A 106,818-nucleotide genomic window follows, 5' to 3' on the forward strand; every position below is an offset into this window, starting at 1 on the left:
GGCTGCGACCGCAGTATTGTTGCTGCAGTTTTCTCCCGTTGCAGCCGAGGCGGCCACGCTGGTCGCCAATATCAGCCTCAGCAAGCAGACGATGACCGTGACCGAGAACGGCTGGGTCAAGTATCGCTGGAAAGTTTCGACGGCGCGCAAGGGTTATACCACGCCGACCGGCTCGTGGAGCGCCAAGTGGCTGTCGCGCGATCACCGCTCGAAGAAATACGACAATGCGCCGATGCCTTTCGCGGTGTTCTTCAACGGCGGTTATGCGGTGCACGGCACCTTCGACCGCAAGCGGCTCGGCACGCCGGCCTCGCATGGCTGCGTGCGCCTCGACCCCAACAATGCGGCGGAGTTTTTCGCGATGACGCAGGAAAACGGCCTTGCCAATACGCGCGTGGTCATCACGCGCTAGAGCAATTCCAGCAAAAGTGGGAACCGGTTTTGCGTCCGGAATTGCGGGGAAAACAATAAGCTAGAGCATTGAAGGCGACTCCGTTTTCGCCGGAAATGCTCCAGGCAGCCCTCACGCGGTGACCCGGCGCTCCAGCTCGTCCATGTCGGGAACGACGATATGACGGTTGTTCTCGATGCGGATGACGCCCTGCTTGCGCAGCTTGGTCATCTGGCGGCTGACGGTCTCGATCGTCAGCCCCAGGAAATCGGCGATCTCGGCGCGTGAGAGCGGCAGGTCGAAGGTCGTGCTGCAGGTCGTTTCCGGCTCGGCATGGGTGGCGATGAGATAGAGAAGGCTGGCGACCTTTTCCTGGGCCGTGCGGCGGCCGAGCGTCAGCATCCATTCGCGGGCCGCATCCAGTTCCTTCAGCGCCTGGGCATGCAGGTTATGCTGCAGTTCCGGCGTATCCGCGATCATGCGGTCCAGCAGCCCGCGGGGGAAGACGCAGATTTCCGTCGGCGTGGCCGCTTCGGCCGAGAGCGTGCTTTCCGGCACGAAGGGGCGGCCGATGAAATCGGGGGCGAATTGCAGGCCGACGATCTGCTGGCGCCCGTCCGGCATGACCTTGCAGAGCTTCACCACGCCATTCATGATGTTGGAATAGGAGGAGACCTCTTCGCCCTGGGCGACGATCTCGCAGCCGGCATCAAGCTTGCGGCGCGTGGAGTGCTTGCAAAGCTCGCGCAGCTGTGCGGCCGCCAGCGCGCCGCAGACGACGCCGTGGCGCGCCTCGCAGACGCGGCAGGTGGCCGGAATACTTATGTCTGGATCTTCACTGCGCGCGATGTCCATGTTGCGATGCCCCGATCCGACCTTGTGCCTGCGTTCTGTTACGCTTCGGCTGCAAAGTCATCTATCCCGATTTCTTGCGTCTCTGTCTTGATCTTTATCAATTTCAACCGGATTCCAATTTGATCCAGATCAAACTATCCTTCTTCTGCAGTTTTATTTGAAGCGAAACTTGCCTGACGGATTTTCCGCTTTGAAAAACCGGCCCGGCGCGGAAAATTCCGGCGTCCTTCGAGCTGTAGGAACTCTCGGGCGGCAGCGCAATCGAACGCAGGTTTAGGGTGGCGGATGCGGGCTGTCCTGGCGTCGATCGGCCGGAAAAACCTTTAGCCGGGTGGCCGCATCGGGCTGCGGCGCCTGTCCGGCGGGGGGCGGAAGGCCCCGTTCCATTGCTGTTTAGGCAACACCTTTGCGCCAAATTGGCGTACAACCGGGACGAAAGCATTGGCTTTTGAAAAGGATTTGCCTATGAGGGGGAGAATCTTCATTTCCAAGAGGTAGAGCGAGTGACCGCTACATTCGATAAAGTTGCCGACATCATTGCTGAAACCAGCGAGATCGACCGCGCAACGATCACGCCGGAAAGCCACACGATCGACGACCTCGGTATCGACAGCCTCGACTTCCTCGATATCGTTTTCGCGATCGACAAGGAATTCGGCATCAAGATTCCGCTCGAGAAGTGGACGCAGGAAGTCAACGAAGGCAAGGTTTCCACCGAAGAATATTTCGTGCTGAAGAACCTCTGTGCCAAGATCGACGAGCTGCGCGCCGCCAAGGCTTGAAGCCAAGCCATCATGTTTTTTTCACGCCCTGCCGCCGTTGATATGGCGGCCGGGCGATTTTGTTCCTAAGTAGGCCTTCCGACGGGCTTGTCGCGCGTCGCGCCGGAGAAGACTGATGCTGCTGGAATATTTCCAGATGATTGACCGCGTCGAGGCGGTGGACCTTGAGAAGCGCACGCTCAATGCGCGCTCGGTCGTGCCGGCCAAAAGCCCCGTTTTCGAGGGGCATTTTCCGGGCATGCCGCTCGTTCCCGGCGTGCTTCTGATCGAAACCATGGCGCAGGCCTCCGGCATGCTGGTGCTGGCCGCCACCGATTTTACGTCGATGCCCTTCCTGATGTCGGTCGACGGCGCCAAGATGCGCACCTTCGTCGAGCCGGAAGCCGTGCTCGACATCGAGGCTTTTCTCGAACATGACGGCTCCGGTTTTGCCGTCACCAAGGCAAAGATCACCAGCGGCGGCAAGAAGGTCTGCGATGCGCAGCTGAAACTGCGCACCATGCCGTTCAGCGAAATTCCGCTCGGCGATATCGTTAGGAAACGTGCCGGCGAGGTGGGCCTGATGGACGCCATCGCCGCGCAGGGGGCGAAGGCCCAGGGGGTGAGTGAATGAGCAAGGCCGCCAATGACGTCGTCATCACCGGTGTCGGCATCGTAACCTGTCAGGGTGTCGGCAAGGATGCGCATATCGCGCTGCTGACCGCCGATGCGGCGCCCGCGACCATTATCGAAACCGAGAAGTTCAAGCCCTATCCGGTGCATCCGCTGCCCGAGATCGACTGGTCGCAGCAGATCGCCAAGCGCGGCGACCAGCGCCAGATGGAGAACTGGCAGCGCATCGGCGTTTTCGCCGCCGGTCTCGCGCTCGACGATGCCGGCTTCAAGGACGATCTCGAAGCCTGCGGCACGATGGACATGATCGTGGCGGCCGGCGGCGGCGAACGCGACATCAATGTCGATACGCTGATCGTGGACGAGGGCCTGAAGCGCAACGACCGCGAGCTGCTGCTGAACGAGAAGCTGACGACGGAACTCAGGCCCACGCTGTTTCTGGCGCAGCTTTCCAACCTGCTGGCCGGCAATATTTCCATCGTCCACAAGGTCACCGGCTCCTCGCGCACGTTCATGGGCGAGGAAGCCTCCGGCGTTTCCGCCGTCGAGACGGCCTTCTGGCGCATCAAGTCGGGCGAATCCACCCATGCGCTGGTCGGCGGCGCCTTTGCTGCCGAACGTCAGGACATGATCCTGCTCACCGAAGCGATCGGCGCCAATACGCGCGGTGAGTGGGCGCCGCTCTGGTCGCGCTCCGGGCTTGAGGGCGGCGGCATCATCCTGGGTTCTGCCGGCGCCTTCCTGGTGCTGGAATCGCGCAAGCATGCCGAAGAGCGCGGCGCGCATATCTATGCGACGATGGGCGCGGTCGAGGGCGACCGCGGCAACCGAAACGCCGGCAATTTCGAAAAGCGCATGGAGCGGCTGCTGAAACCCGCCGGCGACCTGCCGGCCGAAACCACGGCGGTCTTCTCCGGCTCGACCGGCATGCACGAGCTTGCCGCCCGCGAAAAGGCGGTGCTGGAACATCAGCTTCCGGGGGCTGCGATCCGCGGCTTCGGCGGCGTTTCGGGCCACACGATCGAGGCGCAGTTCACGCTCGGCCTTGCGCTCGCAGCCCTTGCCGTCGATGCCAAGGCCAAGGTTCCGCCGTTCGACGCGGCGCACGAAGCGCCGATGACGGCAGGCACCAAGGCCGCCGTCGTGACGACGGTCGGACATCAGCGCGGCGAAGGCGTCGCCGTTCTTTCCGCAGAAGCGTGAGGAGTGACTGAAATGACAGCGTCCGCTTACAGGGATCATCTCGGCCGGCCGATCGTCGCCGTGACCGGCATGGGCATCATCACCTCGCTCGGCCAGGGCCTGAAGGACAATTGGGCGGCCCTTTCGTCCGGCACGTCGGGCATCCACGAAATCACCCGCTTCCCGACCGAAGGGCTTTCGACGCGCATTGCCGGCACGGTCGATTTCATCGACATTCCCGTGCCGAACGCGGTCGAGCGCTCCTACGCCTTTGCGCGCGAGACGACGATCGAGGCGCTGGCCGATGCCGATCTGTCCGGCGATTTCAACGGGCCGCTGTTCCTCGCCGCCCCGCCGATCGAGCCGGAATGGAGCGCCCGTTTCGAGCTTGCCGACCGGTCGCCGGCCGCCGACCATCCGGGCGACGCCTACGAGCGGTTTTTGGCCGCCATGCGCCAGCGCCCGGACCCGGCTTTCCATGAGGCGGCGCTGTTCGGCGCGATTTCGGAGCGCCTGGCCGACCGGTTCGGCACGCGCGGCCTGCCGGTGACGCTGTCGACGGCCTGTGCATCGGGCGTCACGGCGATCCAGCTCGGCATCGAGGCGATCCGCCAGGGCCGCACCGAGCGGGCGCTGACGGTTGCGACCGACGGTTCGCTGAGCGCGGAAGCGCTGATCCGCTTTTCTCTGCTCTCGGCCCTTTCCACCCAGAACGATCCGCCGACCAAGGCTTCCAAGCCTTTCAGCAAGGATCGCGACGGTTTCGTCATTGCCGAAGGTGCGGCGAGCCTGGTGCTGGAATCGCTTGAGGCGGCCATTGCCCGCGGCGCCAAGGTGCTCGGCATCATGAAGGGGGCGGGCGACAAGGCCGACAGCTTCCACCGCACGCGTTCCTCGCCGGACGGCGGCCCGGCGATCGCGACGATGCGCGCAGCGCTTGCCGATGCCGGCATGAGCGAGGACGATATCGGCTATATCAACGCGCACGGCACCTCGACGCCCGAAAACGACAAGATGGAATACGGTTCCATGTCGGCCGTCTTCGGCGAGAAGCTGATCGGCATTCCGACCTCTTCCAACAAGTCGATGATCGGCCATACGCTGACGGCGGCCGGCGCGGTCGAGGCGGTGTTCTCGCTGCAGACGATGCTGACCGGCACCTTGCCGCCGACGATCAACTACAACAACCCCGATCCGTCGATCGTTCTCGATGTCGTGCCCAACAAGAAGCGGGAAGCCCAGGTCTCGGCCGTGCTTTCCAACTCTTTCGGCTTCGGCGGGCAGAACGCAAGCCTTGTCATGGCGCTCGAACCGGCTTAGAGACCCTGCTTGACTTTGGGACGAAGCGGTTTTTGACGTCGTCCTCGGGCTTGTCCCGAGGATCTACCCACGTCACTCGATGAATGCTGGCAGATGCTCGGGACAAGCCCGGGCATGACGACGATCCGCGTAGAAGAAAGAACTGCACATCATGCGCGCTTTGCAACTGATCGATGACCGCAAGCTTGAGATCACCGACCTGCCGGAACCGGATGCACCTTCGGCCGGCGAAGTGACGTTGCGCGTCAAGGCGGTTGCGCTGAACCATATCGATGTCTGGGGCTGGCGCGGCATGGCATTCGCCAAGCGCAAGATGCCGCTCGTCATCGGCGCGGAAGCCTCCGGCGTGGTCGAAGCGATCGGTCCGGGCGTCGCCAACGTTCTGCCCGGCCAGCTCGTATCGATCTACGGCGCGCGCACCTGCGGCCTCTGCCGCCCGTGCCGCGAAGGCCGCGACAATCTCTGCGAACATGTCTCCGGCGTGCACGGCTTCCATCTCGACGGTTTCGCGCAGGAGAAGGTGAACCTGCCGGCGCGCCTGCTGGTGCCGGCGCCTCCCGGCGTCGATGCCGTCGGTGCGGCGCTCGCGCCCGTCACCTTCGGCACGGTCGAGCATATGCTCTTCGACAATGCCAAGCTGGAGCCCGGCGAGACGATCCTCATTCATGCCGGCGGCTCCGGCATCGGCACGGCGGCGATCCAGCTTGCCAAGAAGATCGGCTGCACCGTGATTACGACAGTCGGTTCGGACGACAAGATCGAGAAGGCCAAGGCGCTCGGCGCCGATCACGTCATCAACTACCGCACCGACCGTTTCGAGGGCGTTGTGCGCAAGCTCACCAGGAAGAAGGGCGTCGATGTCGTCTTCGAACATGTGGGCAAGGACACCTGGGCAGGCTCCATGCTCTGCATGAAGCGCGGCGGGCGTCTCGTCACCTGCGGCTCGACCTCGGGTGTTTCGACCGAGATGAACCTGATGATGCTGTTCCAGCAGCAACTGAAGCTGCTCGGCTCCTTCGGCTGCCGCATGGAAAACATGGCCGACGCCATGCAGAAGATGGGCCGCGGCCTCGTGCATCCGGTCATCGATACCGAAGTCGGCTTCGACGATATCGACCGCGCGCTGGAGCGCATGGAAGGCCGGCAGATCTTCGGCAAGATCATCCTGAAGATGGACTGACCCTGCGTGAAGCTTTTCATCACCCGGATCGTTCTGGCGCTCAGGCACTTCCAGCAATGGCTGGTGGCGCAGGTGATGTTCGGTTTCCTGAATTTCCTGAAGCTGTTCCCGGCTGACGGCGCCATGCGCTTTGCCGACTGGCTGACGCGCCAGATCGGCCGGCGGCTGAAGCGCCACAGGCTGATGCTCTACAATCTGCGCCGGGCCTTTCCGGAAAAGAGCGATGCGGAGCTGGAGGAAATCGCGCTCGAAAGCTGGGGCAATATGGGCCGGCTTGCGGCCGAATATGTCTTCCTCGACCAGCTTTTCGATTTCGATCCTGAACGGGCCGAGCCCGGCCGGGTGGAAGTCTCGGGCATTCCGATCTTCCTGGAACTGCGCGACAATCCGCGTCCCTTCATCGTCTTTACCGGCCATACCGGCAATTTCGAGCTCCTGCCGGTTGCCGGCAACGCGTTCGGCCTCAGCGTGACCGTGCTCTTCCGGCCGCCGAACAATCCATACGTCGCCAAGAGGGTCTTCGATTTCCGCAGCGGCCGCATGGGCAAGCTGGTGCCTTCCCATGCCGGTTCTTCCTTCGCGCTGGCGCGCCAGCTCGAAGCGGGGCAGGGCGTGGGCGTTCTCGTCGACCAGAAATTCAGCCGCGGGTTGAAGACGACCTTCTTCGGGCTCGAGACCAAGACCAATCCGCTGCTGCCGAAGCTGGTGCGGCAGTTCAACTGCGACGTCTATCCGGCCCGCTGCATCCGTCTTCCCGGCGGCCGCTACCGGCTGGAAATCGAGCCGAAACTGGACATGCCGCGCGACGAAAAGGGCAATCTGGACCTTGCCGCCACGGCGCAGATGCTGAACGACAAGGTGGAAAGCTGGGTGCGCGAATACCCGGCCCAATGGCTGTGGTATCACGACCGCTGGGATATCAAGCGTTCCGTCAGCCTGTAAGGTTGCGCCTGTAAGATTTTGCTCCTGATTTATAATCGGTGAAAAGCGACAGGTCCGGCTCGGTTGAAAATGAGTACGGTTCATGTTATGCGTTTCTACCAGGGCGCGTAGTGCGCCTACCGTAAGGCGTAATCTTTCATTAAGCATAGGCCTCGACCGGTTTCGGAACGTTTCTCAGGAAATGGATATGGGGGTATCTTGCTTGAGTTGTTCAGGGCCTTCTCCTTGCGCTGTGCGCAGATCGAGGAAGCGATAAGGCTAGGGGACGATGAGCGCGTGGAGGCGCTCGACCGCGATATCCAGCCGCTCGTCGAAGCGATACTCGCTTGCAGGGCGTCCAGTCTCATTGAAGTTTATATGCAACTTCAGTTTGTAAGCTACCTCATCAGCCAGGACGCCGATGACGGGGCTTTCGTCACGCAATATGCCGCCGTGCTGTCCTATCTGCTCGACCGTTATTTCGGCGCCCACGCGCCGGACTGGCGCGTGCCGCTGCCGGCGGAGGTGAAGCTGCGCCCGCCGCCGGCCTATGTTCCCGATACCGACAACGGCCAGTTCCTCAACGCCGCGATCCTGCAGACGCTGCCGGACCGGGTGGCGGTGCTGACGAAGGACTACCGCTACCTCTATTCCAACCCGGCCAATTGCGCCCATCTCGGCCGCAACGCCATGCAGCTCATCGGCCGCCATATCGTCGAATTCGTCGGTGAGGAGCGTTTCGCGGGCGAGGTGAAGGAAAAGCTCGACGCCTGCTTCGAGGGCGTGTCGGTCGATTATGTCTACGAGCGGGACGCGCGGCGCAACCGCTGCCGCATGGTGCCGCTGCACGATGCGGCCAGGAAGGTGATCGGGGCGCTCATCACCATTCAGAATCTCGGTGCCGCGGCAAGGGTGGACGCCTGAGCGGACCGCGATATTCGCGCGCCAGGCCTGAGGTTTTTGCTTCTGCCGCAGCCCTCGCTGAACCGCGACGCCGTCCTGGGCGCCACGCCCTAATTCCTGCTCCAGACCGCAAGTTCGTAACCGTCCCTGTCGCGGAAATGGAAGCGCCGGCCGCCGGGGAAGGGGGTGATCGGTTTTGCTATCGTGCCGCCGGCCTTTTCGACGGCGGCGAGCGCATCTTCCAGCCTTTCCGCATAGAGGATGACGAGCGGGCCGCCGGCGGCTCGCACCGGGGCGAGATTGGTGAAGCCGCCTTTCAGCCTGCCGTCGTCGAATTCGCAATAGTTCTCGCCGTAATCGGTGAAGCGCCAGCCGAAGGCTGCGCCGTAGAAGGCTTTTGCCGCGCCGATATCGGCGACGTTGAATTCGACATAGTCGATGCGGCGGTCGTTTTCCGTGTCGTTTCCGGCCATCTCATTTCTCCATCATCGATTTCAGCGCCGCCAGGTCCTTCTGGACATGGGCGGCGTCGGCGGCAAACTGCTCGTCGGTCATGCCCGGCAGGCGCAGCAGCGTGAACATCGCCTCGCAACCGTCGCCGTTCGGTACGATGCGCAGCGCGTTATAGACGCGCAGGCCGGATTCGATGGTGACGGTATGGTCGATGACGCCGAATTCGTTCGGCGGCACGAAGCTCACGCGGACGCTGCCGAGCGGGCCATGGGCGATCCAGTCCTCGCCGTCGGGTTCCAGGCCGCTCGCAAGGCCGGAGGCCCAGAGCGGCATGTTCTCCGGCCGGCCGGCGAAGTCATAGACATCGCGCCAGTCTCTCCTGATCGTGATGTGGACGATGCGGGCGGGCATTGTGTTCATCGGTCTGTCCTTTTGCTTTGCGTCAGACTACAGCGCCGGCACGGGCCGTCTTGAACGAAACGGTCAGCCTGCCGCCAATTGAGCGCGCATGGCGGATGGCGTCAGCGTCGTCAGGTCGCCGATCTCGCGGGTCATGTGGGCCTGATCGGAAAAGCCGGCTTCGAGGGCAAGCGCGGCAAGGGACGAGGGCTCGCCGGCGCGGCACAGGGCCATGAAACGCTGCAGCCGGCGGATACGCTCCAGTGTCTTGATGCCGTAGCCGAAATGGTGGCGGGCGCGGCGGCGCAGCTGCCGCTCGCCGATGCCGAGGCCGCGCTGCAGGCCGCCGATCCGGCCCGGCCCGCCATCGGCGGCGGCAAAGATCAGGCGGGCCTCGGGGTCGGGCGCGTCCTCGCTGCCTGCGAGGTCTTTCAGCAGGGCGGCGAAGAGCGGCAGAGCGGCGGCCCCATCCGGGCCGTCAGTGAGGCGAGGTTCGAGCAGGGCGGCCTTTGCGGGCGCAAGATCGCGCAAGGGAACGGAGAGGCCGGTGATGTCCGACAGAGGCAGTTTCAGCCAGGCGGCACCCGCGCCCGGCGCAAAACGCGCGCCGAGAATGCGCATGCCCGGCGCCATCGGCGGGAAGGCGGCGGTGCGGTCCGGCCCGGCAACGCAGAGGCGGCCGTCTGCGAAAAGCAGGTCGCAATAACCGTCGGGCACGATGGCGACAGGGCTTGCGGTTTTTATCTCATGCGACCAGAGGCAGGTGAAATGCGGCGCAAGGGCAGGCGAGGGCGCGTATTCGCGGTAGCGCCCGGCTTTGCCTGCCAGAAGCGGCCCGCTGTCGCCCCGGCTTTCAGTGCTGGCTGTCATTGCGGCCTCCCCGACCCCTTCATATGGTGCGCGCCAGGCCATTCGAAAAGCCTGTTCCGGCTGCCTTTTTTCGCCGCGAATCGGCCGTTGCGACCTTGCCGTTTGACCGAGAGAGTGCAACAACATCGCACCATTTGACTCATCGGAGGTTTGTCGTGGAAAAGGCAGAAATCGGACTGATCGGCCTTGCCGTCATGGGTTCCAACCTGGCGCTCAACATTGCGGAAAAAGGCAACAAGATCGCGGTTTTCAACCGCACTCCTGAAAAAACGGATGAATTCTACGAAAGCGCCGGCGATCTCAAGAAGCAGATCATTCCCTGCAAGACGATCGAGGAATTCGTCGAGGCGATCCGCCCGCCGCGGCCGATCATCATCATGATCAAGGCAGGCGAAGCCGTGGACCAGCAGATGGAGGCGCTTCGCCCGCACCTGCAGAAGAACGACATCATGATCGATGCCGGCAACGCCAACTTCCGCGATACGGTCGCCCGCTTCGACCGCCTCAAGGATACGGGCCTGACCTTCATCGGCATGGGCGTTTCGGGCGGCGAGGAAGGTGCCCGCCACGGCCCGTCGATCATGGTCGGCGGCACGGAAGATTCGTGGAAGCGCGTCGAGAAGGTGCTGACCTCGATCGCCGCCAAATATGATGGCGACCCCTGCGTCGCATGGCTCGGCAACGACGGTGCGGGCCATTTCGTCAAGACGATCCATAACGGCATCGAATATGCCGACATGCAGATGATCGCCGAAATCTACGGCATCCTGCGCGACGGCCTCGGCAAGAGCGCTTCGGAAATCTCCGGCATCTTCGGCGAGTGGAACAAGGGCCGCCTGAATTCCTACCTGATCGAAATCTCCGAAAAGGTTCTGGCCGCCACCGACCCGATCTCCAAGACGCCGATGGTCGACATGATCCTCGACAAGGCCGGCCAGAAGGGCACCGGCAAGTGGTCGGCGATCGAAGCGCAGAACATGGGCATTCCGGCAACCGGCATCGAAGCCGCCGTTGCCGCTCGCAGCCTGTCGTCGATGAAGGAACAGCGCGAAGCCGCCCAGAAGATCTTCGGCGATCTCGGCGCGGCCTTCCCGGTCGCCTACGGCGCAGACTTCAACAAGGACCTGGAACTGGCGCTGTTTGCCGGCAAGATCGGCGCCTATGCGCAGGGCTTTGCCGTCATGGCGGAAGCTTCCAAGGAGTTCAACTGGTCGCTGCCGATGCCGACGATCGCCCGTATCTGGCGCGCCGGCTGCATCATCCGCTCGCAGTTCCTCGACGAGATCACCAAGGCGTTTACGGATGCGCCCGATGCGGCCAACCTCATCGTCACGCCGGCGTTTTCGGCCATGGTCAAGGAATCGATCCCGGCGCTCCGCCGCGTCGTGACCGCAGCAATGGCGGCCGGCCTGCCGGTGCCGGCACTGGCCTCGGCGCTCACCTATTTCGACGCCTACCGCCAGGGCCGCGGCACTGCCAACCTCATCCAGGCGCAGCGCGACTTCTTCGGTGCCCACGGCTTCGACCGCCTCGACGGCAAGGACTTCCACCACGGCCCCTGGGGCAGCGGTGCCTCGACCTTCTGAGGTTCGTGCGGATAGAGACGAAGAGCCCGGCCATCGTGCCGGGCTTTTTGCTTGAGGGCCAATGGCGAACGAGAGGTTTTCGGCATGCTTCACCATGCATCATTCGGGGTGGCTGATATCGAGCGGGCGGCACGGTTTTACGATGCCGCCTTTGGTGCGCTCGGTTATGTCAGGGTCTGGGAGGATCTGCGGCCGGGCGAGGCGGGTCAGGCGGTCGTTACGGCCTGCCCGGCGGCGGAGATAAGCTGGCGATCAAATCGGTCGAGGTGGGGCAGGCGGCACCCGGCGCAGGCTTTCACCTTGCCTTTGCGGCGCTCGACCGGCAATCGGTAATCGATTTTCATGCGGCGGCACTTGCAAATGGCGGTGTCGATAATGGCGCGCCGGGGCTGAGGCAGCACTATGGGCCGAACTATTTTGCGGCCTTCGTCATCGATCCGGATGGGTATCGGATCGAGGCGGTGTTCAATCAAGCGGTTTGAGGCTCTGACGTCGGCGGAATGTGATAGACGACGCAGCCATATTTGCGGTTCCGGCGGTGTTCCCTGACCTCGCCGCCATAGGCTTCGGCAATCCGTCGGCTGGCGATGTTTTCCTCTGCGACCGGATATTCGAAATAACGGACCGTCTGCGTGCTGCTGACCCATCTCGCCACGGCACCGATCAGCTCATGGCCGAAGCGCCTGCCGTGTACATCGCGGCGCAGCCAGATGCCGAGCTCAGGTGTATCGGACTTGAGGGCGTGTACGCCGAGAATGCCAAGGCAGCGGCCATCGTCGCGACTGCGGGGGACGAGGGTGAGTTCCAGTCCTTCTTCCATTGCGGGCAGCCAGTTTTGCCAGACCTCCGCAAAGGCTTGCTCGCTCGCAGGCGGCTCCCAGGCTGTGAAGCGGGTGATCTCGGGGGAGATGCAGGCAAAGACCTCGCTGGCATCCTCTGGCCGGAAGGAGCGGAGGATTGTGCGCTCCGTCGGTACTTCGATATTCCGCATGTGTCCTGCCTTGCTGTCGCCGCTGCCGGGCTGGACGCTAGCGCTACCTTGACGCTGTGGAAAGGGAGCTGTGAGGGCAGGCGCTTGATGCCCGGCCAATAGTTACGGTCATCGTTGTTGATTCCGCTGGAAATGCGAATGTTGTTATAAACCGGGTTGATATCGCGAACGTAGAGGGACGGCAGTGAAGATCAGTTATGATGACAGTGTAGACGCTGCTTATATCAAGCTTAAAAGCGAAGATGATCGCACGCCGTTTGGGTTCACATATTGCTGTGATGCAGCCGCGGTCGATGGTCAAATAAATCTCGACTTCGATCTGGACGGCCGACTGATAGGTATCGAAGTGTTGTTCGCTAGCAGAAAGCTGCCTTTGCATTTGCTCAAAGACGCTTGAGGACGCGCGTCGGCGAGGCGAATGACTCACATGCCGCAAACAGAAATATCGGTTCTGCCCAAGGACTTGGGCAGACTGGGTTCCTGTGACATCCCTCGTGCTGGCACGAGGAGGGAACGAGGGAGATTAGGATGGGCCTCAGTGCCTCAGGCAACGTGCACTTGGGGCGAGGTGGGGCGGTGCCGTAGGCGTTGTGCTGGCTGCCCTCAGTCCTACATCCCCGCAGGCCATTCCGGCTTGCTGATGGACTGCAGCAGCTCGGCATCCACGCCATCGATGCGGGCGATCACCTGTTTGGCCATTTCGCGGCCGGCGTGGCGGACGTCTTCGTAGGCGGCGATGATTTCCGGGCGGATCCAGTTGAGGATCGGGGCGGATTGTTTGGAGACGAGGTCGACGTCGTGGCCGAGGCGCTTGCCGGCGGCTTCGATGCCGGCATTGACGGCGATGGTGGCGCTGCCGGCCGAGGAGACGATGCCGTCGGGGGCGGCGGGCGAGCGCATCATCTGCTCCACCGCGTCGCGGATCTCGGCAAGCGGGGCGTCGATATTGACGCGCAGCGGCACCTCTTCGGCGCCGTAATCGTGCAGGCCGGTCTGAAAGCCGATGCGGGTATGGGTATAGTAGGTGAGCTTGCTCGGCGGCTGCAGCAGCGCGATGCGCTTGCGGCCGCGGCTGACGAGCTTCTGCACGGCCTGATGGGCGTAAGCCTCGTTGTCGAAATCGTGATAGGGATGCACGAGCCCGCCATCGGTGCGGCCGTGGGTGGTGAAGGGCATGCCGCTTTCGACGAGCAGGCGCACGCGCGGATCGTCGGGCTCGACGCGGGAAATGATGACGCCGTCGGCCGAACCCGTGTCGAGGATATAGCGCACCGGCAGCATGGGGTCCTTGCTGTGCGAATGCGGGGTGACGACGATATGGTAGGGCGTGCCGGTCAGCACTTCGGAAATGCCGAAGACCATCTGGCTGGAAAAGCCCATGATCTCCTCGTCGATGCTGAGGACGAGGGCGATGACGTTGGTCTTGCCGGTTCTCAGACGCACGCCGGCCCTGTTCGGCTGGTAGCCGAGCTGGCGGGCAACCATGCGCACCCGCTCCTTCGTTTCCGCGCCAATGTCCGGTGCGTCCTTCAGCGCCCGCGACACGGTCGTCACGCCGAGACCCGTCATGAAGGCGATCGTCTTCAATGTCGGGCGTTCGCGCTGAACGGAACCGGATGCAGCTCCGCCGAAATTTCCGTTGTTTTCCATCCCTCTAGGCCCGCCTCGCGCGATTTGTTTCGCCTTATAGAGGCTTTTTTCCACGCTGTAAGCATGCCGGCGTGGAAAAAGCTCTCCTCCCTGAGCGAAACAATCTGTAACGATACAGTAGAAATGTCGAGCCTTTTTTCTGATCAGCGTTGCAGAGCAGTCCTCTCTGGTTGAATCGCCTGCCTGTCCCGCGATTTTTTGCGTCCGCGAAATCCACAGTAGGGGAAATTGTCAGATTATTCAGAAATTAATCAATAAAATCATTAGCTTGTTCGGATACTGCACTTGCGAGATCGCTTGCTTACGCTTTTCTCATGGAGCCGGGATGGGGCGGATGATTGCAGCCACAGGCTGTATTGACGTCTTTCACAGAAAATTTTGCGAGCGGGCGGTTGCGCGGATAAATCGATTGCTCTAAGTTTTTCCGGCAACGTTTCAGTGAGGGAGGAGAACTCATGAAAATCCGTATGATGGCGGCCGTGCTTGCCGCTTCCGTGGCCATCCCGTTCGGCGCCGCCAACGCGACCGATCTCGAAGTCACCCACTGGTGGACTTCGGGCGGTGAGGCCGCCGCCGTGGCCGAGCTCGCAAAGGCATTCGACGCTACCGGCAATCACTGGGTTGACGGCGCAATCGCCGGCTCCGGCAGCACCGCGCGTCCGATCATGATCAGCCGCATCACCGGCGGCGACCCGATGGGTGCGACCCAGTTCAACCACGGCCGTCAGGCCGAGGAACTTGTCCAGGCCGGCCTCATGAAGGACCTGACCGACGTGGCGACCGCAGGCAAGTGGAAGGACATCATCCGTCCGTCGACCCTGCTCGATTCCTGCACGATCGACGGCAAGATCTATTGCGCGCCCGTCAACATCCACTCCTGGCAGTGGCTGTGGCTGTCGAACGCGGCCTTCGCGAAGGCCGGCGTCGCCGTTCCGAAGAACTGGGATGAATTCGTCGCCGCCGCTCCGGCTCTGGAAAAGGCCGGGATCGTTCCTCTTGCTGTCGGCGGTCAGGGCTGGCAGGCCAGCGGCGCCTTCAACGTTCTGATGATCGCCATCGGCGGCAAGGACAACTACCTGAAGGTCTTCAAGGACAAGGACGCCAAGGTTGCGGCCGGACCGGAAATCGCCAAGGTGTTCAAGGCTGCCGACGATGCGCGCCGCATGTCCAAGGGCAGCAACGTGCAGGACTGGAACCAGGCCACCAACCTCGTCATCACCGGCAAGGCTGGCGGCCAGATCATGGGTGACTGGGCGCAGGGCGAATTCCAGGTCGCCAAGCAGGTTGCCGGCAAGGACTATACCTGCCTTCCTGGCCTCGGCGTGAACGAGATCATCTCGACCAGCGGTGACGCCTTCTACTTCCCGCTCCAGAAGGATGCGGAAAAGGCCAAGGCTCAGGACGTGCTTGCCGCGACACTTCTCGACCCGAAGACCCAGGTTGCCTTCAACCTGAAGAAGGGCTCGCTGCCGGTCCGCGGCGACGTCGACCTCGCCGCCGCCAACGACTGCATGAAGAAAGGTCTCGATATCCTCGCCAAGGGCAATATCGTCACCAGCTCCGATCAGCTCGCTTCACCGGATACGACAAAGCAGATCGAAGACCTCTTCGCCGAGTTCTTCGCCAATGAGACGATGACGCCCGACGCAGCCCAGAAGCGCTTCGCCGACATCATCGCCGCTGCCGACTGATCCTCGGTCCTCAAGCCTAACAGGTCCGGCCCCGCTTGCCGCAGGGCCGGACCGCGCCGACGGATCTCCGATCCAGCCGGCGACGGCGCGTCACACCGGCTGCGGTCGCCCAAGACCGCATGGCCGACGTGGCAGGGACGGGAAGGGCGGGCCTCTTCGGACGGCGCCCCGATCACCGAAGCGACTGTGCTTCAGGAGGAAACTCAATGACAGGTCAAGCGAGAGCGGGCCGACCGTTTAAATTGTTTCGCAATCTGAATTCGAAGATTGCTTCCATTCCCATGATCCTCACCGCCATGGTCATCTTTCTCGGTGGCACGATCTGGACGGTGGTTTATTCCTTCACCAATTCCAAGCTGCTGCCGCGCCTGACCTTTGTCGGCTTCGAGCAATATCAGCGTCTCTGGTCCGCCCCGCGCTGGGTCGTGTCCATCGAGAACCTGGCGATCTACGGCGTCTTGTCGCTGATCTTCAGCCTGGTCATCGGTTTCCTGCTGGCGGCTCTCATGGATCAGAAGATCCGTTTCGAGAACACGTTCCGCACGATCTTCCTCTATCCGTTCGCGCTGTCCTTCATCGTCACCGGCCTCGTGTGGCAGTGGATCCTCAACCCGGAATTCGGCGTTCAGGCGGTGGTGCGGTCGCTCGGATGGACGAGCTTCACCTTCGATCCGCTCTATACGCCTGAAATCGTCATCTACGGGGTTCTGATCGCCGCCCTCTGGCAGGGCACCGGCCTCGTGATGTGCCTGATGCTGGCGGGGCTTCGCGGCATCGACGAGGATATCTGGAAGGCGGCCCGCGTCGACGGCATTCCGATGTGGCGCACCTATCTCTTCGTCGTCATCCCGATGATGCGGCCGGTCTTCATCACCACACTCGTCATCATCGCCAGCGGCATCGTCAAGGTCTACGACCTCGTCGTCGCCCAGACCAGCGGCGGTCCGGGCATCTCGTCGGAAGTGCCGGCGAAATACGTCTACGACTACATGTTCCAGGCACAGAATCTCGGCCAGGGTTTCGCAGCGTCGACCATGATGCTGATCACCGTGGCGATCATCATCATTCCCTGGGCATATCTTGAATTTGGCGGAGGGCGCAAACGTGGCTGACAAGATCGCTCTCAAGGCCGTCGACGGCGGCGGCATCCCCTTCGAGAAGAAGGCGGTTTCCGGTCCGGCAGGGCCAAAGCCGCGGCCGGTCGTATCGGCGCGCAACATCATCGTCTACGGCACGCTTTTCGTGGCCGCCGTCTATTACATGGTCCCGCTTTACGTGATGGTCGTCACCTCGCTGAAAGGGATGCCGGAAATCCGGCTCGGCAACATCTTCGCGCCGCCGATGGAAATCACCTTCGAGCCCTGGGTCAAGGCCTGGGCAACGGCCTGCACCGGGCTTAACTGCGACGGTCTTTCGCGCGGGTTCTGGAATTCCGTGCGCATCACCGTTCCTTCGGTCGTCGTCTCCATCGCGATCGCATCGGTCAACGGCTATGCGCTGGCGAACTGGCGTTTCAAGGGATCGGAATTCTTCTTTTCCATCCTCATCATCGGCGCCTTCATTCCCTATCAGGTGATGATCTATCCGATCGTCATCATCCTGCGCGAAATCGGCATCTACGGGTCGCTGACGGGCCTCGTCATCGTGCATTCGATCTTCGGCATGCCGATCCTGACGCTGCTCTTCCGCAACTACTTCGTGTCGCTGCCGGAGGAACTGTTCAAGGCGGCGCGTGTCGACGGAGCGGGCTTCTGGCACATCTTCCTGCAGATCATGCTGCCGATGTCGCTGCCGATCTTCGTCGTAGCGATGATCCTGCAGGTGACGGGCATCTGGAACGACTTCCTGTTCGGCGTGGTCTTCACCCGGCCGGATACCTATCCGATGACCGTGCAGCTCAACAACATCGTCAATTCCGTCCAGGGCGTGAAGGAATACAACGTCAACATGGCGGCAACGATCCTGACAGGACTTGTGCCGCTCGTCGTCTATTTCGTGTCGGGGCGGCTTTTCGTCCGTGGCATCGCCGCCGGCGCAGTGAAGGGTTGATCCCATGAACATGAATGCAAGTGTTTCCATCAAGGACCTGTCGCTGAACTTCGGCGCGGTCAGCGTGCTCAAGGATCTGAACCTCGATATCAACGACGGCGAATTCCTGGTGCTGCTCGGCTCTTCGGGCTGCGGCAAGTCGACCCTGCTGAACTGCATCGCCGGACTGCTCGACGCCTCGGAAGGGCAGATCTTCATCAAGGGCAAGAACGTCACCTGGGAAGAGCCGAAGGACCGCGGCATCGGCATGGTGTTCCAGTCCTATGCGCTTTATCCGCAGATGACGGTCGAAAAGAACCTCTCCTTCGGCCTTCGCGTCGCCAAGGTGCCGCAGGCCGAGATCGACAAGCGCGTGGCGCGCGCGGCCGAGATCCTGCAGATCCAGCCGCTGCTCAAGCGCAAGCCGGCCGAGCTTTCCGGCGGCCAGCGCCAGCGCGTGGCGATCGGCCGCGCGCTGGTGCGCGATGTCGACGTCTTCCTCTTCGACGAGCCGCTGTCCAACCTCGATGCCAAGCTGCGTTCGGAGCTGCGCGTGGAAATCAAGCGCCTGCACCAGTCGCTGAAGAATACGATGATCTACGTCACGCACGACCAGATCGAGGCGCTGACGCTTGCCGACCGTATCGCCATCATGAAGAGCGGCATTATCCAGCAGCTCGACGATCCGACGACGATCTACAACAAGCCGCGCAATCTCTTCGTTGCCGGCTTCATCGGCTCGCCGTCGATGAACTTCCTGCACGGCGAACTGGTCAAGGCGGGCGACGGGCTCGCCTTCAGCGCCAACGGCGTCAATTTCTCGCTTGCCGCCTATGACGGCTACGAGAAGCTGCAGCCCGGCCGCAAGGTGGTGCTCGGCGTTCGCCCCGAACATATCAAGGTCAACGAGAATACCGGCGGCGAAGAGCATGATGCGACCGTCGATATCGAAGAGCCGATGGGCGCCGACAATCTGCTCTGGCTGAAACATGCCGGTCACACGATGTCGGTACGCATCAACGGCGCGCGCCGCTTCAATGTCGGCAGCAAGGTGAAGCTCAGCTTCGACATGGCGCTTGCCTCGGTCTTCGATGCCGAAAGCGAAGTGCGTCTCTAGAATATTCGGCGGGCGGGTCCAGAGACGGTGCCGCCCGCTCAGTGCTATGCCATTGCTTAGGAATTCGACGGATGCTCCGTATTCCCTCATTCCTGTGCCTGTCACAGGAATCCAGTGTGCCCAAGTCCTTGGGCACGGGCGACTTGTTTCCTTTTGGGGCTGAGTCATTCACCGCGCGGACGCGCGGTGGCTGGATTCCTGTGACAGGCACAGGAATGAGGGAGGGGAGGCGACGTCCTTTCCAGAATTGTAGATCGGAAGCGATATCGTGACCCACCAATCGACTATTTCCAGCATCGACCTGTCCGGCTCCTGGCAACTTTCTTCAAGCGACGGTGAAATCAGGAGCGCGATCACGCTTCCGGGCGACGTGCACACGGCGCTCGCCAGGGCCAATCTCATTCCCGATCCCTATTTCGGGCGCAATGAGGAAGTGGTGCAGTGGGTGGCGCATCGTGACTGGGTGATCGAGCGCAGTTTCAATCTGCCGGAGGCGGAGGGGGACTGGTATCTCGATATCGACTATCTCGATACGATTGCCGAAATCCATGTGAACGACCGTCTGGCGCTCTCGGCCGACAATGCGTTCCGCCGCTACCGGCCGGATGTGTCGAACCTGCTGAAGGCGGGCGAAAACAAAATCCGCATCGTGCTGCATTCGAGCATTGCCGAAGGTGCCGCGCGGCAGAAGAAGCAGCCCTTCTACATTCCCTACCATCCCGGCAACTCGCCGATCCCCGACGGCAACATGCTGCGTAAGCCGCAGTGCCATTTCGGCTGGGACTGGAATATCGCCATTGCGCCGCTTGGCCTTTACGGCACGATCGCGCTGAAGAAACTGGAGACGGCGCGCATCGAGCATGTGCTGACGCGCCAGACGCATAATGCCGACGGCTCGGTGGAGCTGCAGGTCACGGCGACGCTCTTTGCCAAGGACCCCGGCATCGCCCAGCTGCATTTCGATCTCGACGGCGAGCGGGTGCGGCTCGATGTCGGCGTCAATGCCGGCGAAACCAACGTCAACCACGTCTTCGAGATCGGCAATCCGCGCCTGTGGTGGCCGTCCGGCAGCGGCGAGCAGGCGCTCTATGCGCTCACCGTCGGGCTTGGCGCCGAGAGCGTGACGAAGCAGATCGGCCTGCGCACGATCGAGCTGTTGACCACGCCCGACGAAGCCGGCAGCCGCTTCGCCTTCAAGGTCAACGGGCGGGAAATCTTCTGCCGCGGCGCCAACTGGATTCCGGCCGATGCGCTCTTCTCGCTCTCCTCGCCGGAGAAGACCGAGGACCTGCTGGCCTCGGCCAAGGCCGCCAATATGAACATGATCCGCGTCTGGGGCGGCGGTTTTTACGAGCACGACTGGTTCTACGATATCTGCGACCGGCTCGGCCTCATGGTCTGGCAGGACTTCATGTTTGCCTGCAACCTCTATCCCTCGACCGACGACTTCCTCGACAATGTCGCGGCCGAGGTGGATTACCAGGTTCGCCGGCTTTCCTCGCATGCCTCGATCGCGCTCTGGTGCGGCGATAACGAACTCGTCGGCGCACTCAACTGGTTCGAGGAATCCCGCAAGGATCGCGACCGCTATATCGTGTCCTACGACCGTCTCAACCGCACGATCGAGCAGGCGGTGAAGAGAGCGATGCCGGGTGCTACCTGGTGGCCGTCGAGCCCGGCTTCCGGCTATCTCGATTTCGGCGATGCCTGGCATGCCGACGGTTCCGGCGACATGCATTACTGGTCGGTCTGGCACGAGAACAAGTCGTTCGACAATTACCGCTCGGTCAGGCCGCGCTTCTGCTCGGAATTCGGCTTCCAGTCCTATACGTCGCTGCCGGTCATCAAGACCTATGCCGACGCCAAGGACATGAACGTCGCTTCGCCCGTCATGGAGCTGCACCAGAAGAATGCCGGCGGCAACGAGCGTATTGCCGGCACGATGTTCCGCTATTTCCGCTTCCCCAAGGATTTCCCGAACTTCGTCTATCTCTCGCAGATCCAGCAGGGCCTGGCGATCAAGACGGCGGTGGAATACTGGCGATCGCTCAAACCCCATTGCATGGGCACGATCTACTGGCAGCTCAACGACACCTGGCCGGTCGCCTCCTGGTCGAGCCTCGATTACGGCGGCCGCTGGAAGGCGATGCACTATCTGGTCAAGCGCTTCTTCCAGCCGGTGGCGGTCGCCGCCATTCCGTCCGAGGACGGCAAGTCGATCCGCTTCTCGCTGGTCAACGATACGCTTGCCGATGTCAGCGTCGATCTTTCGATCTCGATCCTGACCATGAAGGGCGAGCGCCGGCACCTGAAGAACGTGCAGGCCATGTGCGGGCCGGATGCGGCCTGCACCGCCGCAACGCTCGACATGTCCGAGATCCCCGCCGGCACGCTGCTTGCCTGGCATTTCACGGCGTCGAACGGCATGGGCGGCGAGGGGCATTATGTCCACGGCACCTACAAGGCGCTGGAACTGGAGCCTGCCGGCCTGACCGTGACGCACGAATATGTCGAGGCGAACGGCTCGGTCGACATCAACGTCACCGCCAGGGGACTGGCGCTCTTCGTGATGATCGAGACGGACACGGACGGCAAATATTCCGACAACGCCTTCGACCTTGCGGCCGGCGAAAGCCGACGCATCACCTTTACCCCGGCCAAACCGCTCGAAAAGGGCAAGCTGCCGGAATTCCGCTTCTACGACCTGCATTCCTGCCAGTCGGCAGATTGATCTTACGTGAGAACGGGCACGCGGCCCGAGGAGGATGACATGACCAAGCTCAGCTATCAGCTCTATAGCGCCCGCAATTTCCCGCCGCTTTCGGCGATTTTCGAAAAGCTCGGCAAGGCCGGCTACGGCGAAGTCGAAGGTTTCGGCGGCATCTATGCGGAACTCGACGAGGCGGGCCTGAAGAGCCTGCGCGCCGATCTCGACAAGAACGGGCTGGTGATGGCGACCGGCCATTTCAGCCCGGACTTCCTCGACGGCGAGGTGGAGAAGTCGCTCAGGATCGCCAAGATCCTCGGCATGGATTCGATCTATGCGCCGCACCTGATGCCCGACCAGCGCCCGAAGGATGCCGCCGGCTGGCTGGCTTTCGGCAAGCGCCTGCATGAGATGAGCAAGCCCTACAAGGATGCGGGCTATGAGTTCGGCTGGCACAACCACGACTTCGAATTCGTAAAGCTTTCGGACGGCTCGCTGCCGATCGAGCGCATTTTCGAAGGCGCGCCCGATATTTCCTGGGAAGCCGATATTGCCTGGGTCGTTCGCGGCGGCGCCGACCCCTATGCCTGGGTCGAGAAGCTTGGAAACCGCATCAGCGCCGTCCACGTCAAGGATATCGCGCCGGCCGGCGAAGCAACCGATGAAGGCGGCTGGGCCGATGTCGGCCACGGCACGATCGGCTGGGCGAAGCTGCTGCCGGTCGTCAAGGCCAAGACCAAGGCCAGGCATTTCGTCGTCGAGCACGACAACCCGAACGATATCGACCGCAACATCACGCGCTCGATTGCTTCCTTCAAGAGCTACTGAGGCAGACCATGACCAGGGAACTTGGCGTCGGCATCATCGGATGCGGCAATATCTCCACCACCTATTTCTCGCTGGCCCCGCTCTTCAAGGGGCTGAAGGTGCTCGCCTGCGCCGATATCAACATGCAGGCGGCAAAGCAGCGCGCCGAAGAATATGGCGTGAAGGCACAGACGATCGACGAGCTTCTCGCCAATGACGAGATCGACGTCGTCGTCAACCTGACGATCCCGGACGCACATTATCCGGTGTCCAAGGCGGCACTCGAAGCCGGCAAGCATGTCTATTCGGAAAAGCCGCTGGTGCTCTCGCTGGAGCAGGGCGAAGAGCTTCGCCGCATCGCCAAGGAAAAGGGCCTCGCCGTCGGCTGCGCGCCCGATACGTTCCTCGGCGGCGCGCACCAGCTCGCCCGCAAGTTCGTCGATGACGGCGGCATCGGCCGCATCACCTCGGGCGCCTGCTACGTCATGGGTCCGGGCATGGAAATGTGGCACCCGAACCCGGACTTCTTCTTCCTGCCGGGCGGCGGCCCGATCCTCGACATGGGGCCGTATTACATCGCCAACCTGATCAACCTGATCGGGCCGGTCAAGCGCGTCGCCGGCCTGACCTCGATGGCGTCGGAAACCCGCACCATCACCAGCCAGCCGCGCAACGGCGAGGTCATCCCGGTCAAGACGCCGACGACGATCCAGGCGCTGCTCGAATTCGTCTCGGGCGCGACCGTGACGCTGACGGCGAGCTGGGATGTGTGGTCGCACCGCCATGCCAATATGGAGCTCTACGGCACGGACGGCTCGCTCTACGTGCCGGACCCGAACTTCTTCGGCGGCGTCGTCGAGGCGAGCGGCCGCAACAAAGACATCAAGGCGCTGGAAGCCTGGGAGCATCCGTTCGGCAAGTTCAACCAGGACAGCCCGAACGGCCCGCGCGCCAATTACCGCACGGCCGGCCTTGCCGACATGGCGATGGCGCTGATCGAGGGCCGCGACGCACGCTGCTCGCTCGACCGCACGCTGCACGGCGTCGACATCATGACCTCGATCCTGAAGTCGGGTGCGGAAGGCCGGTTCATCGAGCTGACGACCACCTGCACGCAGCCGGCGGCGCTCGGCATCGAAGAGGCGCAGGCGCTGTTGAAGTAAGGCGAGGGGGCGCCGCGCGCTTGTCGTGCGGCGCGCTTGCTCCTGCGCTTCCGTCTTGCTCGGCCTTGTGCCGAGGATCTGCCGGGAGCGCAGCAGAGGCTCGGGACAAGCCCGAGCATGACGGCATCGGCGGGTGTGGCGTGCCTTCGGGCAATGTCAGCATGTGAAGTTGTCGAGAACACCCGCCACGCGCTTGCCGTATCGGCGTGCTTGATCCAATAGTGCCGTCGCGCCCGGCCTCCCGCATGAGGCGCGACGTTTTCAGCTTTCGCCCGCACCGCTGCGGGATACGAAAGGGAAGCACTTTTACAGGTTGAGGAGACCTCAGATGAGCTGGCAACCGGCCGAAGACCGTTATTCGAAGATGAAATATAACCGCACGGGCCGATCCGGCCTGAAGCTGCCGGCCGTTTCGCTGGGCCTGTGGCACAATTTCGGCGGCGACACCCCGCATGACCGCAAGGTCGACATGTGCCGCACGGCCTTCGATCTCGGCATCACCCATTTCGATCTCGCCAACAATTACGGCCCGCCTCCCGGCAGCGCCGAAACGGCCTTCGGCGAAATCCTGCGCACCGATTTTGCCGGCCTGCGCGACGAGCTGATTATCTCCTCCAAGGCCGGCTACGGCATGTGGCCGGGCCCCTATGGCGAATGGGGCAGCCGCAAATATCTCGTCGCCTCCTGCGACCAGAGCCTTCAGCGCATGGGCCTCGACTATGTCGATATTTTCTATTCGCACCGTTTCGACCCGGATACGCCGCTGGAAGAGACCTGCGGCGCGCTCGACTATATCGTGCGCTCCGGCCGCGCGCTCTATGTCGGCATTTCCTCCTATAATTCGCAGCGCACCCGCGAGGCGGCCGCGATCCTGAAGGATCTCGGCACGCCCTGCCTCATCCACCAGCCGAGCTATTCCATGCTCAACCGCTGGGTCGAGGACGACAAGCTGCTCGATACGCTCGACGAGGTCGGCATGGGCTCGATCGTCTTCTCGCCGCTCGCCCAGGGCATGCTGACGACGAAATATCTCGGCGGCATTCCTTCCGACAGCCGCGCGGCGCAGAACCATTTCCTCAAGAAGGACTTCATCCGCCCCGCCATCATCGAGAACATCAAGAAGCTCAACGAGATCGCCGAAAAGCGCGGCCAGACGCTGGCGCAGATGGCAATCGCCTGGGTGCTGCGCGGCGGCCGCGTGACCTCGGCGCTGATCGGCGCCAGCCGTTCCTCGCAGATCGTCGATTGCGTTGCCGCGCTCGACAATCTCGACTTTTCGGCCGAGGAGCTGAAGGAGATCGATGTCTATGCCAAGGAGGCGGATATCAATCTCTGGGCCAAGTCGGCCGAGCTGGAATAGGCTAGGCCAGAAGGCAGTTTCGATGAGGAGTTTGTGGCAGCGAGTTGCCCCAGACTCCCTCATTCCTGTCGCCTCGTGCCAGCACGAGGGATGTCACAGGAATCCAGCCGCCGCGCGTCGGCGCGGCGAGAAGAGTCCTTTCAGCCCAAGGACTTGGGCTGGCTGGATCTCTGTGACAAGCACAGAGATGAGGAGAGGAGGATAGGTCCTCGCCATCATCTGACGTACGTACCGCAGTTTATCCTTTGGAGGAGCCGCCAATGATCCGCAATCCCATTCTGCCCGGTTTCAATCCCGATCCGTCCATCTGCCGCGTCGGCGACGATTATTATATCGCGACCTCCACGTTCGAATGGTATCCGGGCGTGCAGATCCACCATTCGCGCGATCTGGTGAACTGGAAGCTGGTGCGCCGGCCGCTGGAGCGCGCCTCGCAGCTCGACATGCGCGGCAATCCCGACAGCTGCGGCATCTGGGCGCCGTGCCTTTCCTATGCGGACGGGCAGTTCTGGCTCGTCTATACGGACGTCAAGCGTTTCGACGGCAATTTCAAGGATGCGCATAATTACATCGTCACTTCGCCCACCATCGAGGGCGAATGGTCCGAGCCCGTCTATGTCAATTCCTCCGGCTTCGACCCGTCGCTCTTCCATGACGAGGACGGGCGCAAATGGTTCATCAACATGCAATGGAACCACCGCACGGAGAGCTATGGCGGTTCGCCGAAATCGCCCGCCTTCGACGGCATCCTGCTGCAGGAATGGGACCCGCAGGCCAAGGCGCTGAAGGGGCCGATCCGGAACATCTTTGCCGGCAGCCCGCTCGGCCTCGTGGAAGGTCCGCATCTCTTCAAGAAGAACGGCTGGTACTATCTGACGACGGCCGAGGGCGGCACGGGCTACGACCATGCGGTGACGATGGCGCGCTCGCGCACGATCGAGGGCCCTTACGAGCTGCATCCGAACCGGCACCTGATTACCTCCAAGGATCATCCGGAAGCGGTGCTGCAGCGGGCAGGGCACGGGCAATATGTGGAGACGCCCGACGGGCAGGTCTATCACACCCATCTCTGCGGCCGGCCGCTGCCGCCGAAGCGGCGCTGCACGCTGGGGCGCGAGACCGCGCTGCAGAAATGCGTCTGGCGCGAGGATGGCTGGCTCTATCTCGAAAACGGCACGACCGTACCCGAAGTCGAGGTACCGGGTCTTGGTGGCGCGACACGCGCCGAAAAGCCTGTTCGCAGCGAATATGCCTTCGACGGCGGCACGCTGCCCGCCGATTTCCAGTGGCTGCGCACGCCGCAGCCGGAGCGCATCTTCAACCTGACCGACCGCCCCGGCCATCTGCGCCTGATCGGCCGCGAAAGCATCGGCTCCTGGTTCGAGCAGGCGCTTGTCGCCCGCCGGCAGGAGCATCACAGTTTCCGCGCCGAGACGGTGGTGGAGTTCGATCCGGATACCTATCAGCAGGTGGCGGGCCTGACGCATTATTACAACCGCCACAAGTTCCATGCCGTGGTCGTCACGCTGCATGAGAAGCTTGGCCGCTGCGTCACGATCTTTTCCTGCGACGGCGACTATCCGAACGGGCGCATGACCTTCCCGGCCGGACCGGGCGTGGCGATCCCTGCAGGGGGCCGCGTGCAGCTTTCCATGGAAATCCGCGACAACGACCTGCAATTCTTCTGGCAGACGGAAGGCAAGGGCGCCTGGCAGCCGATCGGCCCGGTTCTCGATGCCGGCGTCGTCTCGGACGAGGGCGGGCGCGGCGAGCATGGCTCGTTTACCGGCGCCTTTGCCGGCATCTTCGCCTTCGATACGTCGGGACGGGCAAAGACGGCCGATTTCGACTGGTTCAGCTACGAGGAACTGTGAGGGCTGGCATGGCCGGAAATATTCGGATCGAGCGCATGACCGAAGAGCATGTCGAGGGCTTTCACCGGGCTCTCGATACGGTGGCGCGCGAGCGGAAATATCTGACGCTGCTCGAAGCGCCGCCGATCGAGGATACGCGCGGGTTCGCGCTGTCCTCGATGGCCAAGGGCAATGTGCATCTGGTGGCTCTCGACGGCGGCGAAGTGGTCGGCTGGTGCGATATCCGCCGGCACTTCTTTCCCTCGCAGGCCCATTGCGCCTCGCTCGGCATGGGCCTCGTTCCGGCCTATCGCGGGCAGGGGATCGGGCGGCGGCTGATCGAGGCGGCGATAACGCAGGCGCGCGCGGCGGGCATGATCCGCATCGAACTCGGCGTGCATGCCGACAATGTGCGGGCGACCCGGCTCTACGAGCGGGTGGGGTTCGTGCACGAAGGGGTGAGCCGCGACGCGTTCTGCGTGGATGGGACCTATATGGACGTGATAAACATGGCGATGGTTTCGCGGTGATTTCTCCTTCTCCCCGGCGGGGAGAAGGGGGCGTGCCCGCCCGATTACGCAGACGTGATCGCCTGGCGGCATGATCTTGCCATCGTCCGTTATGCTGAAATTAGAATATTAGGAATTGCGCATAAGTGTCCGATTCCATTACAAATCTTTAATTTTATTTTCAGAATTCGTTCATTTTCGAAGACGTAGTTTCGGGGCGTGTTCAACACGAGGAAGCCCCCATGAAAAAGATTTTTGCAGCTCTTCTTTCCGCCTCTTTCCTGCTCTCGCCGATCGTCGCATCCGAAGCGAGCGCGGCTGATCATCGCCGTCCGCCTGTCGTGGTCGAGAAGAAGGTCGTCGTCCAGAAGAAGGTCGTCGTGCGTCCGCACTGGTCCAGAGGCTACCGCATGTCGGCTGCCGAGCGTCATCGCTACGCCGAGGTGCGCGACTACCGCCGCTACCGCCTGGCACCGCCGCCGCGCGGCTATCACTGGGTGAAGGCCGATAACGACTATCTTCTCGTCGGCATCGCCACCGGCGTGATTTCCAGCATCATCGCCGCCAATCGCTGATTTTGCGCGATCGGCCAGGAAGGGGCGGCTTCGGTCGCCCTTTTGTTTTGCTTCTGCCGTCAGGCGAGGGGGCCGCCGGGGCGGCGGATCACGCCGTTCTCGGTGACGACGGCATCCATCGGGATATCGTGCGGCTGCGGCTTGATCGTGCGGATCTGCTGCTGCGCAAATCCGATGCCGATTGCAAGCGGCCTGGGGGAGAGGGCCGCCAGCGTGCGGTCGAAATAACCGCCGCCGACGCCGAGGCGGTAGCAGCCGCGGTCGTAGCCGATGACGGGGGCGATGACGATATCGGGCTGCCGCTGCCGGCCGCCGGCGGGGATGAGAATGCCGAGCACGCCGCGCGTCAGCGCAGCCCCCGGCGTCCAGGTCCGGAATTCGAGCGGGCCTGCCTTTTGCGCCACGACCGGCAGCAGGCAGGTGGCGCCCTCGGCGGCAATATCCGCCAGCCAGCCGCGCAGGTCCGGCTCGCCCTGAAAGGGCCAATAGGCGCTGACGCATTTTCCCGCGACGAGAGGACCAAGAAGCTGGCCCAGATGCGACGCGATCAGCGCCGTCCTGCGCTCGCGCTCGGCCGCGCCGATCGCCTTGCGCGCCTCGACCAGCCGTTTGCGCTCGCGCCCGCGCCATTCCCGCACGGCCTCCCACGGCTCGTCCAGCCCCATATAGGCGGGATCGACCTCGTGCATCAGGCATGCCGGTGAGGCATAGTCGTCTGGTTCGTCTTTCTGCATGGGGCGGTCCGATCGGAAGAAGTTTCTTGTTCAGGCGACGATTTTGGCAGCCGGGGCGATTGCGATCATTCTCCGAATTGGAATAATAGACAAGTTCGTTCATCAAGCGAGATCGATGTGGATCTGTCTTCCCTGGAAATTTTCCTTGCCGTTGCCGAAGAGGGCAGCGTCACGCGCGCGGCCAGCCGGCTCTTGCGGGCGCCGTCCAACGTGACCACCCGCGTCCAGGCGCTGGAAGCGCAGATGGATGCCGCGCTCTTCAGCCGCGACGGCAAACGCATGACGCTGACGGCGGAGGGGCAGGTCTTTCTCTCCTATGCCCGGCGGCTGACGGCGCTTGCCGACGAGGCGCAGCTGGCGCTGAAGAGCGCCCGCCCGCAGCCGAGCTTGCGTCTCGGCACGATGGAAAGCACGGCCGCCAGCCGTCTTCCGCCGGTGCTTGCCCGTTTCAACGACCAGAACCCGGATATTGCCCTGAAGCTGACGCTCGGCGCCACGCGGGAGCTGGCGAGGGCGGTGCTTTCCGGCGAGCTCGATTGCGCGTTGATCGCCACGCCGCAGGGCGAGCCCGGCTGGCTGTCGGCCGCCGGGGTCGATGCCGGCGATCTGCGTCAGGCCCGCGTCTATGAGGAAGACCTGCTGCTGGTGCTGCCGCCGCACCATGCCTCGGTCGCCGCCCCGCAGGATATCCGCCTTCCGGCCCTTGCCGCGCTGGAACCCGGCTGCACCTACCGGCAGCTTGCCGAGCGGTGGATGCGCGGCCGCACCGACCTGCCGACGGTGGAGATGAGTTCCTATCACGCGATCCTGGCGCAGGTCGTGGCCGGCAATGCCGTCGGCGTCATGCCGCGTTCGGTGCTCGACATGCTGCCCTGGAAGGCCGAGGTCACGGTGCACCGGCTCGGCCCTGTCGACACGCTGCTGATTTCACGGCGCGAGCGGCGGTCCGATCCGCTGCAGGCCTTCGAGCGCATCATGCTGCCGCCGGACGCGCCGCCCGCCATGCTGCAATAGCATCCCCTTCCAGCTCGCCCCCAAGCCCCAGCCTTCGCCAAAGAGTTTTTCATGCGCATATCAGATCCCGACGAGACGCCCCGCCGGTCTTCCCTCTCGCGGCTGTTCCATCCCATTCTCGCCGGCGCGACGCTGCGCGACCGGCTGCTGGCCTGTCTCGGCGCGCTCGTGTCCATCGCGCTGACGGGCCTGCTCTGCGGCGCGCTGTTCGGCGAGGGCTCGCACCTGCCACTGATCGTGGCGCCGATGGGGGCCTCTGCCGTGCTGCTCTTTGCGGTGCCGGCAAGCCCGCTCGCGCAGCCCTGGTCGATCATCGGCGGCAATACGATCTCGGCGATCATGGGCGTGGCGGCGGCCAGCGTGATCCGCGATCCGATCGTGGCGACCGGGGTCGGCGTGTCGCTGGCGATCGCCGCCATGTCCTTTACCCGCTGCCTGCACCCGCCGGGCGGGGCGGCGGCGCTGACGGCGGTGCTCGGCGGCCCCGTCGTCGCCAGCTGGGGCATGCTCTTTCCCTTCGTGCCGGTGGCGCTGAATTCCTGCCTGCTGGTGGCGCTCGGCCTCGTCTTTCACAAGCTGTCGCGGCACAATTACCCGCATGTGGCGGCGGCACCCGTCAACACGCACCTGACGGCCGACCGGCCGCCGGTCGAACGCGCCGGTTTCCAGGAAGAGGATATCGACGCGGCGCTCGCCCGGTTCAACGAGACCTTCGATATCGACCGCGCCGATCTGGCGCGGCTGCTGCGGCAGGTGGAATTCGAGGCGGTGGCGCGCGCCAATGCGGAAATCCGCTGCGCCGATATCATGTCGCGCGACGTGATCGCCATCGATGCCGACGCGACGGTGGAGCAGGCGCGCTGGCTGCTGCTCAACCACAATATCCGCACCCTGCCGGCGCGCGACGAGGCGGGAAGGCTGATCGGCACGGTCGGCCTGCGCGAGCTTGCGCTGGCCTCGGGCTCGCTGGAGCGGCTGGTTTCGCCGGCCACGGTGGCGCGCGCCGGCGATGTGGCGATGGGCCTGCTGCCGGAGCTGACCGACGGGCGCACCCATGCCGTCATCATCGTCGACGAGGAGGGCCGCATCGTCGGGCTGATCTCGCAGACGGATCTCTTGAGCGCGGTCGCGCGGGCTTTGCCGAGGGGCGAAAGGCGGGCCGAGGTCGCGGCCAACAGCAATCAGCGCATGCCGAGATAGGCAAGCAGGCAGGCAACGGCGGCCGCAACGGCGAGCCTCGGCCACCTGTCGTCGACGAGAAAGGCCATGAGCGCGCCGCCGGTCAGCGTGAGCGTCGCGCTCCAGAACGTCTTGTCCGAGCAGGTCAGCGCCAGCGCGCCCAGAAACACAGCGCTTGCCACCATCGTCACCGGCGCGGACGCCCGCATGACGTCATCCTGCGCCAGATAGGGCAGGATGAAGCGCCGCAGGCTGAGGGCGAGTGTGGCGGCAAGCAGAAGGTCGGTCAGGACTGGCAGCATGGTTCACCTGATGGTCTGTGGTGAAACGGCTGCAAGCGGCGTGCCAGTCGCCGCATTCCGGCCGGGCCTTGGCCTTCCGGGCGATCGAGGGCGATCAAGGGCGGGCAGGGGGCGGGCCGAAGCGCTTGCCTGCCCATTTATTGAATTCCCGGTGATGAAAAAAAGATCAGCAGGTGGCTCTGCGTAAAAAATCACCGCCGCAGCCGTGCGGCCGCCGGACGGAGGGGGCCGGCGCGCGGCACGCCGGCATCAAGGCGCTAATCCCGTCGCCGGGAGGGCATGACCAGTTCGGCAATAGTGCCGAGCACGCCTTTCGATCTGCGCGCCTCGTTCTGCCCCTCATCCGAATAGGTCAGCGGATGCAGCCCCTCGATCGGCGGCAGCGGCTCGCATTCGATGCAGAGGCAACGGTAGGGTCTGATCGCGGTCGCCTTCATGCCGCCCGCCGGCTCCAGCTGACGAACGGATCGGGCAGGTTGCGCCAGCGTTCCGGCGTGAAGGCCGCGCTTTCCACAAGGCAGGCGTCGAGTTCGGCGCGGATCCAGGCTTCGTCCATCGGGTCGGCGCCGATGAAGACTATTTCCTGGCGGCGGTCGCCCCAGACGGGGTCGAGATAGGGGCCGATGGCGCTGAGGAAGGCGGGCTCGTCCGGCCATTGCTCGCGCGGGACGGCCGCCCACCAGAGGCCCATCCTGCCGGTGCGCACGATGGCGCCGGCCTGGCTGATCTCGCCGACATGATGCGGGCGGGTGGCGAGCCAGAAGAAGCCCTTGGCGCGCACCACGCCGGGCCAGCTCCTGTCGAGGAAGGCCTGCAGCCTTGCCGGATGGAAGGGGCGCCTTTCGCGGTAGACGAAGGAGCGGATGCCGTATTCCTCGGTTTCCGGCACATGGTTCCTGAAGCCGTGCAGTTCCTTGTACCAGAGCGGGTGGGTCTCGGCCTTGTCGATATCGAAGCGGCCGGTGCCGAGCACGTCTTTCAGCGCCACCTTGCCGAAATCGGTCTCGATGATGCGCGCATCCGGGTTGAGGCCGGCGATGATCTTTCTCGCCGCGTCGCGCTCGTCTTGGCTCGCCGTGCCGATCTTGTTCAGCACGACGATATCGGCAAATTCGATCTGCTCGACGAGCAGGTCGACGATCGTCCTGCCGTCGCCGTCGCCGGCCGTTTCGCCGCGGTCGGCAAGGAAATCGGAAGAGGCGTAATCGGCGAGCAGGTTGGCGGCATCGACGACCGTCACCATCGTATCGAGGCGGGCGACATCGGACAGGCTGGCGCCGTTCTCGTCGCGGAATTCGAAGGTGGTGGCGACGGGCAGGGGCTCGGCAATGCCGGTCGATTCGATCAGGAGGTAATCGAAGCGGCCCTGTTCGGCGAGCTGGCGCACCTCTTTCAGAAGGTCGTCGCGCAGCGTGCAGCAGATGCAGCCGTTGGTCATTTCCACCAGCTGCTCTTCCGTGCGCGAGAGATTGGCGCCGCCATCGCGCACCAGGGCGGCATCGATATTCACCTCGCTCATATCGTTGACGATGACGGCGACGCGCATGCCCTCGCGATTGGAAAGGACATGGTTGAGCAATGTCGTCTTGCCGGCGCCGAGGAAGCCGGAGAGCACGGTGACGGGAAGCCTGTTGTCCATGGTATCATCCTATTATGTTATAACGTAACATTCGTATTGGCAAAAAAAGGCAGAACGGGGGTGTCGCCGCCTTCTTTCGCCGCAGCGCGCGCGGGCGGGCTGCAAGTCCGGGGGAGCGCATGGGGCGCTCCCTCTGGTGATCGCGTGGCGCCCGTTGCCGGGCAAAGACCGCTCGGGCTCACGCGCTGGCGAGGCAATTGCGCATGCTGCCTGCGATGCCGCGCATGAGGGTGAAATAGAGATCGGGGCCGGCGGGCAGGGTGGCGGCTTCCGGGTCGAGCACGCCCGACTTCGCCTTCGTGCCCTCGATGACGACATCGACGAGGCGCGGTTCGAACTGCGGCTCGGCAAAGACGCAGGTGGCGCCGAGATCGCCGACCTTGCGGTGGATCTCGGAGACGCGCTCGGCACCCGGAATGGTTTCCGGGCTGACGGTGATCGAGCCGGCAACGCGGATATGGTAGCGGTGCTCGAAATATTGATAGGCATCGTGGAAGACGATGAAGGGCTTGTCCTTGACCGGTGACACGGTTGCGGCGATTTCCTCGTCGAGCGCATCCAGCTTTTCGTCCAGCGCCTTGGCATTGGCCTCGTAGGTCAGCGCGTTGGCGGGATCGGCGGCGACCAGCGTGGTGGTGATCTCGGCGGCCATGGCCTTGGCATTCATCGGGTCCAGCCAGAGATGGGTGTCGAAACCGTGATGGTCGTCATGGTCGTCATGGTCGTCATGGCCGTGGTCGTCGGCGGCGTGGCCGTGGTCGTGCTCGTCGCCGTCGTCATGCGCCTCGAAGGCGCCGCCTTCGCGGAAGGGCAGTTTCACCAGGCCCGGCGCATTGTCGAGCCTTGCGACGATGGCGTCGGAGCCGAGCGATTCCAGCGGTTTTTCGAGGAAGGCTTCGAGGCCGGGGCCGACCCAGAAGACGACCTTGGCCTCCTCGAGCGCGCGGGCGTTGGACGGTTTCAGGTTGTAGGTATGCGGCGAGGCGGCGCCGTCGACGATCAGTTCCGGCTTGCCGACGCCCTGCATGATGGCCGAAACCAGCGAATGGACCGGCTTGATGGAGGTGACGACGACAGGCGCATCGGCGGCCTGGAGGGACCCGGCGAAAAGAAAAGCCGGGATTGCGAGGGTAAGGCCCATCGCCAGTTTCATCAGCATGCTCCGCTTGAATTGCAGTTGTTATGTTATTACATCAATTGCGTTATGCTATAACGTGTGCAATAGCAGGACGCAACAGCAGTTTCGGAAAATTTGATGCTCTCTCCCGCAAACGACCCCGCCGGTATCAGGGCAGAACCGCTGGTTTCGCTCGAGAATGTCGGCATTCGCCGCGGCGGCCGCTGGCTGGTGCGCGGTGTGGATTTTTCCGTGTCGCGCGGCGAGATCGTCACCCTGATCGGCCCGAACGGCTCGGGCAAATCGACGAGCGCCAAGGCCGCGATCGGCGTGTTGAAGCCCGACGAGGGCAGGGTGAGCCGCATTGCCGGCCTCAAGGTCGCCTATGTGCCGCAGAAGCTTGCGGTCGACTGGACGCTGCCGCTTTCCGTGCGCCGGCTGATGACGCTGACCGGGCCGCTGCCCGAGGCCGAAATCATGGCCGCCGTTGAGGCCGCCGGCATGGCGCATATGCTGGATGCGCAGGTGCAGCACCTTTCGGGCGGCGAATTCCAGCGGGCGCTGATGGCGCGCGCCATTGCCCGCAAGCCCGATCTTCTCGTGCTCGACGAGCCGGTGCAGGGGGTGGATTTCGCCGGCGAGATCGCGCTTTACGACCTCATCAAATCGATCCGCAACACGACCGGCTGCGGCATCCTGCTGATTTCGCACGACCTGCACGTCGTCATGGCGGAAACGGATACGGTGATCTGCCTCAACGGCCATGTCTGCTGCCGCGGCACGCCGCAGGCGGTAAGCCGCAGCCCGGAATATGTGCGCCTCTTCGGCAGCCGGGCGGCGCAGACGCTGGCCGTCTACAGCCACCATCACGACCATACGCATCTGCCCGACGGGCGCGTGCTGCACGAAGACGGATCGGTGACGGATCATTGCTACCCGCAAGACGGGCACCACCATCACCACGATCACGGCCATGCCCATCCGCACGGCCATGCCGAGGCCCATGCCCATGCCCATGCCGAGGCGGACCGTCACCCCGGCCACGCAGATGCGCAAGCCCAGGCGCATGCGCATTCCCGGAGCGGGACCGAGAACGGGGAGAACCGTCATGCTTGACGATTTCTTCGTGCGCGCGATCCTTGCCGGCGTCGGGCTGGCGCTGACGACGGGGCCGCTCGGCTGCTTCATCATCTGGCGGCGCATGGCCTATTTCGGCGATACGATCGCCCATTCGGCGCTGCTCGGCGTGGCGCTGTCGCTGCTCTTCGAATTCAACCTGACGCTGGCCGTCTTCGCCGTCGCCGCCGTCGTCTCGATCCTGCTTCTCTTCCTGCAGAAGCGCCAGGCGCTTTCGGCCGATGCGCTGCTCGGCATTCTCTCGCATGCCACGCTGGCGATCGGCCTCGTCATGGTCGCCTTCATGACCTGGGTGCGCATCGATCTCATCGCCTTCCTGTTCGGCGATATCCTGGCGGTTTCGACCAGCGATATCGCGCTGATCTGGGGCGGCGGCATTCTCGTTCTGGCGGCGATCGCCTGGCTGTGGCGGCCGCTTCTGGCGGCCACCGTCAATCCGGAACTGGCCGAGGCCGAGGGGCTGCGGCCGGAGCGGGCGCGGCTGTTCTTCATGCTGCTGATGGCCGTCGTCATCGCCATTGCCATGAAGATCGTCGGCATCATGCTGATCACCTCGCTGCTCATCATTCCGGCGGCGACCGCCCGGCGCTTTTCCTCGACGCCGGAGCTGATGGCCGTGCTTGCCTCGCTGATCGGCGCGGTTGCCGTCGTCGGCGGGCTGTTCGGCTCTTTGACCTACGACACGCCCTCCGGCCCGTCGATCGTGGTGGCCGCCCTCATTCTCTTCATTCTGAGCCTGCTTCCCGCCTGGCGCGGGCGCAGGGACCTGCAAGGACAAGGCTCATGAACGCACCGCAAATGACCCGCAACCAGGCGCTCGTCTTCGACGTGCTCGAAAAGGCCGAGGGGCCGCTCAGCGCCTATACGATCCTCGACAAGCTGCGCGACCAGGGCTTTCGCGCGCCGCTGCAGGTCTACCGGGCGCTGGAAAAGCTGCTCGAATATGGCGTCGTGCATCGGCTGGAAAGCATCAATTCCTTCGTCGCCTGCGCCCATCCCGGCGAAAATTGCCACAGCCACGGCATTGTCGCCTTCGCGATCTGCGAAAGCTGCGGGCAGGTGATCGAGTTCCACGACCATGAGGTGGATCACCGGCTGATGGGCTGGGTGCGCAGCCAGAAATTCAAGCCGGCGAAGACGACGATCGAAATCCGCGGCACCTGCGAGGCTTGCGCCGCCTGACGGCGCCCGCAACCGCCACCTTCCGCCGTGAACGGCAGCCGGCCTATCCGCCGGTCGGCGCCAGCGCCGCAAGGTGCAGCAGATCCTCGTTTTCCTCCGGCACGTTCTCGGCCAGACGGGCGGCGGCGATCACCGGCAGCCAGGTGAAGATCTCGTCCGCGGCCAGCTCGGCCGCCTTCGCATAGGTGACGACATAGGCCTCGGCGATGGCCGGCAGCGCCCGGCGCATCAGGAGATAGCTGCGGCAGACATCGGCGGCGGGATTGCCGCTGGCGGCGTCCAGCCAGTCGACGATCATGGCGTCGCCGCCGGCACCCAGAATATTCCAGGGATGAAAATCGCCGTGGCAGACATTGTCGCCATCGGGCAGGGCGGCGAGCGCCAGAAGCAGCCGGTCGCGCAGGTCGGGTGCGAGCGGTTCGGCGCGCTCGATATTGGCGGCCAGCCGCGGTTTCAGCGCGGGAAGGCCGGTGCCGGCCTCGCGGTGCAGGCGCAGGTGGAGGGCCGCCATCTCCCTGATGGCCGAGAGCGGCGGCTCCGGCAGCATCTCGTCGGCAAGGCTGGTGCCGGTGACGCGATCCATCAGCAGGCCCCAGCGGCCGTGATAATCGCCGACGACATGAACCCGCGGCGCCGGCAGGGACAGCTGCTCGACGATTGCCAGATTGGCGGCCTCGCGGAAGGCCGGGGCCTTCGGGCGGCCGGGCCTGTAGAGCTTCAGCGCCAGCGTGCCGTGTTCGAAGACTTCCGCTTCCTTGCCCGAACCGAGCAGACGGCCGATTTCGATCATGTCGGGCTCCCCGCCTCATGGTTGTATTCAGAGCGATGTGGTGCTGCTTTCGGGAAGGGAAAGGGGGCGGCTTCATGCAGGGTACGGCAGGGCCGCCGCCGGCCGATTGTTGCGGCAGCAGAGACAGTGTGTCCGCGACAACCGGCTTTATCCGCCGCGCGCGGCATGGATTATGCGGCGGGATAGGCCATTGCTGATGTCTGTGGCCGGGAATTGGGCCGGGAATTGGAGTGTCATGACCGTCAACAAGAAAAGCTCGGATATGATCGCCTGCTGCGGCGAGGAAATCCTGTCGCGCGAACTGCTGCTGAGCGGCAGTTTTGCAGACCTGCTGGCCGGGGAGGCGCCGACGCTGCGGCTGTTGAGCGACGAGGAGCGGCAGGCTTCGCTCGCGTCGATCCTTGCCGAGCGGCCGCAGGGCGACGTGTGGATCTTCGCCTATGGCTCGCTGATCTGGAACCCGATCATTCTCAGCGTCGAAAGCCGCAAGGCCCGTATCGAGGGCTGGCGGCGGTCCTTCTGTCTTGCCACCGTCTCCGGGCGCGGCTCGCCCGACAATCCGGGCCTCGTGCTCGGGCTCGATGCCGGCGGCAGCTGCGACGGCGTGGCGCTGCGGCTGGAGGAAGACGATCTCCTGCACGAACTGGAACTGCTGTGGCGGCGGGAGATGGTGGCCGAGGCCTATATTCCGCGCTGGGTCGACCTGCTCGACGAAGACGGCGCCCGTTTCGGAAGCGGCATTGCCTTTACCATGAACCCGCAGGCCGCGACCTATGCCGGCGGGCTTTCCAGGGAGGCGACCGTCCACCGGCTTGCCACGGCCGCCGGCAGCATCGGCAGCTCCGCCGATTACCTGTTTCGCACGCGCGAAGGCTTGAGGGCGCTCGACATGTGGGACGAGCTTCTGGAAGGGCTGGCGATCGAGGTGGAAGAGGCGCAGCGCAGGCTGCAGCAACCGCCCGCCGCGGCAATGTGATCCCTGCAGGCCGTCCGTCCGGCGACGGCCCCCTATTCGACCTGCCGCCGATGTGTTGAAGGCCCCGTTGGAATAGCGGGGCCTTCGGCGCATTTGCCGGTCAGCCGGCGGCGCGTTCGGCGGGCGGGCGGCGGCGCAGGCTTGCGGTCTCTATCGCCGGCGGCTGGTAGTTGGCCTCCAGCGGGCCGGTTTCGGTGCCGGGAGGCACGATGGCGTCGATGGCGTCGAGCAGTTCGTCGCTGAGGCGCACCTGCGCGCCGGCCAGGAGATCGTCGAGCTGTTCCATGGTGCGCGGGCCGAGGATGGCCGAGGTGACGCCCGGATGGGCGATGACGAAGGCAAGCGCCATATGGGTGAGCGAGATGCCGGCGCCTTCGGCGAGCGGGATGAGCCGCTCGACGGCATCGAGGCTGTTTTCGTTCGACATCTGCTTCGGGAAATAGGCAACGCGGGCGCTGTCCGGCTGGGCAGCACCCCGGCGATAGCGGCCGGTGAGCATGCCCATGGCGAGCGGGCTCCAGACGAGGGCGCCCATGCCGTAGCGTTCGAGTGCCGGCAGGACTTCGCGTTCGATGCCGCGATGCAGGATGGAATAGGGCGGCTGCTCGGTGCGGAAGCGGGCGAGCCCCCGCTTTTCGGAAACCCATTGCGCCTCGACGATCTCGGAGACCGGGAAGGTGGAGGAGCCGATGGCGCGGATCTTGCCTGCGTGCATCAGGTCGGTGAGGGCCGAAAGCGTCTCCTCGATATCGGTGTCGGGGGCGGGGCGGTGCATCTGGAAGAGGTCGATATGATCGGTCTGCAGGCGGCGCAGCGAGTCTTCCACGGCGCGGTAGATCCAGCGGCGCGAGCTGCCCTGCTGGTTGGGATCCTGGCCCATCGGGATGAAGCATTTGGTGGCGAGCACGACATTGTCGCGCCGGCCCTTCAGCGCCTTGCCGACGATCTCCTCGGATTCGCCGTGGCTATACATGTCGGCGGTGTCGATGAAGTTGATGCCGGCATCGAGCGCCTTGTGGATGATGCGGATGGAATCGTCGTGATCGGCATTGCCGATGGCGCCGAACATCATGGCGCCGAGGCAATAGGGGCTGACCTTGATGCCGGTGCGGCCAAGGGGACGGTATTGCATCTTCTTTTCCTTCTGAAACTGCGCTGCCTCGCGGGCAGGCCTTGAATCTGCTAGAAGCCCTGTCATCACGGCTTTGCCGCTGGCAAAGTCCCTGACGAGAGGGTATAAGGGCGCATCCGGAACGCGGTTCCGTTTATACGGAACGTTGTTCCGTTTTGCAAGGGGTGTTGATGTGACTGAGGGGTTTGGCAGCCCGGACGAGGCGCGTGCGGCCGAAAGCGGCCATGAAAAGCCGGTGCGCGCCGATGCGCGGCGCAACCTGGATTTGCTGCTGAAAGCCGCGCTGGACGTGTTTGCGACGTCGGGCGTCGATGCGCCGGTGCGCGAGATCGCGGAAAAGGCGGGCGTCGGCGTCGGCACGGTCTATCGCCACTTTCCGCAGCGCTCCGATCTCATCAAGGCGGTGATGCGCAACGAGGTGGATGCCTGCGCCGATGCGGCGGCCGCATTGACTGCCGAGCATGAGCCGGGCGAGGCGCTGGCGCGCTGGATGCAGCGCTTTGCCGATTTCATCATGGCCAAGCGCGGCCTTGCCGCAGCCCTCCATTCCGGCGATCCGGCCTATCAGGCCCTGCCTGCCTATTTCGACCAGCGCATGATCCCCGCATTGCAGGGCCTGCTGGACAGGGCCGTTGCGACAGGCGCGGCACGCGGCGATGTGCAGGCGGGCGAACTCCTGCGCGCCGGCGCGCAGCTTTCCAATCTCGGGCAGGGGGACGATCCGGCGATGGCGCGGCGGATGATTGCGCTCTTGGTAGACGGGCTGCGCTATGGGGTGGAGGGCAAGGCGTGAGCCTGTGGTTCCGGCCGCTCAGGCTCCGGCCGCCTTTTCCTTCGGCTTCAGCAGGATGATGAGCAGCAGGCCGGCGATGATGAGGGCCGCGCCTTCGAGGTGGTAGGTCTGCAGCTTCTCGCCGAGGATGAAATAGGCGAGAACGGCGATGAAGATCGTCTGGATGTAGAGAAGCACGCCGGCGCGGGCAGCGCCCAGCGCCTCGATGCTGCGGTTGAAGAGGTAATACATGAACGCGCCGCCGGGGATTGCGACATAGGCAAGCGCCACGAGGCCGCTCGCATTCAGCGTCGAGCGTTCGTCGGCGGCAAGTTCGTAGAGGTAGAAGGGCAGGGCCGTCAGCGTTGCGGTGGCAAGCAGCAGCACGAGCAGGGCCAGCCGGTTCAGGTCGAATTTCGCGCGGCGCAGCAGCACGGTATAGAGGCTGAAGCAGACGGCGCCGGCGACGATCCACAGTTCGCCGGCATTGAAATCGAGGTGCAGCAGCGCCGCCGGGCTGCCCTTGACGATGATGGCGAGGATGCCGAGGAAGGCGAGGATGGAGCCTGCCACCTGCCAGCGCCCCATCGGCTCGGCCAGCATCAGGCGGGCGAGGATCATGGTGATGATCGGGATCAGCGCGATGATGATGCCGGCGGTGGTGGCATCGGCATGTTCGAGGCCGACGAAGATCAGGCCCTGGCAGACGGCAAGGCCGATGCCGCCGATGAACAGCAGCTCCGGGCCGCGCGCCCGCGCCAGCGCCAGCATGTCGGAAAAATGGGGGCGCACGATCGGCAGCAGGATCGCGAACGCGATGAGCACGCGCCAGAAGCAGAGCGCCCAGGGCGGCATTTCGGCGGAAACCCATTTGGCGGCGATATAGACGCCGGCCGACAGCAGCCAGCAGAGGACGCCGACGGAATAGGCTCCCGCAAGCGAACCGCCTGCCGCCTGTTCCGTCCCGACACTCTCGCGATGGACTGCCAGGACATGTATGGCCATCGGCCAGTTATGCCACAGTTTGCCGTCGCCGCACAGGTGAAGGCGGCGTCGGCAATAAGCGGTAGGCGGCGGGTGGCCGGGCCTAGGATTGCGCGCGGCTTGCGGTCGTCGCCGAGATCGCCGTCAGGGTCTGTGCGTCGCGGCCGTAAATGTCGTCGAAATAGTGGATGACGCCGTCATCCGTCGGCCAGGCGGTGAAATAGGCGACATAGACCGGCACCTGTTCGGGAACCGGCATGTCCTTCTTCTGGCCGTCGGCAATCTGCTGGTCGACGAATTCGACCGAGGTCTTGAGCACGGCGGCAGCCATCGCCTTGGGGTCTTCCAGGCGCACGCAGCCATGGCTGAACATGCGGTCCTGCGAGGCGAACTTGCCGCGCGCGGGCGTGTCGTGCATGTAGATATCGTGCGAATTCGGGAAGAGGATCTTCAACTGGCCGAGCGCATTGTCGGGACCCGGCGGCTGGACGACGCCGATATTTTCGAGCGGCTGCGACCAGTCCACCTTGGCCGAGGGCATGGTCTTGCCCTTGACCGAGACGACGTAACCTTCCTTGTCGAGATAGGCCGGGTCGCGCTTCAGGTGCGGCAGCATCTCGTTGCGGATGATCGATTGCGGCACGCCCCAGTCGGGGTTGAACTGGACCGTCTTGATCGACGCGTCGAAGAAATTGGTCTGGTGGTCCTGCTGGCCGATCACGGCCTTCATCGACAGCGTCAGCGTGCTGTTCTCGTAATAATAGGCCATGTAGGCCGGCTGGTTGATGAAGACGTAGCGGTCGGGGAATTCCTGCGGCAGCCAGCGCATCTCCTCCATCGCCACGATCACCTTGTTGATGTTGGCGGCGTTGTCGCCGCCCTGGCCGGAGGTACGCAGGTAATGCAGCTCGGCGGCGAGCTGGGCGAATTTCGGGTTGCTCGGCAGCAGGCGGTCGAAGACCACCATCAGGTCCGGCGTGGCGGAAAGCTGGGCGATCGTGGCCTTCAGGTCGACCGGCTTGCGCTTGAAATCATAATAGTTGGACAGCTTGTTGGGATCGATGCGGCCGCGGAAATTGTCCTGCAGGAACATCAGCATCCTGGCCGAGAGCGAGACTTCGAATTCGGCGAGGGCGCTGGCGCGGTCGCCCGATCCCCGCGGCGGGGCGACGGCATAGTCGCCGGCGTTCAGGCCCCAGTCGTCGGCCTGTTTGAGAAGGCTCAGCGCCTGCGCGGCCTTTGGCGTCGGCCCCTTGCCGTCCACCCAGATGAGCTTTGCCTTGGGCTGGGCGTAATAGGCCTCCACCGCATCGGCGATATCGTTGTTCATGACGATCTGCAGGCCGGCCATTGCGCGCAGCACTTTCGCCTGGTTGCCGCCTGCCGTTTCAAACAGCGCCGAGAGCGTCGAATCCGCATCCTGCCTGACGATATGGGCCGGCCGGCGCGCGGGCACGGCGTAGCCGGGTTTCGGCGCGGCCTGCGTGACCGGCGGCGCCGGCTGCGGCTCGGCGCGGGCGGCAAGCGCACTTCCCGAGAGCACCAGCAGGCCGGCAAGCGGTGCGATCCAGCGGGAAGATGTTTTCAGCGGCATTCTGATGTCCTCGAAACCTGATAGATACTGTGGCGGCGCGCGCATTCAGCCTGTGGGGTGAAGGCCGACTAGAACGCCAACATTCGGGCAGAAGATGGGCATTCGCTGTTTCAGGCAAGCCCATCAATGGCAGAAGCTGTTGGAACCAAATCACTTTTTCGACATCCGCGGCCCCGATTTTCGTGACGGCCGGACCCGCCGGGAAGGCCGCGGATATGTTCGCCGGCGGCCGGCCGCTATTTCCAGGTCCGGCGGCGTTCGAGCTCGGCCTCGGAGGGTTGGCCGGAGACGAACGAGCCCGGCCGGATCTGCCCGCCCCGCTCATAGGTTGCGATGATGACGCCGGTGCCGGATACGGCCGAGCGGGCAAGCTTGAGGGCGCGCGGTGCCGCGCCGCCTTCGAACAGCCGCTTGCCGGCGCCGAGCAGCAGCGGGAAGGTCAGCACGGTCATTTCGTCGATCAGGTCGTTGGCAAGCAGGGTCTGGATGAGATTGCCCGATCCCTGGATGAGCAGGTCCGGCCCGTCTTCCTGCCTGATCCTGCGCAGGGCCGCGACGACATCGGGGCCGAGGGCCTGCGAATTCTGCCAGGAGAGGCTTTCGGGCCGGTGTGTGGCGACATATTTGGCGGCGGGGTTGAAGGCCCTGGCGATCGCATCGTCCTGATAGGGCCAGTAGGCGGCGAAGATGTCGTAGGTCCTGCGGCCGAGCAGCAGCGCGAAGGGCCTGGCGAAAAGTTCGCCGATCACCTTGCCCGCTTCCTCGTCCCAGTAGTTGAAGACCCAGCCGCCGAACCGGAAGCCGTTGACGGGATCTTCCTCGGGGCCGCCGGGTGCCTGCATGACGCCATCGAGGCTGACGAATGTGGAGGCGGTGATTTTTCTCATGGTGCTTCTCCTCTCGTGATCTGCCCCAGGACGAAGCCGGCAGCAACATGCCGACATTCCGGAGGAATTTATGCGAATGGCCGGAGGAATTTATGCGAATGGCGTGTCGGAAATCCGTTTGTCATGCTTGACTTGTCGATGCTGCCGGCCCTGCGTGAGCGGGCGACGGGGTTTCCGGCCGATGCCGGGACATGCGCGGCTGGTCGAACGGGGGCGGGATGGGTGTCAGGAACTATCTGATCGAAGGCGTTTCCGGGGCCGGCAAGACCTCGGTCGCCACCGAATTGCAGCGGCGCGGCTATCATGTCGTCCACGGCGATCGCGAACTGGCCTATCAAGGCGATCCGCAGACCGGCGAGCCGCTCTGCGAGGCCGTGCTGCAGGCGAACGGCCGGGACGTGGATTTCCGGCACCGGCACCATGTCTGGCATGTCGACAGGGTCAGGTCGATCGTGGCCGACAAGAGCCGCCCGGTCTCCTTCTTCTGCGGCGGAGCGAGGAATTCCGGCCAGTTCATCGGCCTGTTCGACGCGGTCTTCGTTCTCGACGTCGATCTCGACACGTTGGAGCGGCGGCTTGCCGGAAGAGGGGAAGACGAGTTCGGCGGCAATGCGGCCGAGCGCGCGGTGGTTTTTCGCGTGCACGCGACCAAGGAGGACATTCCCGCAAACGCGACGACCATCGACGCCACGGCACCGCTTGTGCTTGTCGTCGACGATATCCTGTCGAGATGCGGGGAGCGTGTCTAGGGCTGCGCGCCCGCCGGCCGCTGCTGCGCACCCCGGAAATCCAGGGGAGACTTGACGGCCCGCCTGTGCGAGTTTCGCCGGGCACGGCAGCCGGCGACCTTGGCGGCAAGGTCCGCCTCGCTCCGGTTCGGGACGCAAAGCCGGAGGTGAAAATGCCCGATGTGACGCGACATCTGATCGACAGGGGTGACGGGGCACGCGTGGAGCTCTTTCAGGTTCAGCCCGAGAGCAAGACGCCGGAGGGGGCGATCCTCTTCGTTCACGGCAATCAGGGCGGCCGTCTGACCGGCGCGAAGGAAGCCGTCGATACCGGCACGCTGCTGCGTTTCTGTTCCCGCCTGAACGTCACCGCGGCGGCGGTCTCGCAACCGGGCTTCGGCGCTTCGGACGGACCGGCGGATTTCTGCGGCCCGCACACGCAGCGGGCGATCATCGCCGCGCTATCCTTCCTGCGGGCGCAGCCTTGCGTCGATCCCGGCCGCATCGTTCTCTACGGCAACAGCCGGGGAGCGGTGGCATCGGCCATGGTCGCAGCCCAGGTCCCCGATCTGCGAGCCGTCATCCTGCGCAGCGGCGTCTACGACCTCGAGGCGGTCTACAAGGGCAGTTCGAAAGGTTTGCGGTTCGCGATCGAGCAGGAAGCCGGCCGGTCCCGCGAAGCCTTCCTTGCACGCTCGGCCCTGCATCACGCGCCGAAAATCCGGGCTGAGACCCTGTTGCTGCACGGAAGGCTCGACGAGCGGGCTCCCGTTGCCCAGGCCGAACAGTTCTCGGATGCGCTGTCGGACGCGGCAGTGTCCGTCACGCTGCACGTCTTCGAATGTGGGCACGAGATTCCGAGGGAATACGCGCAGATGGCGCTGCGCTCCTTCCTGCAAAGGGTGTTCGATCCGGCCGTGACCTATCATTAGGCCGCGGCATGGCCGGGCCTGTTGGCGATGGTATCAGGCGCCGAAGACGGCCACCGCGCCTGACATCGCCTGACCGTCTGCCCCAAGCTTGCCCAGGCTGCGCAGATAGGCGCAGAACATGTCGACCATTGCGTCTGCGAAGGCGGAGATTTCGCTTTCGCCATGCGCCTCCTCGGAAAATTCCTTTCCGACCGTGCTCATCGTCGTCATGACCAGGTCTCCGGCCATGGCCCGGATCGTGTCGGACGCGTTTGGCAGCGTCTCGCGCATGAAACGCTCGATGACGGGGTCGTCGGCGCTCCGGGCTTCCTGCGCCTCCGGGGCGTCGCGATAGAGGGGCGCCGCATCGTTCAGCGCCACCCGCACGGCGGCCTCCTCGCATTCGGAGCGAATGAAGGCGTGGACCAGCGAGCGTAGCCGGTCCAGCGGCGGCCGGGTTTCGTCGCTGAGGACCTCGCCCAGAAGATGTGAGGTCTGGCGCCATTCGTCGCTCTGCAGCCGAAACAGGATGGCGGCCTTGTTGGGGAAATATTGATAGAGCGAGCCGACGCTGACGCCGGCTCTTTCGGCCACGCGGGCGGTGGTGAAACGCTGTGCGCCCTCCTGCGCCAAAACCTGAACAGCGGCTTGCAGAATAGCGTTTACGAGCTCGTTCGAGCGCGCCTGCTTTGGCGATTTTCTTGAAGAAATTCCGTTGCTTGGACGATCGGCCATAGCGGCGCTCCGCAAATGCGATTAGCGAATGCGACGGATTATTCGTATTTTCATTTCGAAAGCAAGCCATCCGAAATGAAGGATTTTTCCGATGAACACCATCGCAAGCGCACCGCTCGCGCCGCTGCTCGACCGGCTCTTTGCCGAGGCCGACAGGGCCACCAGCCCGGCCATGGCCGGGCTCTCCCGCGAGGAGCGGGAACGGCTCATGCACAGCAAGACCGAATATCTCGACTTCTACGGACGCCTGAAAGACCTGTGGCTGCCCGTTTCGCGCCGGACCGGAGAGCTGCTCTACATGCTGGCGCGCAGCACCAATGCAAAGACGATCGTGGAATTCGGCACGTCCTTCGGCATTTCGACGCTCTATCTTGCCGCTGCCCTGCGCGACAATGGCGGCGGGCGGCTGATCAGCAGCGAATTCGAGGTTTCGAAAGTCGCGCGGGCTCGCCAGAACCTTGCTGCCGGCGGCCTTGCCGATCTCGTCGAAATCCGCGAAGGCGACGCACTCCAGACGTTGAGCGCCGATCTGCCCGACAGGATCGACCTGCTTCTGCTCGACGGGGCGAAATCGCTCTATCCGGAAGTGCTGGCGCTGGCCGAAGGCCGGCTTCGGCCCGGTGCGCTCGTCATTGCCGACGATGCCGGTTACTGCCCCGAATATCTCGACCATGTCCGTTCGCCGGCGGGCGGCTACCTGTCCACGCCTTTTGGCGACGACATCGAGCTGTCGATGCGCCTGGCCTGACGTCGCCCGGTTCCCGCACGAACCCGACATCAACACGGGCTGCCTGACGGCCGTCCGACAATGGAGATCGCAGCAATGCACATATTCGTAACGGGTGCGACCGGCTGGGTCGGCACCGCCATCGTCGAGGAACTGGTCCGCGCCGGCCACAAGGTCAGCGGGCTTGTCCGCTCGATCGAGAGAGCAAAGGCCATAGCGGTCATCGGCGCAAAACTCGTTCCGGGATCGCTCGATGACCTCGACCTTCTGGCCGAAACCGCCGCCAAGGCCGACGCGGTGATCCATACCGCCTTCAACCACGACTTCTCGAAATTTCTCGACAATGCGGTGCAGGACGAGCGCGCCATCCACGCGCTTGGAGAGGCGCTTGCCGGAACCGACCGCCCGCTCATCGTCACATCGGGCCTGTCGGGCTTTCGGCCGGGGGCAACGGAAGCGGACCTTCCGAACCCGGCAGCGCCCCGCAGATCGGAAGCCGCCGCCCGCGCCCTTGCCGGGCAGGGCATCCGCGCGGCCACGATGCGTCTTGCCCCGAGCGTGCACGGCATCGGCGACTACGGCTTCATCCCGATCCTGGCGCGCATCGCCCGCGAGACCGGCGTATCGGCCTATGCGGATGACGGCATGAACTGCTGGTCGGGCGTGCACCGGCTGGATGCGGCCCGCCTCTACCGGCTGGCGCTCGAAAGCGGCGTGACCGAGGCCGCCTACCATGCCGTGGCCGACGAGGCGGTGCCGTTCCGGCAGATCGCCGAGGTGATCGGGCGCCAGCTCGGTCTGCCGGTGGAACCCCGCCCGCGCGAGCATTTCGGCTGGTTTGCCACTATGGCGGCGGCCAACATGGCGGCTTCCAGCGCCCATACGCGCTGGCTGCTCGGCTGGCAGCCCGCCTGCCGAAGCCTGCTCGACGATCTCGACCAGCCTGGCTACTACGCCCGGTAATTTCGCCGCAAGGCGTTCAATGCCCGCCCATCGGCTGGCCTTCGGGCTGGGCGGGCGGGCGCCTGACGTAGAGGGATGCCGCGACGGCGGCCAGCGAGATCAGCGCGCCGACGAGGAAGGCGGAGTGCATGCCGCCGACGGTTGCGGTCGCGGCATCTGCCTGCCCTTGAGTCAGCAGGCCGGCGCGCCAGGTCATGATGGCGACGTAGAGCGTGGTGCCGGCGGCGCCTGCGACCTGCTGGGTGGTGCCGATGATGGCGCTGCCGTGGGAATAGAGTTTCGGCGGCAGCGAGCCGAGGCTGACGGTGAAGAGCGGCGTGAACATCAGGGCAAGGCCGATGCTCATGGCGATATGCAGCGCAAGCACGACCCAGATGGGCGTGGCGACGCCGAGGAAGGTCATGCCCCACATGACGGCGCTGAAGATGAGCGCGCCGGGGATGACGAGGCGGGCGGGGCCGTAGCGGTCGAACAGGCGGCCGACGAAGGGGGCACAGAGGCCCATGATGAGGCCGCCCGGCAGGAGCAGAAGGCCGGTCGTCAGCGTCGTCTGGCCGAGTACCGAGAGCATGTAGATCGGGATCAGGATGAAGACGCCGAACATCGACATCATCAGGATCGCCATCATGCCGGCGGCGATGGTGAAGGTCCTGGTCTGCAGGGTGCGCAGGTCGAGCAGCGCCTTCTCGTGTTTCTGGAGACGGATCTGGCGCCAGACGAAGACGGCGATGACGGCGGCGCCGGCCGCGAGCATGAGGCGGGGATCGAGCGGCGCGGCGCTCGCCTGCGCGGCGCCGAGCTCGCTGATGCCGTAGACGAAGCTGCCGAAGCCGATGGCCGACAGGATGACGGAGAACACATCGAGCGGCGCCTTTGACGGCACGGTGACGTTCTCGATTTTCGCGGCACCCAGCGCAAGGGCGGCAAGCGCGATCGGCAGCACCAGCAGGAAGAGCCAGCGCCAGTCGAGCGAGGAAAGGATGAGGCCCGAAATCGTCGGGCCGATGGCCGGCGCCACCGATATGACGATCGAGATATTGCCCATCGTCCGGCCGCGCGAATGCGGCGGCACGAGGTGCATGATCGTCGTCATCAGGAGCGGCATCATGATCGCCGTGCCGGACGCCTGGACGATGCGGCCGACGACCAGCATGGGGAAGCCGGGGGAAAGCGCCGAGATCAGCGTGCCGGCGGAAAAGAACGACATGGCGAGCATGAAGACCGGCCGCGTGTTCAGCCGCTGCAGGAGATAGCCCGTCACCGGGATGACGACGGCCATGGTCAGCATGAAGGCGGAGGTCAGCCATTGGGCCGAGCTTGCCGGAATCCTCAGATCCGCCATCAGGTGGGGGATCGCCACGCCCATGATGGTCTCGTTGAGGATGACCACGAAGGCGGAAACGAGCAGCAGGCCGATTACCAGCCTGTTGCGGGCGCTATGATCTTCGACCGGCAGTTCGGCCTGTTCTTCGATCTCGGAAGTCAAGGGTTCACTGGTCATGGTGTTCCTGTATCCATGTCTGAGAGAAGGAGTTCTGCCTTAGGACGAACGTGCCGCGGCTTTTGCGACACGGGACATGCCTGTTTCCATGTCTTTATGTTTCTCTGTCTTTATGCGGGCGGGCGGATGCAAGGCGGTTTTTTCGCGCGATGCCTGTGCGGGCTCCCACGGCGCAGCAAGCCTATGCGGTCCCCGTCACGGCAGCCCCCATGCGGCCGGTGAGAAGGCTTCCGGCGGCAGGCGCATTTCCTGGGGATCGACGGGGCGGCGGCGCAGCGAGGTTGCCGTGTAGGACCGATCGGCGGTGCGCCCCGCGGCATCCTCCTTGAGCGGAAGCCCGTCCTTCGTCAGGCACTGGCGGCTTGCGCCGTCATGCCCGGCCGGCGCCGGATCGAACCATTCGCATGTTTCTCCGAGCACGGTGTCGCCTTTGCCGAGCGGGACCCTTCCGGTCGTCGCGTCGAGATCGGAAGAGGATGGAGCGCGCCGGCTGGCCCGCAGATGGCGATCGTCTCGGCCCTGCCGATAGAGGATGCCCCGATCCTCCCGCTCGTTCCAGATCCTGACCGTGACGGCGCCATCCGTGTCCCGCTGCTCGCGGTAGGACCAGGGATAGTGGCGCAGCAGGCGAAGGCTCGATTGTCCGGCGCCTTCCAGCGTGATCTCGTAATCGGGCCGGGACGGGTCGGCGGCATGGATGCTTGCCGGCCGCAGCCAGAACTCCGCCGTCAGGATTTCCGGCGGCGGGCGCATGTCTTCCAGCCTGACGGCGCGGCGCTCGAGGCTCGCCAGCCGGCTGTGGTAGAGCGCCTGGTCCTTCTCGCTGAGCAGCTTGGTTTCGGCGACGATGCCGTCGCCGGTCACGCATGACTGTTCGCGCGGCCGCAATGCGTCCGCCGTCTCGCGCCACCGGCATGTCTGCCCGGCAACGATCGAGGAGGCATCGAGCGGCCGGGTCCTGTCTGCGGCATCCGGTTTGCGTGCCGGCATGAGAAGCTCCATGAGCGTGACCTCGCCATCCGGCTGCCTGCTCCAGCGCAGAACGGGGGCGTTCCTGTCCGGCCCGAAGCCGATGCTGGCCTGGCCGTCGCGCAGCCGCGTCTCGGTCAGAAACATGCCGTCGTGATGGACGACGGTGACGGCCGGATCGGCCGGCCTGCCGTCCCTGTCGAGCGCCTGCATGGTGGCGACGTAATCCGGCGCGGCATCGCGGCCGGCTTGCGCGGCGGCCGATCCCGCAAGGGCCAGGCAGGCGATGGCGCCTGATATCGCCGCTGTCTTCATTGCTTCCCGGCTCCTGCCTGCGCGCAGGATCGCGCCGCCGCAAGCAGATGACGGTTTTGCCGGGAAAATCAACAGGGTCTATGCCACCAGCTCAAGCGGGGCCGTCAGTGGACGATGGTCAGCGCGGCGATGCCCGCCTCGTCGGCGGCGCGCAGGAATGCCTCGCGGAACTGTTCCGGAGCCACTTCTCCACAGATGGCGTCGATGCAGGCTTTGACGGCGATCATATATTCCTCGCCGTCATCGAAAGGCCAGTCCCGGATGAGCAGATATGCGGCGTCGCCGAGCGTGCGCACGACTGTGTGCGTTTCCCGACCGCGCAAAACCAGCCCGACCGGCGCGAATGCCGACGACGTGTTCCAGTTCATTATCCTCGACCCCTCAAGGCACGGAGATTGAAACCCTCAAACACACTATACGCGCGAATTATGAAATTCGGAATTGCGGATTGTGTGAATGTTAAGCGAGTGACTTATTTGCCGCGGGCAAAAGAAGGGCGCTCCACGACTTCATGTCGGAGCGCCCCCGGCTGCAGCGGCGTCAGTTGCGGCGGAGGCCGACAGCAGGCACGATCAGAAGACCGCATCGGGAACGAAATGGCAACGCCCGACGCCGAAGCCTGCCCGCAAGCGGCCCGCTCTCCACAGGCTATCCACAGCTTATCCACAGGGGAGGCGAAATCTCCGCCAACGCTTTCAACGACATATGCCCGAATGCGATCCGCCTGCTCCAGACGGGTGATGTGACCGCGGCACGACACAGGCACTATCTTCAGGGCAAACTGCCCTAAAGGCCACAATGCCGCTCTATGGTGGCCGTCCCTCCTTGAGCGCTGGGCGGCGGACGCTCGGAGGTGGGAGGCGGCAGGCGTGCATGAGGGCCTGCCGCCTTCACGGCCGGGATGGCAGGGACCGGCCGGGCGGCCTGCGGCTGCGCGCATAAAAAAGGACCCGCTCACCAGGGAGCGGGCCTCAGGGGTGCCCGGAGTCGGACGGGCATCGGTAAAAGGCGGGCGATCAGATATAGGCCGCGACATCGATGCTCCAGCTGTCGGGCATCTTCGACGCGGCAAAGCTGCTGACGCTGGCGGGACGGGCGTTCCGGCGGGCGGCTGCCTCGAGCAGGGCCGCAAAGGATGCCAGGCTGATCTTGTCGGCGCGAAGCATCTGGCGGATCAGCGGATCTTTGAGCATTTCCGATGGAGTCATCTCGTGCATGACTATCCTCCGTGACTGTTTTCCGACGCTTGCGGCATTCTAGGTTCGCATTGCTATGAATGCATGTCGCGGCGATGGCGAAAAGACGGCAATCGAAGTTCATTCGGGCTAGCTCCAATGTGGCATTGGCCTGCCAATTTATCGGATGCTAACGTAGCGGCCGGGAATGGACCGCAGCGGAGGACGGGCACATGGAGCCAAGAATGTTCGACGAGATCATGGTGGGCCTGGCCGCGCTCGAGGCCGAGATCGCCGCGATCAACGCCAGGCCCCTGCCTGCCACAGACCTGAAATATGCCAAGGCCCAGCTGAAGGCCAAGCCCGTCAGGGTCCGCAAGCGTCTCGGCAAGGCCAAGACGCCGAAACCGCATGCCTGAGCCTGATCCGGCAAGACGCTTTTTAACCATGAGCGCGCTTTCTGACGTTCGCTCACATTTTGCCGATTGCATATGACCGGGAAAGACGGTTTTCTTGCTCTTGGCATTCCTAATTCAGAGATATCCCCGACACCATGAACCGCTACGAGATCGAACGTCGCAACGACGACGAATGGACTGTCATCGACCGGCTGACGGGCGCGCCCGTGCCGCATCTGCCGGAAAAGCTCGGCAGCAGGCTTGAAGCGCAGGCGCTTGCCGATTTCCGCAACCAGCTGGCCATTCCGCAGCGGGAAAAGATCCGCTCGCGCCTCGATACGCTGCGGATCGCCTGGGCGGCGCTGACGGGAAAGCGGGTGCGCTAGGGACTGTACTCATAAACGGGATTCCCTTTGAGGGTCGTTCATGATTCAAACTCCGAAGGAGGAGTTTGCATGGCACGATTCGACCTCACTGATCGGGAATGGGCGCTGATTGCGCCGCTTCTTCCCAACAAGCCCCGTGGCGTGGCGCGGGCGGATGATCGGCGCGTTCTGAACGCGATCTTCTACATCTTGCGAACCGGCTCGCCGTGGCGCGATCTTCCGGAGCGCTACGGCCCTTACACGACGGCCTACAATCGCTACAATCGGTGGGCCAAGGCGGGCGTGTGGCTGCGGGTCTTCGAGGCGCTTGCAGCCGCTTCGCCTCAGTCGATGCAATTGATCGATTCCTCCATCGTCCGCGCCCACCAGCACGCCGCCGGTGGTAAAAAGGGGGTCCGGATCACGCCATCGGCCGGTCTCGTGGAGGACTGACCAGCAAGATTCATGTCGTGGTCGACGAACGGGGCTTGCCGGTTCGGCTCGCGCTGACGCAAGGGCAGGCTTCTGACAAGGCCGCCGCGCCCGGCCTGCTCGAAAGGCTTCCTTCAGCGTCTGTCGTCATCGCCGATCGTGGCTACGACTGGCAGCACCTAGTCGACCTGGTTCGACAACGCGGCGGCGAGGCCCACATCCCAACCCAGCGCGACCGCAGGGTCCAGAGATCAGTCGATCCAAGCCTCTACCGACAGCGCAATCTCGTCGAACGCTTCTTCTGCAAACTCAAACACTTCAGGAGGGTTGCCACCCGCTACGACAAGCTCGCCACCAACTTCCTTGCTGCCGTCGCTCTCGCCTCGGCTAGGCTGTGGATGCGAATTTATGAGTCCACGACCTAGGGGGCTTTTCCGGCTGCTACCAGCGCAGGATCCTGCGGCCGAGCAGGAAGCCGGCCGCGGTGGCGACGGATATGCCGATCGAATACCATGTCGCCAGGAATAGCGGGCTGTCGTCGGGGCAGTGCCAGGCATAGATGGCGGCGGCGATGCCGCCGGCGGCAAGGCCTGCCACCGCACCCGCCATGCCGGGATTTTCCGGGGCGCCGCGGCGCACCGAATAGAGGATGGCGGCAAGCGGCGCGATCGACAGCGTCGGCACGAAGAGCAGGCAGAAGGCGGAGAAACGGCCTTCCATGCTGCCTGCCCAATTGGCCTGCGGCACGACGATGAGTTCGGCGGCGATGCCGGCAACCAGGACCGCGAGCGGCAGGACAAGCAGCAGTGCCGCAGGGCGCAGCGGCACGCCGGGCCTGCCGATGCGGAAGGCGAGGCGGGTGGCGGTGACGGCGAGCAGCAGGGTCATGCCGATCTTGAAGAGCACGCGCGGCGTCCCGATCATCTCGGCCATGTCGCCGCGGATGCCGATGGTGGAGACGAGCAGGGCGGCCGAGATCGCGACGCCGATCACCAGCGCCGCCATGAAGACGCGGCCGAAGCGCAGCCGTACGCGCGCATCCTTTGCCATGAGGTTGATCAGGTCATCCGTTCTCACGTCTGTCGCTCCGATAGAGGGCCGCCAATCCTTTGAGCGCCCTGTGCAGCGCCACTCGCACGGCGCCTTCCGTCATCTGCAGCCGCTCGGCCGTTTCGCGGATGCCGGCGCCGTCGAGCGAGATCGACCTGACGATTTCGCGCTGCGGGCCGCGCAGGCCGTCCAGCATGCGATCGACATCGATGCGGTCGGCGCCATCCTCGTGGTGGTCGGCCTCCAGGGTCTCCATCACGTCCTCGATCGGCACCGCGACATGGCGGCCGCGCCGGCGCAGGCTGTCGATCAGCTTGTTGCGCACGATGGCGGACAGCCACGGGCCGATCGGCCGGGACACATCCCAGGTCCCGCGCTTCAGGTGTACTGCCAGCAGAACTTCCTGCACCACGTCTTCCACCTCGCTCGGCGGGGCACCGAACTGGTCGCAGCGCCGGCGCGCTATCGAACGCAGATAGGGTGTCACGGCCTTCAGGAACCGGTCATAGGCCGGTGCGTCGCCGGCGATTGCCGCGCGCATCCAGGCCGCCCATTCCTCTTCACGGGCCGAATGTTTCATCCGCCACTTACCTCTACGCACGGGTCTACGTGTTTGTTACCGTCATCTCGAAAATTTTGATGACGCGGCACGAGAGGGAATGCCGGCGTCGGCGCCTATTGAGCGCATCGGCGGGCAAACGGCAAGAGGATTGCGGCAACAAAGCGCAAAAGCCGCCCGGCCGAATGACGAGCCGGGCGGGCATCGGTGCCGATGGCTGCGGTACGGTCTAGCTCCGGGCAGTGCCCGACATCCGCGCAAGCATATGATCGAGCGACAGGCGGCCGGCGCCGTAGCGCATGATGGCAAGCGCCATCGCCGCCCAGGTGACGTGGATCGGCCAGCCGTCGGGCACGGTCAGTTCCACGATGCAGGTCATGAACAGCAGGCCGAGGCCGGCGAAGCGGGTGGCGAGGCCGAGCACGAGCAGGGTCGGAAAGATGATTTCGCCGCAGCCCGACAGGAAGGCCATGACGGCCGGCATCGGGAAGGGGTAGGGGCCGCCCGGCAGGTGCAGCATGAATTCCTGGGTGAAGAGATCGACCGCGGTATCGTTCAATTGCAGGAAGCCATCCCATTTCAGGATGCCGGAGCGCCAGAAGGGAACGGCGAGCGCCACGCGCAGCGCCGCCTGGACGATATCGGGCTGGGCGACGGCGCGGACAAGCCCGTCGGCCGTCGCCACAAGCCTCGTCAGCGGGGAGAGAGCGCCGTTGCGAGGCTCGTTGTGAGGGAGTGAATCAAGCATATCAGACATGGGAATTCTCCAGTTCGATATCTGAGAAGGTGCCGAGATCGGAAAAGGCATGGGCCGCAAGCATCTCGCCGATGGCGGCGGAGAGATCGAAGCCCGGTTCGGCCTCGAGGCCGGCGGCAACGCCCGCCGCAAGGCATTGTCCCGCCAGTAGCGCGCCGAGGAAGGCGGCGCCGCCGGGGGGCAGGAGGCGCACGGTCACGTCGTCGTCGATGCGGGTAATCAGGCCGTCTTCTGCCCGGTTCTCGACGCGGGAGACGGGGCCGGTGGCGCGGTTCATGGCGAAGATGGTGACGGCCGGGTGGGCCGAGCAGACCAGCCGCGTCGCCGGATGCGGCCGGAAGGTCAGGGCACCCAGCTCTTCGGGCGGCACGGCGGCGAGCGCTTCGGCCTTGAGCGAAGGCGCATCGGCGGCGTGATAGGCATCCAGCCAGGCGCGCTCGATCCTCGCCACGTCCGAAAGCCAGGGCATGTCGCGGGCATATTCGTAGCGGTCGATGAAATCGGGGAAGTCGCGCCCGTATTCGAAGAGCAGCGGCGAGACGGGCGGCGTCCCGCGCACATGGAAACGGGCCATGGCGCGGAAGAAATCCGCCCCCGTAATGCGCTCGACGGCCGGGAAGACCGACGACAGCGCGGCGATCAGGCTGACGGTGACATTGTTGCGGTAGACGTTGTAGCGCTTTTGTGCCCGCTTGCCGCGCGGACCCGTCACCAGGCCGGGGGCCGGAGCGTCGGGATCGAGAAGCGCTGCCGAGAAGCGGCCGGCAAAGTCGGCCGCCGCCGGCCGGATCGGCAGGATATCAGCCGAGCGCATGGGCGCGCTCCTGCCGGAAGGCCTGTCCTTGGCCCGCATGCCTGTCGAGGATCGCCTGGGCGGCGAGCGCTTCGGCGCGCAGGACCGGCCAGTCGGGAATCCTGCTGTCCCATTCGATCAGGGTCGGGATCGGCCCGCAGCGGGCGACGACGATCTCGTAGAGCTGCCAGACGGCATCGGCGACCGGCCCGTCATGGCTGTCGATGAGCAGCAGTTCGCCTTCGTCGTCCTCCTGCTCGGCATGGCCGGCGAGATGGATTTCGCCAACCTGCGACAGCGGGAAATCGCGCAGGTATTCCAGCGCCGAAAAGCCGTGATTGGTGGCCGAGACGAAGACGTTGTTGATGTCGAGCAGCAGGCCGCAGCCGGTGCGCCGCGATATCTCGCGGATGAAATCCGTCTCGCTCATGGCGGATTCGGCAAAGAGCACGTAGGTGGAGGGGTTTTCGAGCAGGATCGGCCGGCCGATCGCGGCCTGCATCTCGTCGATGTGATCGCAGACATGGGCAAGCGTATCGGCCGTATAGGGCAGCGGCAGCAGGTCGTTCAGGTAGGTGTCCATATGGGTGGACCAGGCAAGATGTTCGGAGACCAGCGCCGGCTCGTAGCGGTCGACGAGGCTCCTGAAGCGGGCGAGGTGGTCCTTGTCGAGCGGCTGCGGGCCGCCGAGCGACATGCACACGCCATGCAGGGAAATCGGGTGGTCGCGGCGCACCCTTTCCAGCGCGCGATGCGGCGGGCCGCCGGCGCCCATATAGTTTTCGGCATGGATTTCGAAGAAGCCTTGCGGGCCTGCGATGGCCGATATGGCCGCAAGGTGCTCCGGCTTGAAGCTGGTGCCGGCCTGGCCGGCCAGCGAATAGGTCGGAAAGCGGAGGGTGCTTTCCGTCTCCATGAGAGGGTTGGACGTCATGTCGACTCTGGCCATGTTCGCCTCCGCTTTCCTTGTTGCCTGCCGCTTAGATGTCGCGCGTCAGCGGCTTCAGCGAACCGTGACGGCCGCCCGGCAGTTCAAGCGAGGCGCAGGTGCCGCCCTGGACGAATTTCCAGGAATTGCCCTGGAAGTCCTTGACCGAGGTGCCCTGGCAGGTGGTGCCCGGACCGGCGGCGCAATCGTTCTGGCCCTTCAGGGCAACGCCGTAGCACTTCTCCTTGTGGGCAGCGACGGCAGCATCGGCCTCGGCCTTGGTCAGCGGGCCGGCGCTTGCCATCGTGGCAAGGGCGGAGGTGATCGCGCCGGCAAGAAGGGCGGTGCTGATGGAAGTCTTCAACATGGGTAATCTCCGTTGCGTGAAACGCCCCTCTTTCGGCGGGGCACGTCGGGGTATTCGCAACGGGTGCGCGGGTTGTTACAGGCGGGGCGGTAACGAACGCGTGATGGGCCTGGCGCTCATTCCGGCCGGAAGGCAGCCGGAAGGCCGGCATCCCAGCCTGCTTTTTATGACCATATATGGTCAAAACAAAATCTGCCGCTGAGGGGATCAAGAGAATCCGATGATCCGGTTGGACATCCGGCAGCGCGACCACGCCCTATCGATCGCAGGCGATATCGAACACCAGCAGACCGGGGCGGACGTGGCCCCATCTATCGGCCGGAGTTTCGAAGGTTTAAGATTTTCCGCGGGAAGGCGGGATGAAGGCGGCGGGGGATGGACCGGCTGGATGCGATGCGCGTGCTGCTTGCCGTTGTCGATGCCGGCAGTCTGTCGGCGGGCAGCAGGCGGCTGAATGCGCCGCTGCCGAGCGTCAGCCGCAAGGTGGCGGAGCTGGAGCGGTCGCTAGGCGCCAGCCTCGTCATCCGCACCAGCCGGAAGCTGCAGCTCACCGATGCCGGGCGCGACTATGTGGAGGCGGCGCGCCGGATCATTGCGGAACTGGAAGAGGCGGAGCGCCGCGCCTCCGGCGAATACCGGCAGCCGCGGGGCGTGCTGACGATCACCATGCCGGTGGAATTCGGCAACCGTTATGTGCTGCCGATCGCGCTCGAATTTCTGGCGGAGCATCCCGACGTTTCGCTGAACCTCCTGTCGCTCGACCGCACCGTTCACCTTGTCGGCGAGCAGGTGGATGTCGCCTTCCGGCTGGGGGCGCTGGCGGACAGTTCGCTTTATGCGGTCAAGGTTGCCGAGTTTCGGGTTCTGACCTGCGCGAGCCCGGATTATCTTGCGCGTTGCGGCTGCCCGCAGCATCCGGGCGAGCTGCCGGACCATGACGGGATCATCTTCAACAACAGGACTTTCTTCTGGACCTTCGATATCGACGGGCGGCCGGTGGAGGTGGTGCCGCGCCACCGCATCGAGGTCAATACGGCGGCAAACTGCGTTGCCGCCGCCATCGGCGGGGCCGGCATTGCCAGGCTCTTCGACTACCAGATCCCCGGCGAACTCGCGTCCGGGGCCCTCGTGCCGATCCTTGACGATTATGCGGGCGCGCCGCAGCCGATCCATATCGTCTATTCGCGCCAGGGTTTCCTGGCGCTCAAGGTGCGCTCCTTCATCGACTGGACGCTGCCGCGGCTGCGGGAAGCATGCCGCGGCTATGGCTCAATCCCCTAGGGCGCGGATTTCGGCGACGACGCGTTCGGGCGCCTGCAGATGCGGATAGTGGCCGATGCCGGGCAGGATTTCGAGCGGCGCGCCGGTTCTTGCGGCAAATTCCGCGCCCATGCGGCTGTCGATATAGATGTCCTTTTCGCCCCAGATCACCTTCAGCGGCGTGCTGAGCCGGCCGAGATCTGCCTCCAGCCGGTCCTGATCGCGGGTGAAGGCCGCGTAATAATGGTAGAAGGCGTCGGCGGAGGTGAGGGCGCCGTTGTTCCAGCCGCGGGCCATGTCTTCCTTCACGCCGGCCGCAAGATCGAACTGCCTGTCTTCGGGCAGGCCGCGCCGGTGGGCGTTTTCAAGGATTTCGTCGCGCGTCCGGTTCATGGCGGCGCGGGTGGCGGAGGCCGCCGGCTCGGCCTTCAGGCTCTGCAGGCGCTCGTGCATATAGGCCGGCCGGTTGAAGGGGGCGAAATCGCCGACGATGACGGCCCGCGCGATATCGGGCTCGTCGAGCGCCACAAGCAGGGCGGGCAGGGCGCCGATATCGGCGGCATAGATCGTCAGCTTCGAGCGGTCGATGCCGGCTTTTTCGATATAGGCCTTCAGCACGCCGGCATAATCGCGCGGCGAATAGGAGAAATCTTCGGCGGCCGGGCGCGACGACAGGCCGTATCCCGGCCAGTCGAAGGCATGGACCTCGAATTCGTCGCCGAGCGCGGCCGCGATATCGCTCCAGACGGCGGAGGTTTCGGGAAAGCCATGCAGGAAAAGCACGGTGCCTTTCGCCGCCGGGTTCGGCACGACGAACCGCCTGAGCGTGATATCGCCGCCGATGGCGATGGTGCCGGTTTCGGGCCTTGCGGCTTCGGCCGTGCCGGCGCCTGCGGGCGTGAGCGCCGTGCCGGTGATTGCGGCGGCGACGAGCAATGCTCCGAGTGACGATGTCATCATGTCCGTTGTCCTTCCTCTCAGGCGGCTGTGCCCGCTGCGGGGGGCCTCGTGGCCGCGACCGGGGTGAATTTTCGAGGGCAATGATCGGGCATCGCCCCTGCCGCCGGTAGAGCGCCGGGATGAGAGGCTGCCTCTCGCTTTCCCGCAGTACCGGGCAAGGCGCGCGGCCCGTACATCTGCGCCATCAGCGGCGCCGGGGAATGGCCCCCGCGTCCCCATGAAAGGATGAGCAGACATGAACGACATGACCGTAAACCTGAAAAGCGCGGAGCCTGAAAGCGTGCGCGGCCTGCCGGGGCATTCGACCGTCGGCACCGGCAATCTCGAGGCCGCGGGCGAATTCTACGACAGGCTGATGGCCGTCTTCGGCATCGGCCGTTTCCTGGTCCAGCCCGGCCGGGCCATCTATTATGGAAAGCGCAGGCTGGAATTCGGGGTGGTGAAGCCCTTCGACGGCAGGCCGGCGAGGGCCGGCAACGGCAGCATGGTCGCCTTCGAGGCACCCTCGCGCGCAAAGGTGCGGGAGGCGCATGCGACGGCGCTGCGGGCCGGCGGCTCCGACGAAGGGGCGCCGGGGCCGCGCGGGGAGAACGGCGAGGGGCCTTACTGCGCCTATTTCCGCGACCCCGAGGGCAACAAGTTCCTGGTTTACCGCGCCGGGCCGGACGAGGCCTGAGATCGCTTGCGGCGCATTTCAGGCGCATGATGCCGGGCGTCTGAAACGCGGCCGCGAACCTTCCGGCGGAATGGAGGCATGTCATGAGATCAGGGCCATTGACCGAGACTTTGAAAATGTCGCGGCGCTCGCTGCTGTTTGCGGGTGCTGCGGGCGGGCTTGCGGCCATGCTTGGTTCGGGCGCGGGCGCGGCCGACCCCGTGGATGGCGGGGCGCTTTCCGGCGAAATCCGGCCGTTCCGGGCCGATATGCCCGAGGCGGCGCTTGCCGATCTCAGGCGGCGGCTTGCGGCCACGCGCTGGCCGGACGGAGAGACGGTGGGCGACCGTTCGCAGGGCGTGCAGCCGGAAAGGCTCAAGGCGCTGGTGGACGAGTGGCGGTCTTCCTACGACTGGCGCAGGGCCGAAGCGCGGCTGAACGCTTTCCCGCAATTCGTGACCGCGATCGACGGCGTGGACATCCATTTCATCCATGTCCGCTCCCGCCACGAGAACGCCCTGCCGCTGATCATGACGCATGGCTGGCCGGGATCGGTGTTCGAACTCGTCGACGTGATCGGCCCGCTGACCGACCCGACCGCGCATGGCGGCGAGGCCGGCGATGCCTTCCATCTGGTGATCCCCTCGATCCCCGGCTTCGGCTTTTCCGGCAAGCCGAAGGAGAGGGGCTGGAACCCGCAGCGCATCGCGGCCGCCTGGGACACGCTGATGAAGCGCCTTGGTTATGCCCGCTATGTTTCGCAGGGCGGCGACTGGGGCGCGATCATCAGCGATGCGCTGGGGCGGCAGGCGCCGGAGGGATTGCTTGGCATCCATGTCAACAGGGTCGAGCGCGCGACCACCTTTCCGCCTGACGCCGCGCAGGCGCTGATGAGCGGAGCGCCGGCGCCCGAGAGCCTGTCGCCGGAGGAAAAGGCAATCTTCATGGAAGCCCGGGATTTCCTCGCCAACGGTTTCGGCTATGCCGCGATCATGGCAACGCGGCCGGAAACGATCGGCTACGGGCTGGCGGATTCGCCCGCGGGGCTTGCGGCATGGCTCTACGACAAGATCGCCGACTGGGTCTTTACCCGCGGGGACCCGGAACAGGCGCTCGGCCGGCAGGCCATTCTCGACAACATCACGCTTTACTGGCTCACCAATACCGGGCCTTCGAGCGGGCGCATCTATTGGGAAAATGCCGCGGCCGGGGCAAAGCTCGAACCGGTCAGGGTTCCGGTCGCCGTCACGGTCTTTCCCGGCGAGGTCTACCGGCCGCCGCGCCACTGGCTCGGCAGGGCCTATCCGCAGCTGATCTATTACAACGCGGCGGCAAAGGGCGGGCATTTCGCAGCCTGGGAGGAGCCCGAACTTTTCGCGCAGGAGGTCCGGGCCGCGTTCAGGACGTTGCGGTCCTGAACAATCGCATCCGCGCGGGAACCTCAAGCACTTTCGGCCGTTGCCGGATTGGTGGAAACGAGGAGGAATTCCCATGAGCAATCTTTACAGCGACAACGGTCCCGCATCATCCAGCGAGGGCAGCCACAACAGGCTGACGGCCTTTTTCGACAGCCAGGACGACGCCGAAAGGGCGATCGAGCGGCTGAAGGAGGCGGGCGTCGCCAATATCAGGCTGATGTCGGGATACGAGGCCGACAGCGACAAGGCGGGCGTCGCCGCCGACGACCGCGGCGGCTTCTGGGCCAGGCTGGAAGGCTGGCTGTTTCCGGACGAGGACCGGACGGTCTATGCCGAAGGCCTGCGCCGCGGCGGCTTTCTGGTCGCCGCCGAGGTGGACGATGCCACCCATGATATCGCCCTCGACATTCTCGACGACGAAGGCGCCATCGACATGGACGAGCGTGCCGATCTCTGGCGGGCGGAGGGCTGGGATATCAGCAAGTCGCCCGAAGCCTTCGCCGGCCGCGATGCCGGCGGCATGCGGGAGATCGACGAGGCCGAGCGCGCCCGGCAGGCGGCGGCCGCTGAGGACGACGTCTTTGCGGCAGGTGCCGCTGAGGCGATGCCGACCGGCCACCATGCGCGCCGTGTCGATCCGGCCTCGCCGCGCGTTCGAAGCTACGGCCTCGGGGAGGAGCCGCTGCTCGATCCGGAACTGCGTGACGATATTCTTCCGACCGGGCACCACCGTACGGTGGACGAATCCAACGAAGACGCGCAGCGCGAGCTTCGTCAGGCCCAGGATATCGACGCGATGAAGCAGGAGCAGACGCTGCCGCGCGGCCGATAATGGTGCGAAGCCGGCGGCCGCCCGACGAGAGGACGGCGCCGGCCGACGCCCTGCTTGCGCCTTCCTTCACAGGATCGGGCAAGCACAGGCTTTTCCGCGTGATCGCTTAACGTATCGACGGCCTTGCCGACCTCCTGGAACGCGGATGGGGCGGCATCTGAAAGCCGCGCCATGCGCCCAATATTGATTTCAATCATGTTTGTCGGCGGGCCGAGGCGATCTTTTTGCGCTGGAGCAAACAAGTCTGACATTTCCCGCAAGCGCCCGGTTCCGGCCGCTTGCCATTCCCGGATGGCGTTATAGTATCCTCGATATATCCGAAGAAATATAACGCAAAGGAAGCAGGAGATGACATCGACGACGTCGAAATCCGTTACGCTGACCAAAATGTGCGAGCTGCACGGTATCGCCCTTCCAAGGGAAGGCGCCGTATCCGCACGGTTTCAGGAGGCGTTTCCTGCCGCCCAATATGACGAGGCGGCGGGCGAATGGCGCATGGTCTGGAAGAAGGGCAGTTACGCGGAGTCCAATGCGCGGCTTGAAGCCTTTTTTGCCGAAAACGGAATTGCCGTTTCCCACGTCAACAAATGCTAGAGCGCCCGGTGAGGGGCGGACCCGTGAGCGGCGGTGTCGCAAACCGCCGGGGCAGGCTGGTGCTGGCGATGCTGGTTTTGCTGGTATTGGCCCTGGCGGTCTTGTCGGTCGGCATCGGTCGGGTTTCCGTCCCGCCTGATCGCGTGCTGGCCATCCTGCTTTCGAAGGTCTTTCCGATCCTGCCGGATTGGAGGGCTGCGGACGAACTCATCGTCCTGAATGTCAGGCTGCCTCGTATCTGTGCCGCGATGATGATCGGGGCGGCCCTGGCGGCGGCCGGGGCCGCCTACCAGAACCTCTTCCGCAATCCGATCGTGTCGCCCGACATATTGGGCGTCTCGGCCGGCGCGGGATTCGGGGCGTCGATGGGGGTGATACTCAACCTGGGCGCATTGGGCATCCAGGCTGCGGCCTTTGTCATGGGCCTCTTCGGGGTCGTGCTCTGCTTTTCAATTGCCCAGGCAATCAATCGCTATTCGCTGATCGTCCTCATACTCGTGGGCGTCGTGATCGCGGCCTTCTTTCAGGCGATGATTTCCATACTCAAGATCGTGGCGGATCCGATCGACGTGCTGCCGGTGATCACATTCTGGCTGCTCGGCGGATTGAACAAGATCACGCCTGGGGATCTGCCGGTCACCGCAGCGGTGATCGCCGCAAGCCTGACGCTTCTCTACGCGCTTCGCTGGCAGATCAACGTGATGAGCGTGGGCGAAGAGGAGGCTCGCAACCTCGGCGTCAATGTCGGGCTCATACGCATCCTGCTGGTGCTGACCGCCACTTTGATGACGGCCGCCGCCGTCAGCATTTCCGGAATCGTCGGCTGGGTCGGGCTGGTCGTTCCCCATATGGCGCGCATCCTCGTCGGCCCGAGCTTCGAGCGCATGCTGCCTGTTGCGATTGTCTCCGGCGCGCTGTTTGTCCTCCTGGTGGACGATTTCGCCCGCGCAGCAAGTTCCATGGAGTTGCCGCTCGGAATCGTGACCAGCGTCATCGGCGCCCCGTTGTTTATCATCCTTCTCCTGCGAACGAGGGTTGCATGGTCGTGAAGATGACGGTGGAGAATCTCGCGTTCAGTTTTCCGCAGGGGGAGCGGAGTCTCGACGATATCAGCTTCGTCCTTGAGGCCGGCGACGTCATCTGCGTTCTTGGACCGAACGGCGCGGGAAAGACGACGCTGATACGCTGCATCATGGGCGCCCTGGCCGTTACTCGCGGAAACATTGCGGTTGAAGGGATACCGGCTCGCAGCCTCGGCTCCCGGCAGTTTGCCGCGAAAGTAGCCCATGTTCCCCAGAGCACGGACTCGGTGTTCGGGCATCTCGTTCGCGACATCGTGCTCATGGGACGATCTCCGCATCTGGGCATGATGGAGGCACCGGGGGCTCGCGATCACAAGATCGCCGAGGCGTCCCTGGCGCGCGTCGGCATGGCGCATCTGGCCGACCGGCAATTTGCGACGATCAGCGGGGGTGAGCGCCAGCTATGCCTGCTGGCGCGGGCTTTGGCGCAGGAAGCTCCCATCCTGATCATGGACGAGCCGGCCGCCAGTCTCGATTTCGGCAATCAGATCCGGATTCTCGACATCGTTGCCTCATTGGCCGACAGTGGCTACGCGATCCTGATGACCACCCATCATCCGGACCATGCGCTGCTTGTCGGCACGCAGATACTCGGCTTGCGGGAGGGGCGCATTTTCGGCCGCGGGACGCCGCAGTCGCTCCTTTCCTCACGATTCCTTTCCGATCTTTACGACGCGCCGGTCCGCATTCTCGAAGAGCGCGACGGCGCGCGCGCATGCTTGCCAATTCTTTCCCAACGCAGAGCGGAGATACCCGAAGATGCATAGATTCAAGACCGGATTTTTGGCCGTCGTGGCTGCGGTCGTCCTTGCCGGTGACGCACTGGCCCGCGATATCGTCGATATGACCGGGCGGACCGTGACCGTGCCCGACAAGATAGAGCGTGTCGTCACGCTCGGCTCGGTGCCAGTCATCAACAGCTTCGTTTTCGCGGCCGGCAAGGCGGACACCCTTGTCAGCGGGCTTCCCGTGCGGTTCAACGCCAAGCGCTGGTCCTGGCAGTTCGTTTTCGCGCCGCAGCTGCGCGATGGCCCCGACCTGCAGGATGCCAACTACGCGCCGGATCCCGAAAAGATCCTCAACGCTCGGCCGGATGTCGCCTTGAGCTTCGAAAAGTCGACGGCCGATATCCTCGGCGCCAACGGCGTTCCGACGGTGCTGCTGCGCATTCAAACGCCTGACGACGTCAAGGCGGGGGTCAGGCTGGTCGGCAACCTGCTCGGCAACACCGATATCGGCGAACAATACGCGAAATATTTCGATGCCACGCTGGCGCGGATTGCCGCAAAGATCGATGCCATTCCGCTCGATCAGCGGCCTACGGCTCTCTATATCAATCCAACCAACATGACCCAGCCCCATCTGGTTGCCGAATGGTGGCTGAGGGCCGGTGGCGCCCGCAGCGTAACGGATAACGGCCGTTCGGAGGAAGTGCTGACGCTTTCCACCGAGACGGTGATCGATGCAAACCCAGACTATATCGTCTTGTCCGACCCCGGCCATATCGAGACGCTGAAACGCGACGCCACGCTGTCCCAACTCGATGCGGTCAAGAACGGTCGCATCCTTGTCGCTCCCATGGGGGCGCATACCTGGGGCAACCGGACGGTCGAACAGGTCCTGACGGTTCTATGGGCGGCCAGCGAGTTCCATCCGGCGCAGTTTCCCCATGCGGAACTGGTCGCCGAGGTAAAGAATTTTTATGCGACGTTCTTCAAGACCGAACTGAACGACGCGCAGGTCGAATCGATCCTGATGAGCGGCAGGGCGAGCTAACGCGTCCTGCTCTCTCTTCCCCGGAACGGCGTTTTCGCCAGCCTTCCTGCCAGCGCCTGGAGCATCAGGCGCAGCACCAGGTTGGAACCGGGAAGAGCTTCCGGAGCAGGGGCCAAGCATGAGCGCCCTTGCTGCGGAGCGTGGTCTGGAAATGACGCATCGATACCAGGTGTTCCGGCATATGCCGGTGACGAGGAGCGCATTCATGTCAAAACGGATTCTGGCCGAAACGGTCTTCGCGTTGCGCGAACGGCTTCACGATTTCGATGAGATCGTCGTCGCGCGGGTCGTCGTCGGGCTGTTCTTCACGGGTGTCAAATTGTCCACCGGCCACGCGGGAAGCGCAGCCACGCCGATAAAGGAGGTTCCGGAAGCGGTCTGCTGCCCGAGTTCGGCCATGGCGATGCCGTTTCCGGGCAAGCTGAGCGGGCGCAAGGCGGCGGCCTTCATCGAAGACGCGATCGAGAGCGGCGGTGTTCGGCGCGCTCTCGGTATCGCCGTTCTCAACGCCTTGGCGCAGGTGGCGATCGACCGCTACGGTTGTCCGGATGCGGAATTCCTCCAGGACACGGACGCCTTCGATGCGGTCGAGGTCAAGCCTCACGAAAAGGTCGTGGTCGTCGGCGCATTCGCGCCCTTCTTGCGGGCGTTGCGCAAGATCGAAGCCGATTACCTGGTCCTGGAAAAGGACCCTGCGACGCTGAAGCCCGTGGAGATGCCGTTCTTCCGGGAGGCCGACCTGGCCGGCGAAGTGGTCCCGCAGGCGGATGTCTTGCTTATAACAGGCACGACACTGATCAACGACACGCTGGACGGGCTGCTCGGCATGGCCAAGCCGACCGCACGAACCGTCGTGGTCGGTCCGACGGTCACGATGATCCCGGAGCCCTTCTTCAACCGCGGCTGCGATATTCTGGGCGGCATTCAAATCACGGATGCCGACGGTTTCCTCGATATTCTCTGCGAGGGAGGGTCGGGTTATCATTTCTTCGGAAAATCCGCCCACAAGGTGGCCTTGCGCCGGAAAGGGCTTTTCGATCGCTCGTCCGCGCCGCTTCTCCACGGGAAGGCGGGTTCGCAAGCCGATGCCGTCGCGGGGCGCGGCCCATGACGCAGGTTCTCAAGCTCGGACTCTCCGGTTGCAGCGGCGCGCTGGAGTCGATTTCGACATCGAGCCTGCTCGATCTGGCCGTGCTCGTCGAGGAACTGGGCTATGACGCCATGTGGCTCAACGAAGAACATTTCCAGGGCGGAGCCGGGGGAGGGCTCGACGGTCGACGGTGCCTTTCGCCGCTCATCCTCGCATCGGCGATCCTCGCCAGGACCAGACGCCTGCGTGTGGGCTTCTCGGTGCTGCTGCTTTCCATCCATCACCCTCTTCGCCTTGCCGAGGATCTGGCCAGTCTCGATGTCCTGTCGGACGGTCGGGTGGATGTCGGGATATCCCGCGGTGCGAACGCCCGCTATCTTTCCGCCTTCAGCGCGCCGGATGCCGACGTTTCCGCGCAGGATTTCGCAGCGAGACTGGGACTTATGATCCGGGCCTGGTCTGCGGACCCGATCGTCTTCGGGACGGAGAGCTTTTCGGTGGAGCCGAAGCCGGTCCAGATTCCGCATCCGCCGGTCTTCGTCGGCACCTATACGCCGGATACCGCCGCCTGGGCCGCGCGGCAGGGGCACAGGATCATCTGCCACGGGATCAACAGCCTCGACACCATCAGGCCCGTGATGAGCGCCTATACGGCGGCGGGAGGCGACCCATCGGAGGTGCCGTTCGGCCGGTTCGTCTATGTGAGCGACGATGACGAAAGCGCGCGGCGCGAACTCTGGCCCACGGTCGAAAAATTGACGGCCCGGTTGAGAACGATCGGCATTGCGAAACGGGACAATGTCATCAACGCGGAAGATCTGGAGCCGGAAGCCTTCTATCGGCGCATGGTCATTGCGGGCGGGCCGTCCACCTGCGCGGCACGCATCAACGAACTCTGCGGCGAGTTCGGCCTTGGATATCTCAACGCTCTGGCGGCCTTCTTCGGCTATCTGCCGCTTGACCAGCTGAAGCGGTCCCTGACGTTGCTCGCAACCGAAGTGCGGCCCCGTTTGGAGCCGGTGCGTTCCGGCCAGGCATGATATGCGTTTGCCAGGGCTGGCCGCGCCCACGATGACCTCGCAACAATAACAGCCTTGGGCGCTGCCTGGGCGCGATGAAGCGCTCCCGCCGCTTCGCAATCCGCGACGAATGCAGGATCGTTCACGTCAAAGGCTTCGTGTGTCGTGCCGACGCAATCATCCGGATGCGACGAAGCCGCCGGCTTGAGCCTTTGGCGGGCTTTCGGCCCGTTGCAATTTTATCTCAACGGACATAGTGCAGCAGAAGATGGCCGGCTGCTGGCGGAGGATGCCGGCGATGTCGCCATGCCCCAGCCTCCAGGCAGCGTGCGTGAGCACGAAGGCCGGGCGTGCCGCGGCATGAGCATCGCCGCGAGGGCAGGCCGTCGCTCGCCGAGACGGTCGATTGCCCCATTCAACCCTGCCTGGAGAATTCCGTTGACGTCCCCATCAACCGCAATGCCCTCCGCCACGGATGCGGCGAAGGTTCTGAGCGTCGAAGCCATTGTGGAAAATCGCCTTTACGCCTTTGCCTTGAGGGATGCGGCGCTGAAGCTGATTGCCATGCACGATGCCGCGCCCCGTATCGTGCGTTATACCGCGGACATGAAGCGGTGGCTGCTGACGCAATCGATCCTGGCTTTTCATTTCCGGCGCGTCACCTCGCCGTCCCATCCGAGCCTGACGGCCGCCAACCTGAACGGCTTCCTCGCCGAAAGCAAGGTTGTCTCCAGGAATACGGCGTTCGCGCATCTGGCGGAGATGCGCAATTACGGCCTGCTGATCGATATCCACGAACGCGGGGACGGGCGGGCGCGCCCGCTCAAGATTTCCGAAACGGCCGAGACCCTGATCCGCGAATGGTTCGACGAGCACCTGAAATCGCTCGACATGCTCGACCGGGGCACGCGCCTTTCACGATCGGTGGCCGACCGGCGGCTGCTCTGGTATGCGCAGCCGAGAATGTGCCACAGCCTCTTTCACGATCCGCGCTGGGCGAACCCGCCGCAGAGCGTGGACACTTTTGTCCGCACCGCTTCCGGCAGCAATATCCTGCACGACCTGATGTGCCGCCTGCCGCCGGAAAAGCCGCTGGAAGCGCGCATGCCGATCGGCCCGCTGCGGATCGGAGAGTTCTTCAAGCGCTACGCCATCTCCCGAACCCACGCGCGGCGCGTTTTCGAGCGTGCGCAGCTGCTTGAGATCGGCGGATGGGACCTTTCCGGCGAGCGCGGCGATTTCTGGCTCGGGGCGGAGCTGATCCGCGACTACCGGCACTGGCAGGCGGTGAAGTTCGCGGCCATCGAGGAAGCCTTCGAATGGGCCTGCCGTCATGTGCCCCGGCCGGCCGGCGGGCAGCGCGAAGGGTAGCTCCTGGCTGGCGGTCAGGCGGGCGAAGCCTCGTCGATCTCCTGTGGAATGAAGCCGCGCAGGGTGAGGCGACAGTTCACGCGCTGCGCAGCGCTTGCCTGCGTCGCCGATCCCTGTCCGGGCATTGTTGCCGTCAGCCGCGGCGGGCGGGCTCGATGGCGGCGATGTCGATCTTGCGCATCGTCATCATCGCGTCGAAGGCGCGTTTTGCCTCGGCGCCGCCGGCGGCGATCGCTTCCATCAGCGCGCGCGGGGTGATCTGCCAGGAGATGCCCCATCTGTCCTTGCACCAGCCGCATTCGCTTTCCTGGCCGCCATTATCGACGATGGCGTTCCAGTAGCGGTCGGTCTCCTCCTGGGTTTCCGTCGAGATCTGGAAGGAGAAGGCCTCGCTGTGCTTGATCGAGGGGCCGCCGTTGAGGCCGATGCAGGGAATGCCGGCAACGGTGAATTCCACGACCAGCACGTCTCCCTGCTGGCCGGAGGGATAATCGCCGGGGGCGCGGTGGATGGCGCCGACCTTGCTGTCGGGAAAGATCCCGGCGTAGAAGCGGGCGGCTTCCTCGGCATGTTTGTCGTACCAGACGCAGATCGTGTTCTTGTGCATTGCGCGGTCCTTCGCTGTTTCTCCCCGATGGCAGTGACATAAGGGGCAGGGCGGATTTCTCCAGCCCCGAGGCGCGATTTAGGGCCGCAGGCCGCTATCCCCAGAACCAGGACTTTTCCACCTCGACCCTCGCCTCGGAGGGGCTGAGGCCGATATCGCGGAGCTGATCGTCGGTGAGGCCGGAAAGGACCTGCCGCTCGCGGCGCTTGCTGAAATAGAGGTGGAGGCGCATCAGGCAGCGCCGGGCAAGGGTGCCGCGCGGGGCGCGATCGGTTGTCGCCGGCAATTCCACGGCAGTCGTCATCGGGCTTCTCCAGCATTCGTTTCGGACGGCTGAAAATGGACTGGCGCGGCCCCGCAAGGAAGCTTATGGTTTTTATGCAATCCATAAGGAATTCTTCTGATGCTGAATCTCGACCAGCTCTCGGCCTTCGTCAGCGTCGTCGATCTCGGCAGTTTCACGGCGGCGGCGGAAAGAGCGGGGCTGACGCAGCCGGCCGTCAGCCTGCAGGTGAAGCTGCTGGAGCAGCGCATGGGCGTGCGGCTGATCGAGCGCGTCGGGCGGCGGGCGCAGCCGTCGGCGGCGGGCGTCGAGCTGCTTGCCCATGCGCGCCGCATTCTCGGCGAATGCGCGGCCGCCGAGGAGGCGATGGCGCCCTTTCGGCAGGGCGCGGTCGGGCGCGTGCGCATCGGCAGCGGCGGCACGGCCTCGATCCATCTGCTTCCCGGCGCGATCGCCGCCGCCAAGAGGCGCATGCCCGGTCTCGAAATCGTCGTCCGTGTCGGCAATACCGACGAGATGGTGCGCGATCTCGAAACCAATGCGCTCGACATCGCCGTCGTGACGCTGCCGGCCTCCGGCCGCTCCATCGAGATCGAGCCCTTCTACGCCGACGAGCTTGTCGCCGTCGGGCCGAAGGCAAGCGCCATGCCCGAGGGCGGGCCGACCGCCGATTTCTTCAAGGACAGGACCATGATGCTCTATGAGGGCGGTAATACGCGGCGCACCATCGACGCATGGTTCGAGGCGGCCGGCATGAGGAGCGAGCCGGCAATGGAATTCGGCAGCGTCGAAGCGATCAAGGAACTGGTGGCCGCCGGCCTCGGCTGGTCGGTGCTGCCGGGACTGGCCGTGAGGCGCGACCGTGGCCGGTTTGCGATCTCCCCGCTCCAGCCGCCGCTGGTGCGCCAGCTCGGTTTGGTCATCCGGCGCGACAAACACCTGACGCGCGGGCTGCGCGAGGTGATGAAATGCCTGCGCGCGCCTGAGGCCTGACGCGCGTCAGCCCGCCGGGCTTGCCGCCGCCTGCGGGGGGCGAAGGGCGGCGGCGATGTAGGCACGGCACATCGTCATCAGCTGGTTTTCCATATCCGAGCCGATCACGGGCGGCAGGTCGCGTTCGTAGAGCATGCGCAAGGTGCCGTGGACCGCCGCGAAAAGCAGGCGGGCGACCGCGTGCGGATCGGCGAAATCTCCGTCGGCGGCGCTCGACAGCATGGCGGCGAGCGCCCGTTCGGCGCGCTGGATGGCGGCTTCGACGAGGCGGTAGGCGTCGAGTTCCGTCACGATCGCATAAAGGGCGCGCGAGATTTCCGGCTCGTCGGCCTTGACCTGCAGATAGGCCCGCACGGCCGCTTCCGTCATCTCCTGCGCCGGTCGGCCGTGCTGGCTGCGGCAGGCCGCTTCCAGCATGTCCATCAGCCTGTCCAGATAGCGCTCCAGCACGGCATAGAGCAGCGACTGCTTGTTGGGGAAATACTGGTAGAGCGTGCCGACGGAGACGCCGGCGCGCTCGGCCACCCGCGTCGTGTTGAGACGGGTCGATCCGGCCCGCAGCAAAACCTGAAGGGTGCCTTCGAAAATCGCGTCCACGGTGACGGCGGAGCGCGCCTGACGCGGGCATTTGCGGCGGTTCAGCACGGCCGAAGGGCTGGTTTTCATATGCGAATCCCGGAGCGGAAGCAGGGCTCATATATTTTCCCGGTCACGGTTATTCCACCCCCGAGCGGGTCAAGGAGATGAGAATGGGCAAGTTGGACGGGAAAATCGCAGTCGTCACCGGCGGCAGCGCGGGCATGGGACTGGCGGCGGCGAAGCTGTTCGTCGAGGAGGGCGCCAGGGTTGTGATCACCGGGCGCGATCGGGCCGCGCTCGATGCGGCAGCGGCCGCCATCGGGCGCAATGTCGAGGCGATCGGCAGCGACATGTCGCGGCTCGGTGACATCGAGGCGCTGAAGGCGCGGATCGCCGAGCAATATGGCCGGGTCGACATCCTCTTTGCCAATGCCGGCACGGCAAGGCCAGGCCCCTTCGAGCAGATATCGGAAGACGAATTCGACTTCGGCGTCGATACCAACCTCAAGGGCACGTTCTTCACGGTGCAGAAACTGGTGGCGCTGATGCCGGCCGGCGGATCGGTGGTGCTCAACACGTCCATCCAGGGATCGAAGGGCTGGCCGGGCTTTACCGTCTATGCCGCGACCAAGGCGGCGATCCGCTCGCTTGCCCGCACGCTGACGGCGGAGCTTGCCCCTCGCGGCATCCGGGTGAGCGCGGTGGCGCCCGGCCTCATCGATACCGACCTCATCCGCAAGGTGGGCCTCAGCGACGATGCGATCGAGGAGATCAACACGCAGGCGCACAGGCAGATCCCGCTTGCCCGCAGCGGCAGCGCCGAGGAGGTTGCGAAAGCCGTGCTGTTCCTCGCCTCCGCCGACGCGGCCTATATCGCCGGTGTCGAGCTGACCGTGGACGGCGGCTGGACGCAGATATGAGAGGAGGGCGCCGGGTCGGGCAGGAGGTCAGGCCTGCCCGAGCGCGCTCTGTTCGGCGCAGATGCGGTCGATCAGGGCGTCGAAATCGCCTTTTGGCGGGCGGCCCTTGGCGAAGCGCTGCTTCAGGTGCCTGATCGGCTCTTCGAGGATTTCGTCCAGGCTTGTGGCGCAGGTGAAATCGCCGGCGACGCGCTTGACCTTGGAATTATCGAAAATCGCCGTCCAGGCCTTGTCGCCGGTCAGCGGGCCGATCCATTCCGGATTGTATTTGACGAGCGTATCGGTCGGCACATGCACGATCCTGGCCTCGACGCCGAGCAGGCGGGCGATCGCCTGCTGGATATGGTCCCAGATATGGGCGTGGTCGTTGGTGATGTGGAAGATGTCGCCGAGCGCGGCCTGCTTGCCGAACAGGCCGACGAAGGGCACGGCGAAATCGACCGAGCGGGTCAGCGTCCAGGGCGTGTGGCCGTCGCCGGCGACGATGGTCGGCTCGCCGTCCAGCATGCGCCGCGCCATGATATCGCTGTCGCCCATCATGATCGGCAGGCCGGTGCGCACCGTATGGCTGGGGCGCACGATGGTCCAGGCAAGCCTGTCGGCCTTCTTCAGCAGTTCCTCGCAGGCGATCTTGGCCTGGCTGTAGGGCCAGTAGGGATTGATCGCCGGCGTCTTCTCCTCGGTGATGACGTAGTGGCGGGCCGGTTTTTCATAGACCGAGGCCGAGGAGATGAAGACGTACTGGCCGCAATGGCCGGAGAAGATGTCGATATCGCGCTGAACCTGATCCGGCGTGAAGGCGATGAACTGGGCGACGACGTCGTAATTGGCCCTGGCGAGATCGGCATAGGCGGGCGATCCGAGCTCGCCGACGATGGAGGCGACGCCCGCCGGCAGCGGATCGCCCCGCAGGCCGCGGTTGAAGACGCTGACCTGATGGCCCGCGGCCACGGCGCGCTCGACGCAGGGATAGGAAATCTGGCCGGTGCCGCCGATGAAAAGGATCTTCAGTGCCATGTGGGGACCTCGATGTCGGGTGGGGCGAAATTGTCGACAATGTTCATAGCGCGAAAGCGGGAAAGCGTCTCGCGCAAAATGGCGATTGTCGATAATTGCGCCCTCAAGCGTGCCGCGATCCCCAGGGTCGCGAAGGCGCGGGAAGGCCTAGTTGCCGTGGAAGACGGGCGGGCGGCCCTCCGCCTGGGCGCGCACGCCTTCGATGAAATCCTGCGTGCGGTAGAGGCCGCTATATTGGGCGCCGAGTTTGGAGAATGCCTCGGCCTCGGGACCGTCGATTGCCAGATGCGCGGATGCGAGCGTCGTCTGTACGCCGAGCGGCGCGCAGGCCGCCACCTGACGGGCGATCTCGACGGCGCGGGAAAGGGCGGCTTCGGGCGTTTCGGCGACATGCTGCAGCGTGCCCATGCGGTAGGCCTCTTCGGCGCCCCAATGGTCGCCCGTCAGCATGTAGCGCATGGCGTTGCCCCAGCCGGCCTCGCGGACGAAGCGCACGGTGGAGCCGCCGCCAGGAAAGCGGCCGTGGGCGTTTTCATCCTGGCCGAAATTGGTGTTTGCGGCGGCAATGCGGATATCGGCGGCCAGGAAGAGTTCGTGGGCCATGTTCCAGGTGTCGCCGTGGACGGCCGCGATCAGCGGTTTGCTGCGCTGGGCCTGGCCGTAGTTCAGCGGATTGACGATGCGGGTGAAGCCGGCGAGCGGGCTGCCGTTGCCGGCGGCTGCCCGGTAGGCTTCCACATCGATGCCGCGCGAGAAATGATCGCCGTGGCCGAAGAGGACCGCCGCGCGCAGCGACGGGTCGTGGTCGTAATCGTAAAGCGCCCTTGCCAGCGCCTGGAATGTCTCGGGATCGATGCGGTTCTGCGCTTCGGGGCGGTTGAGGCCGAAGAGGGCCACCTGTCCGCGGCGTTCGACGCTGAGGCGGATATCGGCCGCGGGCGCGACCTCGGCGAGCGTCGTCGGCTGCGGGGCGGGGGCGGGCTGGCCCTGCTGCTGCTGCTCTGCGGCGAGCGCGGAGGAGGCCGCGAGCGCGGGGGCCAAGGCGGCGACGGCCGCAGCCGCCTTCATGATGTCGCGGCGTGCGACCACGGGTTCTTTTTCCATGGGTCTGTCTCCGGAAGGGATGGGGGGCGGGTGCCGTCAGGCGGCGACGGTGGCGGCCGGCCTTGCGCGTCTGGCAAGCTGGCGCAGCGACAGGGCGTGCAGGACGAGGGACGTGGGTACGGTGAAGGCCGGGATGATGGCGGTCGGGTAGGTGCCGGTCGTCAGGTTGGGGTGGTCGAGCGCGAGCTGCTGCAGCGGGCCGGGCGTCGTCAGCGCGCCGAGCGTGACGGCCACGACGAGATCGGCGATGCCGAACAGGTTCCAGAAGAGGGCCGAGCGGATGCTGCCCTGGCGGCCGCCTGCCAGCACGACGGCCGTCGGCAGCGCCATCAGCCCGGTGATGACATCGCCCGTGCCGGCCGGAAGCGCGAAAATGCCGGGGGTGGTGCCGACCGCCCAATTGGCGAGGAAGACGGCGCCGATCACCCGGTAGGCCTGCAGGCCGACCAGCCAGTGGGCGGGCATCGCATCGAGCACGGTGGCGATGCGCCGCGAGCGCAGAAGAAGCACGATGACGATGGCCGTCGGCACGACGATCATCAGCGGCAGCAGCGGAATGGCCGTGGCACCCGGCAGCAGCAGGCCGTTTGCCACGATCGCCCAGGCGGCGCCGTGCCAGAGGGTGAGCGGAACGGCGAGCGCCAGCCAGGTGCGGATCTTCTGCGCTCTCGTCAGCGGGGCAAGGGACAGCGCCGCCCAGGTTCCGCTGATCTCGACGAGATGCACGCCGATGCGCGCGACGACGACCGAAAGGCCGGAATCCTGAAGGCCGGGTATTGCAAGGAGCGCGGAAAACCAGAGGCCCGCCACGGCGGCGGTCGCGGCAAAGGCGAGTATGGGGCTGGTGGAGAAAGTGGGGCTGTCGGAGGCCAATGGAAACCCTCGCGTTGGGACGAGACTGGTGATGGTTGTTTGTAACTCTTATAATAAGAGTGACTGCGGAGGCAAGCGGTTTTTCTCTCTCCGATGCGGCGGCGTTGCCGCGGGGCGGGACCTGTTGAAACGGCCGGCGCCGGCCACTAATGTTGCTCTCATGATGAGAGGCGGCCGAAATGTCCGGCCGCCGGGAAGGGTTCGATGCGCTCGAAAGGTTTTGATGGAATGGTCTGCTCGATTGCCGGCGTGACGGCGGCGATCGGCGACCGGTGGGGCATGCTCATCCTGCGCGATCTCGTGTGCGGCATCCGCCGCTACGAGGATTTCCGCCAGTCTTCGGGTGTCACCAACGCAACGCTGAGCGACAGGCTCAAACATCTGGAAGCCAACGGCATTATCGAGCGGCGGCGCTACCAGGTGAACCCGGAGCGGTTCGAATATCTTCTGACGCGCAAGGGCTGGCAGATCGCGCCGCTCATGCCGGTGCTGGCCGAGATCGGCGATCGCCTGGGCCTGTCGGGTGCTTCGGGGCCGCCGATGACCTTCGTCAACCGCAGGACGGGCGGCGAGATCGGCTGGGGTTTCTTCGACCGGACGACGGGCGAGCAGGTGAGCCCCGTCGATCTCGAGATCCGGCCGGGGGAAGGCGCCGACGAGCATGTGCGCTGGCGGCTCTCGCACGAGGCAAACCGTCGTCAGGCGCTGGAGGAAATCCTTGGCCGCGCGGGCAATGCGCCGGCCGGGCAGGCGGCAAAACCGGGGACGTGAGGGCGCGCGGGCGCCGGGGTCATTGACCTTGAGCCGCTTGCGGGCGCTAATGGGGCAGCATCGTCACGGCTTGCGGGCAGGGAGGACGCCATGCTGCTGAAAGGCGAACGGACCTTCGTGGTGCGCGACATGGGCGGCTTCATCGTGCATGTGAACATGCCGGGATGGGTGAAGCCGAAGCCTGCCGATCACGGCCACGGGCCGCTGGCGATGGTGGCCGAAACCATCCTGCATCCGGGCCGGCTGGTCGCCATGCACGAACACCGCAACGACGAGATCATCTCCTGGGTGCCCGACGGGGTGATGCGCCACGAGGACAGGGCGCGCGGGCGGCTTACCTGCGACAGCGGGCACCTGATGGTGATGAATGCCGGGCGCAGCTTCTGGCATTCCGAGGAGACGCTGGCTTCCGACCCGCCGCTGCGCATGCTGCAGATCCTGGTGCGGCCGGAGGCGGTGGATCTCGAACCCGGCATCCAGCATGGGCCGGTGCCTGACTTCGCGCCCAATCGCTGGCGGCATCTTGTTGGGCGGCAAGGGGGCGATGCGCCGTTTTTCGTGCGCAACCGTATCGATCTGTTCGACATCAGGCTGCAGGCCGGCGCACGGGCGGACTTTCCGCGCAGGCAGGGCTGCGACCTCTATTTCTATATGTTCAGCGGCGCGATCCTTGCCGGCGGGCAGGCGTTCGGCGAGGGCGAGCAGGGGCTGCTCCTGTCGGACGAGGCGCTGATGGCGCAGGCGACGGGCGCCAGCGTTGTGGTCGCCTTCCTGATCGATCGCGCAGCGACGGTGATGCGGCAAGGGACGGTGGGCGACCACAGGAAAATCCCGCCGCCGGTCGTGATCCGCCTTCTCAAACGATGGCAGAGGTTGAAGCGCCTGTGGCGGCCCCGGTGAGGGACGGGCGGGCTCAGCCCCAGTATTTGACGGCATAGACGACCGTCATGAGCGCGCCGGTGAGGATGACGAACCAGCGCACGATCACGGCCGGCAGGACGCGCACGAGGTAGCCGCCGAGATAGCCGCCGGCGAGTGCGCCTGTGAGCATGACCAGCGTTTCCGGCCAGCGCACCGCGCCTTCGGCGATGAAGATGAGGATGGCGGCCATGCTGACGGCGGTGGCGAGCAGGTTTTTCAGCGCCTTGACGCGCCTGATATCGTCGGGATCGGCAATCGAAAGCACCGCCGTCAGGATGACGCCGAGGCCGGCGCCGAAGAAGCCGCCGTAGACCGAGGAGAGGCCGAGAATGGAGAGGCCGAGGCCGCGCGAGGGTTCGGCACCGCCGCGCCTGGCTTCCGCCCAGGCGGCAATGCGCGGCGAGAAGAGGAAGAGCAGGGTGGCAATGCCGATCAGGGCCGGAACCGGCAGCACGAAGAGCCGCTCGGGCAGGGCAAGCAGCAGCAGCGCGCCGATGGCGCCGCCTGCGAGACAGACGAGGATGGAGAGCCAGAGCTTCGCATCGAGCGGCAGCAGCTTGCCGCGGTCGGCAAGCACGGCGAGCAGGTGGCCGGGCACGATCGCCACCGCGTTCGAGGCATTGGCGGTGACGGGCGGCAGGCCGGCGGCAAGCATGGCGGGGAAGGTGAGCAGCGTCGCGCCGCCGGCGAGCGCATTGATCACGCCGCCGGCCAGGCCCGATACAAACAGCAGCAGAACGATCCCCGGCGTCATCGGCCAGCCCTCCATCTCCCCGATCGTCCATCGATGCGCCGGCAGGCCTTGCAGGCACAAGCCGCGGATGGCGGGAAGGCGTTCGGGCGGCGAAATATTTCCGGGGCGGGGAGGGCGCAATGTTCGGGTGGACGCTGGCGCTCGATCCGCCCGTCGTCCGGCGGCTCCATGCGACCTGTCGGAAGGCGGAAGGAAGCCGATGTTATCGCAAACGGCAGGTTGCAAAGCCGGCGGGGGAAATGCTAGGCGGGCGTTTCGGCTTCGGGGGAGGGCAGCATGGCGGCTTTGAGCGGCAGAAGCACGGTCGGGCGATGACGACCCGTATCTTCGTAATCAATCTCGACCGGTCGACGGACCGGTGGAACGCGCTCTCCGGCCAGGCCCGCGCCCTGCGGTTCGAGCTCGTTCGCATTGCCGGCATCGACGGGCGGGAGATTGCCGCCGACCAGCGCGTGGGCTGCGACGAGCGCGCCTTCGAGCGCAATAACGGCCGCTTCGTGCTGCCGGGCGAATATGGCTGCTACCGCAGCCACCTGAAAGTGCTTTCGACCTTTCTGGAAACGGGCGAGGCGGCCTGTATCGTCGTCGAGGACGATATCATCCTGTCGGCCGATCTCGTTTCGCGCGCCGAGGCGGCGCTGGCGGCGGTGCCCGAGGCCGACGTGATCAAGCTCTTCAATCACCGCACCGTCGGCTTCCGGCCCGTCGCCGTCTCGGCGCTCGGCGACGAGATCGGCCGGGCGACGCATGGCCCGCAAGGCTCGGCCGCCTGCTACGCGGTGACGCGGGCGGGCGCCCAGCGGCTTCTGAAGACGATCGTCGTCATGCGCTTTCCCTGGGATATCGAACTCGAGCGCGGCTGGGCATCCGGGGCGCGCATCTATACGACGCGCGCCAACGTGACCGCGGTCAGGGAGGGCGGCTCGAATATCGGCACGCGATCCGTCTACAAGGCGAGCAAATTCGTCTGGTGGAAGCGATTGCCGACCTATGCGATCCGCATCGCCGAGACGATGCGAAGGATCAACTACGCGTTGAAAAAATAAGGCAGCCTTGTCGATATCGGCCGATAGCGGGCGTTTTGCCCTCGCAATCTGCGCCGGCACGGGCGAAACTGCCCGTGTGGATTCGATGCGAGGGAACAGTCGGGATGCCTTGCCGGCGAGGGCGACAATGGTCTGGGGACGGGCGATGACGAAGCCGGTGCTTTCGCTGCAGCTGTTTTCGCTGCGCGGGCTTGGCGATCTTGCCACGCAGCTCGAAAAGGCGGCCTGCGCCGGTTTTGGCGCGGTCGAGCCGCTCGAAGGGCACTTGCGCGATGCCGACAGCCTGCAGGCCGGGCTTGCCCGCAACGGGCTTTCGGCGCCATCGGCCCATGTCGGGCTGCAGGCTTTGCGCAGCGAACGGAAACGTTTCGTCGATGCCTGCCGGCAATGCGGCATCGGCCAGCTCTTCGTTCCGCATCCGGCGCCGCTGGTGGCGAAGGAAACGAAGGGCGCCTGGCAGAGGCTCGGCCATGAGCTCGGCGCACTGGCGCAGGAGATGCAGGGCGAGGGCATCGCGCTCGGCTATCACAACAAGACGGCGGGCTTCGAGCGCACGATCGGCGGACGTTACGGCTTCGAGCTGATGTTCGAGGCGGCCAGGGGCAGCCCGCTTGCCTGGCAGGCCGATATTGCCTGGCTGGCGCGCGCCCAGCCCGATGCGGCCGAATGGATCAGGCGTTATGCCGGCGTGCTGACCTCGGTGCATGTGAAGGACCAGGCGCCCGACGACAGGGACAGGGACCCGGACGAGGACGGCTGGGCCAATGTCGGCTCCGGCGTGCTGCTCTGGCCGTCGCTCTGGCGGGCGGCGGTGGCAAGCGGGGCGCGGCTCTTCGTCGTCGAGCACGACAATCCGCGGCTGCCCTTCGAATTCGCGGCGCGCAGCTATGCCTATCTCAGCCGGTTCCTGACGTAGGGCGCCGCCGTCAATCGCGCGGCAGCCTGCCGAGCAGAAGCTGGTTTCCGTTGCGGTTGCCGCAGCCGCTGCATTTCAGGCGCGAGCCGATGCGCGCCAGCGACAGGTGCCTGCCGAAACGATAGGCGAGCGTGTGCCGGTCGATCGGCGTCTGGCGCTGGCAGGCCGGACAGCGGGCATGGATGACATACCATTGCGGCAGGGTGGTGAGCGTTTCCCTGTCGATCTCGACGGCGTCGCAGCCGTCGACGAGATCGATGCTGCGACGGTGTTTCATCGGCGGTCAGGGGCGGGACGGTCGAAGGACGGCCGCCAGCCGCGCACCATGCCCCGGCTGATCGCGCCCTCGGCCAGCGCAAGCTGGCAGCGCAGGTGCCGGCAGTCCTGCAGCAGCGTGGCGATGGCGGCCCTGGCATCCTCGTCGTGCCAGGAAAGTACCGCCTCGACCTCCCAGCTCAGGTCTTCGTTTGCAGTCAGGTCGGTCTCGGTCCTGGGGGCCAATTGCGGACGCATGTTCTCATTCTCCTTGCAGAGCATTTCAGTTCCAGATTGTCGGGATGGCGGCCGCAGCGCCACGAATGTTCTTATTATGTTCTCATTTTGGCGGGAGTCAAGGGCGCTCGTCCGGCTTGCCGCGGCAAGGGCGGAACGGGAGGGGATTTGCCGATCGTGGTTTGCAGGCGGCGGGCGAATGGGGCAGGATGGATTGCGGCGAAAGACGGGAAGAGGCGGTGCGCGGATGCTGATCGGCACATGTCATTGCGGCAGGGCGGGCTGGACGCTGGAGGGCGATCCGGGCTCGATCACCGCCTGCAACTGCACGCTCTGCCGGCGCTACGGGACGCTCTGGGCCTATGATTACGAAGGCGAGCGCATCTCCATGCGTGGGGAGACCGCTTCCTATACGCGCAGCGGCCGGGAGACCTCGTCGCTGGAAATCCTCTTTTGCCCGACCTGCGCCTGCGTCGTGAGCTGGCGGGGGCTGAGGCTCGACAGGAACGGGCGCCGGCGCATGGCGGTCAATGTGCGGCTGGCGCCGCCGGACGAGGTCTGCGACCTGCCGATCGACCATTTCGACGGGCTGGAGACGTTTGACGACCTGCCCTCCAGGGGGCGGTGCGTGCGCGACCTCTGGTTCTGACCGGAAAACCCGCAAGGCGGGCGCCTGCGCGGCAGCGGAAAGGCGGCGCCTTTCGCGGGGGCGGGCCTCAAGTATAATTCCTTTTACAGCCCGAAATTTCACCCGTTCGGGCTATTATATCATCTTTTATGCTGTGACGGCTGTAATAGTAAACCCGACATGTTTGCGATAAAGGTGGAATCCTGAAATTGAATTCAGGATGTATGTGAAAGGTTACTTTCGAGTTCCTTGCGTATCAAAGCCGAAGGGAAACCATGAGGATTTATTCCCTGTTCATCGCATTTCAGCTCAGCCTGCTGATGTGGGGCGGCGCCTATATCAGCGCCCGGGAAATCTATCAGAGCCTGCATGCCTCCCGGCCGTTCGACATTTCTTCGATTCCGCAGGAGGTTCGCAGCGACCCGCAATGACGCCCGACCGCAACAAGCCGGTTCAGGTGCGGCGACCTGGACCGAAACCGCTCCACCATCGTCAAAACCCGAAAACACCGCCACTGTGAGATCGCTGAATTCCCTCCTGCTCGTCTATCTTGGTCCGCCGCTGTTTACGGCCGCGATGCTGCTCGTCTTCGTCTCGTGGTTCAGCCACGGGCCGGCCGATCCGGGCGCGGATTTGACGAGCGGCGTGCGAAAGGGCGGCAGGCTCGGCGGCCACAGCGAAATGTTCCGGTGATCGGGATGTCTTGCCGCGCTTGCCGGCGGCAAAATTGAGAAGGGCCACCAAGTGGGGCCCGGCGACCCTTCTCCTGCTGGTAGGTGCAGCATCCAGCGAGGGCAAAATACAAGCAGTAGCTGTTTTCGATAGTGACCGCGGTCACAAGCCGGCAATATTTTCTAGCGGAAGCTGAACCTGGCCGGTGCTGCTATCGCGTGAGCGAGCCGTTTCGCAGTTTTGCGCGAGAGGGTTTTGTCTGGCGCATGTCGTTGTCGCAAAACCGCTGCACACTTTTGCGCGACATGCTTTTGTTCGCGCATGTCGTTGCCGCAAAACCGCTGCACACTTTTGCGCGACATGCTTTTGTTCGCGCATGTCGTTATCGCAAAACCGCTCCACACTTTTGCGCGACATGCTTTTGTTCGCGCATGTCGTTGTCGCAAAACCGTTTCACACTTTTGCGCGACATGCGTTACGGACGCTCGGCCATGACGAGCAGGAGGAATGCGGCAAGGTCGCGCCAGCGGGCGAAACGAGGGGTCTTGCCGGCTTCGGCGTCCGGCTGCGGTTCGCCGATCCGGCTGATGCGGAATCCGGCGGCGATTATGGCGTTCAGGTAATCGCTCAAGGTGCGCGGAAAACGGGGGACGGCGAAGGGCCTGATCTCTTCGTCGGCCGGCCGGCTGCCGAAACGCCATTCCTCGGTGAAGCTCGTGCGGTCGAAATAGCGCGAGACGCAAAGGGCGGTCGCAAGGCCGGCCTCGTTCTTCTGCCAGGCGAGGCCCGGCGTGATGAAGCAGGGGTGCAGCACGCTGAAAGCGAGGAAACCGCCGGGACGCACGAGGCGATAGGCTTCCCGCATGGCGGCGCCGAAATCCGGGCCGTCCATCAGCGCCATGGTGGAGACGACGGCATCGAAAGACGCGTCGGGAAAGCCGGTATCGGCGCTGTAGGAGGCGACCTTGTAGGCTATGCCGAGAAGATGGGCTTCTTCGGCGGCCCGCGCATGGCCGATCATGCGCTCGGAAAGGTCGATGCCGGTCATGCGCGCGCCCATTTGCGCGAAACGGCGGGTATTGGTTCCTTCGCCGCAGCCGAAATCGATTACGTCGAGCCCGGCAAGCGGGGGCAGGAAATCGACGAAAGCGGGAAAGGTGAAGATCTCGCGATAGGTATCGTAGCCCTGCCGCACGTCATGCGTCCATTGGTCGGCATTGCCGTTCCATCGCGCCGCCACGTCCTGCAACATTTCGTCGGTCATCCGTATTCCTCCGCTCCGATTCACGCAGCGGGAGGATAGGGCGCTTTGCCGCCGGCGCAATGACGGGTTCGAACCAGGCTCCAGAAGCTTTCGGCAATGGCGCTCATGCGCGCCCGCGGGCGGACGAGCACGATCCCGACCTCGACGGCCCAATCGGCCGATCCCGCTGCGGCCAGCCTTCCGGCCGGCCCCATCTCGTCGGCCGCCAGGCTTTCCGGTATCCAGGCGATGCCCTTTCCCTCCACGGCGAGCGCTTTCAGCGCCATTGCCAGATGCGAGGTGAAGGCGGTCGCAAGGTGCAGTTCGCCCCTGCGGGCGGAGAGGGCCGACGACAGGATGCGGCCCATGCCGGACGTTTCCTCGAAGGCGAGATGCGGGACGGGGCGGCCGGCGGCCTGCGAGAGCGTGTGGAGGGGCTGGCCGTGCCTGTCCCTGCCGCTGACGGGGATCAGGCGGTCGCTCGCAAGCGCCACCTGCTCGAATCCGTTCCTGTCGAGACGGATGCTGCTGTCGCGGTGGTCGTGGCAGAGCAGGAACTGGGCGCGGCCTTCCGTCATGATGCGCTCGCACTCGTTCATATTGTCCGAGAGCAGGCGGATCGGCATCGTCGATGCCTCATGGCCGAGCGCCTGAATCCAGCCGGGGAAGAAGATGAAGGAGAGCGCGTGGGTGGCGGCGAAGGTGACGGTCGAGCCTGCCGTTCGCATCTGCGCGAGATCGCGGCCGACGCGCTCCAGCCGCGCGGTGATATCGTTGGCCGCCTCCAGCATGGCCTCGCCCGCCGGCGTCAGCTTCAGCCTGTGCGTCGAGCGGTCGACGAGTTCCAAGCCGCACCAGTCTTCCAGCGACCTGATGCGGCGCCCGAAGGCCGGCTGGGTGATGTGGCGCTTTTGCGCGGCCCGGGAAAAATTCAGCGTTTCGGCGAGAGCCTTGATATCGGCAAGCCAGGCGGTATCCACGATGGTCTGTCCCGTTTCCGTCATGCTTGAAGAGCATTGATTGAACGGCATTACGGCCCGGATTTCAAGGCTGTTGGCGGCCATGAGCCGGAAATCGGCTGTGCCGATCCGGCACTGAAGAAACCCGGATCGGCATTGGACGGCAAGGGCGGGTTTCGCCTAGAATCCTGCCATGTGAATGCAGCGGGAGACAGCAATGCGCATCATCGATATCCGCGAAGTGACGAAGCCGATCGCTTCGCCGATCCGCAACGCCTATATCGACTTCAGCAAGATGACGGCGAGCCTGGTGGCCGTCGTCACCGATGTCGTCAGGGACGGGCGGCGCGTGGTCGGCTACGGTTTCAATTCCAACGGCCGTTACGGGCAGGGCGGGCTGATCCGCGAGCGTTTCAGGGACCGCATTCTGGAAGCGGCGCCGGAAAGCCTTGTCAACGATGCCGGCACCAATCTCGACCCGCACAGGATCTGGGCGGCGATGATGAAAAACGAAAAGCCCGGCGGGCACGGCGAACGCTCGGTCGCCGTCGGCACGATCGACATGGCGGTGTGGGACGCGGTTGCCAAGATCGAGGGCAAGCCGCTCTTCCGGCTGCTGGCCGAGATGAAGGGCAGGGAGGCGGACCCGAAGGTCTTCGTCTATGCGGCCGGCGGCTATTACTATCCCGGCAAGGACAATAGCGCGCTGCGCAAGGAGATGCGCAGCTATCTCGACCGCGGTTATACGGTCGTCAAGATGAAGATCGGCGGGGCCTCGATCGAGGAGGATCGCGGCCGCATCGAATCCGTGCTGGCGGAGATCGGCTCGGCGGCGCAGCTTGCCGTCGATGCGAACGGCCGCTTCGATCTGGAGACGGGCATTGCCTATGCCAAGATGCTGCGCGACTACCCGCTCTTCTGGTACGAGGAAATCGGCGATCCGCTGGATTACGCGCTGCAGTCGGCGATCTCGGAATTCTACGACGCGCCGATGGCAACCGGCGAGAACCTGTTCTCGCATCAGGATGCGCGCAACCTGCTGCGCTATGGCGGCATGCGCGCCGACCGCGACTACCTGCAATTCGACTGCGCGCTCTCCTACGGGCTTGTCGAATATCTGCGCACGCTCGATGTGCTGCGCCAGTTCGGCTGGTCGCCCGCCCGCTGCATTCCGCATGGCGGCCACCAGATGTCGCTCAACATCGCCGCCGGCCTCGGCCTTGGCGGCAACGAAAGCTATCCGGATCTCTTCCAGCCCTATGGCGGCTTTCCCGACGGTGTCGAGGTCATCGACGGGCACATCACCATGCCGGAACTGCCGGGCATCGGCTTCGAGGGCAAGTCCGACCTCATCAAGGTGATGCGGGAGCTGGCGGAGTGAGGAGGGGGAACGGAGGCGATTGACGGGGCGCAAATTTGCGGTTAGCTCTTGACCCCATGAAAATCGCAATGGTTCTCGTCGTGGTGATATCGCGCATGGGCAGGACGGTGTAACCGTCCGGCATCAGCCACCCATGCGCCGAACACAAGGTCCCTGACGGGGCCTTTTTTTGTGCCCCGTCGCAACCCGATCACCCCATCAACGACGGAACAATTGCCATGACCGGCGATAAGGCCAACTTTACCCGAAATTCTTCCAATCCTTCTTCTTCCACCGCTTTGATGAGCGGCGGCGAGATCGTTCTGCGGGCGCTCGGCGACAATGGCGTCGAGCATATTTTCGGCTATCCCGGCGCCGCCGTACTGCCGATCTATGACGAGATCTTCCAGCAGGATCAGATCAAGCATTTCCTGGTGCGCCACGAGCAGGGGGCGGGACACGCCGCCGAAGGTTATGCGCGCTCGACCGGCAAGGTCGGCGTCATGCTGGTGACGTCGGGGCCTGGCGTCACCAACGCGGTGACGGCGCTGCAGGATGCGCTGATGGATTCCATTCCGCTCGTCTGCCTGACGGGGCAGGTGCCGACCACGCTGATCGGCACGGATGCGTTTCAGGAATGCGATACGGTCGGCATCACGCGGGCCTGCACCAAGCATAATTTCCTCGTCAGCCATATCGACGATCTGGCAAGGACGATCCATCTCGCCTTCAGGATCGCGACGTCCGGCCGGCCGGGGCCGGTTCTGGTCGATATGCCGAAGGACGTGCTGTTTGCGAGCGGGCTCTATGTCGGGCCTGAGACGATCTGCCTGCCGGCGCGCTATCGGGCGGGGGCGGAGCGCAACCGCGAGGCGATCGCGGCCGCGGTTGCCCTGATGGCGCAGGCCAGGCGGCCGCTCCTCTATACCGGCGGCGGCATCATCAATTCCGGGCCGGAGGCCTCGCGCCTGCTGCGGGAACTGGCGGAGCTGACGGGCTTTCCCGTCACCTCCACGCTGATGGGGCTCGGCGCCTATCCGGCATCCGGGCCGAACTGGCTGAAGATGCCGGGCATGCACGGCTCCTGCGAGGCCAATATGGCGATGCACGATTGCGACCTGATGGTGGCGATCGGGGCGCGGTTCGACGACCGCGTGACCTCGCGCACCGACAGGTTCTCGCCGGGGTCGCGCAAGATCCATGTCGATATCGATCCGTCCTCGATCAACAAGAACGTGCCGGCCGATATCGGGATTGCGGGCGATGCGGCCGACGTGCTTGCCGGGATGATCGAGGCCTGGCGGGCGCTTGCAGAGCCGCCGCGGCGGGAGCGGCTGGAGGCGTGGTGGGCGCAGATCGAGGGCTGGCGGGCGCGGCAATCCTTTGCCTACGAAATGCGCCGTGACGAAATCATGCCGCAATATGCGCTGGAGCGGCTGCATGCGCTGACGACGGGCCATGACCCGATCGTCGCCACCGATGTCGGCCAGCACCAGATGTGGGCGGCGCAGCTCTTCGGCATCGAGGGGCCGAACCGGTGGCTGACCTCGGGCGGGCTCGGCACGATGGGATACGGGCTGCCGGCGGCGATCGGGGCGCAGATCGCCCATCCGGGGCGGCTCGTCCTCGGCATTGTCGGCGACGGCTCGGTGCAGATGACGCTGAAGGAGCTTTCGGCGGCGATGCAGCATCAGGCGCCGGTGAAGATCTTCATTCTCAACAATGCCCAGCTCGGCATGATCCGGCAATGGCAGCAGATCCTGCACGGCAACCGGCGCGACCGGTCCTATAGCGCCTCGCTGCCTGATTTCGTCAAGCTGGCGGAAGCCTATGGCGCGGTGGGCCTGCGCTGCGAGCGGCCGGACGAGCTGGATGACAAGATCCGGGAGATGATCGCCATCGACCGGCCCGTCCTCTTCGACTGCCGGGTGGCGGCGCTCGAAAACGTCTATCCGATGGTGCGCAGCGGCCGGCCGCACAATGACATGCTGTTTGGCGAGGATGTGCGCACGGCGGAAGCGGAAGGCGAATTCGGCTTCGGCCAGGGGCTGGTCTGATTGTCTCGGCGGACCGGCCGGTGGCGTCCTGCGCCGGCCGGTCAATCCCGGCCGATGGGGGCGCCGAGCGGGTAGAGATGGCGGTAGGGGCGGGCCTCGTCGAGGGCGCGGGCATAACTCGGGCGCTGCAGCAGGCGGGCGCGATAGGCGCGGGCATGTTCGAAATGTTGCGCCATCGGATGCGCCCAGTCGGCATAGAGCAGGGCGGGGGCTGCCGAGCAGTCGGCAAGGCTGAAGCTCTCGCCCGCCGCCCAGCGGCGGCCCTTCATATGCCTGTCGAGAATGGCATAGGCGGTTTCCAGCGCCTGGCGCCAGCGGACATAACCGTCATCCGGCTCCATTTCCCGGCCGAGCGCGGCGTTGACCATGCGCTGCTGCGGATATTGGGTATAGTTGTCGAAGAACCGGTCCCACATGCGCACCCTGATGGCGGTTGCCGCATCGTGCGGGATGAGCGGCTGCTCGCCGGGATACAGCATATCGATATATTCGATGATGCTGGTGGCTTCGAAGATGAAGTCGCCGCCATGTTCGAGGACCGGGAACCGCCGGATCGGCCATTTTGCCGCAAATTCCGAGGCGACCGGCTCGCTGCCGTCGAGAAGCTTTACCTCGAAGGGCAGGTTCTTCTCGTAAAAGGCGGTCTTCGCCTTCTGGGAATAGGAGGAGAGCGGGTGCAGGTAAAGGACGAAGGGCATTCCTGATCCTCATCTGGCGAGCACGACATGCATGGCCTGCTGCGTCGTCTCGCGGGATTTGACGGAAAAACCGAGCGCCGGCAGGTCTATGCCTTCGAACATGGCTTCGCCCCGGCCGAGGACAACCGGGGAGATGGCGAAATGCATCTCGTCGATCAGGCCGGCCTTGAGATATTGGCGCACGGTGCTGACGCCGCCGCCGATCTTCACATCCTTGTCGCCGGCGGCACGCTTGGCCTTTTCCAGCGCTTCCTCGATGCCGCCGGTGACGAAATGGAAGGTCGTGCCGCCTTCCATGACGATGGGCGCGCGGGCGTAATGGGTGAGGATGAAGGTCGGCGCGTGATAGGGCGGGTTCGGCCCCCACCAGCCCTTCCATTCCTCATCGGGCCATTCGCCCCTGATCGGGCCGAACATGTTGCGGCCGAGGATGAAGGCGCCGAAGCCCGCCATGCCGGCCGCCCCATATCTGTCATCGGTATCGGTCGTGCCGTCGTCCTTGCCGATCATGGCGCGGAAGGTGCGGGTGGGGAAGAACCATTGATGCACCGCCATGCCGCCCCTGCCGAGCGGATTTTCAAGGCTCTGGTCGGGGCCGGCGCCGAAGCCATCAATGGAAAGGGAAAATGCAGCCACGCGTACACGGGTCATGTCAGCCTCCATCTGATTGCATTTTGAAATTGGTTGAAGCCTCTCACAGCCGATCCTATAATGCAACTGGTTTTTCTGGCGGTTCTTCCTGCGGGGGCGGATATGGATATCGAAATACGGTCGGGCTGCCCGATCAACCTGACGATGGAGGTGCTGGGCGACCGGTGGAGCCTCGTCATCATCAGGGATATCATGTTCGGCAACCGCCGGCACTTTCGCGAGCTTCTGACGCAATCGGAGGAGGGGATCGCCTCCAATATTCTGGCCGCACGGCTGAAACGGCTGATGGGTTACGGGCTCATCACCAGGCTCGACGATCCCTCCCATAGCCAGAAGGCGATCTACAGCCTGACGGAAGCCTCCATCCAGCTCGTGCCGATGTTTGCGATGATCGGCGCCTGGGGCCGGCGGCACCTGCCTGTGAGCGAGGATCTGAGCATCCGCGCCGAACTCCTGGAAGAGGGCGGGCAGGCGCTGTGGGACGAGTTCATGGAGGACCTGCGCCGCATCCATCTCGACGATCCGATCGGCGGGGCCAATGGCACGGTGAAATCGCCGGTTCTGGCGCGGCTGACGGCGGCGTATCTGGCGGTGCGGGCGAGGATGGGTGCGGCGGCGGGGTAATTCAGGCCACCACGGCCAAGCCCGGTGAAGCGCGCAGGCGGGCTATGTCGCGGGCCGGCGGTTCTCCAAAGTGGCGGCGATATTCGCGGCTGAACTGCGAAGGGCTTTCGTAACCCACGAGGAAGGCCGCAGTCGCGGTGTCGATATCCTGGGCCAGCATCAGGCTGCGCGCATCCTGCAGACGGAGCTGCTTCTGGAATTGCAGCGGCGTCATCGCCGTTACGGCGCGAAAATGCTCGTGCAGGCTCGACGGGCTCATCCCTGCTTGCGCGGCAAGCTGCTCAATGCTGAACCGTTCCCGGAAATTCTGCCCGATCCAGGCGATGGCGCGGCCGACCTGGGCCATGCGACCTTGGCTGGAGGTGATGTGGCGCATCCTGGCGCCGTCCGGGCCGGCAAGCAGGTGATAAAGAATCTCCTGCTCGGCAAGCGGCCCGAGCACCGGCAGCGCTGCCGGATCGTCGAGCAGGCGCAGCAGGCGTAGCGCCGCGTCGAGCAGACGGGCGCCGGCGTCGGACACCGTCTTGCCGAGCGGCTGGCGGGGCGCTTCCGGCGGCGGCACGCGCAACGCCAACTGCCCCAGCATGAGCGGATCGAAATCAAGGAACAGGCAGAGATAGGGCTTGTCAGGCGTCGCCTCGACAACCTGGCCGGTCGCCGGCAAGTCGTAGGTCACGATGCCGTAGCGGCCCGGCGCATATCTGAACGTGCGATCGCCCAGCGTGACCTCCTTCTGCCCCTGCGCGACGAGGCACATTTGCGGCCGGTAAACATTCGGCATCGGCATCGTCACCGTGGAGGATCGAGCAAGCGTCACCCGCTCGATGGGGGTGGCGTGGAAGCCATCCTTCGAGACGTGCCGGGCAATCACGGCAGCAATTTCGGTCAGTGTCTCCATGCGGCGACCATCGCACATGGGTGGACGGGCGGCAATGCGAAAGGCTGGATCTGGAGGATCGGGCATTAATTCCGGCGCATCAGGCTAACGGCTCGGCCTGGCTGCGCATCATGATGTCGGCACCGCCGGGTCACAGCACACCCGGCGGCAGAACAAGCAAGGAGCGATTATGACAATGGATAGTCTGAAGATCCCCCCGGTCGCACTGGGGACCTGGGCCTGGGGCGACAGCGGCAGGACCGGCGACGGCTATTTCGGCAGTCCCATGACACGGGCCGACCTGGAAGAGGTTGCCGACAAGGCGCATGCGGCCGGCTTCACCCTGTGGGACACCGCCATGGTGTACGGCATGGGCCGCTCGGAAACCGTGCTCGGGGAGGTGCTGAAGCGCTACGCCCGCAGCGACTACCAGCTCTCGACGAAGTTCACCCCGCAGGCTGCCGGAGCCGGCGACGATCCGGTGGCGGACATGCTGGAGCAGAGCCTGGCACGCCTCGGCACCGACTACATCGACCTCTACTGGATTCACAATCCGGCAGATGTGGCGCGGTGGACTCCTTGCCTGATCCCGTTGCTCAAGAGCGGGAAGGTCTTGCATGTCGGCGTCTCGAATCACAACCTGCGCGAAATCGAGCTGGCCGACCGGATTCTCGGAGAAGCCGGATTCCGGGTCGAGGCCGTGCAGAACCACTACAGTCTCGTCTATCGCGGCTCAGAGGATGCGGGCATCCTGGACTATTGCCGCAAACAGGGCATCCCTTTCTTCGCCTATATGGTGCTCGAACAGGGCACCCTGAGCGGCAGATACAATCCGGAGAATGGGCTGCCGGAAGGCAGCAACCGGGCGAAGGCCTACAATGGCATGCTGCCCCGGCTGAAGGCGCTGACGGACAGGCTCGCCTCGATCGGCAGCAAGCACGGCGCGGCAGCTCCCGATGTCGCGACGGCCTGGGCCGTCGCCAAGGGCGCGACGCCGATCATCGGCATCACCAGGCCCGGCTACATCGATGGTCTGGTCCGGGCCGGCACCATGACGCTTGCCGGCAGCGATATTGCGGAACTGGAAGCCCTCGCTGACGCTGCCGGCGTGAACACCCGTGGCTGGTGGGAGCGGGAAATGTAAGCCTGAAGAGGGCGACGCTGCCGGAGCTTTGGCCGGCAGCGGCTCAGGCGGCAAGCGCGCTGTAGTCCATCGCGTCGAGATCGGCGATCAGGCCGGGGCCGACGGGGTTCCAGCCGAGGATGCGGCGGGTCTTTTGGCTGGAGGCGGGGAAGTCGAGGCCGGCGAATATCGACATCCAGCCGAAATGTTCGGCGGCCTTTTCCGGCGCGACCGAGACGACGGGCAGGTTCAGGCCGCGGGCGAGGGCTTCGGCGATCTCGCGGGTGGCAATGCCTTCTTCGGCGACGGCATTGTAGCGGGCGCCGGGTTCGGCCCGCTCGATGGCAAGCCGGTAGAGCAGGGCGACATCCAGCAGGTGGCCGGCGGGGAAGCGGTTGCGGCCTTCGCCGACATAGGCGCATACGCCCTTTGCCCTTGCGATCTCGATCAGCGGCGAGACGAGGCCCTGCTTGAAGGTGTTGTGGACCTGGGGCAGGCGCATGACGGAGACGTTGATGCCGGCGTCGAGCAGCGCGTTGCCGGCAAGTTCCGAGGCGATGCGCGGGTTGGGATGTTCGAGATTGAAGACGTCTTCGCTTGCCAGTTCGCCGAAATGCGCATTGCCCATGCCCGTGCCGGAAGTGATGAGCAGCGGGCGGCTGGAGCCCTTCAGGGCCTCGCCCATGGCGGCGATGACGCGGCTGTCCTTCTGGCAATTTTCCACGAAGCGGGAGAAATCATGGTCGAAGGCGGTGTGGATGACGGCATCGGCCTTTTCGACGCCGGCCCGCACGCTGTCGGGCTCTTCCAGCACGCCGCGGTGAACCTCGACGCCGGCTGCTTCGAGCGCCCTGGCGCCGGCATCCGAGCGGGTCATGCCGATGACGTGATGGCCGGCCTTCAGGAGTTCGGGCACGATGGCCGAGCCGATGAAGCCGGTGGCGCCGGTGAGGAATATGCGCATTGGGTTTCTCCTTGTTGCTGATGACCCTGTTATTGCGCTATGCTTTATGCTGTTAAAGTAGTGACGTTATCCTATTATAATAGCTAACAGGCACGGCATGACGACCGACAGCAGCAATGCCCTTGGCACCTTCCTTCGCGACCGCCGCTCGCGCCTCGATCCGGCCGTGTTCGGCTTTTCCGGGCGGCGGCGCACGCCGGGGCTGCGGCGGGAAGAGGTGGCGCAGCGCGCCAATATCAGCCCGACCTGGTACACCTGGCTGGAGCAGGGGCGCGGCGGGGCGCCCTCGGCCGATGTGCTGAACCGGATCGCGAACGGGCTGATGCTGACCGAGCCGGAGCGCGAACATCTCTTCATCCTCGGCCTCGGCCGGCCGCCGGAGGTGCGCTACCGCGCCGTCGAGGGCATCAGTCCGCGCCTGCAGCGGCTTCTCGACACGCTGGAGGCAAGCCCGGCGCTGGTGCGCACGGCCGCCTGGGACATCGTGGCCTGGAACCGGGCGGCGACCGTCGTCATGACCGATTACGGCAAGCTCGCGCCTGACGACCGCAACGTCCTGCGGCTGCTCTTCTTCAATCCCGATGTGCGCAACATCCAGCACGACTGGGAGGCGATGGCGCGTTTCGTCGTCGGCGCCTTCCGGGCGGATGCGGCGCGGGCCGGCGCCACGTCGGAAGTGGCTGAACTGGTGGACGAGCTTTGCCGCTCCAGCGCCGAGTTCAAGCGGATCTGGGAGGAAAACGAGGTGATCGCCCATGGCGAGGGAACCAAGCGGCTGCGGCATCCCGATCTCGGCGATATCGAGCTGGAATATTCCGGCTTTGCCATCGACGGCAGGCCGGACCTCAACATGGTCGTCTACAATCCCGTCGATCCCGCCGTGGCCGAGCGCATCCGCCGGCTGGTGGCGCAGAGGAGCGGAAGCCCGCCGGCCTGATACGCCGTCAGGAGCGCCTGCGCAGGGTAAACACCGTCAGTTCCGAGGGCCTGCCCAGCCTCAGCGCAAAGCCCGGCCAGAGCGCGGTGCCGTTGTTGACATAGAGCTGCATGGCGCCGACCTGGTAATGGCCGGAGACGAAGCCGCCATTGGCGCGCGCCACCAGACGATCGAGGCCGAGCACCATGCCGCCGTGGGTGTGGCCCGAGAGCTGCAGGGCGACGCCCGCCTTGGCGGTTTCGGCCGCCATGCGCGGCTGGTGGTCGAGAAGGATGACCGGGGCTCTGGCGGGGGCGTCCTTCAGGGCCGCGGCAAGATCGGGATCGGGCATCGGCCTGCCGAAGGCCGAAAGATCGGTCACGCCGGCAATGACGATGCGGCCGGCCTCGCGCTCGATGACGGCGTGCGCGTTCATCAGCATGCGGATGCCGAGACTGGCGTCGTGCCGCATCCAGTCGTCGTAGCCGAAATAATATTCGTGATTGCCGGGGATGGCGAAGACGCCGTCGGGAGCCTGGAGCTTTGCCAGCGGGGCGACATCGGCGCGGCGCCTGTCGAGCCGGCCGTCGATGAAATCGCCGGTGACGACGATCAGGTCGGTTTTCAGGCCGTTGGCCTTCTGCACGAGGGTTTCGGCCCAGGAGGCCGGGAAGAGCCGGCTCAGATGCAGGTCGGTCAATTGCAGCAGGCGGTAGCCGTCGAAGGCTTCGGGAAGGTCGCGGATCGCGATCTCGACATTCTTGACGGGCGGAATGCGGATGGCGCCGGCGACGCCGAAGGCGGCAAGGCCGAGGGCCGCAAGCCCGATGGCATAGCGGATCTCGGCCGGCACGGCCAGAAACTGCCCCTGCACGAGGGCCAGCACAGCCAAGACGGCATCGAGCGCGATCTGGAAGACGGCGAGCAGCAGCGTCGCGCCGAAGAGGAAATTCAGCACGATGATGAGCGGGCGCGGATATTCGGGCGCGAAGACGGAACCCGAGGAGATGCGGTTGAGCAGCACCTGCTGGGAGGCGAGGAGAAGCAGGCCGGCAAGCAGCGCCTTGGCAGGCCAGATCCAGGGCAGGGGCAGGATGAACCTGACGAGCACGACCAGCCAGGGGAACCCGAGTATGAGATGAAACATCAATAGGCCTGTGATTATCGCCGGTCAGGGGCGGGAGCGGAGAAAGCGAATCCGGTTTTCGAAATGTGGTGTTTCCCGCCGCCGGCGCAAGGCGGCTTTCGGGCAAAACTTCGCGCGGCCGCCGCACGGGCCTGTCCTTCTTCGTCGGGACGCTTCAATCCGGCCGGGAAAGGCTCTAGAGTATTTCCGGCGAAAACGGAGTCGCCTTCAATGCTCCAGCTTATTGTTTTCCCCGCAATTCCGGACGCAAAACCGGTTCCCACTTTTGCTGGAATTGCTCTAGTCTCGCCGCAGAGTCGATCGACAACATGAAAACAGGAGGGCACCGGCATGTCGGTGGAAAAAGTGGCTGTGATCACGGCGGGCGGCAGCGGCATGGGGGCCGAGAGCGCAAGACGCCTTGCGGCCGATGGCTACAAGGTCGCGATCCTGTCTTCCTCCGGCAAGGGCGAGGCGCTTGCCGGGGAACTCGGCGGCGTCGGCGTGACCGGCTCCAACCAGTCGAACGAGGACCTGAAGCGGCTGGTCGATGCGGCCATCGGCGCCTGGGGGCGCATCGACGTTCTCGTCAACAGCGCCGGCCACGGGCCGCGCGCGCCGCTCAACGAGATTACCGACGAGCAATGGCACAAGGGCATGGACGTCTACCTGATGAACGTCATCCGCGCGGTGCGGCTGGTGACGCCGATCATGCAGGCGCAGAAGAAGGGCGCGATCGTCAATATCTCGACGGCCTGGGCGTTCGAGCCATCGGCAATGTTCCCGACCTCGGCCGTCTTCCGCGCCGGGCTCGCCGCCTATACGAAGCTCTTTGCCGACACCTATGCGGCCGAGAACATCCGCATGAACAACGTGCTGCCGGGCTGGATCGACAGCCTGCCGGCAACCGAGGAGCGGCGCGACAGCGTGCCGATGCAGCGCTACGGCACGAGTGCGGAAGTGGCCGCGACGATCGCGTTTCTGGTGTCGGACGGGGCGGGCTACATTACCGGCCAGAGCCTGAAGGTGGATGGCGGGCTGATGCGGTCCGTTTGAGGCGGCGTGAAAACCCCTCCCACCTGTGGGGAAGGGTTTCTTACCGCCCGGCGTCACCCCTGCGATAATCCATCGTCAGCTCGTCGAGCTTCGCCTTCACCTCCGGATCGAGCCCGTAACCGGCAGCGGCCAGCGTGTCGGCCAGCTGTTCCGTGCGGCTGGCGCCGAGGATGACCGAGGTGATGGCGGGGTTGGCGAGGATCCAGGCGACGGCGAGTTTGGGCAGGGGCTCGCCGATCTCTTCGGCGATGGCGCCGAGGCGGGTGATCGTGTCGAATTCGCGCTCGTGCCAGTAGCGCGCCTTGTACATGGCGCCGAAGGAGCCGACTTCGGCGGAGAAACGGCCCTTGTCGGGGGATTGCGACTGGCGGTACTTGCCGGTCAGCAGGCCGCCGGCCAGCGGATTGAAGGGGATGACGGCGAGGTTTTCCTCCTGCGCGAGCGGCAGCAGGTCACGCTCGATTTCGCGGAAGAGCAGGTTGTAGCGCGGCTGGGCCGAGGCATAGCGGGCAAGCCGCAGCGTATCCTGCCGGCCGATGGCGCGGGCGAGCCGGTAAGCCAGGAAATTCGACACGCCGATGTAGCGCGCCTTGCCGGAACGCACGATCGCATCCAGCGCCTCGGCGGTCTCCTCGAGCGGGGTTTCGGTGTCGTCCGTGTGGACCTGGTAGAGATCGACATAATCGGTATCGAGGCGCTTCAGCGAGGCGTCGATCGCATCCATCAGGTGCTTGCGGGAGGTGCCGCGGTCCCATTGCAGCGGCCCCATCGGGAAGCCGGCCTTGGTGCCGACGATGAAATTGCCGCGCTTGCCCTTCAGCCAGCGGCCGGTGAATTCTTCCGCGCGGCCGACCTCCGTCAGATCGGCGCCGCCGGGATAGATATCGGCCGTATCGATGATGTTGACGCCGGCATCCGCGACCCGGTCGAGCATGCGGAAGGATTCCGCCTCGTCGGTCTGTTTGCCGAACGTGCCGGTGCCGATGATGAGGCGGGACACCGTCAGGCCGGTGCGGCCGAACTTCTTGTACTGCATGGGAACTCCTGGGGGCAAACCGCGTCAAGGGCGGCGGCGTTGAAATATAACGATCGCTATAATTGACGGTTTGCGGAGCCTGTCAAGTCTGTTATATAGCGGTCGCTATAGAAAATGTGCGATGGGGCAGGGCATGGCGCGACCTCGGGTTCTCGATATCGACAGGGCGATGGAGACGGCGACGAACTTCTTCTGGAAGAACGGCTACGAGCGCACCTCCGTCTCCGATCTCACGCAGGCGATGGGCATCACGCCGCCGAGCTTCTACTTCGCCTTCGGCAGCAAGGACGGGCTGTTTCTGAAGGTCTTCGAAGACTATCTGCGCACCCGCATGGGCCATGTCGAGGAGGCGCTGAAGGAGCCGACGGCGCGGGGCGTGGCCGAGCTGATGCTGACGCGCATGGCCGATCTCTATACGGGCGAGGGCCATCCGCCGGGCTGCCTTGCGGTCAATTGTTCGCTTGCCGGCGGCAGCGATCCGGGGCCGCTGCGCGAGGAGATGATGAAATATCGCGGCGGCCGGCGGGCAAGGCTGCGCGACCGGCTGCAGGCGGCGCGCAACGAGGGGGATCTGCCTGATGATGCCGATGTGGACGAGCTTGCGGGCTTCGTCATGAGCGTCGGCTGGGGCATGGCGCTCGACGCGCAGGGCGGGGCGAGCCGCGAGCAGCTTTACCGGACGGTGGCGCGGGCGATGAAGGCCTGGCCGGGATAGGCCGCATGGCTGGGCCATCTGCCTTCGGCCTTCGCGGCGGGGCCGCTTGAACTCTTCGGGTCCCGGCCTATTGTCTGGCAATGTGCGTTCCCATGCCCGCGCGACGATCAGGAAGGCCAGACGCCATGCGCAAGTTCACCGTGACCATCACGCGGGAGATCGAGGCCGATACGGCCGAGGAAGCCGCGCTTCTGCTCTATCAGGAACTCGCCAGGGAGGCGGCGCCGCTTCGCTATCTGGTGGCGGACGAGACGAAGCGGACGCGGACGGTGACGCTCGATCGGGACAAGGCGGACGAGTTTGCCGCCGTCGATCATACGGCCGATCCGGGGAACTGGTAGGCGCGGGGCCGGCGGCGGATATCCGGCGATGATCGGCGCGATATTGCGGGGCGCGGCGGCCAGGGCGGCGCCGCCGATTGCTGAATCCCGCTCACAAGCCTTTCCCGTATTGCGCCGCTAATCCGGATAATCGGCCCGCGCTATATCCCGTCAGGCGTCTGGAGGCGCCTCTGTTTCCAACAGATTTGCAAGGGACAAGCCATTGAGAACATCAGGATTTGCCGCAACGGATGCGAACACGCCGTTGCAACCTTTCTCCTTCGATCGCCGCGCGTTGCGTCCGGAAGACGTGGCGATCGATATTCTCTATTGCGGGGTCTGCCACACGGACCTGCACATGGCCCGCAACGACTGGGGCTTTTCGGCCTATCCCGTCGTGCCGGGTCACGAGATCGTCGGGCGGGTGTCGGCCGTCGGCAGCGCCGTGTCGCGCTTCAGGGCGGGCGACAAGGTTGCCGTCGGCACGATCGTCGACAGCTGCATGGAATGCCCCAACTGCCGGCGCAACGAAGAGCAGATGTGCTACAAGGGCGTGACCGTCACCTATAACGGGCAGGACCGCATTACCGGCGAGACCACCTATGGCGGTTATTCCGACCATATCGTCGTGCGCGAGGAATTCGTGCTCAGCGTGCCTGACGGCCTGGATCTTGCGCGGGTCGGGCCGCTGCTCTGTGCCGGGATCACCACCTATTCGCCGCTGCGCACCTGGAATGTCGGCCCCGGCAGCCGGGTGGGCGTGATCGGGCTTGGCGGGCTCGGGCATCTGGCCGTGAAATTCGCCGCCGCGCTCGGGGCCGAGGTGACGGTGCTGACGCGCTCGCCGGGCAAGATCGGCACGGCGCGCGAACTCGGCGCCGACAAGGTGCTGCTGTCGACCGACGCGGCGCAGATGGAGGCGGCCGCCTTCGCCTTCGACCTGATTATCGATACCGTGCCCTACGAGCACGATCTCGGCCCCTATCTCAATACGCTCGATTCCGACGGCACGCTGGTCATTGCCGGCTCTCTGGTCGATACGCCGAAATTCTCCAACCTGCCGCTGATCATGGGGCGGCGGCGCATTGCCGGCACGCCGAGCGGCGGCATCCGGCAGACGCAGGAGATGCTGGATTTCTGCGGCCGCAAGAACATCCTGCCGGAATGCGAGACGATCGCCATGGGCGATATCGCCAAGGCATTCGAGCGGCTGGAGCGCGGCGACGTGCGCTACCGGTTCGTTATCGACATGGCGACGATGCCGGCCGCGCAGGCTGCCTGACGTTCCTGTTTTCGCATGTCGCACAAAACCGCAGCACGCTTTTGTGCGACATGCGCTAGCGCCTGGGGATGGCGCGCAGCGCCTCGATGAAGACCGAAAGGGCCGGCGGCATCTGTCGCCGGCTCGGATAGTAGAGGGAATAGCCGGCGAAGGGCGTGCAGTAATCCTCCAGCACGCGGACCAGCCGGCCGCTCCTGATATGTTCGGCGGCGAATTCCTCGAAGACATAGACGAGGCCCGAGCCCGACAGCGCCGCCTCGACCATCATGTCGGAATCGTTGACCATGAAACTGCCCGATACTTTCACCTCGATATCGCGGCCGTTCTCCTCGAATTCCCAGGCATAGGGGCCGCCCATCGAGGCCATGTAATAGGTCACGCAATCGTGGCCGGCGAGATCGGCCGGGGTGAGCGGCACCGGATAGCGGGCGAAATAATCCGGCGAGCCGACGACGGCGGCGCGGATATCCGGGCCGATGCGCAGGCCGACCATATCCTTGTCGATACGCTCGCCGAAACGGATGCCGGCATCGAAGCGCGAGGCGACGATATCCTCGAACCGGTCGCCGACGATGAGTTCCACGCGGATATCCGGATAGGTGCGGTGAAACTGCGGCAGGATGGGCATGACAAGCGATGTCGCGGCATGTTTGCCGGCGGTGATGCGCACGGTGCCGGAGGGCTTTTCCCTGAGATTGCCAAGCTCCTGCAGGCCGCGGTTGATCTCGGCAAAGGCGGGCTGGAGGGTGAGGAGCAGGCGCTCGCCGGCCTCTGTGGTCGCCACGCTGCGGGTGGTGCGGGCAAGAAGCCGCATGCCGAGCCGCTCCTCCAGTTGGCGCATCATGTGGCTGAGACCCGAGGAGGAAATGCCGAGCCGGGCGGCGGCGCGGGTGAAGCTGCGCTCCTCGGCGACGATGACGAAGGCGGCGAGATCATCGAAATCGTGGCGTTTCATTGCTGGCCTGGATTCAGAAGCGGAGCGGGATTGCTGGGGCTTGCTCATCTATCTAGGGCGGCGGCGAGGGGGTGCGCAAGGCCGTGGAGCCTTGCGACACGGCGCTGAAATCCGGCGCTGAAATCCGGCAGCTGACGGGCGGGCGGCAGGTCTGCGGCCGGCGGCTATAGCGGCGCGGCCTCCGCCATCTCTTCGCGCTCCTGCAGGATGCGGTCGATCAGGCCCCATTCGAGGGCCTCTTCGGCTGTCAGGAAACGGTCGCGGTCCATGGCGGTCTCGAACTCGTCATAGGATCGCCCGCAATGTTGCGCGTAGAGGCCGGTCATGCGCTGCTTGATCTTGCGGATCTCCTCGGCATGAATGAGAATGTCGGATGCCTGCCCCTGGAACCCGCCGAGGGGCTGGTGGATGAGGATGCTGGCATTGGGCAGCGCCGCCCTTTCTCCCGGCTGGCCGGCCATCAGCAGGAACGAGCCCATGGAGCGGGCCGTTCCCATGCAGAGTGTGTGCACCGGCGCGCGGATGAAGCGCATCGTGTCGTACATGGCAAAACCGCTGGTGACGACGCCGCCCGGCGAATTGATGTAGAGATTGATCGGCTTCTTCGGATTTTCGGCTTCGAGAAACAGAAGCTGGGCGCAGACGAGGGCGGAAACCGCATCGTTGATCTCGCCGTTCAGAAAGATGATCCGCTCGCGCAGGAGGCGGGAATAGATGTCGAAGGACCGTTCCCCTCTCGAGGACTGTTCTACGACCATGGGGACGAGCTGCATCGTTTCGCGCATCGGCGAACTCCTTTGTTGGGCGCATGTCGTTGCCGCAAAACCGCTTTACACTTTTGCGCGACATGCTTTGTTGGACGCATGTCGGCACCGCAAGACCGCTGCACGGTCTTGCTCGACATGTTTTGGGAAGTCGGTTTGGGCGGGCCTGCCGCGTCAGGCGGCGAGCATGAGCATCGGGCTGTTGCCGTTGGCGACGGTTTTTGCCAGCCGCTCGAAAGTCGCGCCGGTCAGCTCGTGGACGATCCGCAGGCTGGTTCCGCCCGAAGCGTTCGGGGCGATCGTGAAGGTGACGGTGCTTTCGAGATGGGGCGGGGCATCGTCGCGCAACCTGTAGCGGATTTCCCGGCCCGGCGTTTCGCAGACGGATTGCGGATCGGCAAGGGCTTCCTTCGGCAGCCATTTCTCGCGGAATTCCGCAATGCTGATCGCCCGCCAGACCTTTTCCGGCGGCGCATCCAGCTCATAGTGCTGGACGATGCCGCTTTCCCGAGCCCGCGCCTTGGCCTTCACGTCGTTCATTGGTCCATATCCTTCAGCAAGAGCCTGAGAGCATCGATGCGGGCCGGCCAGTAGGCGCGGTATTTCGCCAGCCATTGGGCGATGAGGGCGAGGCCATCCGGATCGACTTCGTAATTCACGAAACGGCCCTCCTTCTGTTCGCGCACCAGCCTTGCCTCCCGAAGCACGGCAAGATGCTGGGACATTGCCGGCTGGCTGATCTCCATGCCCTGGCGCAGCGCGCTGGCATTCATGCGGCCGGCCGCCAGCTTCTCGAAGATCGAGCGGCGGGTCGGGTCGGCGAGCGCGCGGAAAATCTCATGTTCCATCATGGGTAACACATAAGCACAGACTTATGCGATTCGCAAGAGGCGTCGATGGTGCGCGAATGCCGCATTGAGCTTTGCCGCGGATGCCGCTATCAGGGGGGCGACGCCTGCGGGGATAGGGGAAAGATGCAAGGTCGGCTGGACAGGATCGAGCAATGGCTGGTGCGCGCTCTGTGCGCCATCGCGCTCGTTTTCGTCGGCTTTGCGCATCAGCTTCCCGCCGCCGCGAACGACCTCAGCCCCGCCGCCCTTGCCCAATACGTGCTGCCCGACGGCACGCTGCCGACGCTCTGCGTGACCGTGACCGACGACAGCGGCAAGGAACACGGCAAGATCGCCCATCTCAATCCGTGCGAAGCCTGCCGCATCGGCGCTTCCGTGCTGCTGCCGCAGCCGGCCGACATTACCGGCGCGCCCATGGGCTTCGTGCTGACGGTAGAGCTGCCGCGCCGCGCGGAAGCCTTCCGTCGCGCGCTTTTCCCGCCGAATACCGGGCCGCGCGCCCCGCCTGCAAATCCGATCCTTGCCTGAACCCGCATTGCGGCCAGGGCCGTGATGCGTCCTGCAATCATGGCCGGGCCGCATTGACGCCGCCGGCCGGGGATCCGGATCCATTTCCATGTCTACAATCGCTGCCGCCGAGGCAGAAGACGCCATATCGGGCGTTTCGCTCTATCGCGCCATCTGGCGCTGGCATTTCTTTGCCGGCCTGCTCGTCATTCCCTTCCTGCTGAACCTTGCCGTTACCGGCTCGCTCTACCTGTTCAAGGACGAGATCAACGATACGGTCTTTGCCTATCGCTATATCGTCGCGCCGGGCGGCGAGCGGCTTTCGCCGCAGACGATCGCCGAGATCGCCGCGGCCGCCGTTCCCGGCTCGGTCGCGAGTTCCTACAAGGACCCGGCCGGGCGCGACCGCTCGGCCATCGTCACCGTCTCGACCGATGCCGGCGCGAGCCTGGTCTTCGTCAATCCCTATGACGGCACGGTGCTGGACAAGGTGGGCACGACGGAGGAGTTCAACTATGTCGTCAAGCGCATCCACAGCCTGGCGCTCTTCGGCGAGACGGCGAACAAGCTGATCGAAATCACCGGCGGTTTCGCCATGGTGCTGGTCGTGACCGGCATCTATCTGTGGTGGCCGCGGCGGCAGGCGGGCGGGGTTGTCACGGTACGCGGCAGGCCGTCACGGCGGGTCTTCTGGCGGGACCTGCATGCGGTGACGGGCGCCTTTGCCGGCATCCTGATCTTCTTCCTGGCGATGACCGGCATGCCCTGGTCGGGCTATTGGGGCGCCAATGCCAATGCCTGGCTGACGAACCACGGCCTCGGCTATCCGGTGCAGCTGTGGGATGCCGTGCCGAAATCGCAGAAGGTGACGGAGGATATCCTGCCCAAGGCCGGCTGGATCGTCGAGAAGGCGCCGGTGCCGCTGTCGGAGATTGCCGCCGCGCAGGCCAAGAAGCCGATCGGGCTTGACCGGGCGGTGGAGATCGCGCGCGGGCTCGGCATGGCGCCGGGCTTCGATCTTGCCGTTCCCGGCAGCGAGACCGGCGTCTATACGGCGGCGATCTATCCCGACGACCTGAACAACGAGCGCACCGTTCATATCGACCAGTATTCCGGCAGGCCGCTCGTCGATCTCTCCTTCGGCCAGTATCCGTTCCTCGGCCGGGCGATCGAATGGGGCATCAACGTGCATCAGGGGCAGGAATTCGGGCTCGTGAACCAGCTGCTGATGCTGGCGACCTGCCTTGCCATCATCCTTTCCTGCGTGACCGGCATCGTCATGTGGTGGAAGCGGCGGCCGGCGGGGCGGGTCGGCGTGCCGCCCATGCCGCCGCGGCGCTCGGTCTATTTCGGCCTGTGGACCATCGTGCTCGCCTTCGCCATCGCCTTTCCGATGAGCGGCCTGATGATCCTGCTGATGATCGCCTTCGACCAGATGGTGATCCGCTTCGTGCCGCCGCTGAAACGCGCCTTTGCCTGAGGAGGAGGGGATGATGAAGACGACGGTTTTTCTTCTTGCCGGCCTGCTGATCGCAACGGCGGCGGCCGCGCAGGATACGATCCGCATCGACCATGCGGCCTCGCATTCCATGGTGCCGGGCGCCAGGGTCGGCGACGGCTATCTTGTCATCACCAATAGCGGCAGCGCGCCGGACCGGCTGGTTGGCGCACGTTCCGAGCGCGCCGGCAGCGTGCAGCTGCACCAGATGACGATGGCGAACGGCATCATGACCATGCGCGAACTGAAGGGCGGGCTTGCCATTCCGGCCGGCCAGACGGTGACGCTCGAACCCAACTACCACCTGATGTTCCAGGACGTGGCAAAGCCCTTCAAACAGGGCGAGACGATCCGGGCGGTGCTGCGCTTCGAGAAGGCCGGCGAGATCACGGTCGATTTTGCCGTCGGCCGGATTGCCGGGCCGCTCGACGATGTCGGCGGTAGCGGTGCGGGCATGGATCACGGCTCCATGAACCGGGGGGCGACGGACATGCCCGGCATGGACATGGCCGGGCCGCCGCCGCAGGAAGCGATCCCGGCGGTGCTGAAGACGATGTTCGAGCGGCCGGACAAGCCGCTGACCGTGCTGCCGGTGGTCGTGCGCAACGGCTTTGCGATTGCCGGCTGGCAGCAGGACGGGCGCGGCGGGCGGGCGCTTATGAAACAGGGCCATCACGGCTGGCGCCTCGTTCTGTGCAGCGGCGACGCCATCAGGCAGGCGGCGGCGCTGGAGAAGGCGGGGCTTTCGGCCGAGGATGCCGCGGCACTCTCGGCCGATCTGGCGGCGGCGGAAGCAGGGCTCGCTCCCGAAGTGCTGGCGCTGTTTGCGAGCTTCGAGGGCACCGTGACGATGGCGGCTGCCGCGGATGGGGCCGGCCAGGGCGGGCATGAGGGGCACGGCCAATGAGCGCGCGAACCCTTGCCGTTTCCGGCCTTGCCGCAAGTGCGGCCTTTGTCGGCGCGCTGGTTGCGCTCGTGCTGTCGCTCTATCTTTCTGAGCCGCGCACGGGGCCGTTCGACGCGCGGTTTTCGCTGGTCGACGACCGGGGCAACGCGGTCGACCAGTCGATCTTCAGGGGGCATCCGGCGCTCGTCTATTTCGGCTATACGCATTGCCCCGAAGCCTGCCCGACGACGCTTTACGAGGTGGCGGACTGGCTGGCGACGCTCGACGAGCGGGGCCGGGCGCTGAGGGCCTATTTCTTCTCCATCGATCCGGAGCGCGACACGCAGGCGGTGATGCACGATTACGTCACCGCCTTTTCCAGCCGCATCACCGGCATTACCGGCGCGCCGCAGGAGATGAAGAAGGTTTCCGACGGCTGGTTCATCCATGCGGAGAAACTGCCGGCCGAGGACGGCAACTATCACATGAGCCATACCGTCTCGCTGCTGCTGATCGGCGCCGACGGGCGGCTGAAGGGGCTGATCCCCTATGGGGCCGATCGCGACGAGGCGCTGAGGAAGATCCGCGACGTGCTGCTAGGCGAGGGGACGTGAGATGGTGAACGGGTTCGTCGCTCACAGATGCCCGCCTTATGCGGCGGGTTCCTCGGGCCTGTCCCGAGGGATCTGCCGCGGGCCGATGCCGATCCTCGGGACGGGCCCGGGGATGACGCCGCGCAAAAGGGGAGGTTCCCGGAAAATGGCGGCACGATCCGGAATAAATCCGCTCCCCGACTGTCTAATCTCGAAAGGGCCATGCGCCGTCGCCTGTCCCACCCAAACGAAAGGCATGATCTGATGTCCAGACTGACCCGCATCCTCTCCGTCGCCGCCCTTGCAAGCATCGCTTTTGCCGGCCAGGCGCTTGCGCACGCGCATCTGCAGGGCTCCGAGCCAGCCGACAAGGCCGCCGTCGCCTCTCCCGGCGAACTCGACCTGACCTTTAGCGAAGCGCTCGACCTCAAATTCAGCGGTGTGACCGTGACCGGCCCGGACAAGGGCGAGGTCAAGCTCGGCGAGCCCATGCTGATGGAGGGCGACAAGGTGCTGATGGTGCCGGTGTCCGGCAAACTCGCGCCCGGCAGCTACAGCGTCGATTGGCACGTGCTTTCGGCCGACGGGCACAAGACGAACGGTTCGTTCAGCTTCACCGTAAAGCCCTGATGACACCGGATACGGCCAATATCGCCTGCCGTTTCGCCTTTGATGCGGCGAGCCTGTTCCTCTGGGGCAGCGCGGCCTATCTGTGGCTGCTCGTGCCCGAGGGGCTGGGCGCCAGCCTCTGGGCCAGGCTCGGGCCGTGGCGCATCGCGGCGGTGGCGCTTGCTGTCACCGCCACGCTGGCGCTGCTGCCGGTGCGCTGCGCCATGCTGGGCAACGGCTGGGCGGACGGGCTGGACCGGGCCATCATGGCGGCGGTGCTGACGGGGACTTCCATCGGCGCCGCCTGGGCCTGGCAGGCGCTATCTGCCGCTCTTCTCCTTGCGGTGACATTGCTGCCGTTACGGCAAAAGCCTGCCGCTACGGCAATTGCCGGCGCGCTCATGCTCTGCGGCCTGGCGCTGACCGGCCATGCGGCCATGAACGACGGCTGGCTGCGGCTGCTGCAGGGGGGCAACGACGTGCTGCATGTGCTTGCGGGCGGCGCCTGGGTCGGGGCGCTGGTTCCGGTGGCGCTCGTGCTTGCCCGGCTTGGCGATGCGGCGGTGGCGGGCGAGGCGCGGATAGCGCTGATCCGTTTTTCGGCGGCGGGGCATGTGGCCGTGGCGCTGGTCATTCTCTCCGGCGCGGCAAACGGCCTCCTCATCATCGGCGGGTTGCCGCTCGACTGGAGCGTTGCCTATCAGCGGCTGCTCTGCCTGAAGATGGCGCTCGCCCTGCTGATGGTGCTGATTGCGCTCTCCAACCGCTACGGGCTGGTGGCGCGCATCGGCCGCTCGCGCCGGGCCGCGAGCGCGCTCCTTGCCGGAACCGTGGCGGAGATCGTGCTTGCCCTCGGCATTGTCGCGCTCGTTGCCTGGTTCGGCACGCTGGAGCCGGTTGCCGGCTGAACGCGCCACCACGGGCCGCTTCTAGAACCTATGTTTGGATTACCGGCGCGCAAGCGCGGCTGTACCTTTCGTGTGCCGTCACCAGAGAACGGAAACACGAGGTTCGAGCGCCGGTCTCACGACGGTATGCAGCGTCAGCGCATGCCCGGACGGAGGGTGACAGGCTGGTGTCCACACAATACAGGAGCGCGTCATGTCGCAGTCAGAAACAAAAGCCCGTAGCACGGAGCCGCAACGGGCGCCTTCCGTCGTAGCCAGGCCCGGCGATCCGGTTCCGTCGCGCTATGCGCTTAATATCGGCGATATCGAGGTGATGGTGGTCAGCGACGGGGTGCTGCCGCTGCCGACCACCATGCTGGGGCACAATGTCGACGCCGCCGTGCGCGCCGGCTGGCTGGGCGACATGTTCCTGCCGCCCGACGCTTTCGACTGGTCGCTGAACGTGGTCGTGGTGCGCAGCGGCGCCCAGACCATTCTCGTCGATGCCGGCCTGGGCATCGACCCGGACCTGAACCTGCCGCGGGCCGGACAGCTGATCAAGCGACTGGAGGCCGCAGGCATCGATCTCGGCTCCGTGACGGACGTGGTGC

120 protein-coding genes and 1 pseudogene (2 of these 121 cut by a window edge) are annotated in these 106,818 nt (G+C 64.8%); 72 read left to right on the forward strand and 49 right to left on the reverse strand.

Annotated features, from left to right (window positions below):
* Positions 1–412, forward strand: the 3' portion of a protein-coding gene (locus ACU8HS_RS17540; protein ID WP_112569698.1) for a L,D-transpeptidase. It extends 17 nt beyond the left edge of the window; the window shows 412 of its 429 coding nt (coding positions 18–429); its start codon lies beyond the left edge, outside the window; it ends in the stop codon at positions 410–412.
* 111 nt (positions 413–523) lie between these two features.
* Here the strand turns inward: ACU8HS_RS17540 and ACU8HS_RS17545 are convergent, their stop codons facing one another.
* On the reverse strand, positions 524–1,246 hold the full coding sequence (locus tag ACU8HS_RS17545; RefSeq protein ID WP_112569700.1) for a Crp/Fnr family transcriptional regulator: 723 nt from the start codon (positions 1,244–1,246) through the stop codon (positions 524–526).
* A gap of 503 nt (positions 1,247–1,749) precedes the next feature.
* On the opposite strand from ACU8HS_RS17545, the gene ACU8HS_RS17550 reads away from it, so the two are divergent.
* The 7 genes from ACU8HS_RS17550 to ACU8HS_RS17580 all read left to right on the forward strand — a co-directional run bounded on the left by ACU8HS_RS17550 (position 1,750) and on the right by ACU8HS_RS17580 (position 8,167).
* The gene (locus ACU8HS_RS17550; protein ID WP_007814022.1) at positions 1,750–2,028 is read left to right on the forward strand and encodes an acyl carrier protein; all 279 of its coding nucleotides are present in this window, start codon (positions 1,750–1,752) and stop codon (positions 2,026–2,028) included.
* A gap of 115 nt (positions 2,029–2,143) precedes the next feature.
* The gene (locus ACU8HS_RS17555) at positions 2,144–2,641 is read left to right on the forward strand and encodes a 3-hydroxyacyl-ACP dehydratase FabZ family protein (protein WP_112569702.1); all 498 of its coding nucleotides are present in this window, start codon (positions 2,144–2,146) and stop codon (positions 2,639–2,641) included.
* Positions 2,638–3,843, forward strand: coding sequence for a beta-ketoacyl-ACP synthase (locus ACU8HS_RS17560; protein WP_112569704.1), 1,206 nt, complete (start codon positions 2,638–2,640; stop codon positions 3,841–3,843). Before ACU8HS_RS17555 ends, ACU8HS_RS17560 begins: the two co-directional genes overlap by 4 nt.
* Before the next feature lie 12 nt (positions 3,844–3,855).
* Positions 3,856–5,142 (forward strand): beta-ketoacyl-ACP synthase, encoded by a 1,287-nt coding sequence (locus ACU8HS_RS17565; protein ID WP_447014785.1) that lies wholly within the window; start codon positions 3,856–3,858, stop codon positions 5,140–5,142.
* 151 nt (positions 5,143–5,293) lie between these two features.
* A complete protein-coding gene (locus tag ACU8HS_RS17570) occupies positions 5,294–6,322 on the forward strand; it encodes a zinc-binding dehydrogenase (RefSeq protein ID WP_112703282.1) in 1,029 nt (342 codons plus the stop codon).
* Between the two features lie 6 nt (positions 6,323–6,328).
* The gene (locus ACU8HS_RS17575) at positions 6,329–7,264 is read left to right on the forward strand and encodes a lipid A biosynthesis lauroyl acyltransferase (RefSeq protein ID WP_112569710.1); all 936 of its coding nucleotides are present in this window, start codon (positions 6,329–6,331) and stop codon (positions 7,262–7,264) included.
* Between the two features lie 198 nt (positions 7,265–7,462).
* A complete protein-coding gene (locus ACU8HS_RS17580; protein ID WP_112703284.1) occupies positions 7,463–8,167 on the forward strand; it encodes a PAS domain-containing protein in 705 nt (234 codons plus the stop codon).
* Between the two features lie 89 nt (positions 8,168–8,256).
* Here the strand turns inward: ACU8HS_RS17580 and ACU8HS_RS17585 are convergent, their stop codons facing one another.
* The 3 genes from ACU8HS_RS17585 to ACU8HS_RS17595 all read right to left on the reverse strand — a co-directional run bounded on the left by ACU8HS_RS17585 (position 8,257) and on the right by ACU8HS_RS17595 (position 9,868).
* Complete coding sequence (locus tag ACU8HS_RS17585; protein ID WP_447014786.1) at positions 8,257–8,619, reverse strand: VOC family protein; 363 nt, start codon at positions 8,617–8,619, stop codon at positions 8,257–8,259.
* Position 8,620: 1 nt separating this feature from the next.
* Positions 8,621–9,019 carry an SRPBCC family protein gene (locus tag ACU8HS_RS17590; protein ID WP_112753400.1) on the reverse strand — a complete coding sequence of 133 codons (399 nt, stop codon included), beginning with the start codon at positions 9,017–9,019 and terminating at the stop codon, positions 8,621–8,623.
* A gap of 63 nt (positions 9,020–9,082) precedes the next feature.
* Positions 9,083–9,868, reverse strand: coding sequence for a DUF6597 domain-containing transcriptional factor (locus ACU8HS_RS17595; RefSeq protein WP_447014787.1), 786 nt, complete (start codon positions 9,866–9,868; stop codon positions 9,083–9,085).
* Positions 9,869–10,023: 155 nt separating this feature from the next.
* Here ACU8HS_RS17595 and gndA point away from each other — a divergent pair, with 155 nt between their 5' ends.
* Together gndA and ACU8HS_RS17605 are read left to right on the forward strand one after the other, a co-directional pair.
* A complete protein-coding gene (gene gndA / locus ACU8HS_RS17600; protein ID WP_447014788.1) occupies positions 10,024–11,454 on the forward strand; it encodes an NADP-dependent phosphogluconate dehydrogenase in 1,431 nt (476 codons plus the stop codon).
* 84 nt (positions 11,455–11,538) lie between these two features.
* A pseudogene (locus tag ACU8HS_RS17605) lies at positions 11,539–11,936 on the forward strand (VOC family protein).
* Here ACU8HS_RS17605 and ACU8HS_RS17610 read toward each other — a convergent pair.
* Positions 11,924–12,445 (reverse strand): GNAT family N-acetyltransferase, encoded by a 522-nt coding sequence (locus tag ACU8HS_RS17610; RefSeq protein WP_112569722.1) that lies wholly within the window; start codon positions 12,443–12,445, stop codon positions 11,924–11,926. The pseudogene ACU8HS_RS17605 and the gene ACU8HS_RS17610 sit on opposite strands and share 13 nt — an antisense overlap.
* Positions 12,446–12,629: 184 nt before the next feature.
* Here ACU8HS_RS17610 and ACU8HS_RS17615 point away from each other — a divergent pair, with 184 nt between their 5' ends.
* The gene (locus ACU8HS_RS17615; protein ID WP_112569724.1) at positions 12,630–12,842 is read left to right on the forward strand and encodes a DUF2283 domain-containing protein; all 213 of its coding nucleotides are present in this window, start codon (positions 12,630–12,632) and stop codon (positions 12,840–12,842) included.
* A 212-nt stretch (positions 12,843–13,054) separates the two neighbouring features.
* Here the strand turns inward: ACU8HS_RS17615 and ACU8HS_RS17620 are convergent, their stop codons facing one another.
* On the reverse strand, positions 13,055–14,095 hold the full coding sequence (locus tag ACU8HS_RS17620; RefSeq protein ID WP_447014789.1) for a LacI family transcriptional regulator: 1,041 nt from the start codon (positions 14,093–14,095) through the stop codon (positions 13,055–13,057).
* A 455-nt stretch (positions 14,096–14,550) separates the two neighbouring features.
* On the opposite strand from ACU8HS_RS17620, the gene ACU8HS_RS17625 reads away from it, so the two are divergent.
* The 11 genes from ACU8HS_RS17625 to ACU8HS_RS17675 all read left to right on the forward strand — a co-directional run bounded on the left by ACU8HS_RS17625 (position 14,551) and on the right by ACU8HS_RS17675 (position 27,905).
* Positions 14,551–15,786 carry an ABC transporter substrate-binding protein gene (locus ACU8HS_RS17625; protein ID WP_112753404.1) on the forward strand — a complete coding sequence of 412 codons (1,236 nt, stop codon included), beginning with the start codon at positions 14,551–14,553 and terminating at the stop codon, positions 15,784–15,786.
* A 206-nt stretch (positions 15,787–15,992) separates the two neighbouring features.
* The gene (locus ACU8HS_RS17630) at positions 15,993–16,898 is read left to right on the forward strand and encodes a carbohydrate ABC transporter permease (RefSeq protein ID WP_112753405.1); all 906 of its coding nucleotides are present in this window, start codon (positions 15,993–15,995) and stop codon (positions 16,896–16,898) included.
* A gap of 4 nt (positions 16,899–16,902) precedes the next feature.
* Complete coding sequence (locus ACU8HS_RS17635) at positions 16,903–17,835, forward strand: carbohydrate ABC transporter permease (RefSeq protein ID WP_112703335.1); 933 nt, start codon at positions 16,903–16,905, stop codon at positions 17,833–17,835.
* A gap of 4 nt (positions 17,836–17,839) precedes the next feature.
* Positions 17,840–18,931 carry an ABC transporter ATP-binding protein gene (locus ACU8HS_RS17640; RefSeq protein WP_447014790.1) on the forward strand — a complete coding sequence of 364 codons (1,092 nt, stop codon included), beginning with the start codon at positions 17,840–17,842 and terminating at the stop codon, positions 18,929–18,931.
* 268 nt (positions 18,932–19,199) lie between these two features.
* Complete coding sequence (locus ACU8HS_RS17645; protein WP_447014791.1) at positions 19,200–21,662, forward strand: beta-mannosidase; 2,463 nt, start codon at positions 19,200–19,202, stop codon at positions 21,660–21,662.
* Positions 21,663–21,701: 39 nt separating this feature from the next.
* The gene (locus ACU8HS_RS17650) at positions 21,702–22,466 is read left to right on the forward strand and encodes a sugar phosphate isomerase/epimerase family protein (protein ID WP_113414494.1); all 765 of its coding nucleotides are present in this window, start codon (positions 21,702–21,704) and stop codon (positions 22,464–22,466) included.
* 8 nt (positions 22,467–22,474) lie between these two features.
* A complete protein-coding gene (locus tag ACU8HS_RS17655; protein ID WP_112569740.1) occupies positions 22,475–23,608 on the forward strand; it encodes a Gfo/Idh/MocA family protein in 1,134 nt (377 codons plus the stop codon).
* 328 nt (positions 23,609–23,936) lie between these two features.
* Positions 23,937–24,968, forward strand: coding sequence for an L-glyceraldehyde 3-phosphate reductase (gene mgrA, locus ACU8HS_RS17660; protein ID WP_447014792.1), 1,032 nt, complete (start codon positions 23,937–23,939; stop codon positions 24,966–24,968).
* Between the two features lie 260 nt (positions 24,969–25,228).
* Complete coding sequence (locus ACU8HS_RS17665) at positions 25,229–26,842, forward strand: glycoside hydrolase family 43 protein (protein WP_112753407.1); 1,614 nt, start codon at positions 25,229–25,231, stop codon at positions 26,840–26,842.
* 8 nt (positions 26,843–26,850) lie between these two features.
* On the forward strand, positions 26,851–27,351 hold the full coding sequence (locus ACU8HS_RS17670; protein ID WP_112569748.1) for a GNAT family N-acetyltransferase: 501 nt from the start codon (positions 26,851–26,853) through the stop codon (positions 27,349–27,351).
* A gap of 221 nt (positions 27,352–27,572) precedes the next feature.
* Positions 27,573–27,905: an RcnB family protein gene (locus ACU8HS_RS17675; RefSeq protein ID WP_112569750.1), complete on the forward strand. Its 333-nt coding sequence runs from the start codon at positions 27,573–27,575 to the stop codon at positions 27,903–27,905.
* Positions 27,906–27,964: 59 nt separating this feature from the next.
* Here the strand turns inward: ACU8HS_RS17675 and ACU8HS_RS17680 are convergent, their stop codons facing one another.
* Positions 27,965–28,639: a 5-formyltetrahydrofolate cyclo-ligase gene (locus tag ACU8HS_RS17680; protein WP_447014793.1), complete on the reverse strand. Its 675-nt coding sequence runs from the start codon at positions 28,637–28,639 to the stop codon at positions 27,965–27,967.
* Between the two features lie 117 nt (positions 28,640–28,756).
* Here ACU8HS_RS17680 and ACU8HS_RS17685 point away from each other — a divergent pair, with 117 nt between their 5' ends.
* Positions 28,757–29,653: a LysR family transcriptional regulator gene (locus ACU8HS_RS17685; protein ID WP_447014794.1), complete on the forward strand. Its 897-nt coding sequence runs from the start codon at positions 28,757–28,759 to the stop codon at positions 29,651–29,653.
* A gap of 51 nt (positions 29,654–29,704) precedes the next feature.
* Positions 29,705–30,853 carry an HPP family protein gene (locus tag ACU8HS_RS17690; RefSeq protein WP_447014795.1) on the forward strand — a complete coding sequence of 383 codons (1,149 nt, stop codon included), beginning with the start codon at positions 29,705–29,707 and terminating at the stop codon, positions 30,851–30,853.
* Here the strand turns inward: ACU8HS_RS17690 and ACU8HS_RS17695 are convergent.
* From ACU8HS_RS17695 to ACU8HS_RS17710, 4 genes are all read right to left on the reverse strand, one after another.
* On the reverse strand, positions 30,835–31,134 hold the full coding sequence (locus ACU8HS_RS17695) for a hypothetical protein (RefSeq protein ID WP_112755039.1): 300 nt from the start codon (positions 31,132–31,134) through the stop codon (positions 30,835–30,837). The genes ACU8HS_RS17690 and ACU8HS_RS17695 overlap by 19 nt on opposite strands.
* A 257-nt stretch (positions 31,135–31,391) precedes the next feature.
* Positions 31,392–31,571, reverse strand: a complete 180-nt coding sequence (locus ACU8HS_RS17700) for a hypothetical protein (protein WP_112569759.1) — start codon at positions 31,569–31,571, stop codon at positions 31,392–31,394.
* The gene (zigA, locus tag ACU8HS_RS17705; RefSeq protein ID WP_447014796.1) at positions 31,568–32,773 is read right to left on the reverse strand and encodes a zinc metallochaperone GTPase ZigA; all 1,206 of its coding nucleotides are present in this window, start codon (positions 32,771–32,773) and stop codon (positions 31,568–31,570) included. Before zigA ends, ACU8HS_RS17700 begins: the two co-directional genes overlap by 4 nt.
* 178 nt (positions 32,774–32,951) lie before the next feature.
* Positions 32,952–33,926 carry a zinc ABC transporter substrate-binding protein gene (locus tag ACU8HS_RS17710; protein ID WP_447014797.1) on the reverse strand — a complete coding sequence of 325 codons (975 nt, stop codon included), beginning with the start codon at positions 33,924–33,926 and terminating at the stop codon, positions 32,952–32,954.
* Positions 33,927–34,028: 102 nt separating this feature from the next.
* On the opposite strand from ACU8HS_RS17710, the gene ACU8HS_RS17715 reads away from it, so the two are divergent.
* The 3 genes from ACU8HS_RS17715 to ACU8HS_RS17725 are packed head-to-tail and all read left to right on the forward strand — an operon-like array spanning position 34,029 to position 36,209.
* The gene (locus tag ACU8HS_RS17715; protein ID WP_447014798.1) at positions 34,029–35,006 is read left to right on the forward strand and encodes an ATP-binding cassette domain-containing protein; all 978 of its coding nucleotides are present in this window, start codon (positions 34,029–34,031) and stop codon (positions 35,004–35,006) included.
* On the forward strand, positions 34,999–35,814 hold the full coding sequence (znuB, locus tag ACU8HS_RS17720; RefSeq protein ID WP_447014799.1) for a zinc ABC transporter permease subunit ZnuB: 816 nt from the start codon (positions 34,999–35,001) through the stop codon (positions 35,812–35,814). The genes ACU8HS_RS17715 and znuB overlap by 8 nt, the downstream gene beginning before the upstream one ends.
* Positions 35,811–36,209 (forward strand): Fur family transcriptional regulator, encoded by a 399-nt coding sequence (locus ACU8HS_RS17725; protein WP_112569767.1) that lies wholly within the window; start codon positions 35,811–35,813, stop codon positions 36,207–36,209. The genes znuB and ACU8HS_RS17725 overlap by 4 nt, the downstream gene beginning before the upstream one ends.
* A gap of 43 nt (positions 36,210–36,252) precedes the next feature.
* Here the strand turns inward: ACU8HS_RS17725 and ACU8HS_RS17730 are convergent, their stop codons facing one another.
* Positions 36,253–36,999: an aminoglycoside phosphotransferase family protein gene (locus tag ACU8HS_RS17730; RefSeq protein ID WP_112569769.1), complete on the reverse strand. Its 747-nt coding sequence runs from the start codon at positions 36,997–36,999 to the stop codon at positions 36,253–36,255.
* Between the two features lie 235 nt (positions 37,000–37,234).
* Here ACU8HS_RS17730 and ACU8HS_RS17735 point away from each other — a divergent pair, with 235 nt between their 5' ends.
* Positions 37,235–37,975 carry a gamma-glutamylcyclotransferase gene (locus ACU8HS_RS17735; protein ID WP_447014800.1) on the forward strand — a complete coding sequence of 247 codons (741 nt, stop codon included), beginning with the start codon at positions 37,235–37,237 and terminating at the stop codon, positions 37,973–37,975.
* A gap of 100 nt (positions 37,976–38,075) precedes the next feature.
* On the opposite strand, the gene ACU8HS_RS17740 is transcribed toward ACU8HS_RS17735, so the two are convergent.
* Positions 38,076–39,107, reverse strand: coding sequence for an aldo/keto reductase (locus ACU8HS_RS17740; RefSeq protein WP_447014801.1), 1,032 nt, complete (start codon positions 39,105–39,107; stop codon positions 38,076–38,078).
* Positions 39,108–39,279: 172 nt separating this feature from the next.
* Between ACU8HS_RS17740 and ACU8HS_RS17745 the strand changes: the two genes are divergently transcribed.
* Positions 39,280–39,900: a TetR/AcrR family transcriptional regulator gene (locus tag ACU8HS_RS17745; RefSeq protein ID WP_112569775.1), complete on the forward strand. Its 621-nt coding sequence runs from the start codon at positions 39,280–39,282 to the stop codon at positions 39,898–39,900.
* A gap of 18 nt (positions 39,901–39,918) precedes the next feature.
* Here the strand turns inward: ACU8HS_RS17745 and ACU8HS_RS17750 are convergent, their stop codons facing one another.
* The 3 genes from ACU8HS_RS17750 to ACU8HS_RS17760 form a co-directional block, all read right to left on the reverse strand.
* Positions 39,919–40,884: a DMT family transporter gene (locus tag ACU8HS_RS17750; RefSeq protein ID WP_447014802.1), complete on the reverse strand. Its 966-nt coding sequence runs from the start codon at positions 40,882–40,884 to the stop codon at positions 39,919–39,921.
* Between the two features lie 82 nt (positions 40,885–40,966).
* A complete protein-coding gene (locus ACU8HS_RS17755) occupies positions 40,967–42,457 on the reverse strand; it encodes a L,D-transpeptidase family protein (RefSeq protein WP_447014803.1) in 1,491 nt (496 codons plus the stop codon).
* Positions 42,458–42,693: 236 nt separating this feature from the next.
* On the reverse strand, positions 42,694–43,344 hold the full coding sequence (locus tag ACU8HS_RS17760) for a dihydrofolate reductase family protein (RefSeq protein ID WP_447014804.1): 651 nt from the start codon (positions 43,342–43,344) through the stop codon (positions 42,694–42,696).
* Between the two features lie 218 nt (positions 43,345–43,562).
* Between ACU8HS_RS17760 and ACU8HS_RS17765 the strand changes: the two genes are divergently transcribed.
* Positions 43,563–44,093: an AAA family ATPase gene (locus tag ACU8HS_RS17765; protein ID WP_447014805.1), complete on the forward strand. Its 531-nt coding sequence runs from the start codon at positions 43,563–43,565 to the stop codon at positions 44,091–44,093.
* Between the two features lie 152 nt (positions 44,094–44,245).
* Positions 44,246–45,004: an alpha/beta hydrolase family protein gene (locus ACU8HS_RS17770; protein WP_447014806.1), complete on the forward strand. Its 759-nt coding sequence runs from the start codon at positions 44,246–44,248 to the stop codon at positions 45,002–45,004.
* Between the two features lie 33 nt (positions 45,005–45,037).
* Here the strand turns inward: ACU8HS_RS17770 and ACU8HS_RS17775 are convergent, their stop codons facing one another.
* Positions 45,038–45,718 carry a TetR family transcriptional regulator gene (locus tag ACU8HS_RS17775; RefSeq protein WP_447014807.1) on the reverse strand — a complete coding sequence of 227 codons (681 nt, stop codon included), beginning with the start codon at positions 45,716–45,718 and terminating at the stop codon, positions 45,038–45,040.
* 91 nt (positions 45,719–45,809) lie between these two features.
* On the opposite strand from ACU8HS_RS17775, the gene ACU8HS_RS17780 reads away from it, so the two are divergent.
* Positions 45,810–46,466, forward strand: coding sequence for an O-methyltransferase (locus ACU8HS_RS17780; RefSeq protein WP_112703306.1), 657 nt, complete (start codon positions 45,810–45,812; stop codon positions 46,464–46,466).
* Positions 46,467–46,541: 75 nt separating this feature from the next.
* The gene (locus ACU8HS_RS17785; protein WP_447014808.1) at positions 46,542–47,408 is read left to right on the forward strand and encodes an SDR family oxidoreductase; all 867 of its coding nucleotides are present in this window, start codon (positions 46,542–46,544) and stop codon (positions 47,406–47,408) included.
* Between the two features lie 16 nt (positions 47,409–47,424).
* Here the strand turns inward: ACU8HS_RS17785 and ACU8HS_RS17790 are convergent, their stop codons facing one another.
* The 4 genes from ACU8HS_RS17790 to ACU8HS_RS17805 all read right to left on the reverse strand — a co-directional run bounded on the left by ACU8HS_RS17790 (position 47,425) and on the right by ACU8HS_RS17805 (position 51,410).
* Positions 47,425–48,909: a DHA2 family efflux MFS transporter permease subunit gene (locus ACU8HS_RS17790; RefSeq protein WP_447014809.1), complete on the reverse strand. Its 1,485-nt coding sequence runs from the start codon at positions 48,907–48,909 to the stop codon at positions 47,425–47,427.
* Positions 48,910–49,104: 195 nt separating this feature from the next.
* On the reverse strand, positions 49,105–50,193 hold the full coding sequence (locus ACU8HS_RS17795; RefSeq protein ID WP_447014810.1) for a hypothetical protein: 1,089 nt from the start codon (positions 50,191–50,193) through the stop codon (positions 49,105–49,107).
* 104 nt (positions 50,194–50,297) lie between these two features.
* Positions 50,298–50,561 carry a DUF982 domain-containing protein gene (locus tag ACU8HS_RS17800; RefSeq protein WP_112571354.1) on the reverse strand — a complete coding sequence of 88 codons (264 nt, stop codon included), beginning with the start codon at positions 50,559–50,561 and terminating at the stop codon, positions 50,298–50,300.
* A gap of 648 nt (positions 50,562–51,209) precedes the next feature.
* Positions 51,210–51,410 (reverse strand): hypothetical protein, encoded by a 201-nt coding sequence (locus ACU8HS_RS17805; protein WP_112571356.1) that lies wholly within the window; start codon positions 51,408–51,410, stop codon positions 51,210–51,212.
* Positions 51,411–51,601: 191 nt separating this feature from the next.
* Between ACU8HS_RS17805 and ACU8HS_RS17810 the strand changes: the two genes are divergently transcribed.
* The 3 genes from ACU8HS_RS17810 to ACU8HS_RS17820 all read left to right on the forward strand — a co-directional run bounded on the left by ACU8HS_RS17810 (position 51,602) and on the right by ACU8HS_RS17820 (position 52,988).
* Entirely contained in the window at positions 51,602–51,787 is a 186-nt protein-coding gene (locus tag ACU8HS_RS17810) for a hypothetical protein (RefSeq protein ID WP_112703310.1), read from the forward strand.
* Positions 51,788–51,921: 134 nt separating this feature from the next.
* The gene (locus ACU8HS_RS17815) at positions 51,922–52,152 is read left to right on the forward strand and encodes a hypothetical protein (RefSeq protein ID WP_112571360.1); all 231 of its coding nucleotides are present in this window, start codon (positions 51,922–51,924) and stop codon (positions 52,150–52,152) included.
* Between the two features lie 69 nt (positions 52,153–52,221).
* Positions 52,222–52,988 (forward strand): IS5 family transposase gene (locus tag ACU8HS_RS17820; RefSeq protein ID WP_447014811.1). Its coding sequence is split into 2 segments (ribosomal slippage): positions 52,222–52,546 and positions 52,546–52,988, totalling 768 coding nucleotides; the frame shifts between segments, so codons are not numbered across the junction.
* Positions 52,989–53,004: 16 nt separating this feature from the next.
* On the opposite strand, the gene ACU8HS_RS17825 is transcribed toward ACU8HS_RS17820, so the two are convergent.
* The 6 genes from ACU8HS_RS17825 to ACU8HS_RS17850 all read right to left on the reverse strand — a co-directional run bounded on the left by ACU8HS_RS17825 (position 53,005) and on the right by ACU8HS_RS17850 (position 57,017).
* Positions 53,005–53,640, reverse strand: coding sequence for a DUF1109 domain-containing protein (locus ACU8HS_RS17825; RefSeq protein ID WP_112758583.1), 636 nt, complete (start codon positions 53,638–53,640; stop codon positions 53,005–53,007).
* Positions 53,627–54,193, reverse strand: a complete 567-nt coding sequence (locus ACU8HS_RS17830) for a sigma-70 family RNA polymerase sigma factor (RefSeq protein ID WP_112758585.1) — start codon at positions 54,191–54,193, stop codon at positions 53,627–53,629. The genes ACU8HS_RS17825 and ACU8HS_RS17830 overlap by 14 nt, the downstream gene beginning before the upstream one ends.
* Positions 54,194–54,401: 208 nt before the next feature.
* Positions 54,402–54,929 carry a DoxX family protein gene (locus ACU8HS_RS17835; RefSeq protein WP_112758587.1) on the reverse strand — a complete coding sequence of 176 codons (528 nt, stop codon included), beginning with the start codon at positions 54,927–54,929 and terminating at the stop codon, positions 54,402–54,404.
* Positions 54,922–55,743 (reverse strand): HvfC/BufC family peptide modification chaperone, encoded by an 822-nt coding sequence (locus ACU8HS_RS17840; RefSeq protein ID WP_447014812.1) that lies wholly within the window; start codon positions 55,741–55,743, stop codon positions 54,922–54,924. Before ACU8HS_RS17840 ends, ACU8HS_RS17835 begins: the two co-directional genes overlap by 8 nt.
* The gene (gene bufB, locus ACU8HS_RS17845; RefSeq protein ID WP_112703315.1) at positions 55,730–56,671 is read right to left on the reverse strand and encodes an MNIO family bufferin maturase; all 942 of its coding nucleotides are present in this window, start codon (positions 56,669–56,671) and stop codon (positions 55,730–55,732) included. Before bufB ends, ACU8HS_RS17840 begins: the two co-directional genes overlap by 14 nt.
* A gap of 31 nt (positions 56,672–56,702) precedes the next feature.
* Positions 56,703–57,017 carry a BufA1 family periplasmic bufferin-type metallophore gene (locus tag ACU8HS_RS17850; protein ID WP_112571380.1) on the reverse strand — a complete coding sequence of 105 codons (315 nt, stop codon included), beginning with the start codon at positions 57,015–57,017 and terminating at the stop codon, positions 56,703–56,705.
* 375 nt (positions 57,018–57,392) lie between these two features.
* Between ACU8HS_RS17850 and ACU8HS_RS17855 the strand changes: the two genes are divergently transcribed.
* On the forward strand, positions 57,393–58,298 hold the full coding sequence (locus tag ACU8HS_RS17855; protein ID WP_112571382.1) for a LysR family transcriptional regulator: 906 nt from the start codon (positions 57,393–57,395) through the stop codon (positions 58,296–58,298).
* Here the strand turns inward: ACU8HS_RS17855 and ACU8HS_RS17860 are convergent.
* A complete protein-coding gene (locus ACU8HS_RS17860) occupies positions 58,287–59,237 on the reverse strand; it encodes an alpha/beta fold hydrolase (protein WP_447014813.1) in 951 nt (316 codons plus the stop codon). The genes ACU8HS_RS17855 and ACU8HS_RS17860 overlap by 12 nt on opposite strands.
* 235 nt (positions 59,238–59,472) lie before the next feature.
* Between ACU8HS_RS17860 and ACU8HS_RS17865 the strand changes: the two genes are divergently transcribed.
* The 10 genes from ACU8HS_RS17865 (at position 59,473) to ACU8HS_RS17910 (ending at position 69,074) form a co-directional block, all read left to right on the forward strand.
* Positions 59,473–59,913 (forward strand): VOC family protein, encoded by a 441-nt coding sequence (locus ACU8HS_RS17865; protein ID WP_112571386.1) that lies wholly within the window; start codon positions 59,473–59,475, stop codon positions 59,911–59,913.
* An 83-nt stretch (positions 59,914–59,996) separates the two neighbouring features.
* Entirely contained in the window at positions 59,997–61,310 is a 1,314-nt protein-coding gene (locus tag ACU8HS_RS17870; RefSeq protein WP_447014814.1) for an epoxide hydrolase family protein, read from the forward strand.
* 73 nt (positions 61,311–61,383) lie between these two features.
* A complete protein-coding gene (locus ACU8HS_RS17875; protein ID WP_447014815.1) occupies positions 61,384–62,142 on the forward strand; it encodes a hypothetical protein in 759 nt (252 codons plus the stop codon).
* Between the two features lie 348 nt (positions 62,143–62,490).
* The gene (locus ACU8HS_RS17880; protein WP_112758599.1) at positions 62,491–62,736 is read left to right on the forward strand and encodes a hypothetical protein; all 246 of its coding nucleotides are present in this window, start codon (positions 62,491–62,493) and stop codon (positions 62,734–62,736) included.
* A gap of 68 nt (positions 62,737–62,804) precedes the next feature.
* Positions 62,805–63,785 (forward strand): FecCD family ABC transporter permease, encoded by a 981-nt coding sequence (locus ACU8HS_RS17885; RefSeq protein WP_447015920.1) that lies wholly within the window; start codon positions 62,805–62,807, stop codon positions 63,783–63,785.
* Positions 63,776–64,585, forward strand: a complete 810-nt coding sequence (locus ACU8HS_RS17890; RefSeq protein WP_447014816.1) for an ABC transporter ATP-binding protein — start codon at positions 63,776–63,778, stop codon at positions 64,583–64,585. The genes ACU8HS_RS17885 and ACU8HS_RS17890 overlap by 10 nt, the downstream gene beginning before the upstream one ends.
* Positions 64,578–65,594, forward strand: coding sequence for an ABC transporter substrate-binding protein (locus ACU8HS_RS17895; RefSeq protein WP_112758600.1), 1,017 nt, complete (start codon positions 64,578–64,580; stop codon positions 65,592–65,594). Before ACU8HS_RS17890 ends, ACU8HS_RS17895 begins: the two co-directional genes overlap by 8 nt.
* Before the next feature lie 205 nt (positions 65,595–65,799).
* The gene (locus ACU8HS_RS17900) at positions 65,800–66,705 is read left to right on the forward strand and encodes a Rossmann-like domain-containing protein (RefSeq protein WP_447014817.1); all 906 of its coding nucleotides are present in this window, start codon (positions 65,800–65,802) and stop codon (positions 66,703–66,705) included.
* A complete protein-coding gene (locus tag ACU8HS_RS17905) occupies positions 66,702–67,724 on the forward strand; it encodes an LLM class flavin-dependent oxidoreductase (RefSeq protein ID WP_112758794.1) in 1,023 nt (340 codons plus the stop codon). The genes ACU8HS_RS17900 and ACU8HS_RS17905 overlap by 4 nt, the downstream gene beginning before the upstream one ends.
* A gap of 417 nt (positions 67,725–68,141) precedes the next feature.
* Positions 68,142–69,074 carry a hypothetical protein gene (locus ACU8HS_RS17910; RefSeq protein WP_447014818.1) on the forward strand — a complete coding sequence of 311 codons (933 nt, stop codon included), beginning with the start codon at positions 68,142–68,144 and terminating at the stop codon, positions 69,072–69,074.
* Between the two features lie 133 nt (positions 69,075–69,207).
* On the opposite strand, the gene ACU8HS_RS17915 is transcribed toward ACU8HS_RS17910, so the two are convergent.
* On the reverse strand, positions 69,208–69,681 hold the full coding sequence (locus ACU8HS_RS17915; RefSeq protein WP_447014819.1) for a VOC family protein: 474 nt from the start codon (positions 69,679–69,681) through the stop codon (positions 69,208–69,210).
* Between the two features lie 94 nt (positions 69,682–69,775).
* Complete coding sequence (locus tag ACU8HS_RS17920) at positions 69,776–69,985, reverse strand: DUF1127 domain-containing protein (protein WP_447014820.1); 210 nt, start codon at positions 69,983–69,985, stop codon at positions 69,776–69,778.
* Positions 69,986–70,084: 99 nt separating this feature from the next.
* Here ACU8HS_RS17920 and ACU8HS_RS17925 point away from each other — a divergent pair, with 99 nt between their 5' ends.
* Entirely contained in the window at positions 70,085–70,957 is an 873-nt protein-coding gene (locus ACU8HS_RS17925; RefSeq protein ID WP_377313988.1) for a LysR family transcriptional regulator, read from the forward strand.
* Positions 70,958–70,963: 6 nt separating this feature from the next.
* On the opposite strand, the gene ACU8HS_RS17930 is transcribed toward ACU8HS_RS17925, so the two are convergent.
* Positions 70,964–71,623, reverse strand: a complete 660-nt coding sequence (locus ACU8HS_RS17930) for a TetR/AcrR family transcriptional regulator (protein ID WP_113414308.1) — start codon at positions 71,621–71,623, stop codon at positions 70,964–70,966.
* 83 nt (positions 71,624–71,706) lie between these two features.
* Here ACU8HS_RS17930 and ACU8HS_RS17935 point away from each other — a divergent pair, with 83 nt between their 5' ends.
* Positions 71,707–72,456: a glucose 1-dehydrogenase gene (locus ACU8HS_RS17935; RefSeq protein WP_447014821.1), complete on the forward strand. Its 750-nt coding sequence runs from the start codon at positions 71,707–71,709 to the stop codon at positions 72,454–72,456.
* 27 nt (positions 72,457–72,483) lie between these two features.
* Here ACU8HS_RS17935 and ACU8HS_RS17940 read toward each other — a convergent pair whose 3' ends face one another.
* The 3 genes from ACU8HS_RS17940 to ACU8HS_RS17950 all read right to left on the reverse strand — a co-directional run bounded on the left by ACU8HS_RS17940 (position 72,484) and on the right by ACU8HS_RS17950 (position 75,450).
* Positions 72,484–73,473, reverse strand: coding sequence for an SDR family oxidoreductase (locus tag ACU8HS_RS17940; RefSeq protein WP_112571410.1), 990 nt, complete (start codon positions 73,471–73,473; stop codon positions 72,484–72,486).
* A 147-nt stretch (positions 73,474–73,620) separates the two neighbouring features.
* A complete protein-coding gene (locus ACU8HS_RS17945) occupies positions 73,621–74,577 on the reverse strand; it encodes a crotonase/enoyl-CoA hydratase family protein (protein WP_447014822.1) in 957 nt (318 codons plus the stop codon).
* A 36-nt stretch (positions 74,578–74,613) separates the two neighbouring features.
* Complete coding sequence (locus ACU8HS_RS17950; protein WP_447014823.1) at positions 74,614–75,450, reverse strand: hypothetical protein; 837 nt, start codon at positions 75,448–75,450, stop codon at positions 74,614–74,616.
* 204 nt (positions 75,451–75,654) lie between these two features.
* Between ACU8HS_RS17950 and ACU8HS_RS17955 the strand changes: the two genes are divergently transcribed.
* Together ACU8HS_RS17955 and ACU8HS_RS17960 are read left to right on the forward strand one after the other, a co-directional pair.
* A complete protein-coding gene (locus tag ACU8HS_RS17955; protein WP_447014824.1) occupies positions 75,655–76,221 on the forward strand; it encodes a winged helix-turn-helix transcriptional regulator in 567 nt (188 codons plus the stop codon).
* 90 nt (positions 76,222–76,311) lie between these two features.
* Entirely contained in the window at positions 76,312–77,121 is an 810-nt protein-coding gene (locus ACU8HS_RS17960; RefSeq protein ID WP_377314002.1) for a pirin family protein, read from the forward strand.
* A gap of 13 nt (positions 77,122–77,134) precedes the next feature.
* Here ACU8HS_RS17960 and ACU8HS_RS17965 read toward each other — a convergent pair whose 3' ends face one another.
* On the reverse strand, positions 77,135–77,896 hold the full coding sequence (locus ACU8HS_RS17965; protein ID WP_447014825.1) for a sulfite exporter TauE/SafE family protein: 762 nt from the start codon (positions 77,894–77,896) through the stop codon (positions 77,135–77,137).
* Between the two features lie 311 nt (positions 77,897–78,207).
* Here ACU8HS_RS17965 and ACU8HS_RS17970 point away from each other — a divergent pair, with 311 nt between their 5' ends.
* Both ACU8HS_RS17970 and ACU8HS_RS17975 read left to right on the forward strand, forming a co-directional pair.
* Positions 78,208–78,942 (forward strand): glycosyltransferase family 25 protein, encoded by a 735-nt coding sequence (locus ACU8HS_RS17970; protein ID WP_113501037.1) that lies wholly within the window; start codon positions 78,208–78,210, stop codon positions 78,940–78,942.
* A 145-nt stretch (positions 78,943–79,087) separates the two neighbouring features.
* Positions 79,088–79,858: a sugar phosphate isomerase/epimerase family protein gene (locus ACU8HS_RS17975; protein ID WP_447014826.1), complete on the forward strand. Its 771-nt coding sequence runs from the start codon at positions 79,088–79,090 to the stop codon at positions 79,856–79,858.
* A 10-nt stretch (positions 79,859–79,868) separates the two neighbouring features.
* Here ACU8HS_RS17975 and ACU8HS_RS17980 read toward each other — a convergent pair whose 3' ends face one another.
* Positions 79,869–80,135: a hypothetical protein gene (locus ACU8HS_RS17980; RefSeq protein WP_112571425.1), complete on the reverse strand. Its 267-nt coding sequence runs from the start codon at positions 80,133–80,135 to the stop codon at positions 79,869–79,871.
* Positions 80,132–80,371 (reverse strand): hypothetical protein, encoded by a 240-nt coding sequence (locus ACU8HS_RS17985; protein WP_112571557.1) that lies wholly within the window; start codon positions 80,369–80,371, stop codon positions 80,132–80,134. The genes ACU8HS_RS17980 and ACU8HS_RS17985 overlap by 4 nt, the downstream gene beginning before the upstream one ends.
* Positions 80,372–80,597: 226 nt before the next feature.
* On the opposite strand from ACU8HS_RS17985, the gene ACU8HS_RS17990 reads away from it, so the two are divergent.
* From ACU8HS_RS17990 to ACU8HS_RS18000, 3 genes are all read left to right on the forward strand, one after another.
* Positions 80,598–80,999 (forward strand): GFA family protein, encoded by a 402-nt coding sequence (locus ACU8HS_RS17990; protein WP_112571427.1) that lies wholly within the window; start codon positions 80,598–80,600, stop codon positions 80,997–80,999.
* Between the two features lie 254 nt (positions 81,000–81,253).
* Positions 81,254–81,409 (forward strand): hypothetical protein, encoded by a 156-nt coding sequence (locus tag ACU8HS_RS17995; protein WP_377314010.1) that lies wholly within the window; start codon positions 81,254–81,256, stop codon positions 81,407–81,409.
* An 85-nt stretch (positions 81,410–81,494) separates the two neighbouring features.
* Complete coding sequence (locus ACU8HS_RS18000; RefSeq protein ID WP_162703055.1) at positions 81,495–81,671, forward strand: hypothetical protein; 177 nt, start codon at positions 81,495–81,497, stop codon at positions 81,669–81,671.
* A 454-nt stretch (positions 81,672–82,125) separates the two neighbouring features.
* Here the strand turns inward: ACU8HS_RS18000 and ACU8HS_RS18005 are convergent, their stop codons facing one another.
* On the reverse strand, positions 82,126–82,914 hold the full coding sequence (locus ACU8HS_RS18005) for a class I SAM-dependent methyltransferase (protein ID WP_447014827.1): 789 nt from the start codon (positions 82,912–82,914) through the stop codon (positions 82,126–82,128).
* A gap of 20 nt (positions 82,915–82,934) precedes the next feature.
* Positions 82,935–83,873, reverse strand: a complete 939-nt coding sequence (locus ACU8HS_RS18010; protein WP_447014828.1) for a LysR substrate-binding domain-containing protein — start codon at positions 83,871–83,873, stop codon at positions 82,935–82,937.
* Between the two features lie 196 nt (positions 83,874–84,069).
* Between ACU8HS_RS18010 and ACU8HS_RS18015 the strand changes: the two genes are divergently transcribed.
* Together ACU8HS_RS18015 and ACU8HS_RS18020 are read left to right on the forward strand one after the other, a co-directional pair.
* Positions 84,070–85,233 carry a mandelate racemase/muconate lactonizing enzyme family protein gene (locus ACU8HS_RS18015; RefSeq protein ID WP_447014829.1) on the forward strand — a complete coding sequence of 388 codons (1,164 nt, stop codon included), beginning with the start codon at positions 84,070–84,072 and terminating at the stop codon, positions 85,231–85,233.
* A 218-nt stretch (positions 85,234–85,451) separates the two neighbouring features.
* A complete protein-coding gene (locus tag ACU8HS_RS18020) occupies positions 85,452–87,269 on the forward strand; it encodes an acetolactate synthase 3 large subunit (RefSeq protein ID WP_447014830.1) in 1,818 nt (605 codons plus the stop codon).
* A 41-nt stretch (positions 87,270–87,310) separates the two neighbouring features.
* On the opposite strand, the gene ACU8HS_RS18025 is transcribed toward ACU8HS_RS18020, so the two are convergent.
* The gene (locus ACU8HS_RS18025) at positions 87,311–87,967 is read right to left on the reverse strand and encodes a glutathione S-transferase family protein (RefSeq protein WP_447014831.1); all 657 of its coding nucleotides are present in this window, start codon (positions 87,965–87,967) and stop codon (positions 87,311–87,313) included.
* A gap of 9 nt (positions 87,968–87,976) precedes the next feature.
* A complete protein-coding gene (locus ACU8HS_RS18030) occupies positions 87,977–88,618 on the reverse strand; it encodes a dihydrofolate reductase family protein (RefSeq protein WP_447014832.1) in 642 nt (213 codons plus the stop codon).
* A gap of 102 nt (positions 88,619–88,720) precedes the next feature.
* On the opposite strand from ACU8HS_RS18030, the gene ACU8HS_RS18035 reads away from it, so the two are divergent.
* Positions 88,721–89,242, forward strand: coding sequence for a winged helix-turn-helix transcriptional regulator (locus ACU8HS_RS18035; protein WP_112759515.1), 522 nt, complete (start codon positions 88,721–88,723; stop codon positions 89,240–89,242).
* A 1-nt stretch (position 89,243) separates the two neighbouring features.
* Here ACU8HS_RS18035 and ACU8HS_RS18040 read toward each other — a convergent pair whose 3' ends face one another.
* A complete protein-coding gene (locus tag ACU8HS_RS18040; protein WP_447014833.1) occupies positions 89,244–90,140 on the reverse strand; it encodes an AraC family transcriptional regulator N-terminal domain-containing protein in 897 nt (298 codons plus the stop codon).
* Positions 90,141–90,309: 169 nt separating this feature from the next.
* Here ACU8HS_RS18040 and ACU8HS_RS18045 point away from each other — a divergent pair, with 169 nt between their 5' ends.
* On the forward strand, positions 90,310–91,263 hold the full coding sequence (locus ACU8HS_RS18045) for an aldo/keto reductase (protein WP_447014834.1): 954 nt from the start codon (positions 90,310–90,312) through the stop codon (positions 91,261–91,263).
* Positions 91,264–91,306: 43 nt separating this feature from the next.
* Here ACU8HS_RS18045 and ACU8HS_RS18050 read toward each other — a convergent pair whose 3' ends face one another.
* Positions 91,307–92,206 carry an SDR family oxidoreductase gene (locus tag ACU8HS_RS18050; protein WP_447014835.1) on the reverse strand — a complete coding sequence of 300 codons (900 nt, stop codon included), beginning with the start codon at positions 92,204–92,206 and terminating at the stop codon, positions 91,307–91,309.
* A gap of 97 nt (positions 92,207–92,303) precedes the next feature.
* Between ACU8HS_RS18050 and ACU8HS_RS18055 the strand changes: the two genes are divergently transcribed.
* Positions 92,304–93,143 carry a helix-turn-helix transcriptional regulator gene (locus ACU8HS_RS18055; protein WP_447014836.1) on the forward strand — a complete coding sequence of 280 codons (840 nt, stop codon included), beginning with the start codon at positions 92,304–92,306 and terminating at the stop codon, positions 93,141–93,143.
* Between the two features lie 7 nt (positions 93,144–93,150).
* On the opposite strand, the gene ACU8HS_RS18060 is transcribed toward ACU8HS_RS18055, so the two are convergent.
* Entirely contained in the window at positions 93,151–94,269 is a 1,119-nt protein-coding gene (locus tag ACU8HS_RS18060; RefSeq protein WP_113501044.1) for a metallophosphoesterase, read from the reverse strand.
* A gap of 330 nt (positions 94,270–94,599) precedes the next feature.
* On the opposite strand from ACU8HS_RS18060, the gene ACU8HS_RS18065 reads away from it, so the two are divergent.
* Positions 94,600–95,304 (forward strand): SDR family oxidoreductase, encoded by a 705-nt coding sequence (locus tag ACU8HS_RS18065; protein ID WP_112759503.1) that lies wholly within the window; start codon positions 94,600–94,602, stop codon positions 95,302–95,304.
* Positions 95,305–95,344: 40 nt separating this feature from the next.
* Here the strand turns inward: ACU8HS_RS18065 and ACU8HS_RS18070 are convergent, their stop codons facing one another.
* Positions 95,345–96,340, reverse strand: a complete 996-nt coding sequence (locus tag ACU8HS_RS18070) for an aldo/keto reductase (RefSeq protein ID WP_447014837.1) — start codon at positions 96,338–96,340, stop codon at positions 95,345–95,347.
* A gap of 133 nt (positions 96,341–96,473) precedes the next feature.
* Here ACU8HS_RS18070 and ACU8HS_RS18075 point away from each other — a divergent pair, with 133 nt between their 5' ends.
* The 3 genes from ACU8HS_RS18075 (at position 96,474) to ACU8HS_RS18085 (ending at position 98,657) form a co-directional block, all read left to right on the forward strand.
* Positions 96,474–97,055, forward strand: coding sequence for a TetR/AcrR family transcriptional regulator (locus ACU8HS_RS18075; RefSeq protein ID WP_162703054.1), 582 nt, complete (start codon positions 96,474–96,476; stop codon positions 97,053–97,055).
* A gap of 125 nt (positions 97,056–97,180) precedes the next feature.
* Positions 97,181–97,396: a hypothetical protein gene (locus ACU8HS_RS18080; RefSeq protein ID WP_112571455.1), complete on the forward strand. Its 216-nt coding sequence runs from the start codon at positions 97,181–97,183 to the stop codon at positions 97,394–97,396.
* A gap of 202 nt (positions 97,397–97,598) precedes the next feature.
* The gene (locus ACU8HS_RS18085) at positions 97,599–98,657 is read left to right on the forward strand and encodes an NAD(P)-dependent alcohol dehydrogenase (RefSeq protein ID WP_112571457.1); all 1,059 of its coding nucleotides are present in this window, start codon (positions 97,599–97,601) and stop codon (positions 98,655–98,657) included.
* A gap of 55 nt (positions 98,658–98,712) precedes the next feature.
* Here ACU8HS_RS18085 and ACU8HS_RS18090 read toward each other — a convergent pair whose 3' ends face one another.
* From ACU8HS_RS18090 to ACU8HS_RS18105, 4 genes are all read right to left on the reverse strand, one after another.
* Complete coding sequence (locus ACU8HS_RS18090) at positions 98,713–99,612, reverse strand: LysR family transcriptional regulator (RefSeq protein ID WP_112757855.1); 900 nt, start codon at positions 99,610–99,612, stop codon at positions 98,713–98,715.
* A 164-nt stretch (positions 99,613–99,776) separates the two neighbouring features.
* Positions 99,777–100,397: an ATP-dependent Clp protease proteolytic subunit gene (locus tag ACU8HS_RS18095; RefSeq protein WP_112571461.1), complete on the reverse strand. Its 621-nt coding sequence runs from the start codon at positions 100,395–100,397 to the stop codon at positions 99,777–99,779.
* A 153-nt stretch (positions 100,398–100,550) separates the two neighbouring features.
* Positions 100,551–100,916, reverse strand: coding sequence for an SRPBCC family protein (locus ACU8HS_RS18100; RefSeq protein ID WP_113414774.1), 366 nt, complete (start codon positions 100,914–100,916; stop codon positions 100,551–100,553).
* Positions 100,913–101,227 (reverse strand): ArsR/SmtB family transcription factor, encoded by a 315-nt coding sequence (locus ACU8HS_RS18105; protein ID WP_112571465.1) that lies wholly within the window; start codon positions 101,225–101,227, stop codon positions 100,913–100,915. The genes ACU8HS_RS18100 and ACU8HS_RS18105 overlap by 4 nt, the downstream gene beginning before the upstream one ends.
* A 123-nt stretch (positions 101,228–101,350) precedes the next feature.
* Between ACU8HS_RS18105 and ACU8HS_RS18110 the strand changes: the two genes are divergently transcribed.
* From ACU8HS_RS18110 to ACU8HS_RS18140, 7 genes are all read left to right on the forward strand, one after another.
* A complete protein-coding gene (locus ACU8HS_RS18110; protein ID WP_113501050.1) occupies positions 101,351–101,755 on the forward strand; it encodes a hypothetical protein in 405 nt (134 codons plus the stop codon).
* 88 nt (positions 101,756–101,843) lie between these two features.
* Positions 101,844–103,214, forward strand: a complete 1,371-nt coding sequence (locus tag ACU8HS_RS18115) for a PepSY-associated TM helix domain-containing protein (protein ID WP_447014838.1) — start codon at positions 101,844–101,846, stop codon at positions 103,212–103,214.
* A 10-nt stretch (positions 103,215–103,224) separates the two neighbouring features.
* Positions 103,225–104,139, forward strand: a complete 915-nt coding sequence (locus tag ACU8HS_RS18120) for a copper uptake system-associated protein (RefSeq protein ID WP_447014839.1) — start codon at positions 103,225–103,227, stop codon at positions 104,137–104,139.
* Entirely contained in the window at positions 104,136–104,732 is a 597-nt protein-coding gene (locus ACU8HS_RS18125) for an SCO family protein (RefSeq protein WP_447014840.1), read from the forward strand. Before ACU8HS_RS18120 ends, ACU8HS_RS18125 begins: the two co-directional genes overlap by 4 nt.
* A gap of 243 nt (positions 104,733–104,975) precedes the next feature.
* Positions 104,976–105,341 (forward strand): copper homeostasis periplasmic binding protein CopC, encoded by a 366-nt coding sequence (gene copC, locus ACU8HS_RS18130; RefSeq protein ID WP_112571475.1) that lies wholly within the window; start codon positions 104,976–104,978, stop codon positions 105,339–105,341.
* A complete protein-coding gene (gene copD / locus ACU8HS_RS18135) occupies positions 105,341–106,228 on the forward strand; it encodes a copper homeostasis membrane protein CopD (RefSeq protein ID WP_447014841.1) in 888 nt (295 codons plus the stop codon). The genes copC and copD overlap by 1 nt, the downstream gene beginning before the upstream one ends.
* Before the next feature lie 193 nt (positions 106,229–106,421).
* Positions 106,422–106,818, forward strand: partial view of an MBL fold metallo-hydrolase gene (locus ACU8HS_RS18140; protein WP_112571479.1) — the 5' end (the start) only. Its footprint extends 548 nt past the window's final position; only the first 397 of its 945 coding nucleotides appear in the window; it begins with the start codon at positions 106,422–106,424; its stop codon lies off the right edge, out of view.

It is taken from the genome of Rhizobium sp. KDH_Rht_773_N (assembly GCF_052946295.1).

Coding starts and splice junctions, on each gene's coding strand:
- ACU8HS_RS17545 (WP_112569700.1), bottom strand. CDS start 1,246: ATGGACATCGCGCGCAGTGAAGATCCAGACATAAGTATTCCGGCCACC.
- ACU8HS_RS17555 (WP_112569702.1), top strand. CDS start 2,144: ATGCTGCTGGAATATTTCCAGATGATTGACCGCGTCGAGGCGGTGGAC.
- ACU8HS_RS17560 (WP_112569704.1), top strand. CDS start 2,638: ATGAGCAAGGCCGCCAATGACGTCGTCATCACCGGTGTCGGCATCGTA.
- ACU8HS_RS17565 (WP_447014785.1), top strand. CDS start 3,856: ATGACAGCGTCCGCTTACAGGGATCATCTCGGCCGGCCGATCGTCGCC.
- ACU8HS_RS17570 (WP_112703282.1), top strand. CDS start 5,294: ATGCGCGCTTTGCAACTGATCGATGACCGCAAGCTTGAGATCACCGAC.
- ACU8HS_RS17585 (WP_447014786.1), bottom strand. CDS start 8,619: ATGGCCGGAAACGACACGGAAAACGACCGCCGCATCGACTATGTCGAA.
- ACU8HS_RS17590 (WP_112753400.1), bottom strand. CDS start 9,019: ATGAACACAATGCCCGCCCGCATCGTCCACATCACGATCAGGAGAGAC.
- ACU8HS_RS17595 (WP_447014787.1), bottom strand. CDS start 9,868: ATGACAGCCAGCACTGAAAGCCGGGGCGACAGCGGGCCGCTTCTGGCA.
- ACU8HS_RS17610 (WP_112569722.1), bottom strand. CDS start 12,445: ATGCGGAATATCGAAGTACCGACGGAGCGCACAATCCTCCGCTCCTTC.
- ACU8HS_RS17620 (WP_447014789.1), bottom strand. CDS start 14,095: ATGGAAAACAACGGAAATTTCGGCGGAGCTGCATCCGGTTCCGTTCAG.
- ACU8HS_RS17625 (WP_112753404.1), top strand. CDS start 14,551: ATGAAAATCCGTATGATGGCGGCCGTGCTTGCCGCTTCCGTGGCCATC.
- ACU8HS_RS17630 (WP_112753405.1), top strand. CDS start 15,993: ATGACAGGTCAAGCGAGAGCGGGCCGACCGTTTAAATTGTTTCGCAAT.
- ACU8HS_RS17640 (WP_447014790.1), top strand. CDS start 17,840: ATGAACATGAATGCAAGTGTTTCCATCAAGGACCTGTCGCTGAACTTC.
- ACU8HS_RS17650 (WP_113414494.1), top strand. CDS start 21,702: ATGACCAAGCTCAGCTATCAGCTCTATAGCGCCCGCAATTTCCCGCCG.
- ACU8HS_RS17655 (WP_112569740.1), top strand. CDS start 22,475: ATGACCAGGGAACTTGGCGTCGGCATCATCGGATGCGGCAATATCTCC.
- mgrA (WP_447014792.1), top strand. CDS start 23,937: ATGAGCTGGCAACCGGCCGAAGACCGTTATTCGAAGATGAAATATAAC.
- ACU8HS_RS17665 (WP_112753407.1), top strand. CDS start 25,229: ATGATCCGCAATCCCATTCTGCCCGGTTTCAATCCCGATCCGTCCATC.
- ACU8HS_RS17670 (WP_112569748.1), top strand. CDS start 26,851: ATGGCCGGAAATATTCGGATCGAGCGCATGACCGAAGAGCATGTCGAG.
- ACU8HS_RS17675 (WP_112569750.1), top strand. CDS start 27,573: ATGAAAAAGATTTTTGCAGCTCTTCTTTCCGCCTCTTTCCTGCTCTCG.
- ACU8HS_RS17680 (WP_447014793.1), bottom strand. CDS start 28,639: ATGCAGAAAGACGAACCAGACGACTATGCCTCACCGGCATGCCTGATG.
- ACU8HS_RS17690 (WP_447014795.1), top strand. CDS start 29,705: ATGCGCATATCAGATCCCGACGAGACGCCCCGCCGGTCTTCCCTCTCG.
- ACU8HS_RS17695 (WP_112755039.1), bottom strand. CDS start 31,134: ATGCTGCCAGTCCTGACCGACCTTCTGCTTGCCGCCACACTCGCCCTC.
- ACU8HS_RS17700 (WP_112569759.1), bottom strand. CDS start 31,571: ATGAAGGCGACCGCGATCAGACCCTACCGTTGCCTCTGCATCGAATGC.
- zigA (WP_447014796.1), bottom strand. CDS start 32,773: ATGGACAACAGGCTTCCCGTCACCGTGCTCTCCGGCTTCCTCGGCGCC.
- ACU8HS_RS17710 (WP_447014797.1), bottom strand. CDS start 33,926: ATGAAACTGGCGATGGGCCTTACCCTCGCAATCCCGGCTTTTCTTTTC.
- ACU8HS_RS17715 (WP_447014798.1), top strand. CDS start 34,029: ATGCTCTCTCCCGCAAACGACCCCGCCGGTATCAGGGCAGAACCGCTG.
- znuB (WP_447014799.1), top strand. CDS start 34,999: ATGCTTGACGATTTCTTCGTGCGCGCGATCCTTGCCGGCGTCGGGCTG.
- ACU8HS_RS17725 (WP_112569767.1), top strand. CDS start 35,811: ATGAACGCACCGCAAATGACCCGCAACCAGGCGCTCGTCTTCGACGTG.
- ACU8HS_RS17730 (WP_112569769.1), bottom strand. CDS start 36,999: ATGATCGAAATCGGCCGTCTGCTCGGTTCGGGCAAGGAAGCGGAAGTC.
- ACU8HS_RS17735 (WP_447014800.1), top strand. CDS start 37,235: ATGACCGTCAACAAGAAAAGCTCGGATATGATCGCCTGCTGCGGCGAG.
- ACU8HS_RS17740 (WP_447014801.1), bottom strand. CDS start 39,107: ATGCAATACCGTCCCCTTGGCCGCACCGGCATCAAGGTCAGCCCCTAT.
- ACU8HS_RS17750 (WP_447014802.1), bottom strand. CDS start 40,884: ATGGCCATACATGTCCTGGCAGTCCATCGCGAGAGTGTCGGGACGGAA.
- ACU8HS_RS17755 (WP_447014803.1), bottom strand. CDS start 42,457: ATGCCGCTGAAAACATCTTCCCGCTGGATCGCACCGCTTGCCGGCCTG.
- ACU8HS_RS17760 (WP_447014804.1), bottom strand. CDS start 43,344: ATGAGAAAAATCACCGCCTCCACATTCGTCAGCCTCGATGGCGTCATG.
- ACU8HS_RS17765 (WP_447014805.1), top strand. CDS start 43,563: ATGGGTGTCAGGAACTATCTGATCGAAGGCGTTTCCGGGGCCGGCAAG.
- ACU8HS_RS17770 (WP_447014806.1), top strand. CDS start 44,246: ATGCCCGATGTGACGCGACATCTGATCGACAGGGGTGACGGGGCACGC.
- ACU8HS_RS17775 (WP_447014807.1), bottom strand. CDS start 45,718: ATGGCCGATCGTCCAAGCAACGGAATTTCTTCAAGAAAATCGCCAAAG.
- ACU8HS_RS17780 (WP_112703306.1), top strand. CDS start 45,810: ATGAACACCATCGCAAGCGCACCGCTCGCGCCGCTGCTCGACCGGCTC.
- ACU8HS_RS17785 (WP_447014808.1), top strand. CDS start 46,542: ATGCACATATTCGTAACGGGTGCGACCGGCTGGGTCGGCACCGCCATC.
- ACU8HS_RS17790 (WP_447014809.1), bottom strand. CDS start 48,909: ATGACCAGTGAACCCTTGACTTCCGAGATCGAAGAACAGGCCGAACTG.
- ACU8HS_RS17795 (WP_447014810.1), bottom strand. CDS start 50,193: ATGAAGACAGCGGCGATATCAGGCGCCATCGCCTGCCTGGCCCTTGCG.
- ACU8HS_RS17800 (WP_112571354.1), bottom strand. CDS start 50,561: ATGAACTGGAACACGTCGTCGGCATTCGCGCCGGTCGGGCTGGTTTTG.
- ACU8HS_RS17805 (WP_112571356.1), bottom strand. CDS start 51,410: ATGCACGAGATGACTCCATCGGAAATGCTCAAAGATCCGCTGATCCGC.
- ACU8HS_RS17810 (WP_112703310.1), top strand. CDS start 51,602: ATGGAGCCAAGAATGTTCGACGAGATCATGGTGGGCCTGGCCGCGCTC.
- ACU8HS_RS17815 (WP_112571360.1), top strand. CDS start 51,922: ATGAACCGCTACGAGATCGAACGTCGCAACGACGACGAATGGACTGTC.
- ACU8HS_RS17830 (WP_112758585.1), bottom strand. CDS start 54,193: ATGAAACATTCGGCCCGTGAAGAGGAATGGGCGGCCTGGATGCGCGCG.
- ACU8HS_RS17835 (WP_112758587.1), bottom strand. CDS start 54,929: ATGTCTGATATGCTTGATTCACTCCCTCACAACGAGCCTCGCAACGGC.
- ACU8HS_RS17840 (WP_447014812.1), bottom strand. CDS start 55,743: ATGCGCTCGGCTGATATCCTGCCGATCCGGCCGGCGGCGGCCGACTTT.
- bufB (WP_112703315.1), bottom strand. CDS start 56,671: ATGGCCAGAGTCGACATGACGTCCAACCCTCTCATGGAGACGGAAAGC.
- ACU8HS_RS17850 (WP_112571380.1), bottom strand. CDS start 57,017: ATGTTGAAGACTTCCATCAGCACCGCCCTTCTTGCCGGCGCGATCACC.
- ACU8HS_RS17855 (WP_112571382.1), top strand. CDS start 57,393: ATGGACCGGCTGGATGCGATGCGCGTGCTGCTTGCCGTTGTCGATGCC.
- ACU8HS_RS17860 (WP_447014813.1), bottom strand. CDS start 59,237: ATGATGACATCGTCACTCGGAGCATTGCTCGTCGCCGCCGCAATCACC.
- ACU8HS_RS17865 (WP_112571386.1), top strand. CDS start 59,473: ATGAACGACATGACCGTAAACCTGAAAAGCGCGGAGCCTGAAAGCGTG.
- ACU8HS_RS17870 (WP_447014814.1), top strand. CDS start 59,997: ATGAGATCAGGGCCATTGACCGAGACTTTGAAAATGTCGCGGCGCTCG.
- ACU8HS_RS17875 (WP_447014815.1), top strand. CDS start 61,384: ATGAGCAATCTTTACAGCGACAACGGTCCCGCATCATCCAGCGAGGGC.
- ACU8HS_RS17880 (WP_112758599.1), top strand. CDS start 62,491: ATGACATCGACGACGTCGAAATCCGTTACGCTGACCAAAATGTGCGAG.
- ACU8HS_RS17885 (WP_447015920.1), top strand. CDS start 62,805: ATGCTGGTTTTGCTGGTATTGGCCCTGGCGGTCTTGTCGGTCGGCATC.
- ACU8HS_RS17890 (WP_447014816.1), top strand. CDS start 63,776: ATGGTCGTGAAGATGACGGTGGAGAATCTCGCGTTCAGTTTTCCGCAG.
- ACU8HS_RS17895 (WP_112758600.1), top strand. CDS start 64,578: ATGCATAGATTCAAGACCGGATTTTTGGCCGTCGTGGCTGCGGTCGTC.
- ACU8HS_RS17900 (WP_447014817.1), top strand. CDS start 65,800: ATGTCAAAACGGATTCTGGCCGAAACGGTCTTCGCGTTGCGCGAACGG.
- ACU8HS_RS17905 (WP_112758794.1), top strand. CDS start 66,702: ATGACGCAGGTTCTCAAGCTCGGACTCTCCGGTTGCAGCGGCGCGCTG.
- ACU8HS_RS17915 (WP_447014819.1), bottom strand. CDS start 69,681: ATGCACAAGAACACGATCTGCGTCTGGTACGACAAACATGCCGAGGAA.
- ACU8HS_RS17920 (WP_447014820.1), bottom strand. CDS start 69,985: ATGACGACTGCCGTGGAATTGCCGGCGACAACCGATCGCGCCCCGCGC.
- ACU8HS_RS17925 (WP_377313988.1), top strand. CDS start 70,085: ATGCTGAATCTCGACCAGCTCTCGGCCTTCGTCAGCGTCGTCGATCTC.
- ACU8HS_RS17930 (WP_113414308.1), bottom strand. CDS start 71,623: ATGAAAACCAGCCCTTCGGCCGTGCTGAACCGCCGCAAATGCCCGCGT.
- ACU8HS_RS17935 (WP_447014821.1), top strand. CDS start 71,707: ATGGGCAAGTTGGACGGGAAAATCGCAGTCGTCACCGGCGGCAGCGCG.
- ACU8HS_RS17940 (WP_112571410.1), bottom strand. CDS start 73,473: ATGGCACTGAAGATCCTTTTCATCGGCGGCACCGGCCAGATTTCCTAT.
- ACU8HS_RS17945 (WP_447014822.1), bottom strand. CDS start 74,577: ATGGAAAAAGAACCCGTGGTCGCACGCCGCGACATCATGAAGGCGGCT.
- ACU8HS_RS17955 (WP_447014824.1), top strand. CDS start 75,655: ATGCGCTCGAAAGGTTTTGATGGAATGGTCTGCTCGATTGCCGGCGTG.
- ACU8HS_RS17960 (WP_377314002.1), top strand. CDS start 76,312: ATGCTGCTGAAAGGCGAACGGACCTTCGTGGTGCGCGACATGGGCGGC.
- ACU8HS_RS17965 (WP_447014825.1), bottom strand. CDS start 77,896: ATGACGCCGGGGATCGTTCTGCTGCTGTTTGTATCGGGCCTGGCCGGC.
- ACU8HS_RS17970 (WP_113501037.1), top strand. CDS start 78,208: ATGACGACCCGTATCTTCGTAATCAATCTCGACCGGTCGACGGACCGG.
- ACU8HS_RS17975 (WP_447014826.1), top strand. CDS start 79,088: ATGACGAAGCCGGTGCTTTCGCTGCAGCTGTTTTCGCTGCGCGGGCTT.
- ACU8HS_RS17980 (WP_112571425.1), bottom strand. CDS start 80,135: ATGAAACACCGTCGCAGCATCGATCTCGTCGACGGCTGCGACGCCGTC.
- ACU8HS_RS17985 (WP_112571557.1), bottom strand. CDS start 80,371: ATGCGTCCGCAATTGGCCCCCAGGACCGAGACCGACCTGACTGCAAAC.
- ACU8HS_RS17990 (WP_112571427.1), top strand. CDS start 80,598: ATGCTGATCGGCACATGTCATTGCGGCAGGGCGGGCTGGACGCTGGAG.
- ACU8HS_RS17995 (WP_377314010.1), top strand. CDS start 81,254: ATGAGGATTTATTCCCTGTTCATCGCATTTCAGCTCAGCCTGCTGATG.
- ACU8HS_RS18005 (WP_447014827.1), bottom strand. CDS start 82,914: ATGACCGACGAAATGTTGCAGGACGTGGCGGCGCGATGGAACGGCAAT.
- ACU8HS_RS18015 (WP_447014829.1), top strand. CDS start 84,070: ATGCGCATCATCGATATCCGCGAAGTGACGAAGCCGATCGCTTCGCCG.
- ACU8HS_RS18020 (WP_447014830.1), top strand. CDS start 85,452: ATGACCGGCGATAAGGCCAACTTTACCCGAAATTCTTCCAATCCTTCT.
- ACU8HS_RS18025 (WP_447014831.1), bottom strand. CDS start 87,967: ATGCCCTTCGTCCTTTACCTGCACCCGCTCTCCTCCTATTCCCAGAAG.
- ACU8HS_RS18030 (WP_447014832.1), bottom strand. CDS start 88,618: ATGACCCGTGTACGCGTGGCTGCATTTTCCCTTTCCATTGATGGCTTC.
- ACU8HS_RS18035 (WP_112759515.1), top strand. CDS start 88,721: ATGGATATCGAAATACGGTCGGGCTGCCCGATCAACCTGACGATGGAG.
- ACU8HS_RS18040 (WP_447014833.1), bottom strand. CDS start 90,140: ATGGAGACACTGACCGAAATTGCTGCCGTGATTGCCCGGCACGTCTCG.
- ACU8HS_RS18045 (WP_447014834.1), top strand. CDS start 90,310: ATGACAATGGATAGTCTGAAGATCCCCCCGGTCGCACTGGGGACCTGG.
- ACU8HS_RS18050 (WP_447014835.1), bottom strand. CDS start 92,206: ATGCGCATATTCCTCACCGGCGCCACCGGCTTCATCGGCTCGGCCATC.
- ACU8HS_RS18055 (WP_447014836.1), top strand. CDS start 92,304: ATGACGACCGACAGCAGCAATGCCCTTGGCACCTTCCTTCGCGACCGC.
- ACU8HS_RS18060 (WP_113501044.1), bottom strand. CDS start 94,269: ATGTTTCATCTCATACTCGGGTTCCCCTGGCTGGTCGTGCTCGTCAGG.
- ACU8HS_RS18065 (WP_112759503.1), top strand. CDS start 94,600: ATGTCGGTGGAAAAAGTGGCTGTGATCACGGCGGGCGGCAGCGGCATG.
- ACU8HS_RS18070 (WP_447014837.1), bottom strand. CDS start 96,340: ATGCAGTACAAGAAGTTCGGCCGCACCGGCCTGACGGTGTCCCGCCTC.
- ACU8HS_RS18075 (WP_162703054.1), top strand. CDS start 96,474: ATGGCGCGACCTCGGGTTCTCGATATCGACAGGGCGATGGAGACGGCG.
- ACU8HS_RS18080 (WP_112571455.1), top strand. CDS start 97,181: ATGCGCAAGTTCACCGTGACCATCACGCGGGAGATCGAGGCCGATACG.
- ACU8HS_RS18090 (WP_112757855.1), bottom strand. CDS start 99,612: ATGAAACGCCACGATTTCGATGATCTCGCCGCCTTCGTCATCGTCGCC.
- ACU8HS_RS18095 (WP_112571461.1), bottom strand. CDS start 100,397: ATGCGCGAAACGATGCAGCTCGTCCCCATGGTCGTAGAACAGTCCTCG.
- ACU8HS_RS18100 (WP_113414774.1), bottom strand. CDS start 100,916: ATGAACGACGTGAAGGCCAAGGCGCGGGCTCGGGAAAGCGGCATCGTC.
- ACU8HS_RS18105 (WP_112571465.1), bottom strand. CDS start 101,227: ATGATGGAACATGAGATTTTCCGCGCGCTCGCCGACCCGACCCGCCGC.
- ACU8HS_RS18110 (WP_113501050.1), top strand. CDS start 101,351: ATGCAAGGTCGGCTGGACAGGATCGAGCAATGGCTGGTGCGCGCTCTG.
- ACU8HS_RS18115 (WP_447014838.1), top strand. CDS start 101,844: ATGTCTACAATCGCTGCCGCCGAGGCAGAAGACGCCATATCGGGCGTT.
- ACU8HS_RS18120 (WP_447014839.1), top strand. CDS start 103,225: ATGATGAAGACGACGGTTTTTCTTCTTGCCGGCCTGCTGATCGCAACG.
- ACU8HS_RS18125 (WP_447014840.1), top strand. CDS start 104,136: ATGAGCGCGCGAACCCTTGCCGTTTCCGGCCTTGCCGCAAGTGCGGCC.
- copC (WP_112571475.1), top strand. CDS start 104,976: ATGTCCAGACTGACCCGCATCCTCTCCGTCGCCGCCCTTGCAAGCATC.
- copD (WP_447014841.1), top strand. CDS start 105,341: ATGACACCGGATACGGCCAATATCGCCTGCCGTTTCGCCTTTGATGCG.